We start from the raw sequence: 113903 nt of genomic DNA, 5'->3' as shown, positions 1-113903 counted from the left end.
GTCGTCTTCTCCATCCTCGACTCGGAATGGCCGGCGGTGAAGCGCCACCTGCAGTTCCGCCTGGACGCACACGCATGACTTCCAAACCCTTCACCGTCGGCATCGTCGGCGCACGCGGCCATACCGGCGCCGAACTGATCGCACTGGTCGCCGGCCATGCGCAGCTGGAACTGGCGTTCGTATCCTCGCGCGAGCTGGACGGCCAGCGCGTGGCCGAGCACAGCGCCGCCTATCGCGGCGAACTGCGCTACGAGAACCTGGACGCCGACGCGGTGGCCGCCAAGCGCGCCGATGCGGTGGTGCTGGCGCTGCCCAACGGCAAGGCCGCGCCCTATGTCGCCGCGCTGGACGCGGCGGTGGCCGCGGACCCGGCGGCCATGGACCCGGTCGTCGTCGACCTGTCGGCGGACTATCGGTTCGATCCGGGCTGGTACTACGGCCTGCCGGAGCTGACCCGCCAGCGCTATGCCGGGCAGCGGCGCATCAGCAATCCCGGCTGCTACGCCACCGCGATGCAGCTGGCGATCGCGCCGCTGCTCGACCAGCTGGCCGGGCCGCCGCAGTGCTTCGGCGTGTCCGGCTATTCCGGCGCCGGCACCACGCCATCGGACAAGAACAACCCCGAGCTGCTGCGCGACAACCTGATGCCGTACTCGCTGACCAACCACGTGCACGAGCGCGAGGTGTCGGCGCAGCTCGGCGTGCCGGTGGAGTTCATGCCGCACGTGGCGGCGCATTTCCGCGGCATCAGCATGACCGTGAACCTGTGGCTGCAGCAGCCGCTGGCGCTGGAGGCGATCGGGCAGCGCTACCGGCAGCGCTATGCCGGCGAGCCGCTGGTCGAGGTGATCGACGAGGCGCCGTGGGTCAGCCGCATCGCCGGCAGGCACGGCGTGCAGATCGGCGGATTCACCCTGGCCCCCGGCAACAAGCGCGTGGTGGTGGTGGCGACGCTGGACAACCTGCTCAAGGGCGCGGCGACCCAGGCGCTGCAGAATCTCAACCTCGCGCTCGGCCTGGACGAGCTGATGGCGATTCCTCCGATGGAGCGTCCGCAATGAGGGGTAGTTGTGGTCGGGACTCGGGACTGGGGACTCGGGACTCGATAGGAGCGAAAGCGGTCTCGCCTCGCCTGTGCGTCGTACGACCGCAGCCAATGGCTTTCCGAGTCCCCAGTCCCGAGTCCCGAGTCCCGAAGGAATCCCAATGACCAACCTCCTCTGGCAAAAACCCGGCGTCGCCGTCGACGCCAAGATCCAGGCGTTCCTGGCCGGCGACGATGTGATCCTGGACCGCGAGTTCTTCCTGTACGACATCGACGCCAGCCGCGCGCACGCCGAAGGCCTGCAGCGCATCGGCATCCTGTCGGCCGACGAGCTGGCCGGGCTGCAGCGCGAACTGGCGGCGCTGGCCGAGGATTTCCGCAGCGGCGCATTCGTGCTCGACGAGCGCTTCGAGGACGGCCATTCGGCGATCGAGGCGCGCCTGACCGAGCGCCTGGGCGATGCCGGGCGCAAGATCCACACCGGGCGCAGCCGCAACGACCAGGTCCTGGTGGCCACGCGCCTGTGGCTGAAACACAAGCTGGCGCGCGTGGCGCAGTTGAGCGCCGAGGTCGCCGAGGTCGCGCTGGACCGCGCGCAGGCCGAATCGGGCCTGCCGCTGCCCGGCTACACCCACATCCAGCGCGCGGTGGTGTCGTCGGCCGGCATGTGGTGGGCCGGCTGGGCCGAGGCGTTCATCGACAACGCGATCCGCGCGCAGGACACGCTGAAGCTGGTGGACGCCAATCCGCTCGGCACCGCCGCCGGCTACGGCGTCAACCTGAAGCTCGACCGCGAGCACACCACCGCCGCGCTCGGCTTCGCGCGCATGCAGGTCTCACCCGTCTACGCGCAGCTGTCGCGCGGCAAGTTCGAGATGGCCGCGCTGGAGGCGCTGGGCGGGGCGACGCTGGACCTGCGCCGGCTGGCCTGGGACCTGTCGCTGTTCACCAGCGGCGAGTTCGGCTTCGTCGCGCTGCCGGCGCAGTACACCACCGGCAGCTCGATCATGCCCAACAAGCGCAACCCGGACGTGATCGAGCTGATGCGCGCCACCCACGCCAGCGTGGCCGCGGCGCGCACCGAGATCGAGCAGCTGCTGTCGCTGCCGTCGGGCTACCACCGCGACCTGCAGAGCAGCAAGGGCGCGATCTTCCACGGCTTCGGCCGCGGCCTGGCCGCGCTGGAACTGCTGCCGGCGTTGCTGGCCAACCTGGAGTGGCGCGAAGACAAGCTGCGCGCGGCGATCGACTCGGGCATGTACGCCACCGACGTGGCGGTGGAGGCGGCCGCGGCCGGGGTGCCGTTCCGCGACGCCTACCAGGCCGCCGCGGCGTCGGCGGACAGCGCCGGGCAAGGGCGCACGCCGGAGGCCAGCCTGGCCGCGCGGGTGTCGCCGGGCGCCGCCGCCGACCTGCGCCTGGACGCGCTGCGCGCGCGTTGGCAAGCGCTGGGCTGACATGGGCGTCGTCGACACCGCCAATGCACAGCACTACCGCTGGGGCGAGGCTTGCGACGGTTGGCATCTGCTGCGCGGCGGCGACCTGGGCGTGATCCAGGAACGCATGCCGCCCGGCAGCGCCGAACGGCGCCACCTGCATCGCCACGCGCGGCAGTTCTTCTACGTGCTCGCCGGGCAGGCGGTGCTCGAGCTGGACGGGCAGCGCCATCGGCTAGGCGCCGGCCAGGGGCTGCACGTGGCGCCGGGTTGCGCGCACCAGATGCGCAACGACTCGGCGCAGGACCTGCACTTTCGGGTGGTGTCGGCGCCGCACCGCCATGGCGATCGCGAGCCGGCGCCGGCTGCCGCCACGGACCTGCTGGAGGGACCGGGATGAAGACGCTCTATCTGGTGATGGCGATGCGCAAGCCGGGCTTTCGCGCCGAGGTGATCGAACCGCACCGCGCCTTCCTGGCGCGGTTGCGCGCCGAGGACCGGCTGGAACTGACCGGCGGCTTCGCCGACGGCAGCGGTGGCGCCTACCTGCTGAAGAACGTCGCCAGCCTGGAGGCCGCGCGGGCGCTGGTGGCGCAGGATCCGCTGGTGCTGCACGACGCCTCCGAGCTCACCGTGTACGCGTGGCAGGTCCACTGAAGCAGGCGCAGGCCGATCCCATGAACGATCCCACCCCTCCGCCCGCATCGCGCTTCGTCGAGCAGGCGCTGCCGCCCTGGCGCCGCGCCGTGCTCAAGGTCGGCAGCAGCCTGCTCGCCGCCGACGGCGGCGGGCTGTCGCCGCGCTACGCGCTGGGGCTGGCGCAGTTCGTGTCGGCGAACCTGGCGGCCGGCCGCGAGGTGGTGATCGTGTCCTCCGGCGCGGTCGCCGCCGGCCGCGCGCTGGTGCCGCGGCAGCCGGAGGCCGGCGCGCCGATCGCCGCGCGGCAGGCGCTGGCGGCGCTGGGCCAGGCGCAGCTGATCGCGCTGTGGCAGCGCTTCTTCGAACGCCCGGTGGCGCAGGTGCTGCTGACCCACGACGACCTGCGCAACCGGCGCCGCTATCTCAACGCGCGCGCCACGCTCGGCGAACTGCTGCGGCTGGGCGCGTTGCCGGTGGTCAACGAAAACGACACCGTGTCGGTGGACGAGCTCAAGCTCGGCGACAACGACAACCTGGCGGCGATCGTCGCCGCGCTGGTCGATGCCGACGCACTGTTCATCGCCACCGACATCGACGGCCTGTACACCGCGGATCCGCGCAGCGATCCGCGGGCGCATCCGCTCGACGACGTGCCCGAACTGAACGCGCAGGTGCTGGCGATGGCCGGCGGCAGCGGCAGCGCCGCCGGCACCGGCGGCATGCGCACGAAGCTGGAGGCGGCGCACAAGGCCGGCGCCGCCGGCATCGACACCTTCCTGTTCAACGGCCGCCGCGGCGAGGTGCTGCGCGGGCTGGCGCAGGATCGCCTGCTCGGCACCCGCATCCACGCCCCGCGCACCCGTATCGCCGCGCGCAAGTATTGGCTGCACCATGCGCCGGTGGAGCCGGGCGCGATCCTGGTCGATGCGGGCGCGGCGCGCGCGCTGCTGCAGAAGGGCGCATCGCTGCTGCCGGGCGGCGTGACCGGCGCCGACGGCGATTTCCGCCGCGGCGACATGGTCGAGGTGCACTGCCGCACGGCCGACGGCCACACGCGCATCGCGCGCGGCGTCAGCCAGTACTCGGCGCAGGACATCCGCCGCATCGCCGGCCGCCACTCGCGCGACATCGAGACCGCGCTGGGGTATAGCTATGGCGAGAACGTGGTGCATCGCGACGATATGGTCTTGTTGTGAGGCCGGGGTTCGGGACTGGGGACCCGGGACCCGGAAAAGCGGCTCGTCCGCCGCCGATCCCCCGGCTTCTCCGAGTCCCGAGTCCCCAGTCCCGAGCCCCGCCAAAAGGACCGATCCATGAGTGAGATCAAACGCCTGGCCCTGCAATGCCGCGACGCCGCGCAGGCGCTGGCGCAGCTGTCCTCCGCCGCCAAGCGCGAGCTGCTCGAGGCGATGGCCGCGGCGCTGGAGGCCGACGCCGACGCGATCCTGGCCGCCAATGGGCGCGACCTTGCGGCGGCGCGCGACAAGGCCACCAGCGCGGCGATGCTCGACCGGCTGAGCCTGGACCGCACGCGCCTGGCCGGCGTCGCCGCGGCGCTGCGCGAAGTGGCCGCGTTGCCCGATCCGGTCGGCCAGGTCACCCGCGACGACGTGCGCCCCAATGGCATCCGCGTGCAGAAGGTGCGCGTGCCGCTGGGCGTGATCGCGATGATCTACGAGGCGCGTCCCAACGTCACCGCCGACGCCGCCGCGCTGTGCATCAAGGCCGGCAACGGCGTGATCCTGCGCGGCGGTTCCGAGGCGATCCACTCCAACACCGCCATCGCCGCGGCGCTGAAGCGCGCGTTGCGGCAGGCCGGGCTGGATCCGGCCGCGCTGACCCTGGTCGAGGACCTGCGCCGCGAGACCATGCTCGAACTGCTGCAGCTCAACGACATCGTCGATCTGGCGATCCCGCGTGGCGGCGAGGGTCTGATCCGCTTCGTCGCCGAGCATGCGCGGGTGCCGGTGATCAAGCACTACAAGGGCGTGTGCCACCTGTTCGTCGACGCCTCGGCCGATCCGGAGCTGGCGGTGAAGCTGCTGGTGGACGGCAAGGTGTCGCGCCCGTCCGCGTGCAACTCGCTGGAGACGCTGTTGGTGCACGCCGACATCGCCGCGCGCTTCCTGCCGCTGGCGGCGCAGGCGTTGCAGTCGCGCGGGGTGGAGCTGCGCGGCGACGCCGCCACGCGCGCGCAGCTCCCCGGCATCGCCGCGGCCAGCGACGACGACTATGCCGCCGAATTCCTCGACCTGGTGCTGGCGGTGCGCGTGGTGCCGGACCTGGATGCGGCGATCGCGCATATCCGCCGCTACGGTTCGGACCACACCGAGGTGATCGCCACGCGCGACGCGGCCAATGCCGAGGCCTTCGTCCATGCGTTGCGCTCGGCGGTGGTGATGGTCAATGCGTCGTCGCGGTTTTCCGACGGCGGCGAGCTCGGCCTGGGCGCGGAGATCGGCATCTCCACCACGCGCCTGCATGCGTATGGCCCGATGGGCCTGGATGCGCTGACGGTGGAGCGCTTCGTGGTGCGCGGCGAGGGCCAGGTGCGGCACTGAGCCGCGCGGCGCTCGCGCGGCGCCAGCAGCACTACTACGCGGTACCGGGCGGGTCGCCGCTCATGAGGGAGGCGGTCCGGTTGCGTCCGTCGGCCTTGGCCCGGTAGAGCATCCGGTCCGCTTCGGCCACCAGCGCATCGACACGGGGCACGCCGCCGACCGAGCTGGCCACGCCGATGCTGATGGTCGCCGCGACCGGGCGACCTTCCACCTCCCTGGCGTCGGCCATGAACGCAAGGCGCAGCCGCTCGGCGGTCGCGTTCGCCTCCGCCAGGCCGGTGTCCGGCAGCACGCAGACGAACTCTTCGCCGCCGAAGCGGAAGATCCAGTCGCCCTTGCGCAAGGTGCGTTGCGCGGCCTGCGCCGCCAGCACGATGACCGCGTCGCCGATCCGGTGGCCATGGCCGTCGTTGATGCGCTTGAAGTGGTCGATGTCGAAGAACAGCACCGAGCGGTGCCGGCCGCCGCTGTCCTGCCATTGCTGCGAGCGCTGCTGGAAGAAGCGGCGGTTGTACAGGCCGGTCATCGGGTCGCGCACCGAGTCGTCGTAGTAGCGCAGCGCGTCGCGCTCCTTGTGCATGGCCATCAGCAGCGCGCCGGCCAGCAGCACGTGCAGCAGGATCCTCACGTTGTAGAAGACCACCGCCCAGGTCTGGGTGGGCGCGGCGCCCAGCGGCGCCGGCAGCCAATGCGCGAACACCGCCGCCAGCGCCGACAGCGCCGCGGCGATCCCGAACACGATGGCGAGCAGGCCGGCGGAGGGCAGGCCGCCCTTGCGGCGGCGCCACAGTTCCATCGCCGGCAGCGCGCTGTACAGGCAGACCAGCGCGATGCGCATGCACGCATTGGCCGTGGTCCAGCCGAACCGGCCGAACACCGCGATCGCCAGGCACAGCCACAGCGCCGCGGGCAGCAGCAGCCAGCCCCATTTCGGCAGACGGTCGTAGAAGGCGCGTACCGCCTGCCAGCCGAACGCATAGGCCAGGGTGATGCAGAACGCGCCCAGCTGCAGGCCGAGCCTGCCGGGAAACGCCTGCGGCTGGACCAGGAATGCGCAGCCGCAGGCGCCGGCGAAGAAGGGCATCGCGAACCACAGGCGCTTGCCCGCCTGCGGGCGGACCACCAGCACCAGCAGCGACATGCACAGCAGCACGACGGTGGTGTAGCCGAGCAGCGTGGGGACATCGATCATGGCGGCAACAAGGACCTTCGCTGGCGCGTGGCGGCCAGGTGTGCCCATCCGAAAACGCCCATTATCCCCCATCGCCCGCGCGAGGCCTGAGCGCGGCGCCTGAGCACTGCACCTCCGCCGCGCAACCCGTACCCGCGCCGTGTACCGGTGCCGACGAATCCGGCAGGCCCACGGCCACGCCGGCGCAGTGCGACGCCGCGCAAGTGGCGGCGATCCGTGCCGCGATCGGCTACACACCGGCGAACTAGTGCCTTTTCACCGAGAGTGCTGGCAGCCCGCGCAATCGCTGTGGGAGCGACTTCAGTCGCGACGGGCGTTACCGACCGGCCTGTCGCGACCGAAGCCGCTCGCGCGAGGATGCGGGCCTGGACAGCCGATGCTCCAGGTCCTGCTCGCGCTCGTGCGCCGACCCGCGAGCGGACGCGTTCGGACGGCGCGCAGGCGATGCGAACGCCGTCCCGGCCCCGGCACTTTCCCCGCGGCCACGCTTGTGACTACAGTCGCGGTCCAACCGCCGGAGGTTCCATGCGTCCCATCGCCGCCCGCCTGATCGTCACCGTCCTCGCCGCCGCGCTGGCCGGCCCGGCCGCCGCGCAAACCTCGCCGATGACCCCGGACATCACCGGCAGGAAGTTCGTCGCCCCCAGCGAGGCCAACGACTACGTCAAGCGCGAGGCGATGATCCCGATGCGCGACGGGGTCAAGCTGCATACCGTGATCGTGGTGCCCAAGGGCGCGCAGCATGCGCCGATGCTGCTCACGCGCACGCCCTACGACGCCAGCGGCCGCGCCAGCCGGATGGCCTCGCCGCACATGCGCGACCTGCTGCCGCAGGGCGACGAGGTGTTCGTCGACGGCGGCTACATCCGCGTGTTCCAGGACATCCGCGGCAAGTACGGCTCGCAGGGCGACTACGTGATGACCCGGCCGCTGCGCGGCCCGCTCAACGGCAGCAAGGTCGACCACGCCACCGATGCCTGGGACACCATCGACTGGCTGGTCAAGCACGTGCCGGAAAGCAACGGCAAGGTCGGCATGCTCGGCTCCTCGTACGAGGGCTTCACCGTGGTGATGGCGCTGACCGATCCGCATCCGGCGTTGAAGGTGGCCGCGCCGCAGAGCCCGATGATCGACGGCTGGATGGGCGACGACTGGTTCAACTACGGCGCCTTCCGCCAGATCAACTTCGACTACTTTACCGGCCAGCTCAGCGAGCGCGGCAAGGGCGCTTCGATCCCGCGCCAGGGCTACGACGACTACAGCAATTTCCTGCGCGCCGGCTCGGCCGGCGACTACGCCCGGGCCGCCGGGCTGGAGCAGCTGCCGTGGTGGCACAAGCTCAGCGAGCATCCGGCCTACGACAGCTACTGGCAGCAGCAGGCGCTGGACAAGGTGATGGCCGCCACGCCGCTGAAGGTGCCGACGATGTGGCTGCAGGGCCTGTGGGACCAGGAGGACATGTGGGGCGCGATCCACAGCTATGCGGCGATGGAGCCGCGCGACGCCGGCAACGACCTCAACTACCTGGTGATGGGGCCGTGGCGGCACAGCCAGGTCAACTACGACGGTTCCTCGCTGGGCGCGTTGAAGTTCGACGGCGATACCGCGCTGCAGTTCCGCCGCGACGTGCTCAAGCCGTTCTTCGACCAGTACCTGGTCGACGGCGCGCCCAAGGCGGACACGCCGCCGGTGTTCATCTACGACACCGGCGAGAACCGCTGGGACCGCTTGGCGCAGTGGCCGCGCAGCTGCGACCAGGGCTGCCAGGCGAGTTCGCGTCCGCTGTACCTGCTCGCCGGCGGCAAGCTGTCGTTCGACGCGCCGGTCGCGGGGCAGGCCGAATACGAGGAATACGTGTCCGACCCGGCCAAGCCGGTGCCGTTCGTGCCGCGTCCGGTGGACTTCTCCGACCGCGACATGTGGACCACCTGGCTGGTGCGCGACCAGCGTTTCGTCGACGGCCGCCCGGACGTGCTGACCTTCGTCAGCGAGCCGCTGCGCGAGCCGCTGCGCATCGCCGGCGCGCCGGCGGTGAACCTGCAGGCGTCCACCACCGGCAGCGACAGCGACTGGGTGGTGAAGCTGATCGATGTGTATCCGGACGAGATGGCGTCGGACCCGAAGATGGGCGGCTACGAGCTGGCGGTGTCGATGGCGATCTTCCGCGGCCGCTACCGCGAGAGTTTCGCAACGCCCAAGCCGATCGCGCCGAACCAGCCGCTGGCGTACACGTTCGGCCTGCCCACCGCCAACCACACCTTCCAGCGCGGGCACCGGGTGATGGTGCAGGTGCAGTCCAGCCTGTTCCCGCTGTACGACCGCAATCCGCAGAGCTTCGTGCCGAACATCTTCTTCGCCAAGCCCGGCGACTACCGCAAGGCGACGCAGCGGATCTGGCACACGCCGCAGCAGCCCAGTTTCATCAGCCTGCCGGTGCGCTGAGCGGCAGCGGGCGTGCCGCCCGCGTGAGAACGCCCCGGCCGCGCGCATGCCGCGATGCCGCGCCGCCGCACCCTCAAAGGCGCAGCGCGTCCAGGACCAGCGAGAACGCGGGGGAATGCTGCCGGCGGCTGGGGTAGTAGAGGTGGTAGCCGGAGAATGGCGGGCACCAGTCCTCCAGCACCCGCACCAGGCGTCCTTGCTCCAGGTGCGGGGCGAATTCCTGCTCGGGCAGGAAGGCGATGCCGAGCCCCTCGAGCGCGGCGCGCACGATCGGCGGCGAGGTATTGAAGATCAGCTGGCCGTCGACGCGCACGTTCACCTGCCGGTTGCGCCGCTCGAATTCCCACACGTAGATGCCGCCGTGGGTGGGGAAACGGATGTTGATGCAGCGGTGTCCGGTCAGGTCGCCCGGCGCCTTGGGCACCGGGCGGTCGCGGAAATAGCCCGGCGTCGCGACCGCGGCCATGCGCAGCGGCGGCCCGATCGGCATCGCGATCATGTCCTTGTCCAGGCTTTCGCCCAGGCGCACGCCGGCGTCGAAACGGTCGGCGACGATGTCGCGGAATCCGTAGCTGACATCGAATTCGATCTGCACGTCGGGGTAGCGGTGCAGCACCGGCGTCAGCTTGGGCAGCAGCGTCGTGTGCAGCACGTGCTCGCCGCTGGTGATGCGCACGACGCCGGCCGGCTTGTCGCGCAGGGCGGTCAGCGCGTCCAGTTCCGACTCGATCTCGTCGAAGCGGTTGCCGATGGCCTCCAGTAGGCGCTGGCCGGCCGCGGTGGGCGACACGCTGCGCGTGGTGCGGGTCAGCAGGCGGATCTCCAGTCGCGCTTCCAGTGCCTTGATCGCCTGGCTGAGCGCCGACTGGCTCACCCCGAGCACCGCGCCTGCGCGGGTGAAGCTGCCTTCCCGGGCGACGGTGACGAAGGCCAACAGGTCGTTGAGGTTGCGTCGTGCCATGGGCCGAGTCTGACAGGTCTATTGATTAATCGAGCTTATAGGGCATGCAAGCATTCATCATCTTATCAGCTGGATGCGCCGTGCCGACAATGGCCGTCCTCCCGTCAACGGAAAACCCACCATGTCCGTCAAAGCCTACGGCGCCCATGCCGGCGACCAGCCCCTGGAACCCATGGAGATCGTTCGCCGCGCACCGGGTCCGCACGACGTGCGCATCGACATCGCCTTCTGCGGCATCTGCCACTCCGACCTGCACCAGGTGCGCGCCGAATGGGCAGGCACCCGGTTCCCGTGCGTGCCGGGCCATGAGATCGTCGGCCGGGTCGCCGCGGTGGGAGCGCAGGTGGCCGGCTTCCAGCAAGGCGACCTGGTCGGGGTCGGCTGCATCGTCGACAGCTGCAAGCACTGCGAGGAGTGCGACGGTGGACTGGAGAACTACTGCGACGGCATGGTCGGCACCTACAACTTCCCGACCGCCGACGCTCCCGGCCACACCCTGGGGGGCTATTCGCAGCAGATCGTCGTGCACGAGCGCTACGTGCTGCGCGTGCGCCATCCGGCCGAACAACTGGCGGCCGTGGCGCCGCTGCTGTGCGCGGGCATCACCACCTATTCGCCGCTGCGGCACTGGGGCGCCGGCCCCGGCAAGAAGGTCGGCGTGGTCGGCATCGGCGGCCTTGGCCACGTGGGCGTGAAGCTGGCCCATGCCATGGGCGCGCATGTCGTCGCGTTCACCACCTCCGACGCCAAGCGCGACGCCGCGTTGGCATTGGGTGCCGACGAGGTCGTGGTATCGCGCAATGCGCAGGACATGGCCGCCCATGCCAGGAGCTTCGACCTGATCGTCAACACGGTGGCCGCGCCGCACGACCTGGACGCGTTGCTGGTCCTGCTCAAGCGCGACGGCGCGATGGTGCTGGTCGGCGCGCCGGCCGCACCGCATCCGTCGCCGGAGGTGTTCAACCTGATCATGAAGCGCCGCACGCTGGCCGGCTCGATGATCGGCGGCATTGCGCAAACCCAGGAAATGCTCGACTTCTGCGCCGAGCGCGGCATCGTCGCCGACATCGAGCTCATCCGCGCCGACCAGATCAACGCGGCCTACGCGCGGATGCTGCAGGGCGACGTGAAGTACCGCTTCGTGATCGACAACGCCTCGCTCGCCGCCTGATCCCGCCTGATCGCCCGGAACGGCGAACGCCGCTTCCCTTCCCGCAGTGGAGAACCCCGTGCACAAGATTCTGGCGCTGCTTGCGCTGTTGATCAGTCCCCTTGCCGCAACAGGAGCAGACATGTCCCGAGGCGCGAACAACTTCTACACCAGCGACAAGGTGGCCATGCACAAGGTCGCCTTCAAGAACCAGTACCAGATGACCGTGGCGGGCAACCTGTTCGTTCCGAAGGGCCTGGACCGCAGCGCCCGCAACGCCGCCATCGTGGTGGGCCATCCGATGGGCGCGGTGAAGGAGCAAAGCGCGAATCTGTACGCGACGAAGCTGGCCGAGCGGGGCTTCGTGACCCTGTCGATCGACCTGTCGTACTGGGGAGAGAGCCAGGGCGAGCCGCGGCATCTGATCGCGCCGGAGATCTACGCCGACGACTTCAGCGCGGCGGTGGACTTCCTCGCCACGCAGGCCATCGTGGATCCGCAGCGGATCGGCGTGCTCGGCATCTGCGGCAGCGGCAGCTTCGTCATCAGCGCGGCCAAGATCGACCCGCGCATGAAGGCGATCGCGACCGTCAGCATGTACGACATGGGAGCGGCGGCGCGCAATGGGCTCGGGAACGCCACCAGCCTGGCGCAGCGCCAGGACATCATCCGGTCGGCCGTCGACCAGCGCGTGGCCGAATCCACGGGCGGCGAAGTCCGCTACATCCCCGGAACGGTCAACGAACTGGAGCGCGACACGCCGGCGATCCAGCGCGAGTTCTTCGATTTCTATCGCACCCCGCGCGGCGCCTACACGCCGAAAGGCGAGTCGGCGCAGAACACGACCAAGCCCATGCTCAGCAGCCTCGGCAGGTTCATGAACTTCTATCCGTTCAACGACATCCAGACCATCGCGCCGCGGCCGATGCTGTTCATCGCCGGCGACCAGGCGCACTCGAAGGCGTTCAGCGAGGAGGCGTTCCGCCTGGCGGGGCAGCCGAAGGAACTGTACTGGGTGAAGGGCGCGGGCCACGTGGACCTCTACGACCGCACCGACCTCATCCCGTTCGACAAGCTGGCGTCCTTCTTCAAGCAGAACCTGGGTGCACGGTAGTGCCGCGCACGACGATCGGATCGTGCCGTCCCGCGTCTGCGGTCCGCAGCGGGGCGATGCCATGAGCGCGCCGATGGAGGCGCGCACGGGAGACACGCCACGCGGCGCCACGGCAGCGCCCGCGCACTGGAGCGGCGTGTTGGCGATGACGCTGTGCGTGTTCGCGCTGATCGCGTCCGAGTTCATGCCGGTCAGCCTGCTGACGCCGATGGCCGCCGACCTGCGCGTCAGCGAGGGTCTGGCCGGCTATGGGATCGCCATCTCCGGTGCGTTCGCGGTGCTCACCAGCCTGTCCCTTCCCGCGCTGGCCGGCGCCATGGACCGCAAGCGCCTGCTGCTGGCGCTGACCGGGCTGATGGCGGTCTCCGGCGCGGTGGTTGCGCTGGCCCCGAACTATCCGACCTACCTGGCCGGCCGCGCGCTGATCGGCGTGGTGATCGGCGGGTTCTGGTCGATGTCGGCGGCGACCGCGATGCGCCTGGTGCCGCCCGGCCAGGTGCCGCGCGCGCTGGCCATCTTCAACGGCGGCAACGCGCTGGCCACGGTGATCGCGGCCCCGCTCGGCAGCTACCTGGGCGCGGTCATCGGCTGGCGCGGCACGTTCCTGTGCCTGGTGCCGGTCGCGGCCATTGCCCTGGCCTGGCAGTGGGCCAGCCTGCCGGCCATGGCCGCGGCGCGCGCGCCCGGCGCACGCAACGTGTTCGCGCCGCTCCGGCAACGCTCCGTCGCGTTGGGCATGGCGGCGTGCGGGGCGTTCTTCATGGGGCAGTTCGCATTGTTCACCTACGTGCGGCCGTTCCTGGAAACCGTGGCGCGGGCGGACGTGTCCACGCTGTCGCTGGTCCTGCTCGGGATCGGCGTGGCCGGTTTCGTCGGCACCGTGCTGGTCGGCGCGGTCCTGAAGCGCGGCCTGTATCGCAGCCTGATCGCCATCGCGCTGCTGATGGCGGCGATCGCCCTGACCCTGATCCCGTTCGGCGCGCATGTCGCCGCGGCGGCGGCGTTGCTGGCGCTGTGGGGACTGCTGGCCACCGCGGCGCCGGCGGGCTGGTGGAGCTGGATCGCGCACGCCATGCCGACGAACGCCGAGGCCGGCGGCGGGCTGATGGTGGCGGTGATCCAACTGGCCATCGCCCTGGGCTCGACCGTCGGTGGGGTGCTGTTCGACCGCGGCGGTTATGGGGTCACCTTCGCCGCCAGCGCCACCGTGCTTGTGCTCGCGGCGGCGCTGACCTGGCTGGCCTCGCGCACGAGCGCGGCGCGTGTCGCCTGAGCCGCAGCCGCGGCGGCAGGCGTTCGCAATGGCGTTGGCGCCGGGCGCCGACCGCGTGGCGCGCGGCGCCGGCAGCGGCGATCGACACTGGCCCTCAAGCCGAACGCTGGCTTGGCTGGCGCTGCTGCTCGGCCTGCCGGGGCTCGGCCGCTGCGAGGAGGCCGGCGCGCAGGCGACGTCGGCACTGCCCGCGGCCGCCGCGGCATCGATGAGCCCGAAGCAGACGCGCATGTGGATGACCGTGGGCGAACGCCGTTTCGCCGTCGCCATGGCCGACAACGCGGCTGCTCGCGCGTTCGCCGCGCAATTGCCGCTCGCGCTGCACCTGAGCGAGCTCAACGGCAACGAGAAGCACGCCGAGCTGCCGCAGCCGCTGCCGGGGCAGGCGCGCCGGCCGGGCACGCTTCGCGCCGGCGACCTGATGCTCTACGGCACGCAGACCCTGGTCGTCTTCTATTCCACATTCGCCTCTTCGTACTCCTATACCCGGCTGGGCCGCGTGCAGGACCCGGCCGGCCTGGCCCAGGCATTGGGCCGGCGCGATGTCCGGGTCGCGTTCTCCAGGGACTAGCACGGCCTCCCTGCGCGCGAGCGCCGGTGGAGCTGCGCGCCAGGCGGAGCCCGGCCGTGGCGGGCGGGTGCGAGGGCGGAGCGAACAAGTGGCGCTACGTGTGGCCGCGCGTTCGCCTGCCTCGGCATCGACGTGGTGCCCTCCTGGCAGCGCGCAACGTCGTCTGGGCCGCATGCGCCCGCAACGGAATCGCCGCCAGTCATGCTGCAGCCGACGCCGGACGCGCGCCGCCCCGCGTCTTCGCGCATGTCTGGCAGCGAATCGCAGGCACAAAAAAACCCGGAAAGCGTTGGCTTTCCAGGTTTCTCGTGACCTTGAAACTGGTCGGGGAGACAGGATTCGAACCTGCGACCTCTACGTCCCGAACGTAGCGCTCTACCAGACTGAGCTACACCCCGAAGGAGCCGCGTATGATACGGGGCTCGCCGGGGTTCGGCAAGCGCCCGCCGCAAGAAAGTTTCAGCCGCCGGTTTCCTGCTTGCGCTGCTCGCGCGCTTCGAACCACATGCCGTTGAGGATGGCGGCGGTCGAGGCCAGGCCGACGCCGAGGATCCAGGCGAAATACCACATGCTGCAATCTCCTAAGAAGGTAGGGTGGGCGAACGCGCTCAGTACGCGTTCGGGTTTTCGTCCATCGATTCGGCGGTGACCTTGCCCTTCAGCACGCGGTACACCCAGGTGGTGTAGCCGATGATGATCGGCAGGAACAGCACCGTGGCCAGCAGCATGATCCACAGCGTGAGGTGGCTGCTGGACGCGTCCCACAGGGTCAGGCTGGAGCCGGGCTGGCTGGAGGAGGGCAGCAGGAACGGGAAGATCGCAAAGCCGACGGTGAGGATGATGCCGGCGATCGCCGTGCCCGAGGCGATGAACGCCAGGCCACCGCGGCGCCTGGCCAGCAGCGCCGCGCTCAGCAGCAGGCCGAGAACGCCCAGCGCCGGCGCCAGCGCGGTCAGCGGCATGGTCTGGTAGTTGTGCATCCAGCCGCCGGCGGCGCCGATCACCGCGGTCTTCAGCAGCGGGTTGGTGGCGCCGTCGGTGACCGCCTGCGAGGTGACCTGGTAGCCGGGCAGGCCGGTCGCCACCCACACCCCGGCGGCGGCGAACAGCGCGCAGGCCACCAGCGCCGCCACGCTGCCGTAGCGCGCCGCGCGTTCGGCGACCGGGCCGTCGGTCTTCAGCACCAGCATCGCCGCGCCGTGCGCCACCAGCATGCTCACGCTGAGCAGGCCGGCCAGCAGCGCGAACGGCATCAGCAGGCCGAAGAACGAGCCGGTGTAGAACACCCGCAACGTGTCGTCGAAGTGGAACGGCACGCCGAGCAGCACGTTGCCCACCGCCACGCCCATGATCAGCGCCGGGATGAAGCCGCCCAGGAACAGCGCCCAGTCCCAGTTGTTGCGCCAGCGCTGGCTGGGCATCTTGCCGCGGAACTTGAACCCGACCGGGCGCAGGATCAGCGCGAACAGGATCACGAACATCGCCAGGTAGAAGCCGGAGAAGCTGACCGCGTACAGCGGCGGCCAGGCGGCGAAGATCGCACCGCCGCCGAGCACCAGCCAGACCTGGTTGCCCTCCCAGACCGGGCCGATGGTGTTGACCACCAGCCGGCGTTCGGCGTCGTTCCTGGCCACGAACGGCAGCAGCGCGCCGACGCCCAGGTCGAAGCCGTCCATGACCGCGAAGCCGATCAGCAGGATGCCGAGCAGCAGCCACCAGATCACGCGCAGCGTGGTGTAGTCCAGTGCAATGAAGTCCATCGTAGTTCTCCTGCCGGGATCAGAGTTGACCGGCGGCCGCAGGGGCGGCGAGCGGGGTGGCGGGGCGCGGGGTCGGCTGCAGCAGCGCAGGCAGATCGTCCGGACCCTTGCCGATCGCCTTGAGCATCAGCTTGACCTCGATGATCAGCAGCGTGGTGTAGATCGCCACGAAGCCGGCCAGGGTGATCAGGATGTCGTGCAGCGCCAGGCCCGAGGCGGCGTAGAACGTCGGCAGCACGCCTTCCACCGCCCACGGCTGGCGGCCGTACTCGGCCACGTACCAGCCGCACTCGATCGCGATCCATGGCGCCGGCAGCGTCCACACCGCCAGCTTCAGGAACCAGCGCTTGTCCTCGAAGTTGTGCTTGCACGAGAACCACAGCGCCGCGGCGAAGAACGCGATCAGGTAGAAGCCCAGCCCGGCCATCACCCGGAACGTCCAGAACAGCGGCAGCACCCGCGGCACGGTGTCCAGCGCGGCCTTGGAGATCTCCTCCGGGGTGGCGTTGAGGATGTCGTCGCGGTAGCGCTTGAGCAGCAGGCCGTGGCCCAGGTCCTGCCAGTGGCGGTCGAACACCTCGCGCGCCTGCGCGTCGTTGCGCTCGGCCTTGAGCCGCTCCAGCGCGCCGTAGGCGATCTGCCCGCCGCGGATGCGGTGCTCGGCACGCTTGACCAGTTCCAGGATGCCCGGGATCGGCGTGTCCAGCGAGCGCGTGGCGACCAGGCCCATCAGGTACGGCACCTTGATCGCGTAGTCGTTCCTGCCGGTGGCCTGGTTGGGGATGCCGAAGGCGGTGAAGTCCGCCGGCGCCTGCTCGGTCTCCCACATCGCCTCGATCGCGGCCAGCTTCATCTTCTGGTGCTCGTTGGCGGCGTAGCCGCTCTCGTCGCCGAGTACCACCACCGACAGCGACGAGGCCAGGCCGAACGCGGCGGCGACCGCGAACGAGCGCCGCGCCATCTCGCGATGCTTGCCGCGCAGCAGGTACAGCGCGCTGATCGACATCACGAACACCGCGCCGGTCACGTAGCCGGCGCTGACCGTGTGCACGAACTTGGCCTGCGCCACCGGGTTGAACACCACCGCCATGAAGTCGACCACCTCCATGCGCATCGTCTCCGGGTTGAACACCGCGCCGGTGGGGTTCTGCATCCAGCCGTTGGCGATCAGGATCCACACCGCCGACAGGTTGGTGCCCAGCGCCACCAGCCAGGTCACCATCAGGTGCTTGACCGGCGAGAGCTTGTTCCAGCCGAAGAAGAACAGGCCGATGAAGCTGGCCTCCAGGAAGAACGCCATCAGCCCTTCGATCGCCAGCGGCGCGCCGAAGATGTCGCCGACGTAGTGGCTGTAGTACGACCAGTTCATGCCGAACTGGAACTCCATCACGATGCCGGTGGCCACGCCCATGGCGAAGTTGATGCCGAACAGCACGCCCCAGAACAGGGTCATGCGCCGCCACACGTCCTTGCCGGTCATGACGTACACGCTCTCCATGATCGCGATCATGAAGGACAGGCCGAGGGTGAGAGGGACGAACAGGAAGTGGTACATCGCGGTCAGGGCGAATTGCAGCCGCGACAGCTCTACGACTGTCGTGTCGATCATGGCTGTGCTACCTCGTGGAAGATGTGCATCTGGGTGGCCGGGTAACGGGAGGTTGTGGCGGGATCTTCCGCTTCCCCGGCGCGCTCGGCCTTGATCCAGATCAATGCCGCGGTCCAGGCGCGGCGGGCATCGTGGCATCCCGGCGCCGCCGCACTGCGCGCCCTACAATGGCGATCCCGCCAGCCGCCGCGAGCCCGTCTTGACCGATCCCGCCGAGTCGTACGCCGATACGCAGCCGCAGCGGCGCCAGCGCCTGCAGTGGCTGGCGGCGCTGGCGCAGGCCGCGCGCGGCCGGCAGCGGGTGGCGGCCGCGGCGATCAGCCTGTCCGGGGCGCTGCTGATCGTGCAGGCCGGCGCCATCGCCTGGCTGGTGCAGGCGCTGCTGGTCGAGCGCCGCGCGCCGGCGGCGGGGGCTGCCGCGTTCGCGGTGCTCGCCGCGGTGCTGGCGCTGCGCGCCCTGCTGGGCTGGTGGGCGCAGCGCGCGGCCGGCGACGTCGCCGATGCGGCCAAGCTGGAACTGCGTGGGCGCGTCTACCGGCGCCTGCTGCAGCGCGGCCCGTTGTGGCTGCGCGGCCAGCGCACCGGCGAACTGGGCGAACTGCTGCTGGCGCACGGCGATGCGCTGGACGGTTACTACGCCGGCTACCAGCCGGCACGGCTGGAAGTGAGCGTGGTGCCGCTGCTGATCCTGCTGGCGGTGGGCTGGACCGACTGGGTGGTGGGCGTGCTGCTGCTGTTCACCGCGCCGCTGGTGCCGGTATTCATGATGCTGGTGGGCTGGGGCGCCGAAGCGGCCGGGCGCCGCCAGCTGCGCGAACTGGCGCGGATGGGCGGGCATTTCGCCGACCGGCTCAAGGGCCTGGGCCTGCTGCGCCTGTACGGCCGCGGCGACGCCGAACTGCTCGGCGTCGCCGCGGCCGCCGACGGGGTGCGCGAGCGCACGCTGAAGGTGCTGCGCATCGCCTTCCTGTCCTCCACCGTGCTGGAATTCTTCGCCTCGGTCAGCGTGGCGATCGTGGCGATGTACCTGGGCCTGAGCTACCTGGGCATGATCTCGCTGCATGCGGCGGTGCCGACGCTGGGCACCGGCGTGTTCTGCCTGCTGCTGGCGCCGGAGTTCTACGCGCCGCTGCGGCGCCTGGCCGCGCACTACCACGACCGCGCCAACGCGCTGGCCGCGGTGGCCGAAGTGGAGCGCCTGCTCGGCGATCTGCCCGGCGCCTCCGCTGCCGCCGCGCCGGTCGCCGCGCTCCTCGCCGAACCGCCTGCGTTCGCGGCGCCGGCGCAGGCCTTGCCGGCAGTGCCGGCCGCGCCGCGGCCGCTGCAGCCGCAGGCGGCGCCGTTGCTTCAGGTCAACGGCCTGGCGCTGCGTCCGCAGGGCGCGCGCTGCGACGTGCTGGGCGAGCTGTCGTTCACGCTCGCGGCGGGGCAGCGCCTGGCGCTGGTCGGGCCCAGCGGCAGCGGCAAGAGCACCTTGCTCGAAGCGCTGGCCGGCTGGCTGCCGCCGCGTGCCGGCAGCGTGCAGCAGCGTCCGGGGCTGCGCATCGGCTACGCCGGGCAGCGTCCTTACCTGTTCCACGGCAGCATCGCCGACAACCTGCGCCTGGCCGATCCGCACGCCAGCGCCGCGCAGTTGCATGCCGCCGCCGAGGCGGCGCAGGTGCTGCGTTTCGCCGAGCGCCTGCCGCAGGGCCTGGATACCGTGATCGGCGAACGCGGCTTCGGCCTGTCCGGCGGCGAGGCGCGGCGCATCGGCCTGGCGCGGCTGCTGCTGCGCGATCCGGAACTGCTGCTGCTCGACGAGCCGACCGCATTCCTGGATCCGGACACCGAGGCCGAACTGCTGCGCACGCTGGCCGCCTTCACCCGCGGCCGCAGCGTGATCGTCGCCACCCACAGCGAGGCGGCGATGCGCTGGGCCGACAGCGTGCTGCGCCTGGACGCGCGCGCCGCGGCAGGGGGGCAGGCATGAGCGCGCCGCGCAACGACGACGTGCGCGGCGTGTTCCGGCGCCACCGCGGCCGGCTGCTGCTGACCGCGCTGCTGCTGCTGACCACGATGCTGGCCGGCGTCGGCCTGCTCGGCCTGTCCGGCGGCTTCCTGACCGCCGCCGCGCTGGCCGGTGCGGTCGGCATGGGCAGCGGCTTCAATTTCTTCTCGCCGTCGGCGGGAATCCGCGCGCTGACCTTCGCCCGCATCGCCTCGCGCTACGGCGAGAAGCTGATCGGCCACGACGCCACCTTGCGCATCGCCCGCGACCTGCGGGTGTGGTTCTTCCGCCGCGCGCTGCCGCTGGCGCCGGCGCGGCTGGGCGCCAGCCGCACCGGCGAACTGCTGGCGCGGCTGATGTCCGACATCGGCGAGGTCGACGGCCTGGCGGTGCGGGCGCTGGGTCCGCTGGCCGCGCTGGTCGGCGTCGGCGCCCTCGGCGTGGCCGCGGCCGCACTGATCCATCCGCCGGCGGCACTGCTGCTGGCGGCGCTGGCGGCGGCGGTCGGCATCGGCGTGCCGCTGCGGGTGGCGCGCGGCGCCCGCCCGCGCGAGCAGCGCCGCGCGCAGCAGCGCGAGACGCTGCGCACGCTCGCCTACGAAGGCCTGGAAGGCGCCGCCGACCTGGCCGCGCTGGACGCGCAGGCCGACTGGATCGCGCGCGTGGAGGCCAGCGCGCAGGCGCTGCGCGGCGAGGACCGCGCGCAGCGGCACCGGCTGATCGCCGGCAACGCCCTGCATGCGGCGTGCGCGGGCGTCGGCCTGCTGGCGATGCTGTGGCTGGCGCTGGGCGCGGCGCGCGACGGCGCGATCGCCGCCGAACACGCCGCCGGGCTGCTGTTCCTGGCCGTGGCCCTGCTCGAGGTCTGGGCCGGCGCCGGGCTGGCATGGCAGGCGCTGCAGTCGGGCCGGGTCGCCGCGCAGCGGCTGCAGCGCATCGCCGGGCAATCCCCGCCGGTCGCCGATCCGCCACAGCCGCACGCGTTGCCGGCGCTGGCCGAGCTGCATTTCGACGCTGTCGCCTTCGCCTGGCCCGGCGAGCCGCGCCGCGTGCTCGACGGGGTCGAGCTGCGCATCGCGCCCGGCGAGCGCATCGCCATCTACGGCGACAGCGGCAGCGGCAAGACCACCGTGTCGGCGCTGCTGCTGCGGCTGTGGGATCCGCTGCAGGGCGCGGTCCGCTACGGCGGCGTGGACCTGCGCGACGCCGCGCAGGCGCAATGGCACCGGCGCCTGGCCTGGTTGCCGCAGGGCGCGCCGGTGTTCGCCGGCACGGTGCGCGACAACCTGCGCCTGGGCGCGCCCGACGCCGGCGACGATGCGCTGCGCCAGGTGCTGGCCGACGTGCGCCTGCGCGACTGGCTGCACGAGGTCGGCGGGCTGGACGCGTGGCTGGGCGAGAACGGCGCGACGATGTCAGCCGGCCAGGCGCGGCGCCTGGCGCTGGCCCGCGCGCTGCTGCGCGATGCGCCGCTGCTGGTGCTGGACGAGCCGACCGAAGGCCTGGACGTGGACACCGCGCAGGCGCTGCTCGCCGATCTGGCGCAGGCGCTGGGACCGCGCAGCCTGCTGCTGATCAGCCACGACGTACTGCCCGACGGCGTGGTACACCGGCGCTACCGCCTGCAGCAGGGCAGGCTGTACCAGGACGGCTAACGGCGTACGGCTGCGCGTTTCGGTTACTGATGCGCGGCACACCGGCAGCGGCAGCCCGCAGCGGCACCGGTGCCTGCGTGGCCACCGACTTTCGCATCGTGCAAAGCGCGCACCGGGCAAAGCGGCCATTGGGGCTGGCACGAGTACGTGCCACGGTTTTGCCCCTGCCAGGAACGGCAGGCGCGCAACGCCGCTGCTGGCGTGCGGACATCAGCGACCCACATTGCCGGCGGAGAGTGGGGCGTGCGCCGCGCCTGCCTGAGCCTGACGACCGAACGGGCGCCGCAACGCAACTACGAGCTGCGGGTGCTTGCGTGCCGGTGCCTCGCTCTGCCGAAACGTGCTGCACGAACGCAGGTACATGCCTGGTGGATACCAGCGCTCGCCCGCAGTTCGCGTTGGTTCATGCGGCGCTGCGGCGTCGGCATCGCGCGCCAGGCCGCGCAACGCTGCGTTTCCGCACGGCCGATCGGGCGGTCGCGTAGGCGGCCCCATCTCCGATGCTCCAACGCGTTCGCCTACGCCGCCGCAACTTTCGCCGGAGTAGGCTGGCGGCACTTTTTGAGGAGTCCTCCCCATGCGCCACGACACCGTCAATCCCGCGACCGGCCAGGTCGAATACTCGCTCGAACTGATGGATGCGGACGCGGTCGAGCAGCGCCTGGCGGCGTCGGCGCGGGCGTTCCCGGCGTGGGCGGCGCTGCCGCTGGCCGAACGCGGCGACCTGCTGCGCCGGGTCGGCGCGCAGCTGCGCGCGCAACGCGAGTCGATCCAGCGCACCATGACCGCGGAAATGGGCAAGCTGCGCAACGAGGCGCTGGCGGAGATCGACAAATGCGCCGCCGCCTGCGACCACTATGCCGAGCACGCCGCGGACTACCTGCAGGACCTGCCGGTGGCGACCGACGCGCACAGGAGCTACGTGCGCTACGAGCCGCTGGGCTGCGTGTTCGCGGTGATGCCGTGGAATTTCCCGATCTGGCAGGTGTTCCGGTTCCTGGCGCCGGCGCTGATGGCCGGCAACGTGGCGCTGCTCAAGCACGCCAGCAACGTGCCGCGCTGCGCCGATGCGATCAACGCCGTGCTCAGGGCCGCCGGCGTGCCGGACGGCGTGTTCGACGTGCTGCACATCGACAACGACCAGGCCGCCGAGGTGCTGCGCGATGGCCGCATCGCCGCGGTGACGCTGACCGGCAGCGAGCGCGCCGGGCGCTCGATCGCGGCCACCGCCGGCGAGCAACTGAAGAAGTGCGTGATGGAACTGGGCGGCAGCGATGCGTTCGTGGTGCTGGACGACGCCGACCTGGACACGACCGTGGCCGCGGCGGTGAAGTCGCGCTTCGACAACGCCGGGCAGACCTGCATCGCGGCCAAGCGCTTCGTGGTGGTCGACGCCATCGCCGACGAGTTCGTGCGCCGCTTCGTCGAGGCGGCCGCGCGGCTCAGGCTGGGCGACCCGCAGGACGAGGCGACGACGCTGGCGCCACTGGCGCGGCAGGACCTGCGCGACGAACTGCACAAGCAGGTGCAGGCGAGCATCGACAAGGGCGCCACGCCGCTGCTCGGCGCCGCGCCGGACGCCGCCACCCACGCCGGCTACCCGGCGACGATCCTGGACGACGTAGGCCCGGGCATGCCCGCCTACGACGAGGAACTGTTCGGCCCGGTCGCCGCGATCCTGCGCGTGGCCGACGAAGCCCAAGCCGTGCGCGTGGCCAACGACACCACCTTCGGCCTGGGCGGCAGCGTGTGGACGCAGGACCGCGAGCGCGGCGACCGCGTCGCCCGCCAGTTGCAGTGCGGCGCCGCCTTCGTCAACGCCATCGTCAAGAGCGACGTACGCCTGCCGTTCGGCGGCATCAAGCGCTCCGGCTTCGGCCGCGAACTGGCCGAGCATGGCATCCACGAGTTCATGAACATCAAGTCGGTGTATGTGGGGTGATGCCGGGACCAGGGACCGGGGACCGGGGACCCGGAGCGGCAAAAGCAGGACCACGCAACGGCGCAGCGCAGCTGCGCCGCTCGCGGAGGCAGCTAGCGGCGCTGCGCTTTTCCGGGTCCCTGGTCCCCGGTCCCCGGTCCCGGCTTCACAGCCACCGCGCCCGCTTGAACGCCAGATACAGCCCCAGGCATACCGCGCCGACGCCGCCGATCATCAGCGGGTAGGCCCACGGCCAGTCCAGTTCCGGCATGTGCTGGAAATTCATGCCGTACCAGCTGGTGATCAGCGTCGGTGCGGCGAGCAGCGCGGCCCAGGCGCCCAGGCGCTTGACCGTCTCGCCCTGCGCCAGCGTCACCAGCGACAGGTTCACGCTCAATGCGGTGCCCAGCATCTCGCGCAGGGTGTCGATCGCGTCGTTGGTGCGCACCGCGTGGTCGAGCACGTCGCGCAGGTACAGGCGCAGCTCGTCGGGAATCAGCGGCCCCGGGTTGCGCTTCAGGTGCGCCAGCACGTCCTGCAGCGGGGCGACCGCCAGCCGCATCTGGTTGAGCTCGCGCTTGAGCTCGTACAGGCGGATCGCGGTGTCGCGGTGGTAGGCCTCGGCGAAGATGTCCTTCTCCAGGCGCTGCAGGCTCTCGCGGAAATCGTCGAGGATCGGCTGGTAGTTGTCGACGATGTAGTCCAGCACCGCGTACAGCGCGAACGACGGGCCGAGCTGCATCAGCGCCGACTCGCGCTCCAGCCGCTCGCGCACCGGCGCGTACGGCAGCGAGGCGCCGTGGCGCACGGTCAGCAGGAAGCGCGCGCCGAGGAAGGCGTGGGTCTCGCCGTAGACGATGCGCTCCTCGATCACCTGCGCGGTATGCACCACCACGAACAGCGAGTTGCCGTAGGACTCGACCTTCGGCCGCTGGTGCGCCTTGCGCGTGTCCTCGATCGCCAGGTCGTGCAGGCCGAACTCTTCCTGCAGCAGCTGCAGCACGTCGTCCTCCGGCTCGTACATGCCGACCCAGACGAAGCCGTCGTCGCCGGCCAGCACGTCGCTGATCCGCTCCAGCGGGATGTCGTGGCGGCGGCCGTGGCCGTCGTAGTGCACGCAGTTGATGACGCAGGCGGGATTTGCGGGGATGGAGGCCATGGGCGTGGATCGTGCGCGGGCGCGCTCAGCGGCGCAAGCGGCGCTGCGTGAACGCCCAGGCCAACGCGGTGTGCACCGGCAGCAGCAATGCGATCCACTGCAGGTTGAACTGCGGCTGCATCATCGACAGCCAGTGGATCAGCAGCGCCGCGCCGGCCAGCGCCACCACCAGCCACAGCACGATGCCGAACCAGCGACCGGGCGGGCGCCGGCGCAACGCGGCCACCGCGCCGCCGACCAGAAGCAGGCACAGCGGGTTGAGCAGCAGCAGGTTGCGGTTGGCCCAGGCCGCGCGGTGCTCGGTCAGGCCCCACAGGTACAGCAGCACGCCGCCGCCGACCGCGCACAGCAGCCAGAACGGCAGCGCCAGCGCCGCCAGCAGGCGCGGCCGGCGCGAAGCGGCGACGATGCCGGCCGCGGCGACGAGCCCGGCCAGCAGCCATGGCCACCAGTGCCGAATCCGTTCCGGCGGTTCCGGCGCCTGCCGCTGCGGCAGCAGTTCCTGCCGCGCCTGCACCAGCGGGCGTCCGGCGCTGTTGCGCACCTCGTCCAGGCTCTCGGCCAGGCGCATCGGCACGAACGCTTCTTCCCAGCGCGACAGCGGCTTGTCCGCGTACGGTCCGAGCCCCAAGTCGAAGCCCAGCCACATCCATGCCGCCGGCGAGGCCAGGCGCACCGATTCGCTGCGGTAGGTGTTGCCGCGCGAGCGCCCCGACAGCTGTGCGTGCAACGCGCCGCCGAGTGCGCGGTCCAGCGCGTCGCGCACCATCGTGGCGCAGTTGGCGGTGAAGTAGTCATAGCGGTAGCGCGCGTTTTCCGGACGCGCGCGCTGCGCCAGCGCCTGTTCCAGCGCGCGCGCCTGCGCCGGCTCCAGGTCCAGCCACTGGATGCTGACCCCGCGTCCGACCTCGCGGTACTGCGCCAGGTCCTGCTCCAGCGGCAGCGCCACCAGGTAGTACATCATGTCGCCGGCGGCGAAGCGGCTGACGAAGTCCGGCTCGGTCGGGTCGAAGAAGCCGAAGTTGTACGAGGTGGCGCGGCCGCTGCGCGGATCCACCACCACGATCGCATCGTGGCCGAAGCGCTCGAAGAACACGTCGCCCGGCTGCATCGTCGCCACGCCCACGCGCGGCGCCGGCGCGGCGGCGTCGACGGGCAGGGCGGCAGCCGAAGCGGCGGTGGGCGGCGGTGCGTCCGCGGCGGCGGCGCCGGCACCGGTCTGCGCGAACGCGGTCGCCGCCAGCCACGCCAGCAGCGTGCCGAGCAGCCAGCGCGGCAGGCCGCGCGCGCGATGCGGGGCGCGAGGGATCAAGCGTCGTCCTGCGCGTCGGACGGCAGCACGGTGACGTGGAACGCCTGCACGCGACGCGCGTCGGCGCGCGCCACGCGGAACGCAAAACGGCCCAGGGTCAGTTCCTCGCCGGTTTCCGGCAGATGGCCGATCGCCTCGGTGACCAGGCCGCCGACGGTGTCGTAGTCGTCGTCGGGGAAGTCGGCGCCGAAGCGCTCGTTGAAGTCTTCGATCGGGGTCAACGCGTCGACCACGTACTGGCCGTCGGCCTGCGCGGCGATCAGCGAGGCCTCGTCCTCGGCGTCGTCGTGCTCGTCGTCGATCTCGCCGACGATCTGCTCGAGCACGTCCTCGATGGTGACCAGGCCGGCGACGCCGCCGTATTCGTCGACCACGATCGCCATGTGGTTGCGCGAAAGCCGGAATTCCTTCAGCAGCACGTTGAGCTTCTTCGACTCGGGGATCAGCACCGCCGGGCGCAGCAGTTCGCGCACCGTGCCGGGGCCGTGGTCGGCGACCACGCCGCGCAGCAGGTCCTTGGCCAGCAGGATGCCGAGGATTTCGTCCTTGTTCTCGCCGTGCACCGGGAAGCGCGAATGGCCGGACTCGACCACCTGCTTCATCAGCTCGATGAAGCGCGATTCGGCCGGCAGCGAGACCATCTGCGAGCGCGAGACCATCACGTCGCCGACGGTGAGTTCGGACACCGACAGCGCGCCTTCCATCATGCGCAGGGTATCGGCGGCGATCAGGCCGTCGTGTTGCGCGTCGCGCAGCACTTCCACCAGGTCGTCGCGGGTATGCGGGTCGCCGGAGAACACGGAGCTGAGGCGTTCCAGCCAGCCGCGGCGTTTTTCGTGGGTTTCCGGGGGGGAGCTACTAGGGTCGTCTTCGGACATGTTCTGCGGGTACGGCACCCGGCGGGCCGGGCGATGCGGGCAAGTCTAGCAGGACCGGGACGGCGTTCAGCCGGCCGCCGCCGGCGCCGGGGTGGCCAGCGGATCGGGCGCGGGCGGGGCGCTCGGGTCTTCCGGCAGGTCCAGGCTGTAGCTGCAGCCGGCCAGGGTCTTGCCCGGGTGCGATTTCACCGTCGAGACGCTGAGGATGATCGATTCGATCATCGCCTCGCCGGTCTTGGGGTCGGCGACGTCGCGGCTGACCAGCTCGCGGCCGAACATCGCCTTCTCCGGCGTGTCCACCGCTGCTTCCAGCTGCAGCTGCTTGGCCAGCGGGCGCGGGTCGGGCAGATCCAGGATCGCCATCACGCTGGCGCCGGCCACCGCGATGCGCGTGGTGCTGTGGCCGAACACCTGGATCGGGCGGATCAGCTCGTACTCGCTCATGAACAGGTTGGTCTGCGGCAGCGGCTTCCAGCCCTGCGCGACCGCCTTCAGCGGGTCGGCGAGCAGCGGCGCCAGCGCGCCGAACTCGGCGACGCTGCGGCGGCATTCGAGCAGTGCCGGCAGGTCGATGGCCTGCGCCGGCACCGCGGCGGCGGTTGCGGCGGGCGCGGCCGCCTGGGCCGGCGGCAGGGCCGCGCCGGCCAGCAGCGCGAGGAGGGCGGGCAGGCAGCGATAACGGCGCATCTCAGCGCTCTCCACGGTAGGGGTCGTCGATGCCGAGTTCGGCCAGGATCTCGCGTTCCAGCTGCTCCATCGCATCGGCGTCCTTGTCGTGCTCGTGGTCCCAGCCGAGCAGGTGCAGCACGCCGTGCACGGTCAGGTGCGCGTAGTGGGCGTTGAGCGGCTTGCCCTGTTCGGCGGCCTCGCGCGCCACCACCGGCGCGCAGATCACCAGGTCGCCGAGCAGCGGCAGCTTCACCCCTTCCGGCAGCTCGGCCGGAAAGCTGAGCACGTTGGTGGCGTAGTCCTTGCCGCGGTAGTGGTGGTTCAGCGCGCGCCCTTCCTTGTCGTCGACCACGCGGATCGCCAGGTCGGCCTCGCGGATGCGCCCCTTCAGCGCCGCGGCCACCCACTTGCGGAAGCTGGCCGCGGCCGGCAGCCCGGCGCGGGGCAGGGCGTAGCTGACGCCGACATCGAGGCGGACCGGCCCGCGGGTCATGCCGGCCCCGTCTGCTTGTCGACCGCGTCGCGCTTCTCGTAGGCGTTGACGATGCGCGCGACCAGCGGATGGCGGACCACGTCGCGCGCCTCGAAGAAGGTGAAGCTGACCCCGTCGACCTCGTGCAGCACCTCGATCGCGTCGCGCAGCCCCGACTTCACGTGCTTGGGCAGGTCGATCTGGGTCAGGTCGCCGGTGACCACGGCGGTGCTGCCGAAGCCCAGCCGGGTCAGGAACATCTTCATCTGCTCGATGGTGGTGTTCTGCGCCTCGTCCAGGATCACGTACGCATCGTTGAGCGTGCGCCCGCGCATGTAGGCCAGCGGCGCGATCTCGATGACGTTCTTCTCCAGCAGCTTGACCACCTTCTCCACGCCGAGCATCTCGTACAGCGCGTCGTACAGCGGGCGCAGGTACGGATCCACCTTCTGGCTCAGGTCGCCGGGCAGGAAGCCGAGCTTCTCGCCGGCCTCCACCGCCGGGCGCACCAGGATCAGCCGCTGCACGCGCGATTCGTTCAGCGCCTCTACCGCGCTGGCCACCGCCAGGAAGGTCTTGCCGGTGCCGGCCGGGCCGACCCCGAAATTGATGTCGTGGGTGGCGATCGCATGCAGGTACTTGGCCTGGTTGGCGCCGCGGCCGCGCACGGTGCCGCGCTTGACCTTGATCGCGACCTCCTGCGGCTCGTAGGCGCGCTCGGCCACGTGCTCGACGTTGGCCTGGTTCAGCCGCAGGTGGATGGCCTGGTTGTCGAACACCACGCTGTCGGCTTCCTCGTACAGCGCGCGCAGCAGCTTCTCGGCGGCGGTCACCGCGGCGGCCGGGCCGGTCACGCGGTAGACGTTGCCGCGGTTGGAGATCTCCACGCCCAGGCGCAGTTCGATCTGGCGCAGATGTTCGTCGAAGGGGCCGGCGAGGTTGGCCAGGCGTTCGGTGTCGGCCGGTTCCAGGGAAAAATCGCTTTGCGCGGGTGTGGTCATCAAGGCTCGGACACGGCGCGCGGAACCGCGCCAGCGTCGTTAGGACAGGGGATGGAAGCGTAGCGCGCGCGGCCGTGAAGGGCCAGACAGCGCGAACGCGGCGAGGGTGGCGAAGCAAGGCGGCGATGCTGCGCCAGGACGTTGCACGGCACTGTACGGCGCGCCTTGACGCGGTGCGGAATCGCGCGGATGGCGTGGATGCGCGGCACGGTCCGGCGTGGCGCTGTGCGGCCGCGTCGCTGCCGAATGGCCCGGCGTTGTCGGCAGGCCCGGTCATCGAGGCAGGCACGCAACGTCGGCCGATGCCGCCGTGGGATGGGGCGGCGACAAGGGGATTGCGGCGCGCTCCCGGGGCGCGTATCGCGCGCTGCCGCGCCAGGCAGCGTCAGCGCGAGTGGACCGCGTCAGTACCGGTAGCCGTCTGCCGCCGGGATGCGCCGCTTGGTCGCGATCGCATTGCCGACGCTTGTTGATGACGAGCCGATTGATGACGAGCCGACACACCGTTCGTCGGCGACCGCTTGAAATTTAATTAATTGATGAATTAAATATCTGCATGGCTACCTCCAGACCCTCCAAGCCGAGCGCACGCAAGCCGCCCGGCCACGCTCCCGCCGCTGAGGACCCCGCCGCCGACGCCGCTGCCGCCGACAGCACGCCGCCGCGCCGCGGCCGCGCGCCAGGCCGGCCGAACGCGCATTCCCCAGACCAGCGCGCGCGCCTGCTCCAGGCCGCACTGGACTGCTTTGCCGCGCAAGGCATCGCCGCCGCCTCGCTGCGCGACATCGCGCGCGCGGCCGGGGTCACGCCGGCGCTGGCGCACTACTATTTCGGCGACAAGGCGCAGCTGCTCGAGGCGGTGGTGGCCGAACGCGTGCTGCCGATCTTCGTGGAGCTGCGCCAGACGCTGCTGCAGACCGATGCCGGCGCCGGCGCGCTGATCGCCGGCTTCGTCAACGGCATCGCCGCGCTGGTGGTGCGGCATCCGTGGCTGCCGCCGCTGTGGATCCGCGAGGTGGTCAGCGAGGGCGGCGCGTTGCGCGAGCTGCTGACCACGCGGATCGGGCCGATGCTGGCGCAGCAGATGGCCGCGCGCTTCGCCCAGGCGCAGCAGCGCGGCGAACTCAACGCCGGCCTGGACCCGCGCCTGCTGATGGTGTCGCTGGTGGGACTGACCATGTTCCCGGCGGCCGGGGCGCCGATCTGGAAGCGCCTGTTCCAGGCCGAGGAGCTGGACATGGAAGCCGTGCGCGTGCACACCCTGGCGCTGCTCGAGCGCGGCCTGGAGCTGAAGCCATGAACCCGTCGATCGCCACCCGCGGGCTGCCCTGGGCGCTCGCCGCGGCGCTGCTGGGCGGCTGCCAGGCCGCGCCGCCGCAGGCCGCCGGCACGCTGGAATGGGACCGTATCGGGGTGCCGGCGCCGGCCGCCGAGCGCATCGTGCGCATCGACGTGCGCGAAGGTCAGCGCGTGCAGGCCGGGACCGCGCTGCTGCAGCTGGAGCCGGACCGCACCCAGGCGCAGCTGGACGCGGCGCGGGCGCAGGTGGCGCAGAGCCGCGGGCTGCTCGACGAACGCGTCGCCGGCCCGCGCCAGGAGGCCATCGCCCAGGCCCGCGCCAATCTGGCCGCGGTGCAGGCGCAGGCGGTGGACGCCGACGCCTACTACCGCAGGCTGCAGCCGCTGGGCGCGCGCCAGCTGGTGGCCGCGGCCGACGTGGACCGCGCCCGCGCCGCCGCCGCGCAATCGCAGGCGCAGGCCCGCGCGGCGCAGCAGGCGTTGCAGGAACTGCTGCACGGCACCCGCAGCGAACAGCTGCAACAGGGCGAGGCGGCGTTGTCGGCGGCGGCCGCGCAGGCCGCCGGACAGGCGCTGACCCTGGAGCGGCTGAGCCTGGTCGCGCCGCGCGCCGGGCGCGTGGACAGCCTGCCCTACAAGCTCGGCGACCAGGCGCCGGTCGGCGCGGCGCTGGCGATCCTGCTGGTCGGCGATGCGCCGTACGCGCGGGTCTACGTGCCCGAGCCGCTGCGCGCCGGGGTGCAGGTCGGGCAGCGCGCGCAGGTGTACGTCGGCGGCGGCGAGCGCGCCTACCCGGGACGGGTGCGCATGATCCGCAGCGAACCGGTGTTCACCCCGTACTACGCGCTCAGCGGCGACGACGCCGAACGCCTGAGCTACCTGGCCGAGGTCCAGCTGGACGCCGGCGCCGCGCAATTGCCGGCGGGGCTGCCGGTGCGCGTGCGGTTCGCGGACGGCGCGGATGAATGACGCCGCCGACATCGCGATCCGCGCGCGCGGCGTCAGCAAGCGCTTCGGCGACTTCACCGCGGTCGACGCGGTGGACCTGAGCGTGCCGCGCGCCAGCGTCTACGGCTTCCTGGGGCCGAACGGCTCCGGCAAGTCCACCACCATCCGCATGCTGTGCGGGCTGTTGACGCCCAGCGCCGGCCAGATCGAGGTGCTCGGCCTGCGCATCCCCGAGCAGGCCGAGGCGCTGCGCCTGCGCATGGGCTACATGACCCAGCGCTTTTCGCTGTACGAGGACCTGAGCGTGCGCGAGAACCTGGAGTTCCTGGCCACCGTGCAGGGCCTGTCGCGCAGCGAGCGCCGCGCGCGGGTGCAGGACCTGCTGCAAGCCTACGACCTGGACGACCGGCAGCGGCAGCTGGCCGGCACGCTCAGCGGCGGGCAGAAGCAGCGCCTGGCGCTGGCCGGCGCGGTGGTGCACCGGCCGCAGCTGCTGCTGCTCGACGAGCCGACCAGCGCGGTGGACCCGGAATCGCGCCGCGACTTCTGGGAAAAGCTCTTCGACCTGGCCGACGCCGGCACCACCATCCTGGTGTCCACCCACTACATGGACGAGGCCGAGCGCTGCCATCGGCTGGCGATCCTCGACCAGGGCCGGCTGGTCGCCGACGGCACGCCCGACACCCTGACCGCGCAGCTGCAAGGCCGCACCTTCGCGGTGCGCACCGCCGCGCCGCGGCGCGCGCAGGCGCAGTTGCATCGCAGCGCCGGCGTGCTCAGCGTGGCGCAGATCGGCAACGAACTGCGCGTGCTCGGCGCCGACGGCGGCGTCGACGCGGCGCAGCTGCGGCAGCGCCTGCGCGAGGCCGGCATCGACGCCGAACTCGCCGCGGTGGCGCCGAACCTGGAGGACGTGTTCGTCGCCGCCACTCGCCGCCGCGACGCGCAGGCGGCGGCATGAAACGGCAGCGCATCGCCGCGGTGGTGGTCAAGGAACTGCGGCAGATGCTGCGCGACCGGCTGACCCTGGCGATGATGATCGGCATCCCGACCCTGCAGCTGCTGCTGTTCGGCTATGCGATCAACCTGGACGTGCGCCATCTGCCGGCCGCGGTCGCGGACATGGCCGGCACCGCCGGTTCGCGCGCGCTGGTGCAGGACCTGTTCGCCACCGGCGTGGTCCGCGCCGCGGCGCCGGCGAGCACGCCGCAGGACATCCAGGCGCTGCTGCGCCGCGGCCGGATCAAGATCGGCGTGGTGGTGCCGGCCGACTTCGAACGCCGCCGCATCGAGGGCCGCGACGCGCTGCAGGTGATCGTCGACGGCAGCGACATCTCGGTGCAGGCCGCGGCGCGGCAGCTGGCGCAGCTGCCGCTGGACGGCGACGCCGCGGCCGCGCGGCAGACCGCCATCAGCGTGCTGCCGCTGTACAACCCGCAGCGGCGCTCGCCGGTGAACGTGGTGCCGGGGCTGATCGGAGTGATCCTGACCATGACCCTGGTGATGTTCACCGCGATGGCGATCGTGCGCGAGCGCGAGCGCGGCAACCTGGAGATGCTGATCACCACGCCGGTGTCCAGCGCCGAGCTGATGATCGGCAAGGTGCTGCCCTACGTGGCGGTGGGGCTGATCCAGACCACGCTGGTGCTGCTGCTCGGCGCCTGGCTGTTCGAGGTGCCGGTGCGCGGCAGCCTGTGGGCGGTGTACGCGGCGGCGTTGCTGCTGATCGTCGCCAACCTGAGCCTGGGCCTGCTGATCTCCACCCGCGCGCAATCGCAGTTCCAGGCGATGCAGATGACCTTCTTCCTGTTCCTGCCGTCGATCCTGCTGTCGGGCTTCATGTTCCCGTTCGACGGCATGCCGACGCTGGCGCAATGGCTGGCCGAGGTGCTGCCGCTGACCCATTTCGTGCGCCTGATCCGCGGCGTGATGCTGCGCGGCGCGCCGCTGTCGGAGCTGTGGCCGGACGTGCTGGCGTTGCTCGCGTTCACCGCGGCGATGATGGCGCTGGCGATCGCGCGCTTCCGCAAGCGGCTGGACTGAGCCGGTCCGGCGCCGCAGGCGCGCGCATGCGGCCGTGGCGCGACCGGCGCGGTCGCGCCGGCTGTGCGGTCTCGCTCGCTCAGTCCGTCGCCAGCAGGCGCCCGCGCAGCGAATTGCTCAGCGCCTCGGTGATCGCCACCTCGACGAACTGGCCGATCAGGCGCGCGTCGCCGGCGAAGTTCACCGAGCGCATGTTCTCGGTCTTGCCGGTGAGCTCGGCCGGGTTCTTCTTCGACGGGCCTTCGACCAGCACCGTCTGCACGCTGCCGACCATGCCGCGCGAGATCTGCAGCGAGTGCGCGTTGATGTGCGCCTGCAGCCGCGCCAGCCGCGCGTGCTTGACCGCATCGGAGGTGTCGTCCTCCAGGTCGGCGGCGGGCGTGCCGGGCCGGCGCGAGTAGATGAAGGAGAAGCTCTGGTCGAAGCCCACGTCCTCGATCAGCTTCATGGTCTTTTCGAAGTCGGCGTCGGTCTCGCCGGGGAAGCCGACGATGAAGTCCGAGCTGATCGAGATGTCCGGGCGCACCGCGCGCAGCTTGCGGATCTTCTGCTTGAATTCCAGCGCGGTGTAGCCGCGCTTCATCGCGCTGAGGATGCGGTCGCTGCCGGCCTGCACCGGCAGGTGCAGGTAATTGGCCAGCTGCGGCACGTCGCGGTAGGCATCGACCAGCGAATCGCTGAACTCCAGCGGGTGCGAGGTGGTGAAGCGGATGCGGCCGATGCCGTCGATCTGCGCGATGCTGCGGATCAGCAGGCCCAGGTCGGCGTACTGCGGCTGCTCCCCGGCCTCGGCATCGGCGTACGGCCCGCGGTAGGCGTTGACGTTCTGGCCGAGCAGGTTGATCTCGCGCACGCCCTGCGCGGCCAGCTGCGCCACCTCCACCAGCACGTCCTCGAACGGGCGGCTGATCTCCTCGCCGCGGGTGTAGGGCACCACGCAGAACGAGCAGTACTTGGAGCAGCCCTCCATGATCGACACGAACGCCGACGGGCCTTCGGCGCGCGGTTCGGGCAGGCGGTCGAACTTCTCCACCTCCGGGAAACTGATGTCCACCTGCGACTTGCCCGATTCGCGCCGCGCGCGGATCAGCTCCGGCAGGCGGTGCAGGGTCTGCGGGCCGAACACCAGGTCCACGTAGGGCGCGCGCTTGACGATCGCCTCGCCCTCCTGCGACGCCACGCAGCCGCCCACGCCGATGATCACCGGCCGGCCGCCGGCCTTCAGCGCCTTCCAGCGGCCGAGCTGGCTGAACACCTTCTCCTGCGCCTTCTCGCGGATCGAGCAGGTGTTGACCAGCACCACGTCGGCTTCTTCGGGGTTGTCGGTCAGCTCCAGGCCCTCGGCGGCGGCGAGCACGTCGGCCATCTTGGCCGAGTCGTACTCGTTCATCTGGCAACCGTGGGTCTTGATGTACAGCTTGCCGCGCACCGCGGGCGTGGCCGCGGCCGGGGTGCCGGCGGAGGGCAGGGGATGCAGGACGGTCCCGGTCATGGCGCTTAATCCAGGCGGGTGGAAAGGGAAGCCGGCTAGTCTACCCGGGCCGGCTTCCGCGCGCAGGCGGCTCAGGCCTCGGCGGCCGCGTCGACCGCCTGCGCGCGCTGCACCGCCGGCCGCGCCGCCATGCGTTCGACATAGGCGCGGGTCGGCGCCGGCGGGTCCATCAGGCCGAAGCCGACCATCCAGCCCAGCGCGCTGCCCCACAGCACGTCGGCCGCGGTGCAGCGCTCGCCCAGCAGGTAGTCGCCGCGCGCCAGCTGGTCGTCGACCACGCCCATCACCGTGTCGCAGTCGGCATAGGGCGACAGCGCCCGCGGCGGCGCCTGGCGCTTGAGCGCGCGGTCGATCACCGCCGGCTCGAACGCCGAGCCGTAGAACGCCAGCCAGCGCAGGTAGGGGCCGCGGCGCGGATCGCCCATCGCCGGGGCCAGCCCCGCCTCGGGGTACAGGTCGGCCAGGTACTGGTAGATCGCGACCTGTTCGGTGATCGCCACCCCCGCGTGGACGATCGCCGGGACCTTGCCCATCGGGTTGATCGCCAGGTACTCCGGCGCCAGCTGTTCGCCCTTCTGCAGGTCCAGGCGCTCGATCGCATAGTCGGCGCCCAGTTCCTCGAGCAGGATCAGCACGCCCTTGGAGCGCGATTTGGCGTTGTGGTACAGGGTGATGTGGCGGTCGGCGGTGGGCATGGCGGGCGCTCCTGGGGTGGTGAGCCCATGCTAGGCGCTATTGCGGACGGATCGTGTCCGCAATACGGTGGGGCGATGGCTTCCCCCGCATCCCGCATGCTGCGCCTGATCGCCCTGCTGCAGACCCGCCGGGTCTGGCCGGGCGCCGAGCTGGCCGAGCGTCTGGGCGTGGACCGGCGCAGCCTGCGCCGCGACGTCGAGCGCCTGCGCGGCCTGGGCTATCCGGTGCGGGCCTCGTCGGGGGTCGGTGGCGGCTACCAGCTGGCGGCCGGCGCGCAGATGCTGCCGTTGCTGTTCGAAGAGGAGGAGGCGGTGGCGGTCGCGGTGGCGCTGCGCGCGGCGGCGGCGAGCATGAGCGGCCTGGAGGACACGGCGCTGCGGGTGCTGGCCAAGCTGGATCCGCTGCTGCCGGCGCGGGTGCGGCAGCGTGCCGGCGCGCTGCACGCGGTGACCGTGTCGCTGGGGCACGACGCCGCGGTGCCGGACTCCCGGCTGCTGATCGGCATCGCCGGCGCCTGCCGCGACCGCCGCCTGCTCGGTTTCGCCTATCGCGACCACCAGGGCCGGGCCAGCCGGCGCTGGATCGAGCCGCTGCGCCTGATCAACTACGGACGCCGCTGGTACCTGCTGGGCTGGGACCGCGATCGCGCCGACTGGCGCACGTTCCGGGTCGACCGCATCGACGCGCCGCTGGCGCTCGGCCAGGTGGCTCCGGCGCGGCTGCCGCCGCGCGATCCGGCGCAGATGGTGCGCGAAGCGATCAGTTTCGCGTCGTTCCCGGTGCAGCTGCGGGTACGCCTGCGCGGCGATCCGGCCGAACTGGCCGCGCGCATCCCGCCGTGGTGCGGGGTGCTGGAGGCGGGCGAGGACGGCGATTGCCGGCTGTCGATGGGCGCCGAGTCCCCGGCCTGGCTGGCGGCGGAACTGCTGACGCTGGGGGTCCCGTTCGAGCTGATCGACGGCCAGGCGCTCAGGCCGGCGCTGCTGGCGGCGCTGCGCGCGGCCGCGGCCTGCGTCGGCGACGATACGCAGTGACGCGCGGCGGCTATGCCGGCGGTGTCCTCGGGTGGGTGCCACAAGATGGCTACGGACCGGGCGAGCGGGGGAGGGGTAGGGCGCGAGGATCGGGCAGTGGCGGCCATCGATGGGCCAGGTCCGATGACGGCCGCGGAAGGCCGCAAACGGGTCGCCGGTCCCGGTAGCGGCGGCGCGCACTTGGCAAGCGTCGGCGAAGTTGGGACACTCGCCGCCATGAAGGGGATGGTGGGGCTGCTGGGGATAGTGATCGCCACGTTGTCGGCTGCGCCGGTCAGCGCCGGCACCCTGTACAAGTGCGTCGGCGGCGACGGCATTCCCAGCTACGTCAGCAAGCGCGTGTCCGGGGCCAGCTGCAGCGTGGTCAGCCGCTATGTCCCGGACCGCCGCGCGCCGCGCGCGATGCCGCAGGTGCCGGCGCCAGCGCCCGCCACGGACGCCGCCGCCAGCCGCGGCGTCGCCATCGCCGCGGCCCAGGCGCCGGACCCCGGCGCGCCGGCGACCATCATCAGCGCCCCGCCCGCCACGGCGATCACCGCCGGCGCAGCGCCGAACCGCGTCGCCGCTTCGGTGCCGGCCGCCAGGGCCGCGCCGTCCGGTCCGCGCCGGGTGATCAGCGGCCAGGTCTATTCGTACATGAAGGACGGGGTGCGCCACTACACCAGCGCCCGTCCCACCCAGGTCGCCAGCCTGGGCACGGTGCGCACCATCCACTACAGCTTCATCGAGACCTGCTACGCCTGCGCCGCCAACCCGGGGGTGAACTTCGGCGCGGTGCGCCTGAACACCACCGCGTACCAGAACGAGATCGCCGCGGCGGCGCGCGAGTACGGGGTCGACGAGGCGGTGGTGCGCGCCATCATCCACGCCGAGTCGGCGTACAACCCGCTCGCGCTGAGCCGCGCCGGCGCGCAGGGGCTGATGCAGCTGATGCCGCCCACCGCGCGCCGCTTCGGGGTCAGCGATTCGTTCGACGCCTCGCAGAACATCCGCGGCGGCGTGCAGTACCTGGCCTGGCTGCTGAAGCGCTTCAACGGCAACCTCACGCTGGCCGCCGCCGGCTACAACGCCGGCGAAGGCGCGGTGGACCGGCATGGCGGCGTGCCGCCGTACAGCGAGACCCAGCGCTACGTGCAGCGCGTCGGCGTGCTCGCCGAGCGCTATCGCGGCGTACTGGCGAGCGCGCATTGAGCCGGCGGACAGCGCCGGCGCGACGCCGGCACGCAATGCATTGTCTGTCCGTTAACGGTTCCGCTACACTGCAGTGGATTTTATGCGGCTCGACCCCCACCGAGCCGCTGGCAGCCTCACGCTACCCAATCAATATCGGAGTGCCGGATGGCCAACGATGGGGTCAACGATTCTGTTAATGCAGGACGCCGCCGCTTTCTCACCGCCACCACGGCGGTGGTGGGAGCGATCGGTGCAGGTTTCGTGGCGGTTCCTTTCATCAAGTCATGGAACCCCAGTGCCAAGGCCAAGCTGGCCGGTGCGCCGGTCACGGCGGACATCAGCGCGCTACAGGAAGGGCAACGCCTGATCCTGGAATGGCGCGGCCAGCCTATCTGGATCGTCAAGCGTTCCAAGGCGATCCTCGACGCGTTGCCGACGCTGGACGGCCGCCTGAAGGACCCCAAGTCCGAGGTCGCCGAACAGCAGCCCGCCTACATCAAGGGCGAGGGACGCTCGATCAAGCCGGACATCTCGGTGCTGGTCGGGCTGTGCACGCACCTGGGCTGCTCGCCGGAAATGGTCGCCGAGATCCGCCCCGAGCCCTACGACCCGGAATGGAAGGGCGGCTACTTCTGTCCCTGCCACAAGTCGCGCTTCGACATGGCCGGGCGCGTGTTCCAGGGCGTGCCGGCGCCGATCAACCTGCTGGTGCCGCCACACCATTACGAGGACGACAACACCCTCGTCATCGGTGTCGATCCCGCATCGTCCACCAGCACGGGGGCCGCGTAAGCCATGGCAGACAATATCCTCACCCGTACCGCCAACGGCGTGTTCGACTGGGTCAACGACCGCGCGCCGGGGCTGATGCCGTTCTACCGCAAGCACGTTGGCGAGTACTACGCGCCGAAGAACTTCAACGTCTGGTACTACTTCGGTTCGCTGGCGCTGGTGGTGCTGGTCAACCAGATCGTCACCGGCATCTTCCTGACGATGCACTACAAGACCAGCGCGGCCGAGGCCTTCAATTCGGTCGAGTACATCATGCGCGACGTGGAGTGGGGCTGGCTGATCCGCTACATGCACTCCACCGGCGCCTCGCTGTTCTTCATCGTGGTCTATCTGCACATGTTCCGCGGCCTGCTCTACGGCAGCTACAAGAAGCCGCGCGAGCTGGTGTGGATCCTGGGCATGCTGATCTACCTGGTGCTGATGGCCGAAGCGTTCATGGGCTACGTGCTGCCGTGGGGGCAGATGTCGTTCTGGGGCGCGAAGGTGATCATCTCGCTGTTCGGCGCGATCCCGGTGATCGGCAACGGCCTGACCGAGTGGATCATGGGCGACTACCTGCCGTCCGACGCCACCCTCAACCGGTTCTTCGCGCTGCACGTGATCGCGTTGCCGCTGGTGCTGCTGCTGCTGGTGGTGCTGCATCTGGGCGCGCTGCACGAGGTCGGCTCGAACAACCCGGACGGGGTGGAGATCAAGAAGGGGCCCAAAGGCAACCGCTGGGATCCGAACAAGCCGGCCGACGGCATCCCGTTCCATCCGTACTACACGGTCAAGGACATGGTCGGGGTCGGCTTCCTGCTGCTGATCGGCGCCTTCATCATCTTCTTCGCCCCGGCCTTCGGCGGCCTGTTCCTGGAGCACGACAACTTCACCGAGGCCAACCGGCTGGTGACCCCCGAGCACATCAAGCCGGTGTGGTACTACACGCCGTACTACGCGATGCTGCGGGTGGTGCCGAACAAGCTCGGCGGCGTGCTGGTGATGTTCTCGGCGATCGCGATCCTGTTCCTGGTGCCGTGGCTGGACCGCGCCAAGGTCAAGTCGATCCGCTACCGCGGCTGGATCTCCAAGGTGATGCTGGGCGTGCTGGCGGTGTGCTTCGTCTGGCTCGGCGTGATCGGTTCCGGTCCCGGTACCGAGGCCAGCGAGACCTACATCGGGCGCGTGCTGACTGTGCTGTATTTCGGATTCTTCCTGACCATGCCGATATGGACCACGCTGGACCGGACCAAGCCGGTGCCGGATCGGGTGACCACCCATGACTAAGCCTTTCATTGCGGCCTTGGCCTGCCTCGGGTCCGTTGCAGCGGTGTCGTTCATGAGCTACGTGTTGCCGTGGGGACAGATGGTGTTCTGGGGCGCAAGGGTGGTTGGCTCCCTGTTCGGTGCGACGACGGGTGACCAGCCATGACCAAGCGCCTGATCTCCATGCTTGCCGTTTTCGCATCCGCCCTGCTGTTGTCCGCCTCGGCGCTGGCCGCCGAAGGCGCATCGACCCAGCAGGCGGGCAACGACCTGGGCGACCGCGCCTCGCTGCAACGCGGCGCGCAGTTGTTCATGAACTACTGTTCCGGCTGCCATTCGTTGAAATACCTGCGCTACTCGCGCATGGCCGAGGACCTGGGGCTGAGCGAGGAGGAGGTGATGAACCACCTCAACTTCACCGGCGCCAAGGTCGGCGAGCACATCGAGGCGTCGATGCCGCACGACGCGGCGACCAAGTGGTTCGGCAAGGCGCCGCCGGACCTGAGCCTGATCTCGCGGGTGCGCGGCAGCGACTGGGTCTACACCTACCTCAAGTCGTTCTACCTCGACCAGTCGCGCCCGCTGGGCTGGAACAACCAGCTGTTCGCCAACGCCTCGATGCCAAACCCGCTGTGGGAGCTGCAGGGCCTGCAGCAGCCGGTCTACGGCAAGGCCGAGCAGGCCGGCATGGACAAGCCGGTGGAGCGGTTGCAGCTGGGCACGCCCGGCAAGCAGACCCCGGCCCAGTTCGACCAGACGGTGCGCGACATCACCAACTTCCTCGAGTACGCCGGCGAGCCGGCCGCGCTGAAGCGGCAGAGCCTGGGCGTGTGGGTGATCCTGTTCCTGGCGCTGCTGACCTTCCTGGCCTACCTGCTGAAGCAGGAATACTGGAAGGACGTGCATTGAGTGGCGGCGCAACGGCGTCGGCCGTTGCTGCACCGTTCCTAAAGCGATTCCCTGTTCATCCTATTGGCTTTTGTGAGCAGGGGTTGCACACTCAGGGGCCGTGATGACCGTCAGCAAGGTGTTGGCGGCGTCGATGCGGCCGGCGGATTCCGGTCGTCGGAGAGCCTTGAATGGCGGCGAGTTTGCGCATGCGAAATACCTTGACGTTGTTTTCGTCCACCGATGATGTCCTGTGCCACCGCGTGCGCCTGGTGCTCGCGGCCAAGGGCGTGACCTACGACTTCGTGGCGGTGGATCCGCAAAATCCTCCGGAAGACCTGATCGACCTCAATCCCTACCATTCCGTGCCCACCCTGGTGGAGCGCGAACTGGTGCTGTACGCGGCCTCGGTGGTCAGCGAATACCTGGACGAGCGCTACCCGCATCCGCCGCTGATGCCGGTGGACCCGCTGTCGCGCGCGCGCCTGCGCCTGGCGATGCTGCGCATCGAGCACGACTGGGTGCCGCAGGTGCAGGCGATCCAGCTGGGCAACAAGGCCCAGGCCGAAGCCGGGCGCAAGCGGCTCAAGGAGTTGCTGACCGCGTCGGTGCCGCTGTTCAAGGCCAGCAAGTTCTTCCTCAATCCGGAAATGAGCCTGGCCGACTGCGCGATGGCGCCGATCATCTGGCGCCTGCAGGCCCTGGACATTCCGCTGCCGAAGGACGGCAAGGCGATCGAGGACTACGGCAACCGCATCTTCCGCAACCCCGGTTTCATCCGCAGCCTGACCGACCAGGAAAAGAAGCTGCGCGAGCTGCCGACCTGAAGCGCGCGACGCCTCCCGTTCCCGATGTTCTGCCGACGCGTACGCGCGTCGGCGCGTAGACTTGGCGCATGACCGAAGATATTTCCCGCATGACCAGCCATCGCCCGTACCTGCTGCGGGCGCTGGTGGAGTGGATCAACGACAACGGCATGACCCCGCACATCCTGGTCGATGCCGGGCTGCCGGGCGTGCAGGTGCCGCCCAGCGCGGTCAAGGACGGCCGGGTGGTGCTGAACATCGCCGAACGCGCGGTGGTGCGGCTGCAGATCGACAACGAGGGCGTCGGCTTCACCGCGCGCTTCGGCGGCGTGAGCTATCCGGTGCAGGTGCCGATGGCGGCGGTGCTGGCGGTGTACGCGCGCGAGACCGGGCAGGGCATGGCGCTGCCGGACGACATCCACGGCGCGACCGAGCCGCCGGGCGACGACACGCCGCCGCCGCGCCCTTCCGGCGCGGACGATGCGCCGTCGGGCGGCAAGCGTCCGCATCTGCGGGTGGTGAAGTAAGGCGTTTCCCTTCGCCGCCTGGCCGGCCTAGAACGCTAGCCATTTGCCCATCGGCGCGAGGCCACCTGTCGCGGCGCGCGCCGAGCCATCGATTGCCGGACGCGGACTGCGGACTGTGGTCGACCGACGTGCAGCGACGGAGCTGAGGCTGTGCCGCCGCCGTGGCTGCCGGCATCCGTGCGTCAGCCGTGACTCCTTCGATCCGGCAAGCAGCGGCAAGACCTTCAAGTGCGACAAATGCGTTGGCGCCGAGCGAGGCGGTGCGCGTTCGTGATGTTCCCTGTAGGAGCGCCTTCAGGCGCGACCTGCATCCATGCGCCGACATCAGTCCCTGCCGCAACACATGCCTTCGCGAAGGCGGGACGACGACTCAGTCGCGCGGCGCGCGGCCTTCGTGCAGTGCCGTCACCGTGGCCGCCGACGGCCCGGTGAAGGAGATCAACTGGTCGCCGAGCAGCACCAGTCGGCCGCTGTGGCGGTCGACGCCGTCGTAGGAATAGTCGAAGCGGAAGCTGCGCTCGAAGCCGAGCCAGCCGCTGGGCAGGCGCCGCACGCGCAGCCCGGTGCCATGCACGCTCTGGTCCAGCCACTGCACGTCGGCGGCCTTGCAGGCGTTGCGCCCAAGCACCTCGGCGCGTTCGGCGGCCGCGCGCGAGGCGTTCCAGAACGCGAACAGCGCGGCGCCGGCAATCATCAACAGGATCAGGCTGGGCATGCGGCCACTGTAGCGAGCGTGCGGGGCAGGGGCAATGTTGGGTGGGTGGGACTACTCGGGACTCGGGACTCGGGACTCGGGACTCGAAGAGCCTTGCGTGCTTTGCCGCCGCGTGCTCACCAACTAGGTTTTTGTTCGCTGCTTCAGCCGCGGCGGTACCAGTTCTGTTGCTCCTTTTTTTTCTCAGCTATTCGCAGGTGGCCGATCTTGCGCGACGACTGCCATCTGTGCGACCTGGCGATGGCGGTGCTGACGCAGGCGCGTGCGCGGGAGTTCGACGGAGCGCCGGCGCGTCGCTGGGCAGTGGGTCAGTAGCGCAGCGTGGGGCGGCTTGGGTGGCGCTTGGCTATCCGGTCGCGATAGGCACTAGCGGTAGCGCCCGTCGTGACTGAAGTCGCTCCTACAAGGCATCTTCCGATCGGGATGCTTGCTCGGTCCGCTTCGTCATGTCGCCATGCCATTGCCTATGCCTGGGGTACACCGCGTCGCCAGGCACGCGTGCGTGGTGGTGAGACCATTGGCGCATCGGGATACCTTCGGCGAGCGCGTCGTGTGCGGACAGTCGGGTTGTCCATCCGCCCAGCGCGGTGCGCCGGGGCCACCACCACGCTCACTGCTGCGGCACAGGCTCGGTCTTTGGCGGCTCGGCCGTCTGCGGCGCAGCGCTGGGCGCCGGCGGCGTCGGTGCAGGCGCAGGTGCCGGTGTCGCGGCCGGCGATGCGGCCGGGGTGGTCGGCGTGCCCGGCGCTGGCGGCGTCGTGGGTGCCGTGGGCGTCGACGGATCCGGCGCCGGAGGTGCCGCGCCCGGCGTGGCCGGCGGGTACAGCATCGCCTGCGGTTGCAGCTTTAGCAGCGCGGCCCAGTCCTGGCGGTTGAAGTCGCACAGTTCCTCGCGGCCGGGGGTGCATTCCAGGCCGGCGCCGTCGTCGCTGGTCTGGTCCTGCGCCAGCGGCGCCGGCAATTGCAGGCGCCCGGCGCGGTCGAGCTTCAGCTTGCGCATGGTCACCGCGTTGAGCACGTTGCCGCCGATCAGGTACAGCGTGTGGTCGCCGCCGACGTTGGCCGCGATCACCACGTCGCAGTGCGACTTCCACGGCAGCGCGCCGCCGCGGGTCAGCGCTTGCTGCAGGCCGGCCGGCCCCAGCGCGTCCTTGCGCCCGCGCAGGAAGCACAGCAGGTCGCCGGGCGCCGGCTTTTCCTGGCCGGGGTCGGCGTAGCGGTACGGCGTGCCGTCGGCGCCGGCCTGGTAGGCGGCGCGGATGTAGTCGATGTGCCGCGGCGATCCGCGGAAGCCGGCCACGCCGGCACGCACCATCACGTAGGACACGAACGCTGCCGACCACGGGTTGTCGACGATGAAGGCGCGGCAATCGGACTGCGTGTAGCGCGAACCGTCCGGCGCCTGGCAACTGGACGCGCCATCGCTGCCGCCCATCGCGCCGAGCGTGCCGCTGTCGCGCCAGTAGCTCGCCACGCGCTGCCACGCCTCGATGCCGTGGTCGGCCAGGTAGCTGCGTTCGGCCTCGGTCACGCGCAGGCTGGCGAGCCGGCCCTGCGCATCGATGAACGGACGCCACCACAGCCGGTGTTCGTTGCAGGTGGTGCGCACGATGGCGATCGCGGCCTGGCTCAGGCCGAAACGCGGCGGCACGTCGCACACCTCGGCGGCCGCGGCGCGCCCGGCGGGGAGCAGGGCGGCCACACACAACAACGCGAACCAGGGGCGTGCCATCGGCGAACTCGAATGAATGGGGGGAAGGGGCAGCGTCGCAGAGCGGCGCGGCAGGGGCCGTGAAGTCAGCCCGGCAGCGGCCCGAGCTTGAGCGACAGGTCCACCGCCTGCACATGCTTGGTCAGCGCGCCGATGGAGATGCAGTCCACGCCGTCATCGGCGATCGCGCGCACCGCGTCCAGGCCGACGCCGCCGGAGACTTCCAGCGGAATCCGGCCCGCGGCGATCGCGACCGCCTCGCGGCGCAGTTGCGCGTCGAAGTCGTCGATCAGGATGCGGTCGCAGCCCACCGCCAGCGCTTCGCGCAGCTGCGCCAGGGTCTCGACCTCGACCACCAGCGGCAGCTGCGGCGACTGCGCGCGCGCCGCGTGCACCGCGGCGCTGAGCGAGCCGGCGGCGCGGATGTGGTTCTCCTTCAGCATCACCGTGTCGTACAGGCCGATGCGGTGGTTGCTGCCGCCGCCGCAGCGCACCGCGTACTTCTGCGCCAGGCGCAGGCCGGGCAGGGTCTTGCGGGTGTCGAGGATGCGCGCGCCGGTGCCGGCGACCGCGGCCACGTAGGCGGCGGTGGCGGTGGCGGTGGCCGACAGCGTCTGCAGGAAGTTCAGCGAGCTGCGTTCGGCGCTGACCAGCGCGCGGTTGCGCCCGTGCAGGATCGCCAGCACCGTGCCGGCGGCGACGCGCTCGCCCTCGGCGATGCGCCAGTCGATCCGGACCTGCGGGTCCAGCGCGCGGTGGCAGGCATCGAACCACGGTCGCCCGGCGATCACCGCCTCCTGCTTGCACAGCAGGTAGGCGCTGTCGGCGCGGTCGGGCAGCAGCGCGGCGGTGACGTCGCCGCTGCCCAGGTCCTCGGCCAGCGCGCGCGCCACGTCGGCCTCGACCAGCGCCTGCGGCGGCGCATCGAAGCGCCCGGGCGCCGCGCTCATTTGGCCGGGAAGTCGGCGAGCTGGGCGGTGGCGATCGCCTCTTCGGCCAGCAGCACCGGGATGCCGTCGTCGACGCGGAACACCTGCTTGCGGTCGCGGGTGATCAGCGCCTCGCGCAGCGCCTGCGCCTGCGCGCTGCCGTCGGCGCGCTGCACGCCGCCGGCGGCGATGGCGCGGTTGAGCGCCTCCAGGCCGCGCGCATCGAGCAGGGCCAACGGTTGGCGGGTATCGGGCGAGCACAGCAGGTCTAGCAGTTTGCGGTCCATCCGGTCTTCGTCTTGCGTGGAAGACGGCTAGAATACGTCTTTAAGGCAGGGGACGGCCATGACCGCCAAGCAAACCGCGCCGCTCGTCGGCATCGTGATGGGCTCGCGCTCGGACTGGGAGACCATGCAGCATGCGGCGCAGAAACTCGATGCGCTGGGCGTGCCCTATGAAGTGAAGGTGGTGTCGGCGCACCGCACCCCCGACGTGCTGTTCGCCTATGCCGAGACGGCCGCCGGCCGCGGCCTGCGCGCGATCGTCGCCGGCGCCGGCGGCGCCGCGCACCTGCCGGGCATGCTCGCGGCCAAGACCGCGGTGCCGGTGCTGGGCGTGCCGGTGCAGTCCAAGGCGCTCAACGGCATGGACTCGCTGCTGTCGATCGTGCAGATGCCGGCCGGCATCCCGGTGGCCACGTTCGCGATCGGCAACGCCGGCGCGTCCAACGCGGCGCTGTTCGCCGCGGCGATGCTCGGCGCCGAGCATGCCGACATCGCCGCCGCGTTGCGCCAGTTCCGCCAGCGCCAGACCGACGAGGTGATGGCCCAGGACGACCCGCGCCAATGACCACGGTCGGCATCCTGGGAGGCGGGCAGCTGGCCCGCATGCTGGCCCTGGCCGGCGCGCCGCTGGGCCTGCGCTTCGTGATGCTGGATACGGTCGCCGATGCCTGCGCCGGCCAGGTCGCGCCGCTGCAGGTGGGCGATTACCGCGACGAGGCCGCGCTGGCCGGATTTGCGGCCAAGATCGACGTGGCCACCTTCGATTTCGAGAACGTGCCTGCCGCCAGCGCCGAGTGGCTGGCCGCGCGGGTGCCGGTGTTCCCGAACCCGCGCGCGCTGGCGGTGGCGCAGGATCGCCTGGCCGAAAAGACCCTGTTCCGCGAGCTGGGCATTCCGGTGCCGGACTTCGCCGCGATCGACAGCCGCCAGGGCCTGGACGCGGCGCTGGCGCAGATCGGCACGCCGTGCATCCTCAAGACCCGGCGGCTCGGCTACGACGGCAAGGGCCAGTTCCGGATCAAGTCGCCCGCCGACGCCGACGCCGCCTGGGCGGCGCTGGGCGCGCAGGCGCAGAGCGTGGGACTGATCGTCGAGGCCTTCGTGCCGTTCGAGCGCGAGCTCAGCGTGGTCGCGGTGCGCGGCCGCGATGGCGAGTTCCGCAGCTGGCCGCTGACCGAGAACTGGCATGTGGACGGGGTGCTGTCGGCGAGCCTGGCGCCGGCGGCGGTCGACGCGGCCACTGCCGCGGCGGCGATCGCGCATGCGCGATCGCTGGCCGAGCGGCTCGAGTACGTGGGCGTGTTCGCGCTGGAGCTGTTCTGCCGCGACGGTGCGCTGCTGGCCAACGAGATGGCGCCGCGCGTGCACAACTCCGGGCACTGGACGATCGAAGGCGCGGAGACCTCGCAGTTCGAGAACCACCTGCGCGCGGTGCTGGGGCTGCCGCTGGGCGCCACGCGCATGCTCGGCCATGCCTGCATGCTCAACTGGATCGGGCAGATGCCCGACCCGCTGCCGGTGCTGGCGCAGCCCGGCGGGCACTGGCACGACTACGGCAAGGAACCGCGCGACGGGCGCAAGGTCGGCCACGCCACGCTGCGCGAGGACATGCCAGCGGCCCTGGCGCAGGCGCTGCAGGCGACCGGCGCACAGTTGCGGCGTGATGCGCAGGTCGCGCCGGTGATCGAGGCGCTGCGCGCACAGGGCTGAACCAGCGCAGCGGGTCGCGACCAACCAAGCTTGAGCTAGATATCAGGACGTCGGCAGGCGCCGCAGACGTAGGCGCGCTGCCGGATTGGCGAATCCCGAACCCCCAATCCCGAATCCCGGCCTCAGCCCATGTTCGCCGCCACGAACTCCCAGTTCACCAGCTTCCAGAACGCCTCCAGGTAGCGCGCGCGGTCGCCGCGGTAGTCGATGTAGTAGGCGTGCTCCCACAGGTCGCAGGCCAGCAACGGGGTGTCGTCGCCGGTCAGCGGCGAGCCGGCGTTGCCGGTGCTGACCAGCGCCAGCGCGCCGTCGGGGCGCTGCACCAGCCACACCCAGCCCGAGCCGAACACGGCCAGCGCCATGCGCTCGAAATCGGCCTTGAAGCGGGCGAAGTCGCCGAAGCTCCTGGCCAGCCGCTCGCTGAGCGCGCCGCCCGGCTCGCCGCCGCCGCGGGCGCGCAGGCCGCGCCAGTAGAACGCGTGGTTCCACACCTCGGACGCATGCTGGAACACGCTGCCCTGGGTGCGTCGCACCAGGTCCTCCAGGCTCAGTTCGGCGAACTCGGTACCGGCGATCTGCGCGTTGAGCCGCTCCACCAGCTCGCGCTGGTGCTTGCCGTAGTGGTGGTCCAGCGTCTCGGCGGACAGGTGCGGGGCCAGCGCCGCGCGATCGTAGGGCAGGGGGGCGAGTTCGATGGCCATGGATCCTCTTCGGGCGGTTTGGGCGATGCGCGTCGGCGCAATCGCGCGCAGGGCTTACACTATGCGGCTACGCGAAAGTCTAGCCGACCGGGCATGGTCGTTCTTTCGCCCCAGCAGGAGACAATCCCATGCAGGTGATGGAGCGCATCCAGGCCGAAGTCGAACGCCACCCCATCGTGTTGTTCATGAAGGGTACGCCGCAATACCCGATGTGCGGCTTTTCCAGCCGCGCGCTGCAGGCCCTGCTGGCCGCCGGCGCCGACCGGCTGCATACCGTCAACGTGCTCGACGAGCCGGAGGTCCGCGCCAATCTGCCGCGCTATTCGAACTGGCCGACGTTCCCGCAGCTGTTCATCCATGGCGAGCTGATCGGCGGCAGCGACATCACCCTGGAGCTGTTCGAATCCGGCGAGCTGCAGCGCATCGTCACCGAGGCCTACCAGCCGTGAACCCGGTCGCGGCAGCGGAGCGCGCGCCGCAGCAGGGCGCGCTGGCGCAGCGCGTGGTGCTGGTCAGCGGCGCCGCCGGCGGGCTGGGCAGCGCGGCGGCGCTGGCCTGCGCGCGCGCCGGGGCCACAGTGGTGCTGCTCGGGCGCAAGCCGGCGCGGTTGAACCGGGTCTACGATGCGCTGGCCGAGGCCGGGCAGGAGCCGCTGCTGTATCCGCTGGACCTGCTCGGCGCCACGCCCGAGGACTACGCCACGCTGGCCGAACGCGTGCACGGCGAACTCGGGCGGCTGGACGGCCTGCTGCATTGCGCCGCCGATTTCGCCGGCCTGACCCCGCTGGAACACACCGATCCGGCGCTGTTCGCGCGCGCGATCCACGTCAACCTGACCGCGCCGGGCTGGCTGAGCCAGGCCTGCCTGCCATTGCTGAAGCAGGCGCCGGATGCGGCGATCGTGTTCGCGCTGGACGACCCGGCGCGCGTCGGCGGCGCCTACTGGGGCGGCTACGGCGCGGCGCAGCACGGACTGCGCGGGTTGCTGGCGACGCTGCACGGCGAACTCGCCGCCTCGCCGGTGCGGGTGGCCGGGCTGCAACCGGGCGCGATGCGCACCGCGCTGCGCGCGCGCGCCTATACCCACCAGGAAGACTTCGAGGCGGTGGACCCGGCCGACTACGCCGCCGCCTGCGTCACCCTGCTGTCGCCCGCCGGCGCCGCGCATCGCGGCCGCATCTGGAATCCCTTGGCATGACCATCCTGTCGGCGGCGCTGCTGCTGTTCCTGATCCTCGACCCGCTCGGCAACATCCCGGTGTTCCTGAGCGTGCTCAAGCCGCTGCCGCCCAGGCGCCAGCGCATCGTGCTGGCGCGCGAGCTGCTGATCGCGCTGGGCGTGCTGATGGGCTTCCTGTGGGGCGGCAAGTACGCGCTGGAGGTGATGCACCTGCGCCAGGAATCGGTGGCGATCGCCGGCGGCATCGTGCTGTTCCTGATCGGCATCCGCATGATCTTCCCGCGCCCGGAAGGGCTGATGGGCGAGATCCCGGACGGCGAGCCGTTCATCGTGCCGCTGGCGATCCCGCTGGTGGCCGGTCCGTCGGGCATGGCCGCGGTGATGCTGATGGGCAGCAACGAACCGGCGCGGCTGGGCGAATGGAGCCTGGCGCTGATCCTGGCCTGGGTCGGCACCTCGGCGCTGCTGTTCTCCGGCACGCTGCTGTACAAGCTGCTCGGCATGCGCGTGCTCACTGCGGTGGAGCGGCTGATGGGCATGCTGCTGGTGGCGATCTCGGTACAGATGTTCCTCGACGGGCTCAGCGCCTACCTGAAGCTGCCCGGCGCCGGCTGAGCGCAGCGATGGTGACCTGGGCCACCTCCTCGCGCTGGTGTCCGCGGCCGGCGCCAGCGAGTACCAGGGCCTGCATTCCGCCGCGCCGTACTATTCGGTGCTGCAACCGCGCAGCTATACGCTGACCTTCGGCACCTTGTTCTGATCCAGCGATCGACCCGCCCGCGCGGGTGCCGTTCCTTCCTTCACGGCCGGGCCAGTGCCGGCCGTTTCGTCTCCGGCATTGTCCGGTCAGTTAGCAATCCAGCCGGTTGGACCGGTGCCGCAGCTGCGGGGATGCGCGCAACGCGTCCTTTTGGGGCCGCATCCTTTTGGGGCCGCATCTGCGCCGTTGGCACCGTCCGTCTGACCGGGCACTGGCTATCTGCCTGGTTGATCGGCCGGACCCAGCCAAGCGACTGCAATCGGCCTCGGTGCGACTGATTCGAATCGGCATCGTGTGGTCCGCGAATCCGTAGACACTCACCCTGGCTGGCTCCAAGCCGGGGGACTGTGCGCCGCCAGCGGTCAAGCCGCGGGCGATGGGTCGGCCACCCATCTGGTCTGCCAGCGTTCCACGCGAAGGTTGGCTTGGCACCAATTGCGACGTTTGTTGCATTCATTGAGCCAAACGTGGCTCGCAAACCGGGATGGATATCAATTCATGTCCGTCGGCGCTCGATTGTCACGCTTTGGCAACAAATCGGCCCTAAGGTGTTAAACTCACGTTAACCCTTGCGGGGATCCAGCAAGGGAGCGGAACCCCAATTTTGCCACCGTCCACGCACACCAGGACGGCCAGCTATGCGCCTTTCGCCAATACTCCTCTCGAGGCTATCGCAATGACCCAACCCCGCCGTCTTCGGATGTCCAAGCTCGCCCTTGGCCTCGTAGCAGCGCTCGCCGCCGCCCCCGTGTTCGCCCAGAGCACCTCCGCCGGTGTCGCCGGTCAGGTCGTGGGCGCCGGCGGCCAGCCCGTGCCAAATGCGGAGGTGACGATCACGCACGTCGAATCCGGCACCGTCAGCCGGGCCGTCACCGATGCCAGCGGCCGCTACAACGCGCGCGGCCTGCGCGTCGGCGGTCCGTACACCATCGTCATCACCGGTTCCGGTGCGGGCACCACGACCCGCGAAGGCGTGTACCTGAACCTGGACAAGGTGAACGAAGTCGACGCCACGCTGGGCGGCGACGTCTCCACCCTGGGCACCGTGCAGGCGATCGCCGGCAGCTACGGCTCGGCCGTGTTCAGCGCCAACAAGATGGGCACCGGCACCAACGTGACCCGCGAGGACATCGATTCGCTGCCGTCGATCAACCGCAACCTGCAGGACTACGTGCGCCTGGATCCGCGCGTGTCGCAGACCGACAAGTCGCGCAACGAGATCTCGGTGGGCGGCCAGAACCCGCGCTACAACGCGATCCGCGTCGACGGCATCAGCACCAACGACGCGTTCGGCCTGGAATCCAACAGCCTGCCGACGCCGCGCCAGCCGTTCTCGATGGACGTGATCGACGAGATCTCGATCGACGTCGCCAACTACGACGTGAGCATCAGCGGCGGCACCGGCGGCGTGATCAACGCGGTGACCAAGTCCGGCACCAACGAGTTCCACGGCTCGGTGTACGGCACCTACCGCGACAACGACTGGTCCGGCAAGAACCAGAACGACATCCGTCCCAAGCTGTTCGACAGCGAGAAGACCTACGGCCTGACCGTGGGCGGCCCGATCGTCAAGGACAAGCTGTTCTTCTTCGCCAACTACGAGAAGTACGAAGGCAAGGGCGTGTTCACCGGCGCTTCCGGCTACGGCCCGACCGGCTCTGGCGCCAGCAACATCGTCAACGTCTCGCAGGCGCAGGTCGACGAGATCATCGACATCTCCAGGAACGTCTATGGCTTCGAGCCGGGCACCCTGGCGCTGCCCGCGCTGAACTCCGAATCGGAAGAGAAGGGCTTCAAGCTCGACTGGAACATCAGCGACAAGCACCGCGCCTCGTTCCGCTACGGCAAGTCCGAGCAGAGCACGGCCAACCTCAACGGCTTCTCCTCCTCGGCGCTGTCGCTGAACTCCTACCACTACGTCCGCGACTTCGAACTGGAAACCTACACCGGCCAGCTGTTCAGCGACTGGACCGATACGTTCTCCACCGAAGCCAAGGTTTCCTACCGCGACTATGCGACCGAGCGTACCGCTGCCTCGCAGCTGCCGGCGATCGCCGTGCGCGTGGGCAACTCCACGATCAACCTCGGCACCGAGCAGAGCACCCAGGCCAACGCGCTGCGTACCGAGACCTGGAACGCGTTCTTCGCCGGCAACCTGTTCCTGAACGACCACACAGTGAAGTTCGGCTTCGACTACGAAGACAACGACATCTTCAACCTGTTCGCGCAGCGCGTGTTCGGCTCGTACACGTTCAACTCGATCGCCGACTACCGCGCCAATGTCCCCGCCAACTATCGCTATTCCGAATCGAACTCGGGCAATATCGACGACATCGCCGCGCAGTGGGGCATCCGCAACCTGGGCCTGTTCGTGCAGGACACCTGGGCGGTCAACAGCAACCTGACCCTGACCTTCGGCCTGCGCTACGACGAGCCGATGGTGAAGGACAAGCCGCAGTACAACGCGGCGGCTTCCAACGCGTTCGGCGTGCGCAACGATGCGACCATCGACGGCAACGGCCTGTTCGAGCCGCGGTTCGGCTTCAACTACACCTTCGATGCCGAGCGCCCGACCCAGCTGCGCGGCGGCGTGGGCCTGTTCCAGGGCGCCGCGGCCTCGGTGTGGCTGTCCAATCCGTACTCGAACACCGGACTGGCCTATACCGATTACAACTTCTCCAATACCGCGTTGATCAATTCCAACGGTATCCGTTTCACCCCCGACATCAACAACCAGCCGACGGGCAACGGCACGGTCGGTGGCGCTACGCAGTCCGTCGACTTCGTCGACAAGGATCTCGGCCAGCCGTCGGTGTGGAAAGCCAACCTCGCGTTCGACACCGAGCTGCCGTGGTACGGCATCGTCGCGTCGGTGGAAGGCGTCGTGACGTCGGTCGAAGAAGCGATCTACTACCAGCAGCTGAATCTCGGTAGCGTGACCGCGGTGGGTCAGGATGGCCGCGAAATCTATTGGAATGGGTCGGGCCGCAATCCGGCCAGTTGGAATGTCAATGGATCACAGCCCTCCGGTGTGTCCGTTAACGCGCGCGCCAATCGTATTTCTACCTACAACGACGCCATCATCGCCCGCTCCACCAGCAAGGGTGGCAGCCAGAGCATGACGGTCGGCCTGAGCAAGCCGTTCAACGACAGCGACTGGTCGTGGAGCATGTCCTACACCTACACCAACGCGGACGAAGTCAGCACGCTGACCAGCTCGACGTCGAGCTCGCAGCTGGGCAACACCGCGGTGTTCCAGGCCAACGAAGAGGTCAACACCACGTCGGCGTACGAGATCAAGAACAGCTTCCTGGCGACCCTGCAGTGGAAGCATGCGTTCTTCGGCGACTACAACACCAAGGTCGGCCTGATCTACCAGGGCCGCAGCGGCCGTCCGTACAGCTATACGTTCGACAACGACGCCAACGGCGACGGCCGTTTGAACGACCTGCTGTACATCCCGCGCGCCCCGGGCGACGTGCTGTTCGGTTCGGCGGCCGAAGAGACCGCGTTCTGGAACTACGTGAACGGCAACGAGTACCTGAAGTCGCATCTGGGCCAGGTCGCCCAGCGCAACGATTCGCGCAATCCGTGGGTCAACCAGTTCGATCTGCACATCGAGCAGGAGATTCCCGGTTTCCTCAAGGGCAACAAGGCCTCCATCTGGCTCGACGTGATGAACGTCGGCAACCTGCTGAACAAGAAGTGGGGCCGGGTGGAAGAGGTCGCGTTCCCGGCGATGCGCGGTATCGTCGAGTACGGCGGCATCGACCAGGCCACCGGCAAGTACGTGTACCGCTACAACGGCGCGGACAACCTGACCGTCTACGACGACAAGGGCATTTCGCGCTGGGCGCTGCAGGTGGGCTTCCGCTACCAGTTCTAAGCGCAGCGGCGGTGCATGTATGAAAGCGAACGGCCGGGGCGACCCGGCCGTTTTCTTTTGCAGGGCCGGGCGCTAAAGTCGCCGCTGACGACAACGACAAGAATTCCGATATGACGACGAGCAACACGGCGGCGCGGGCGCTGCCGGTAGTGGACGCGCGGATCTACCCGCGCGGCGGCCTGGACATCCTCTCGCGCGCCGAAGTCGCGCGGCTGCGCGATGCGTCCAGCGGCGGCATGCACGAACTGCTGCGGCGCTGCGCGCTGGCGGTGCTGACCAGCGGCAGTGCCTCGGACGACCCGCGCGCGGCGCGGGACCTGTACCCGGACTTCGATATCCAGGTCACCCAGCAGGACCGCGGCGTACGCATCGACCTGCTCAATGCGCCGGCGATGGCCTTCGTCGACGGCGAGATCATCCGTGGCGTGGCCGAGCTGCTGTTCGCGGTGGTCCGCGACCTGGCCTACATGGCCATCGAGCTGGGGCCCGAATACGCCGCCGACCTGGAATCGTCCGACGGCATCACCAACGCGGTGTTCGGCCTGCTGCGCAACGCGCGCATCCTGCAGCGTTCGGACCCCAACCTGGTGGTGTGCTGGGGCGGTCATTCGATCTCGCGCGACGAATACCTCTACACCAAGCAGGTGGGCTACGAGCTGGGCCTGCGCGGGCTGGATATCTGCACCGGTTGCGGTCCCGGCGCGATGAAGGGGCCGATGAAGGGCGCCACCATCGCCCACGCCAAGCAGCGCCGCACCAACACCCGCTACATCGGCGTCACCGAGCCGGGCATCATCGCGGCCGAATCGCCCAATCCGATCGTCAACCACCTGGTGATCATGCCGGACATCGAGAAGCGCCTTGAGGCGTTCATCCGGCTGAGCCACGGCATCATCGTATTCCCCGGCGGTGTCGGTACCGCCGAGGAGATCCTGTACCTGCTCGGCATCCTGCTGCGACCGGAAAACCAGGCACTGCCGTTCCCATTGATCCTCAGCGGCCCGACCATCGCCGCGCCGTACTTCGAGCAGATCGACCGTTTCATCCGCCTCACGCTGGGCGACGAGGCCGCATCGCGCTACGAGATCGTGGTCGGCGACCCGGTCGCGGTGGCCAAGAAGATGACCCAGGGCATCCGCCGCGTGCGCGAACACCGCATCGCGCAGAAGGACTCGTTCTACTTCAACTGGTCGGTGCACGTGCCGCTGGAGTACCAGCAGCCGTTCGTGCCCACCCACGAGGCGATGGCGGCGCTGCAGCTGCGCCCCGGCCGCCCCGCCGACGCCCTGGCCGCCGACCTGCGCCGCGCCTTCTCCGGCATCGTCGCCGGCAACGTCAAGGAGGACGGCATGCGCCGCATCGATGAGTTCGGCCCGTTCGAGATCCACGGCGACGCGGCGATGATGCAGGCGCTCGACGAGCTGCTGCGGGCGTTCGTCGAGCAGCGGCGGATGAAGATCTCCGGCGAATACCGGCCTTGCTACCGGGTGGTGACCTAGCGGTCCAGGTCCAGGGTAGGGGGGGCGGGGCGTCGGCTATTTGACGCCCGTCCGCCCCGGACGACCGTTCGTCCCCGCGGCGCTTGCGCGGAGCTGGCGCACGGTCCAGGCTTGCGACGTCACGCTGGGGAGCGTCTAGATGTCGTCTCGAAATGCCGGATTCACCTTGGTCGAACTGATGATCACGCTCGCCGTGCTGGCGGTGCTGGTGGCCATCGGGTTTCCCAGTTTCCAGAACACCATGCGCTCCAATCGCGTCGCCACGAGCACCAACGAGATGATCGCATCGGTGTCGTTGGCGCGAAGCGAGGCGGTACGCAATAACCGCGGAAGCAGCATCTGCGGCAGCACCTCTGGCACCGCCTGCGACGGCACCTGGAACGATGGTTGGATGGTATGGGCGGATGCGAACGGGAACGGCACCGTCGATGCCGGCGAGACCGTGCTGAGATACACCCAGGGCAACGACAAGCTGCAGATCACTGGTCCGGCGCAGGTTTTACGCTTCGATTCGCGAGGAAGGCGAGCCAGCACTGCGGCCGACGCCGGGCAGCTGATCCTTCAACCGAAGGACTGCGGTGGCGGTGCGTATCGCAGAACCATCACAATCGGCCTGACCGGGCAAGTGAAGAGGGGTGCTGGTTTGGAGAGTTGCCAATGACACGTCGTTCGTTTGCCGGCATGCTGTCCCGGCAACGGGGGTTCACCCTGATCGAAGTGATGATCGCGATCCTGGTGCTCGCATTCGGCCTGCTGGGCTACGCGCTATTGCAGACGACCAGCGTACGCATGTCGCAGAGCTCCAACTACCGCACCCAGGCGACCAATCTCGCTTCAGAGATTCTCGACCAGATGCGTATCAATCGGCTCAGCGCCGCCGACTATGCAGCACAGGCCACGTTCGCCGCCGGTAGCCGCACCGGTGCTCCATGCGAGCCGAAGGCCAATACCCAGAACGTGGCGGCGATGTCCGAACTTTGGAAATGCCAGGTGGTGCGCGCATTGGGAGACAGCGCGGGCGCCACCGTGGTCTATGCCAACGGCCAGGCGACGGTGCGCCTGCAGTGGGGGGAGCGGGATGTGAGCAGAAGCACGACTTCGATCACCGTGGCGACGCGGCTATGAGCTACCGCAACCTGCGGCGTCCATCGGGCATGTCGTTGATCGAGCTGATGATCGCGATGTTGATCGGCATGGTCCTGATCCTGGGGGTGGTGCAGATCTTCGGCGCGTCACGCTCCGCCTACCAATTGTCCGAGGGAATGGCGCGAACCCAGGAGAACGCGCGCTTCGCGGTGGACTACCTGCAGCGCGACCTGCGCATGGCCGGCCACTTCGGCTGCGTGAACGACCAGGCGCGGCTGCAGACGCCGGGCGCGCTGGCTCCGCATTTTGGGGCGGCGCCTTTGTATCCGCTGAATTTCTCGGTGTCCATCCAAGGCTATGAAGCGACGGGGACCAAGCCGGGCAATGCGGTCACCATCGGTGCGGCGGCCGCCGGCTGGTCGCCGGCCCTGCCTGGCTTGATCGCGAATCTGCAACCATTGCCGGGGAGCGACATCGTCGTGTTGCGTTTCCTGGACAGGGAAGGCGCGCCAGTCAACACCATCAGCAGCACCGGCGGCAGCACCACGTTCACGGTGCCGGCGGCGCGCTGGGCCGCGTTGACGAACGATGGTGTGGCGAACCCCCAGTTGTTCGGGGTCGCCGACTGCAGTTATGCCGATGTGTTCAGCGCGAGCGGCGTGGATTCAGCGGCCGGGCAGGTCACCACTGGCGTGGTGATCGATCACTTCACGCCCCAGCCTTCCGGCCAGACACTCCTGTACCGCGCCGAGTCATTGGTCTACTACGTGGCGTCGAACACCGCCGGACAGCCGGCGCTCTTCCGTGCCCGCTACAACGGTGCAAGTTATGTGGCCGAAGAGCTCGTCGAAGGCGTGGAGAGCATGCAGCTGATCTTCGGGCGCGACCGCACCGCGGATTTGGTCAACAACCCGCCGAGCGGCTATATCGATGTGTACAACCCAGCCGATGCGCTGGCGGCGAACGCGAACGAGTGGCGACGTGTCGGCGCGGTGCAGGTGGGCTTGGTCACGCGTAGTCCCGAGCGCGCTGCTGCCGCTGCGCCCAGCACAGAGGAGAACCAAGTGCGTGCGCTTGGGGTGAGGTTCGCGCCTCCGGCCACATATGACGCGCGCTACCGAGCGTCTTACGAAACCACGGTTGCTTTGCGCAATCGCTTGTATGGCAACTGACGGGAGCCCGCCGATGCCACTAATCAAGTTCCATTCGCCGAATAGACAGTCCGGTGCGGTGCTGTATATCGCTTTGATCATGCTGGTCCTGCTTGCGTTGATCGGCATCGTCGGCCTGCAGGTCACGGGGCTGCAGGAGAAGATGTCGTCCAACTACCAGTCCTCGAATCTGGCGTTCCAGAACGCAGAAGCCTATGCCCGGCAAACGGAGTGCGGCATCGAGGATCTGGTCAACCGCACCAGCACCGCGGATTGCACGGCCCCGACCGACGTCGCGGTGTGCGATACCCCTTTCGACGGCCCGGCGTGGGCTGACAACCTTCAGTTCAGCGGTGGCAAACAACTAAATGTGCGCCTGATTGGGCCGTGCATTTCCGGCAATTCGGAACTGGGCATGGGCGAGCCGGTGAACGAGGATCCCAATCCCATCTACCAGGTAACCGCGTACAACACCGATTACGGCACCAATCCGACGGCCGACGCGGCCATCGATACCATCTTCCGGCCTTGAGGGCTTAGTCCATGGCTTCCCGTCGTCTCAAGCTTGCCGCCGCGTTTTTGGGGTCCATCGGCGCCGGCTATCTGGTGTATTCGTCCGTGTTCGCGGTGCAAGGTGAGGGCACTCTCGCGCAGGCACCGATGAATATCGAAACCAGTATCCCTCCGGCCTTCATCCTGGCGCTGGACGATTCCGGCTCGATGCTTTGGGAGGTTTTGAACAATACGCGAGACGGCGTGTTTTCCTGGAACGGTACCAATCTCAGCTTTTTCAATGGCGCCACGCCGTGGGGTTACGGGAGCGGTAGCGCATACCACTATCAAATTCCCTACAACGGCCGCGACGCCAACGCTGCCATTCCTCCAATCAACGCATTCGGTTTTGCGAGATCGCCAGACGTCAATCCGGCCTACTTCGATCCGCGCGTCGTTTACTCGCCGTGGAAGACGTACGACCGTAAAGACTACATGACCATCGATCCGGCCAATGCGCCTGTGGATCCGCGTCCGGCCGGTTCCACGGGCAAAAGCACCCTGACTTACAATCTCACCGCGGACGTCAGTAACGCCAACAACAATTATAGGTTCCAGGTGTACAACGGCATGGTGCTGCCGAAAGACACGGTTGTATATCGTACCGCTGGCTGCAATGCCTCTCCAGTCCTGCCTGGCTTGGCCAACCAGTGGGTCACGCTTACTCAAGACACCACCATCAAGGCGTCGTGTTCTTTGGGCATCCGGTACTACCCAGCGACGTTCTATTTGAAGAATCCTGCGTCGCTGCCCGCAGGCTATGGCTATACCGCCACACCGGTGGCAGTGACCAATCCGACAGGCGGCATGCCGGGGACTTTGTACAAGTACGAGATCAAGCTCGCCAATTTCGGCAACAATGCCGCCGCCTATAACGACGCCCTGCAGAACTTCGCCAATTGGTTCAGTTTCTACAGAACCCGTCGTGAAGCGGTCATCGGCGCCACCACCAACGCGTTGGTGGATGTCACCAACATGCGCGTAGGTACCTTCTGGATCAACGACCGGAGGGCGGTAACGATGTACGACATGTCCAACACGCAGGTGGGTGGCGACCGCGAGAAGTTGTTCAACTTCTTGTACACGCTTCGCGCAAGCGGCAGTACGCCGACTCGTACCGCGGTGGACTACATGGGCAAGCAGTTCAAGCGCGATCCCCGCACCGACGCCGGCGCGCCGGTCCAGCTTATTTGCCAAAAAAATGCCGGCATGTTGTTCACCGATGGCTACATCAACGAGGGCGGCAACACTGTAGGCAATCTTGATGTCAACATGGGTTCGCCTTTCGCGGATGGATATAGCGGCACGATGGCGGACATCGTGGTGCCTTATTACCTCAATAGTCTGGTGCCTGGTTTCGACCAGAATGCGGTGAAGGTTGCCGACGCATGCAAGGGGGCGTCTCCGGACAAGCGTCTGGATTGCCAAACCAATCTGCACATGAACTTCTATGGCGTGGTGCTGGGGTCTTCGGGCAAGCAATACGGCGTCAAATACATACCCGACGAAGACGACCCTTCGGTGATTACGCCCGACCCTTACACCAATCCGCCCGTCTGGGATCCGCCGGTGGATCTGGCGCCACAGGCCGTGGACGAGATGTGGCATGCAACCATGAACGCGCGCGGCCAGATGATCAATGCCAAGACCCCAGCGCTGGTTACCTCCGCGATGCGTCAGATCCTGACCGCGGTCGGGGCGGGCGCTAGCCCATCGGGAAGCATTGCGGTGGCCGGCGCGCGCGTGGGTGCGGGCTCCGTGACGGTCTCCCCGTTCTACGAATCCAAGAGCAATGGCATGGATTGGTACGGGACGCTGACGGGGCAGAAGGTCTCCACTGATTCTGCAACCCGCGCAGTGAAGTACGAAGTAGTGTGGGAAGCCAGCGCGAAGCTGCCGGCGCCGGCGGCGCGAAATGTATGGTTCGGCCAGTATTCCGGCAGTACCAAGCAGGCGAGCCGTTTCTCGTCCACCAATGTCACACTCGCCGCGCTGTGCAACAACCCCATCGTGGGTATGTCGCGCTGCAGCGAGACGTTGATCACCGATCGGCTGAAGATCGATATCAGTCAGGCGGTGAACTACCTGCTTGGCGATCAGTCGCTGGAAGACCAAACGCTTGAGACGCCGTTGCGACCCCGTACCACCCGCTTGGGGGACATCGTCAACGCTACGCCGCTGGTCATCACCCCATTGAACGACTACGGCTATCGTTCACTGAGCGGTAGTGGTGCCGATCCGTATGGGTACGCTGCCTATCTAGAAACAAAAAAGACGCGCAAGAACCTGGTTTTCGCCGGCGCCAACGACGGCATGTTCCATGTGTTCGATGGAACGCCGACCACCAGTGGCGGCAAGGAGCTCTTCGGGTATATCCCGACCACGGCGCTTGGGCATATGGGGAATCTGCTGTTCTCGTATCGGATTGAAGACAAGGACGACCAAGTCTTCCGGCACCGCTACTATGTTGACGGGCCTATCGCTTCGTCGGACGCATATTATGGTGGGGGATGGAAGACGGTGGCGGTAGCCTCGACAGGTGCCGGCGGCCGCAGCGTCTTTGCGCTGAATGTATCCAATCCTTCTTCCTTCACCTCGGCCGACGTCCTGTGGGAAGTCAACGACCGCAACGCCAACACGGCCATCAGCAAGAACATCGGCTATGTGCTTGGCAAGCCCGTGATCGTGCCAGTCAAGACGACGTCCGGCAGCGTGGCCTGGAAGGCCATCTTCGGCAACGGCTACAACAGCGACAATGGCAATGCGGTGCTGTTCATCGTCGACATCGCTACCGGCGCGGTTACCACGGTCCAGGCGAACGAGACGGCGGCGCCGGTGGGCAAGAACGGCTTGGGCAACATCGTGGTGCTGGACCGCTGGGGCGGTACCGGCAACGCATTGACCACCCAGGTGCGTGATGGCTACGCCGATACGGTGTACGCCGCTGACCAGAAGGGTGCGGTCTGGAAGTTCGACCTGCGCAGCAGTACGCCTGCGACGCAGACTGTGCCCGTGTTCACCACGAACTTGGTCAACGGCAAGCGCCAGCCCATCCTCGGTGGCCTTGCGGCTGCAGCGGGGCAGGGCGGTGGCGTGATGGTGTACTTCGGCACCGGCTCTTTCTCTTTCGAGGGAGATGGGACGGACAAGTCCATCCAGTCGATCTATGGGGTGCTGGATCTGCCGGCCCGGACCGGTACCGTCACTCGCGCAAATCTCTTCGCGCAGACGATCCTGAGCACGAGCAGCACTGCTCGCATCACCAGCACGACGGCGGTTCCGTCGGGCAAGCTTGGTTGGTATCTGGATCTTCCTGCCGGCGAACGTGTGGTGGGGAACCCCAGCATCGAAAGTGGCGTGTTGTTCATTCCCAGCTACTTTCCAAATACCACGGCGGGTTGCGATTCCGCCGGCAGTAATTGGCTATACGGGCTGAATGCCCTGAGTGGCGGTGCCGCGCTTTCGCAGGTGAGAGTGGGTAGTCCGACCGGGGCGTCGCCCGGAACAGGTACTGGTGCTACCAGTCTCAACACCGGAGGCAGTGCGCCGGTGACCGATGTAGCGGTGCTGACCAGTTCGCGAGGGACGCCACTCGCCGCCGGGGCTGGCGAAACAGCGCTGAACGATGCGCTCAGTGGGCAATGCAGCATGGTGATTCAGGCGGCAGGCGCCCAACCGCTGTACATGCCGCGTGCGTGCGGCCGTCAATCCTGGAGACAGATCAAATGATATTTCGAGGTGCCCCTGCATCGGGGCCGCGCGGCTTGGCGCGCGGCTTCACCTTGATCGAGCTGATGATCGTGGTGGCGGTAGTCGCCATCCTGGCTGCCATCGCCTATCCCTCGTACAACGAACAGGTGCGCAAGAGTCGGCGCGCACAGGCCAAGGCCGATCTCGTGGAGTATTCTCAGCTGGCGGAGCGTTTTCACTCCAGCAACAACACCTATGTCGGCCTCAACGGCGTACCTAACGCTTCGCCCAGAGAGGGGGGCACCGCGTTCTACACGATCAACGTGGCACCTACGCAATCGACGTTCGTCATCACGGCGACACCGCAAGGCACGCAAGTCCAAGATAAATGCGGCACCTTGACCGTGAACCAGGCAGGAGTTAAGGGGAATAGCGCCGGTACCCGTTCTGAATGCTGGTGAGTGCAAGGCGCACTGAAGCAGCGGAAAAGTGTCGAGGAGGGCTTGCTAGCCCCTTCGAAAAGTGGCTACAATGCGCGCCCCGCCCGAATAGCTCAGCCGGTTAGAGCACTTGACTGTTAATCAGGGGGTCGTTGGTTCGAGTCCAACTTCGGGCGCCAAATCTGCAAGGGCCGCGAGCGATCGCGGCCCTTGTTTTTTGGGTCACTGGAAAGGGAACGGGCGCTGGCCAGGGCGAAGGTGCGGAAGCGGCCTTGACGCCATTGACATGAGCCATGGCCCTTCGGGTTGATGAACGCTTCAATCGCAGGATTGGGTGCCCGGGGTTCTGCGCGAGCGCACCCGCCCCAGGTTGTTGACGATGACCTCGCCCTGTAGCTTGCCGTCCGCGCATACCCGTACCGTGATGTTGCTGCCTGCCGCTCGACCGTCTGCCAGGAAGCGGACAGTGGGCCGCCCGCTGGAAGACAGCAGGCTTATGGAAGAAGAGACCGGCTGAATCTCGTTGCGCAACACGTCTGCGGGCGAGCGCGGTTGCGGCTGCCTGGCGCTGTCGCGGTAGATCAGCCAGCCTTCGCTCCAGTCCAGGTCCGATCGGCAGCGCCCGTCGCCTGCGGACGGGCACACCGTGACCGGCACCGCGCCGGTTATCGCCGCGTTGCGCGCCGCTGCCAGGCCGCCGCTGAGCAGGTGCATCGAGGTCGCTATGCGCTGCCGCTGCAGCGTATGGCGCGTGCCGGGCAGGGCGATGGCCGTCAGTATTGCGATGACGACCATGCAGGCTATGGCTTCGATCAGGGACAGGCCTCGCTGGCGGGTGCGCACGTGCGTGACTCGACGTATGGGGGCCTCCAGCTTCCAAAGCGTGGCCCTCCAGCGGCATCATCCCGCTCCCCATCGCGCTGTAGGAATTTTCCAGACGCGGCTGTCATCCAGGCGTCGCTATACTCAGCGGTCGTCCGAGGGTGGTGCCATGTCCGACCGTTTCCAGCTCGTATCGCCGTATTCGCCGGCAGGCGACCAGCCGCAGGCCATCGACAAGCTGGTGTCCGGTTTCGAGGCCGGCCTGGCCAAGCAGACGCTGCTCGGGGTTACCGGCTCGGGCAAGACCTACACCATCGCCAACGTCGTGCAGGCGATCCAGAAGCCGACCCTGGTGATGGCGCCGAACAAGACCCTGGCGGCGCAGCTGTACGGCGAGTTCAAGGCGTTCTTTCCGCACAACGCGGTCGAGTACTTCGTCAGCTACTACGACTACTACCAGCCCGAGGCCTATGTGCCGTCGTCGGACACCTTCATCGAGAAGGACAGCTCGATCAACGAGCACATCGAGCAGATGCGGCTGGCGGCGACCAAGACGCTGCTGTCGCGGCGCGATGCGGTGGTGGTGGCGACGGTGTCGGCGATCTACGGCCTGGGCGCGCCGGAGGACTACCTGTCGCTGCGCCTGATCCTGTCGGTGGGCGAGCACGTGGAGCAGCGCGAGCTGATCAAGCATCTCACCGATCTCCAGTACACCCGCAACGAGTACGAACTGCACCGCGGCACGTTCCGCGTGCGCGGCGAGCTGATCGACGTGTTCCCGGCCGAATCGGACAGCGAAGCGCTGCGCATCGAGCTGTTCGACGGCGACATCGAGAAGCTGACCCTGTTCGATCCGCTGACCGGGGAGACGCTGCGCAAGCTGCAGCGTTACACGGTGTACCCGAAGACCCACTACGCCACCACCCGCGAGCGCACGCTCAGCGCGGTGGACACGATCAAGCTCGAGCTGAAGGAGCGCCTGGAGCAGCTCTACGCGCAGAACAAGCTGGTCGAGGCGCAGCGCCTGGCCCAGCGCACCCAGTTCGACCTGGAGATGATGGCCGAGGTCGGCTACTGCAACGGGATCGAGAACTACTCGCGGCACCTGACCGGCAAGGCGCCGGGCGAGCCGCCGCCGACGCTGTTCGATTACCTGCCGGCCGACGCGCTGCTGGTGGTCGACGAGTCGCACGTCACCATTCCGCAGATCGGCGCGATGTACAAGGGCGACCGTTCGCGCAAGGAGACGCTGGTGGAGTTCGGTTTCCGCCTGCCGTCGGCGCTGGACAACCGGCCGCTGCGCTTCGAGGAGTGGGAGGCGCGCTCGCCACGCAGCATCTACGTCTCCGCCACGCCGGGGCCCTACGAGCTGCGCGAATCGGCTGGCGAGATCACCGAGCTGGTGGTGCGCCCGACGGGGCTGATCGACCCGGAGGTCGAGATCCGTCCGGTCGGCACCCAGGTCGACGACCTGATGTCGGAAGTGCACAAGCGCATCGCGCTGGGCGATCGTGTGCTGGTGACCACGCTGACCAAGCGCATGGCCGAGAACCTCACCGAGTACCTGGGCGAGCACAACATCCGCGTGCGCTATCTGCATTCGGACATCGACACGGTCGAGCGGGTGGAGATCATCCGCGACCTGCGCCTGGGCAAGTTCGACGTGCTGGTCGGCATCAACCTGCTGCGCGAAGGCCTGGACATGCCGGAGGTGTCGCTGGTGGCGATCCTCGACGCGGACAAGGAGGGTTTCCTGCGCTCGACCGGCTCGCTGATCCAGACCATCGGCCGCGCCGCGCGCAACCTGCGCGGCAAGGCGATCCTGTACGCGGACCGGATGACGCGCTCGATGCAGGCGGCGATCGACGAGACCGGACGCCGCCGCGAGAAGCAGGTCGAGTACAACCTGGAGCACGGGATCACCCCGAAGTCGGTGGCGCGGCCGATCGTCGACATTCTCGAAGGCGCGCGCTCCGATGGCGCGGCCGAGCCCAAGGGCGGCAAGGGCAGGGGCCGCCGCGTGGCCGAGGAGCCGATGGACTACCGGACGCTGGCGCCGGCCGAGATCGCGGCCCGGCTCAAGGCGCTGGAGCAGCAGATGTACCAGCACGCGCGCGACCTGGAATTCGAGGATGCGGCGCGGGTGCGCGACCAGATCAAGAAGCTGCGCGACGCCAGCCTGGTCAGCTAGCGGGGCGCGGCGCGCTGGCCGGCGGTTGCGCAGGATCCGCGGCCGCGGCGGCACACGGCGCTGGCGTTCTGCTTCGGCTTCAAGGGCACGGCATCAGGCGGGACGTCCCTCGTCCGCAGCATCGGGCTTCGCCATCATGCGGCGATGTGCGCGCCAGCTTCATGCCTGCATGAGGGGCTTATGCCCACGCCGTGAATGCGCTGCACGCCATGGCAGGTTCGCTCGTCGGCGTCGCGACGTCAGCCGTTCGCCGATGCAAGCAACGTAAGGCACGAAATGCTCAAGCCGGATGCGAGCTGCCGGTGGCGCTTGCGGTATGCGACGCGCTGACTGGATCAAGCTTGAGAAATACGCTGGAAGCGTATCAAGTCCACGGAAGGCCTTGCTGTTGCCGGCTTTCGCGTGGTGGGCGGTACAGGGTTCGAACCTGTGACCCCTACCATGTCAAGGTAGTGCTCTACCGCTGAGCTAACCGCCCGATCGCTGCGGCGGACAGACCGCTGCAGGGGCGCGAATCTTAGCCTGCCTGGAAGGCAAGAGCAATAGTCCGCGGTAGCGCTGCTTTGCGCTTGCGCGGCAAGTAACCCGTCGCCAGATGCTCCAGGCGTCCCGTGGGTAGCGATGGGAGATGATCGCGGGCTCCGTCGTCCGGAAGCCCGCCGCCATATCGAGACGTCCATATCGCCTTGCCCGCGTCCGGGAGTGGCAAATGATCCAGGGCCTGCGGGTCTCAGGCAAACGGCCTTCCTTTACCGCGCCGCGCTCAATGACCGCCCAGCGCGCCACTTCGATGAACAAGCCGCCGCGGCGGCTCAACCATTCGCGTATCTGCCCATGACATCTTCGGCGGCATTGCAGCCAGGGCAGGTGAGCACCAGGTTGCCCCTGGCATCGGCGAATGCGTGGTCGCCGCGCGCGCCTGCGCTCCAGCGGTGGCTGCAGCCCTTGCAGCGCACGTCGATCTCGGATATCCGGCTTTCGGTGGACTCGGCCGTTGCGCCGGCGTCGCGCATCCACCGTACTGCGAGCAGCTCGAACTGATTCGTTTCCAGAATCATATCGGCGTCTCCTTTCCAGGATGTGCCGGCAGGCTAGCGGGGGCGACTTGACTGTTTGATAAACGAGTTCATAAATGGTGTGGATGACCATGCGGCGCATTGCCGGTGGCGTACTTCACTGGTACATCTCGGTATGGGCCACGCTGTACCGCCGCCGCCAGTGGCGACCGCATTTAGGGTGCGCAGGTCCCTGCTGGCCAAATGCCTTGACCGCCACTCGATCCGCTACGCGTTGACGCGGTGGTCGTGTTCGCAACCGGTTTACTATCCCCGGCACGACATCGCCCGGCACGCCCATCGAGGCCTTGTTGGCGGCATGCGCATCGCAGGTCGAAAAACGAGGTCCTGACGGCCCTCGAAGCCGGACGCTGCTTCGGCCGTGGTTGACGCTGGGCGGCAGCGACACGTTCGCCCAGGCCGAGCCAGGCGATGGGGTCACGCTGTCGGACGCAGCGAATGTCGCGCTGGGCTGGCTGCGATCAGGCGCCTTGCGTGGCCGCCCGATGCAGCACCAGCACCCAGAACCCAAAGCCGGCGCAACCGGCGTAGCCCAGCAAGATCAATGTCTTGACCTGCCGCTCGTATGCTCGGATCAGCTTCATCTCGGTCTTCTCCCCCGGGAGCGCTCCCTCCGCGCTCTGTCTCTAAATGTAGACAAATGCCATCGAAAAGCAAGCCTCCAGGCGCTGCGTCTGTCTTAACGCATTCAATTGTGATAGCGGCTGTATTTTCGTGGGATCCAGCCGGTAGCTCTGGCCGGCTTGCGCGCCGCAAAGTCGTGCGGAGACTTGCACGATTGGGCGCGGACGCCCCCTAGACGCTCGATGTCCGGCGCCTGGTCAGAGCGGGGCACGAGGCCAAGCCGGGAGGGGGCTCCTGCGAGCCGGGCTGACATGGCGGCGTGTCAGGGTGCCGGCCTCCCGCGCACGCGCCGGATGCTGCGGCGGATCCATCGCCGCCCGCGGGCCGGCTCAGGCGGTCGCCGGCAGGTTGAACACGAAGCGGGTGCCGGTTTCCGGCGTCGACTGCACCGAGACCGTGCCGCCGTGCGCGCGCGAGATCTCCGCGACGATGTACAGGCCAAGGCCCAGGCCGGGTTCGTTGCGATCCAGCTGCGCGCGCGCGAAGGGCCGGAACAGCTGCGCCTGCTTGGACTGCGGTATATGCCCGCCGTTGTGCACGCTCAGTTCGAAGCCACGGGCATCGCTGACCGCGGTGATCGTCACCGGCACCGCCGGATCGCCGTGCAGCACCGCGTTGGCGACCAGGTTGCCCAGCAGTTGCGAGACGCGGTCCGGATCGCAGTGCACCGGCAACTGCAGGCGCCAGTGGGTCTGCAGCTCGCGGTCGGCGTAGCCGGCACGGATCTCCGACACCACCTGTTCCAGGTAGCGCGACAGTTCGCGCTCTTCGACCTTCGCCACCGACAACCCGCCGCCGAGGCGGCCGCGGGCGAAATCGAGAATGTTGTCGATCAGTTCGGACATGCGCAGCGCGCTCTTGCGCATGTAGTCCAGCACTTTGCCTTCGCGCGCGCCCTGCGCGGCGCCGTCGAGCAGCTCGATGCCGGACATGATGGACTGCAGCGGATTGCGCAGGTCGTGGCCGAGCACGGCGATGAACTCCTCGCGCAGCTGCGCGGTGGCTTCGGCATCGGCCAGCGCGGTGTCGCGCTGCAGGACGCGGTCCTCGGCTTCCAGGTGCGCGCCGATGAGCTGGGCGAACAGGTCCAGCATGGCCAGGGTGTCGTCGTCGATCTTCGCCGGCAGCGGATCCAGCGCGCACAGCGTGCCGAAGAAGCTGCCGTCGGGCCGGCGGATCGGCACCGACACGTAGCTCTCGAAGCCGTACAGCTTCGGCGTGTGGTGTTGCGAGAACACCGGATCGGTCGAGGCCGACGCGAAGATCACCGCGTTGCCGCTCTGGCGGATCTCGTTGCAGATGGTCGACTCCAACTGCAACTGGCCGCCCGGCGCCAGCCCGAACGCGATCTGGTCGTATACGGCGCAGGCGGTCCATGTGGTCTCGGTGACCCGTGCCACGGCCGAAAAGCGCATGCCGGTGGTGCGCGACACCACCTGCAGGATGGTGGGGACGGCGGCGATCCTGCCGATGGCGGCGATATCCCGTTCCAGGTCGGGATCCGGAACGACGGGACGGGCTCGGGTCGGCATCGCGCAATGGTACACGGCCCGCCTTGGTGGCAAGTGCATGGGGCCGGCCGGCCCAGCGTGGGCACGCGCCTGCCGGCAGCGGGAACCCACCGCCAGCACATGGGTTGGGACGGCGCTCGGCGGCGAAGCGCGTCGTGCCGATCGAGTGGCTATACATCGACCGGCACGTGCGCGGCGCGGGCGATTCCCCATGCGTCGGGCTGCCGACGCTGTGCGCAGCGCCGGTCATCGTCGCGCGGTGGCGATTCGCCGGCTGCGCCCGTGCGGTCGGCAAATCGTCGCCGTCGTGGCGGCGCGATGCGCCGGCGAACTCGTCGCCCATCACCCCACGCGCCGATGTACGCCGCCTGCCGGCGTATGCGGTGCCGCACGCGGTTTGAATACGTATGCAGCCAGCGTCGCGGCCGACGCTTCGACGGTAATCTAGCGCGGCTTTCCGCACCCGCGTTCGTGTGCGCTTACCTGCCCGGGAGGGGCATTCCATGACACAGGCTCCATGGTGGCGCGGTGCGGTGATCTACCAGATCTATCCGCGCAGTTTCCTAGACGCCAACGGCGACGGCGTCGGCGATCTGCCCGGCATCGAAAGCAGGCTGGACTACATCGCCGCGTTGGGCGTGGATGCGATCTGGATCTCGCCGTTCTTCAAGTCGCCGATGGCCGATTTCGGCTACGACATCGCCGACTATCGCGAGGTGGATCCGCTGTTCGGCACGCTGCAGGATTTCGACCGGCTGCTGGCCAAGGCGCATGCGCTGGGCCTGAAGGTGATGATCGACCAGGTCCTCAGCCACACCTCGATAGAGCATGCCTGGTTCAAGGAAAGCCGTCAGAGCCGCGACAATCCCAGGGCCGACTGGTACGTGTGGGCCGACGCGCGCGAGGACGGCACGCCGCCCAACAACTGGATGTCGCTGTTTGGCGGCGTGGCCTGGCAATGGGAGCCGCGGCGCGCGCAGTACTACCTGCACAACTTCCTGTCGTCGCAGCCGGACCTGAATTTCCACCATCCGCAGGTGCAGCAGGCCACGCTGGACAACGTGGAATTCTGGCTCGCGCGCGGGGTCGACGGTTTCCGTCTGGACGCGATCAACTTCTGCTTCCACGACGCGCAGCTGCGCGACAACCCCTCCAAGCCGGAGGAAAAGCGCGTCGGCCGCGGCTTCAGCGCGGACAACCCCTACGCGTACCAGTACCACTACTACAACAACACCCAGCCGGAGAACCTGCCCTTTCTCGAGCGCCTGCGCGGCGTCGTGGACCGCTACCCAGGCGCGGTGACGCTGGGCGAGATCTCCTCCGAGGATTCGCTCGCCACCACCGCCGAGTACACCGCACACGGCCGCTTGCACATGGGCTACAGCTTCGAGCTGCTGGTCGAGGATTTCAGCGCCGCCTACATCCGCGGCACGGTGTCGCGGCTGGAGGCGGCGATGACCGAGGGCTGGCCATGCTGGGCGGTGTCCAACCACGACGTGGCCCGCGCGGTCACCCGCTGGGGCGGTCCCACCGCGCCGCCGGCGCTGGCGCGGATGCTGGTGGCGCTGCTGTGTTCGCTGCGCGGCTCGGTATGCCTGTACCAGGGCGAGGAACTCGGCCTGGGCGAGGCGGAAGTACCGTTCGAGGCGTTGCAGGACCCGTACGGCATCACCTTCTGGCCGACCTTCAAGGGGCGCGACGGATGCCGCACGCCGATGCCGTGGAGCGACGCACAGCAGGCTGGCTTCACCGCCGGCACGCCGTGGTTGCCGATTCCCGACGCGCACCGCGCGCTGTCGGTGCAGGCGCAGGAGCGCGATCCGGATTCGGTGCTGCACGCGTTCAAGGCCTTCCTGGCCTGGCGCCGCTTGCAGCCCGCTTTGGTCGCCGGTTCGATTGCGTTCGTAGAGACCCCGGAGCCGGTGCTCATGTTCACTCGCGAAGTGGCGGGCGAGTCGGTGCTGGCGGCGTTCAACCTGTCCGCGGTGCCTGCCACCACGACCCTGCCGGCCGGCCAGTGGCAGCTGCTGGACGTGCCGGGCCCGGTGGCGGGCGAGCGCGACGGCGAACGCCTGCATCTTCCTGCCTACGCGGCCTTCTTCGCACGGCGATCGGTGCCGGCCTGATCGCGCTTGCGCGCCGCGCCTCGGCTACGCGGCGGCCGGGGCAACGGCCATGCGCGGATCGCGCGTGCTGCCGGTGATGAGGTGTCGGCCCTTCAGTTATCGGGAGACGCGTGCCGTCGCCTGTGGCTATGGCTGTGCGCCATGGCCGGTGCCGTCTACGTCCCACGATTCGCCGCTGGAAGGGCATGACTCGCCCTTGGCTGCACCTTGCCGACAGCGCTCTGCGTGCCGCCGCTTGGCGAGATCGTGTGCGGTGCGGTCTGGCCCACACGTACCCATCCGCAGGCCTTGGGGCGATGCACTGTAGGAGCCCGTGCTTACGGACGCCGCGGCGATTCCCGCTCCCTGTAGGAGCGGGGCCGGGTGGCCTCGGCCATCCGTCGCGGCCTGTCGGGCCTGGCCACGATGATGGTAATAGCAACGACAACGGTGCGGGCTCAAGCAATCCTGCGGGAGCGACTTCAGTCGCGACGAGTCGTTGGCAACGCCTGTCACCACGATGGCCGAGCCGTCCGAAGCGCTTCTTTAGGATTCGGATGCCTGGTGATCGCGGCCGGTGCCGAAAGAGGCGGAACAGTCCCCTGCATTGACCCCTGCGGTCCCGATACCGTGTATCTGCGCCGCTGCCCGCCACCGGTCGCTTCTCTCCAGGCACACGACCGCGCCGCACGCCGCACGCGTCAGCCGCGGCACCCGCGCAAAAGCAAAAACCCGCCGGTCACCCGGCGGGCTCGCTGCTGCTCGATGCCGCGGTCAGATCAGAACTTGTAGTTCGCGCCGAGCATGTAGGTGCGGCCCCACTCCATGTACTCCAGCGGACGGTCCTTGCTGGCGGCGTAGGTGCGGTAGGGTTCGTTGGTCAGGTTGCTCGCCTGCAGCAGCAAGGTCAGCCCGCGCAGGGTGCTGCCGTCGCCGAAGGTATAGCTGACCTGCGCATCGGTGACGCTCTCGCCGACCACGTAGCGCAGGGTGCGGTTGCCGTTGAAGTTGCCGATCTCGCCGATGAAGTCCGAACGCCTGCGCTGGCTGACGCGGGCTTCGAAACCGTGGCGCTCGTAGTAGGCGGTGAAGTTGTACACGCGGTCGGACAGGCCCGGCAGGCTGATCGGATCCGAGCCCACGCTGGAGGCGCTTTCCGGGTCGAGGATTTCGATGTCGCTGTCGTTGAAGGTGGCGCTGGCCTGCACGCCGAAGCCGCGCAGGCTGTCGGCCAGCATGTCCAGCGGCAGCGACGCGGTGAGCTCCAGGCCGCGCAGGGTGCCGCCCTTGCCGTTCTGCGGCGAGGAGAAGGTGCCGATGGTCTGCACCGGGACGGTCATGCCCGGCGGCACCACGTAGCTTTCGACCAGGTCGGAGAAGTCGTAGTCGTCGCGCGACTGCGTGTAGACGTAGCTCTTCAGGTCCTTGTAGAAGATCGCCGCGGCCACGTAGGCCTTCTCGCCGAAGTACTTCTCGTAGGACAGGTCCAGCGCGGTGGCGCGCCACGGGTCCAGCAGCGGATTGCCGCCGCTGCCGCCGGGCCTGCCGGTGGAGGTGTCGACGCCGAACTCCAGCCCGGCGCGCATCTGGTCCACGCGCGGGCGCGCGACCTGCTTGGCCGCGGCGAAGCGCAGCGTCTGCTGGTGCGGGAACATGAAGGCCAGGTTCAGGCTCGGCAGCCAGTCGTTGTAGGTCTTGCCGGCGTCGATCGGCAGCACGTTCTGGCCGTCCGGGCGCGAGCGGTCGAAGTAGTTGGACTGCGAACTCTGGTCGGTGTGCTGCATCTGCACGCCGATGTTGCCGCGCACGCCGACTTCGCCGATGTCGGTGTTGATGTTGGCGCGCAGCCAGGCGGTGGTGATCTTCTCCTGCACCGTCCACGATTTCGGGATCAGGTAGTCCAGGTCGGTGACCGGTTCGAACACCATGTAACGCCCGACCGCGGCCGGCACGTTCCAGGCGGGGATGTAGCCGATGCCGGCGAAGCCCAGGTTGACCGGGTCGTACTGCAGGTCGGCGGCGATATTGGAGTCGCCTTGCGCGCCGAGCAGGATGTTGCCTTCGGCCTGGGTCTTCTGCTTGCGCCGGTCGGCGTAGTTGACGCCCACGTCGAGGTCGGTGAACCAGGACAGCGCTTCGGGCATCGGCAGGGTCGCGGCCAGCTTGCCGCCCTTCAGGCGATCCTCGACCTGCGGCACCTTGCCGTAACCGGAGCCGTAGATGGTGTTGGTCAGGAACAACGCGTCGGGGTTGGAGTAGTCCAGCCCGGGGGTGATCTGCGAAAAGCCGTTGGGCCTGACCGAGACGCCGACGGTATCGAACTGCGGGCGCGGAATAAGCTGGAGGTTGTTCTCCAGGTTGGTCTCGTTGCGGGTGGCCTTCGAGTAGTTCAGGTCGGCGACGAGCTTCACGCTGCCGAGATTGAACTCGTTGTTCCAGCCGAACGCGTCGATCTTGTCCTTGCGCCTGTTGTACATGCCCCGAACCAACGGATACGCGTTGGAAATGGTGCCGCCAGTGAAGGTGCCGTTAGCATTGCGTCCGACATTGCTGAAAATCGGCAGGATCGAGTTGGGGTCACTGGAATCCTCGCCATTGCCGCTCAGACTCAGCTCGAACTGGTTGGCGGTGTCGATCTGCTCGGCTTCGGTGTGGAACGCATCGAAGGTGCTGGTCCACGCGTTGGACGGACGGAACTGCACGGTGGCCATCACCCCGTCGCGCTTGTTGTTGCCGGTGCGGCGCAAGGCCTTGATGCCGTCGGAGAAGTAGGTGCCCGCGGCCAGCCCGGGGCGGTTGCCGGCATCGGTGTGCTCGGTGGTCCACGGCTCGTACAGGCCGACCTGGTTCTCCTGGATCGGGTTGTCGCTGTGCGCGTAGCCGATCGAGATGCCCAGGGTCTTGTCGAAGAACTGGTCGATGTAGCTGGCGCTGAAGCGGTTGCCGAACTCGTCGACATCGGCCGCTTCGCCCAGCGAGCTCTTCTGCAGGCGCCCGCTGACCGCGATCACGCGCTCGGGGAAGCTCAGCGGGCGCACGGTCTGCATGTCGATGGTGCCCGACAGGCCCTGGCCGACCAGCGCCGCGTCGGGGGTCTTGTACACGGTCACGCCGTTGACCAGTTCCGACGGGTACTGGTCGAACTCGACGCTGCGGTTGTCGCCGGTGCTGACCACCTCGCGCCCGTTGAGCAGGGTGGTGGCGAAGTCCGGCGACAGGCCGCGCACGCTGATAACCTGGGCGCGGCCGGCCACGCGCTGCGCGGCCAGGCCGGGCAGGCGGCCCAGCGATTCGGCGATGCTCACGTCGGGCAGCTTGCCGATGTCCTCGGCCGAGATCGCCTCGACGATGGACGTGGCGTCCTGCTTGATGGCGATGGCGTTCTCGATGCCGCGGCGGATGCCGGTCACCTCGACCTTGTCCAGTTCGGTCACCGGGTTCTGCGACGCGGTCTCGGTGGTCTGGCCCTGGATGTCGGTCTGCGCCGACGCCAGCATGGGCGTCATGGCTACAGCCAGAGCGATGGTCAGCGCATTGCGCTTGTGGTTCAACATTTTCCCCTCCCAGGCAATGTTGGTGATGCAAGTTTTTCTGGTCCAGCGGATCGGCTGGCTTGTTGTTATCGCGCAGCCGTTCCGGCGTCGGCGACTGCAACCTATGGTAGACACGACGCTCCGCCGCGAACGCGGTCTGCATACGTATTCAATGGCGCGCACGACGCTGGAATCGCTTCCACGCGGCCCATGGCAGCGCGCGAGGCGAAGCGAGGCGCGCGCGTGGTGCGCCCGCATGCCAGGGGTCTTGTCGTGCGTGGACCGGCCGCCGCGTCGCGGCGTATCCGGTGCTCGTGCCGGCAGGGTTCACCACCGCTAGGCGACTGCCCGCTCGCGGCGCTGCGCGAGCGCGAGGGCCCGGCGCGGCAGCGCGATCAGCGCGCGTCCGCCGCCGCCGCGATGAATACGTATGCAGCTGTGCGCGGCGGCGCCCGACGCGTCTACCATGGCCCGAGGCACCCTTGAGGGAGGGGCCGCGACCGCGGCGCCGGCTTTGTCGGCGAGGCGCAACCACAACGCGAGCAAAGAGGGAGGGAGGCCGACGGGCGCAAGCCGGTCCGCCGCTTCGATGCTGAAGATGATCTGCCTGGCCGCGGCGTTGGGTGCCGCGGCGGGTCCGCCCGCGGCTGCGGCGGACCTCGAATTCGACGGCCGCCGCGCGCATGCCCAGGCCCTGGCCGATGGCGGCTTCGTGCTGCGCTTTCCCGCCGGCGAGCGGCGCCTGCCGCCGCAGCCGATGCGCAGCGACACCGCCAGCGCGATGTTCGATGCGCTGTTCGCGCTCGCGCAGCAGGAACTGGCCGACGATCGCGTGGACGCGATCCGCGATCCCGCCTTCGACCACGGCCGGCCATTGCCGTGCGACTGCTACCAGACCGGCGAGCGCTGGCCTTACGTGTGGACCCGCGACGTCAGCTATGCCGCCGACCTGGCGCTGGCCCGGCTCGATCCCGAGCGCACCCGCCGTTCGCTGCGCTTCAAGCTGTCGGCGATGCGCGGCGACGCTGCGCTGCCGGGGTTGTTCGTGGCCCAGGACACCGGCTCGGGCGGCAGTTGGCCGGTCAGCAGCGACCGCGTGGTGTGGTTCCTGGCCGCGCGCCACCTGCTCGACGATCCGGGCTTCGCCGCCGACACCCGCGCGGCGCTCGCCGCGACGCTGGCGCAGGACCGCGCGTTCGCGTTCGACGCGCGCATCGGCCTGTACCGCGGCGAGACCTCGTTCCTGGACTGGCGCGAGCAGACCTATCCGGCGTGGACCCGCGACGACGTGCGCTTCATCGCCGGCTCCTTCGCGCTGTCGACCAACGTGCTGCACTACCAGGCGCTGCGCCTGGGCGAGCGGCTGGCGCGGGAGCAGGGCGACGATGCCGCCGCCACGCGCTACGCCGATTGGGCCGAGCAGCTCAAGCGCGCGATCGCGCAGCGCTTCTGGCGCGAGGACCGCGGCACCTACATGAGCTATATCGGCAGCGCCGAGCACCCGGTGGCGTACGAGAGCTACGACCTGCTCGGCCTGTCGCTGGCGGTGCTGGCCGACGTGCTGCCGCCGGCGCGCGCGCGCGCGGCGCTGGCGCGCTATCCGGTGGTCGAGGCCGGCAGCCCGGTGATCTGGCCGCAGCAGCCCGGCGTGCCGATCTACCACAACCGCGCGCTGTGGCCGTTCGTCAGCGCCTATGCGCTGCGCGCGGCGCGGCATACCGACGACAGTGCGCGCATCGCCTTCGAGGTGCAGTCGCTGATGCGCGGCGCCGCGCTGGCCGGTTCGAACATGGAGAACTACGAGTTCCTGAGCCAGGCCGTACACGTGGACGATGGTGCGCTCAGCGGTCCGGTGGTCAATTCGCCGCGGCAGCTGTGGTCGGTGGCCGGCTACCTGGCGATGGTGGGCGAGGGCGTGTTCGGCGTGCAGGACGACGGCGCGGTGCTGCCGAAGCTGCCGGCGAGCCTGGTGCCGATGCTGTTCGGCGAGCGGCGCCAGATCGCGCTGCAAGCCGGCGAGCGGCGCATCGTGCTGGTGCGGCCGACGCGGATCGACGGCGACCTGCTGGTGGCCGGCGAGACGACGACCCAGGACGGCGTGACCACGGTGCAGCTGGCCGGCCGGCGCACGCAGCCGCTGCCGTTGCGGCGCATCGCCGCCGAACACGCCTTCGCGCCGGCTGCGCCGCCCGCGCCGGTGCTGCGGCGCGACGGGCAGGGCTGGCGCGTCTCCGCTGCTGCGGCCGACACGGTGCTGTACGTCGACGGCGAGCGCCTGCCGGGCCGTGCCGACGGGGCACGTCTGCCGCTGCGCGCGCAGGTGCAGTGCCTGAGCCTGACCCGGCGCTCGCCGCAGTGGGAATCGCTGCACAGCCCCAGCGTGTGCGTCGGCGAGACGTCGCGCCTGGACGGCGCCGACGCCTGGCACTGGACGCCGCCGCGCGACGGCCGCTATCGGCTCAGCCTGCGCTACGCCAATGCGCACGGGCCGATCAATACCGGCGTCACCGCGGCGGTGAAGCAGCTGCAGCTGCAATGCGCCGGCGCCACGCCGCAGCGCAGGCCGGTGGTGATGCCGCACAGCGTCGGCGAGCAGGAATCCACCGCGGCCGAGTTCGTGCTGCAGGCCGGCCAGGCCTGCCGCATCGACCTGGTGGGCGCTGCCAACATGAGCGCGCTGCAGCACTTCGCGCGCTACACCGGCGGCGCCGGCGGTGCCGACGGCGTGGTCAACGACGCCGCGGTCGCCGCGCTGCTGATCGCGCCCGCCGCCGGCGACAAGGGGCACGAATGAGCGCCGTGCGCCCGGCCAAGCCGGCGCTGTCGTTCTGGCAGATCTGGAACATGTGCTTCGGTTTCCTCGGCATCCAGTTCGGCTTCGCCCTGCAGAACGCCAACGCCAGCCGCATCTTCCAGACCCTCGGCGCGGACATGGAACAGGTGCCGGGCCTGTGGATCGCCGCGCCGCTGACCGGGCTCATCGTGCAGCCGATCGTCGGCTACCTGTCCGACCGCACCTGGAACCGCTTCGGCCGGCGCCGCCCGTACTTCATGCTCGGCGCGCTGTTCACCACGCTGGCGCTGCTGGCGATGCCGAACTCGCCGACGTTGTGGATCGCCGCCGGCACGCTGTGGATCCTGGACGCGTCGATCAACGTGTCGATGGAGCCGTTCCGCGCATTCGTCGGCGACCAGCTGCCGCCGCGGCAGCGCGCGGGCGGCTACGCGATGCAGAGCTTCTTCATCGGCGTCGGCGCGGTGGTGGCGAGCCTGCTGCCGTGGCTGCTGGCCAAATGGGGCGTCAGCAATACCGCCGCCGCCGGCGAAGTGCCGGCCACGGTGCGCTATGCGTTCTACCTGGGCGGCGCGGTGCTGTTCGGGTCGATCCTATGGACCGTGCTGAGCACGCGCGAGTATCCGCCCGAGACGCTGCAGGGCTTCGACGACGCGCCGCCGCCGCTGGTCGACGAGCGCGCGGCGGCGCCGCGCTCGGACGCTGCGGCGGCGATCTGGCTGGCGCTGGGCCTGGCCGGCGCGGCGGCGATCGCCTGGCACGGCGGCGACCGCATGCTGTACGTGCTGGCCGGCCTGTTCGCCGGCTACGGGCTGCTGCAATGGCTGGCCCCGCGGCTGCGCCACACGCGCATGCTGGCGGCGATCATGCGCGACGTGCAGGCGATGCCGCCGGCGATGCGGCGCCTGGCATGGGTGCAGTTCTTCTCGTGGTTCGCGCTGTTCGCGATGTGGATCTACACCACCGCCGCGGTGACGCGCACGCACTACGGCGCCAGCGACGCCGCCTCGGCCGCGTACAACGAGGGCGCCAACTGGGTGGGCGTGCTGTTCGGCGCGTACAACGGCTTCGCCGCGCTGGCGGCGATGGCCATTCCGCTGCTGGTGCGCCGGCTCGGCCTGCGCGCCAGCCACCAGCTCAACCTGTGCCTGGGCGCGGCCGGGCTGCTGTCGTTCCTGTGGGTTCGCGATCCGCAGTGGCTGCTGCTGTCGATGCTCGGCGTCGGCTTCGCCTGGGCGTCGATCCTGTCGCTGCCGTACGCGATGCTGTCCGGCAGCGTGCCGGCGGCCAAGATGGGCGTGTACATGGGCATCTTCAATTTCTTCATCGTGATCCCGCAACTGGTCGCCGCCAGCGTGCTCGGGTTCGTGTTGAAGCACTGGCTCGGCGGGCAGCCGCTCTACGCACTGGCGATCGGCGGCGGCAGCCTGCTGCTGGCGGCGCTGTGCATGCTGCGGGTGCCGGCCGACAACGGAGCGAGGCAATGATGCGGAAGTGTTCGACCCTGGCGCTGTCTGCCGCGCTGTCCGCCGCGCAGGCGGCGCATGCGCAGGCCCCGGCCGAGTACTACGGCACGCTGGAACCGTTCGCCAGCGACGCGGTCTATTTCGTGGTCACCGACCGCTTCGTCAACGGCGATCCCGGCAACGACCATCGCGACCAGGGCGGCGCGCACCGCACCTTCGACATCCCGCTGCCGGCGCCGCCGGGCGAGAGCGACAACATCGGCTACCTCGGCGGCGACTTCAAGGGCGTGGCCGACAACGCCGGCTACATCCGCGATCTGGGCTTCAGCGCGGTGTGGATCACCCCCATCGTCGACAACCCGGACCAGGCGTTCACCGGCGGCAAGCCGATCACCTGGGGCAGCTCGCTGAGCGACCGCGGCAAGACCGGCTACCACGGCTACTGGGGCGTCAACTTCTACAAGCTCGACGAGCATCTGCCCAGCCCGGGCCTGGATTTCGCCGGCTTCACCCGGGCCATGCACGCGCAGCAACTGAAGGTGGTGCTGGACATCGTCGGCAACCACGGCTCGCCGGCCTATACGATGCCCAGGCGGCAGCCGATGTTCGGCCAGCTGTTCGACCGCGACGGCACGCTCATCGCCGACCACCAGAACCTGCCGCCGCCGAAGCTGGATCCGGCGCACAACCCGCTGCACGCGTTCTACAACACCGGCGGCGGCCTGGCCGAGCTGTCGGACTTCAACGAACGCAATCCGGCGGTGATGGAGTACCTGGTCGGCGCCTATGCGCAATGGCTGGAGCAGGGCGCCGACGCGTTCCGCATCGACACCATCGGCTGGATGCCCGACGGCTTCTGGCACGAATTCGTGCGCCGCATCCGCGCGCGGCGCCCCGGCATGTTCATGTTCGGCGAGGCCTTCGACTACGACGCGCGCAAGATCGCCGGGCATACCTGGCCGCGCAACGCCGGGGTCAGCGTGCTGGATTTCCCGTTGAAGCAGGCGCTGGAATCGGTATTCGGCCACGCGCAACGCGGCTTCGAGCAGTTGCAGGTCCCGCTGTACCTGGAGCGCGGCCCGTACGCCAACCCGTACGAGCTGATGACCTTCTACGACAACCACGACATGGCCCGGCTGGACGCCAGCGACAGCGGCTTCATCGACGCGCACAACTGGCTGTTCACCGCGCGCGGCATCCCGGTGATCTACTACGGCTCGGAAACCGGCTTCATGCGCGGCCGCGCCGAGCACGCCGGCAACCGCAACTACTTCGGCCAGCAGCGCGTGGATGGCGCGGTGCGGAGCCCGATCTTCGCGCCGTTGCAGCGCATCGCCACACTGCGGCAACGCAGCCCGGCGCTGCAGCGCGGGCTGCAGCTCAACCTGCGCCTGGCCGGCGAGGAAGCGGTGTTCTACCGCGTGTTCCAGCACCAGGGGCGTACCCAGACCGCGCTGGTGCTGCTGAACAAGGGCGATGCGCCGCGCACGCTGGAAGTGCGCCGCTACCTGCAGCCCGGCACCTGGCGCGACGGCTTCGACGGCCGTGCGATCGAGGTCGCCGACACGCTGCGCGCCGAGGTGCCGGCGCACGGCGTGCGCGTGTTCCTGTCCGATGCGCCGATCGTCCGCCCGGACCTGCGCGCGCGGCTGGGCTGGCTGATGGCGGCCAAGGACGGCGTGGCGCCGCCACTGTAGGAGCGGCGCCGGGTGGCTTCGGGCCATCAACCGCGACCGGGCGTTACCGGCAACGCCCGGTCGCGGCTGAAGCCGCTCCTACAAAAACGGGGGGGAGTTACGCCGCCGCCGGCTGCGGATCGGCCCACACGCTGTTCGGCTCGCCCTGCCGCGCGCGCCTTGCGGTGGCGCGCGCCAGCACGGCGAAGCCCAGCGCCATCGCCAGCGCCATGCCGTCGACCCAGAATAACGGCCATTGCCCGGCCGCGGCGCTGGTCCACATCCACCAGCCGCTGGCCAGGCCGTGCGCCAGCGGGATCGCCGCGGTGACCACGGTCGCCGCCCACAGCAATTCGCGCGCGGCCTGCGCCGGCGTGCGCAGCGCCGCCCACAGCACGCACAGCGCCCAGCTGCCGAAACAGGCCCAGCGCATACCGGCGTCCACCGCATCGGGCGCAAGCCGTTCCAGCGCCTGCACCGCGACGAACGCCGCCGAAACGGCCACGCACAGCCCCAGGCAGACGCCGACCGTGGCGCGCGCCATGTTGATCTGCGCGCGGCCCTGCTGCGCCTGGCGGCGCTTGCGCCGCGACTCGATCCACAGCAGGTTGCCCGAATAGAACAGGAACGCACCGCCGATGCCGAGCAGGAAGTACAGCCATGGCACCAGCGCGTTGCCGTACTCGCCGAAATGCAGCGCATAGGCCGAGGCCAGCGTGGCGTGGTTGGCATCGCGGCGGCCGGGCAGTTGGGTGGCCAGGACCTTTCCGCTGGCCGCCTCCAGCGCCACCGCGCCGTTCGGCCCGAGCGCGCCGGGCGACTCGCCGCTGACCTCCACCGTGGCGTTGCGGTCGCCGGCGTGCTGCAGCTTCATGTACACCGGCTCGAACTCGTGCAGCCCTTGCCGCCGCGCTTCGGCCACGGCGCGCGCGTTCCAGTCGGCCAGCGTGCCCAGCGCCGCGGGCTGTCCGCTGGCGCTGCGCACCGGCGCGGTGTCCATCGCCGCCGGCATGGCTTGCGGCAGCTTGCCTTCGAAGACCAGCGGGTTCAGCGCGGCCATCAGCAGCAGCGACAGGCACAGCACCGCGCCGGTCACCGCGAACATCAGGTGCAACGGCAGGCTCAGCACGCCGACCACGTTGTGCGCGTCCAGCCAGAACTGCTTGAGATTGCGGCCCGGGCGCAGCGCGAACAGGTCCTTGAACAGCTTCGGCAGGTGGACGATCACGCCCGACACGATCGCCACCGCGTACAGCAGGCTGACGATGCCCATCAGGTAGACGCCGGCCACCGGCAAGCCCAACGTGTAGTGCAGTTCGTTGACCAGCGTGGCCAGGCCGGACTGCGGCAGGGTCGGGGCGCCCTGCAGGTCGTCCAGCGTGGCGAACTGCCATGCGCCCTTCGCGTTGGGCCAGTAGATCAGCGCCTTGGGGAACTCCGTGCTCGGGAACAGCATGCCCAGCTGTTGCCTGGCATCGGGGTGCCGCGCCAGCACGCCGTCCAGCAGGCGCTGCGCGTCGTCCAGCGTCTGCACCGGCACCACCTGCTGCGACTGCCAGCGCGGCAGGTCGTGGTGGAACACGGTGATGGCGCCGGCATAGAACGCGACGAACAGCGCGAAGCCGGCGACCAGCCCCATCCAGGTATGCAGCGCGGTGAAGGTGCGCACGGTGGCGGCTTGCAGTTTCATGCGGATCTCCTCATTGCGCCCAGCCCAGGGTCTTCAGCGCCCACAGCAGGGCGAAGCCCGCCGCGGCGGCCAGGCTCAGCCCGATCCACGCGCGCAGCCCGCTGCGGAACGCGAAGGCGCCGATGGCCGCGGCCACCCACAGCGGCACGAAGGCCAGCAACGACGGGACCAGGGCCCGCTGCCACGGTCCCGGCGGCAGCCAGCACACCAGCCCGGTCAGCGCCACGGCCAGAAAGAAGCCCGGCAGCAGTCCGGCCAGCCCGCGGCTCCACATCATGCGCGGCTCCGCGTGGCGGGCGCGCCGCCGCCGAGCATGCCCAGGCACGGCGCGAGCATCAGCCCGAGCATCCAGCTGGCGAGCATCGCGCACAGCCCGGCGCCGACGCCCAGCCGCCCGATCCACAGCGCCAGCGATGCCGCCGCCAGCGCCAGTCCCAATGCGGTGCCATGCGCGCGCAGGCGGCGCAGCGCCGGCACCCGGCAATGCGCCGAGCCCGCATACAGCGCCAGCGCCGACAGCAGCGCCAGCGCGGTGGCCATGCCGATCCAGACGACCGCGCTCATCGCGGGGTGCTCCGGGCCTGCCGCGTGGCGGTTGGGCGCGGTGCGGGCGCTGCCCGGCGAGGGGGAAAGACGGCGGTATCGTGCGTGCGGGCAGGGGGCATCGGCGGATTCCTGTGGAGTGGCGCGCAACCCGAGCGGATGCCGCGCTGCTTATGCTCGCGGATGATAATCATTCTGGTTTGACAAGGAAATGCGCCGCCGCGGCGGCGCCGGCTCAGCCGCGCTGCGACGAGGCCCGCAACGACAGCGTCACCGGCAGGGTCCGGCTTGCGGCCGGCTGCCCGGCGATCTGCGCCAGCAGCGTCTCCACCAGCACCGCGCCGGCGATCTTGGTGTCCTGCTGCACCGTCGACAGCGCCGGCGCCACGCAGGCGGCCATCGGGATGTCGTCGAAGCCGGCCAGGGCGACGTCGTCGGGTACGCGCAGGCCGTGCTCGCGCAGCGCCTTCAGCGCGCCGACCGCGATCAGGTCGCTGGCGGCGAACACCGCATCGACCGCGACGCCACGGCCCAGCAGCGACTGCATCGCCTCGTAGCCGGACTGTTCGGTGGAGATCGCGTCGGCCTGCAGGGCCGGGTCGGGGTCCAGCCCGGCCGCGCGCAGGGCCTGCGCATGGCCGCGGTAGCGCTCGAAGAACTCCGGGTAGTGGTTCGACGCATGGCCGAGGAAGGCCAGCTGACGGCAGCCCTGGCCGAGCAGGTGCACGGTGATGTCGTGCCCGCCCTGGAAGTTGTCGCAGCCGATCGACACGCCCGGCTGGTCCGGCAGCACCGCGCCCCAGCGCACGAAGTGGGTGCCTTGCTCGACCAGGTGCTGGAGCCGCTGCCGCGCCTGCAGGTAGTCGCCGTAGCCGAGCAGGATCAGGCCGTCGGCCTTCTGGCTGTCGCCGTAGTCGGCATGCCAGTTGTCCGACAGCTGCTGGAACGACACCAGCAGGTCGTAGCCGTGGCGGGCGCAGGCGCGGGTGATCGAGCCCAGCATCGAGTGGAAGAACGGATTGATCAGCGAGTCGTCCGGCGTGGGGTCCTCGAAGAACAGCAGCGCCAGCGTGCCGGCGTTGCGCAGGCGCAGGCTGGAGGCGTGCTTGTCGACCTTGTAGTTCAGCTCGCGCGCGATCGCCAGGATCTTGCGCCGGGTCTGCTCGTTGACCATCGGACTGCCGCGCAGCGCGCGCGAGACCGTCGGCTGCGATACGCCGGCCAGATAGGCGATATCGAGCGAAGTGGCTTTGCCTTTGATGGACGTGGCTCGCGGGTACCGGAAAGGCGCGCAGCATGCCACGACGCGGGCCCGCGCCGTTGCTGCGGCGCAACGAAGGACCGGGATCGGGGATTCGGGACTGGGGATGCCATCAGCCCGCTCCCGAATCCCGAATCCCCAGTCCCGAGTCCCGAGTCCCGAGTCCCGCCTTTATGGTTTACTATGCCCAGTCAATCAATGCGGAACTACGGGTGGCCCGCGGCAACGCCGGCCGAGCGTGCGACATGAGCACTACCATCGCCTCAGCATGAATCCCGCCCAAGGCTGTCCGAGCAGGCGCCCTTGTGGCGCCTTATTTGTATGCCCGCCGCCGCGTGGCGCCGCCTCCCGGCGCGCCGCGCGCCCGCGCCGGACCCGCACCGCTTCCCCCATTTTGCCGAACCCATGATCACGATTACGCTCCCCGACGGCAGCCGCCGCGAATTCGAACACCCTGTCAGCGTCATGGACGTGGCCCAGTCGATCGGCCCCGGCCTGGCCAAGGCCACCATCGCCGGCGCGGTGGACGGCCGCCTGGTCGACGCCAGCGACCTGATCGACCACGACGCCAGCCTGCGCATCATCACCGCCAAGGACGAGGAGGGCGTGGAGATCATCCGCCACTCCTGCGCGCACCTGGTCGGGCACGCGGTCAAGCAGCTGTATCCGGACGTCAAGATGGTGATCGGCCCGGTCATCGCCGAGGGCTTCTACTACGACGTCCACAGCGAGCGCCCGTTCACCCCGGAAGACCTGGCGGCGATCGAGGCGCGCATGCAGGAGCTGATCGCGCAGGACTACGACGTGGTCAAGAAGGTCACGCCGCGCGCCGAGGTGATCGAGGTGTTCAAGGCGCGCGGCGAGGACTACAAGCTGCGCCTGATCGAGGACATGGCCGACGACATCACCGCGATGGGCCTGTACTACCACCAGGAATATGTGGACATGTGCCGCGGCCCGCACGTGCCGAACACGCGCTTCCTCAAGGCGTTCAAGCTCACCCGCATCTCCGGCGCCTACTGGCGCGGCGACGCCAAGAACGAGCAGCTGCAGCGCATCTACGGCACCGCCTGGGCCGACAAGAAGCAGCTCGACGCGTACATCAAGCGCATCGAGGAGGCCGAGAAGCGCGACCATCGCCGCATCGGCAAGCAGCAGGAACTGTTCCACCTGCAGGAAGAGGCGCCGGGCCTGGTGTTCTGGCATCCGAAGGGCTGGGCGATCTGGCAGGTGGTCGAGCAGTACATGCGCAAGGTGTACCGCGACAGCGGCTACGGCGAGGTGCGCTGCCCGCAGATCCTGGACGTGTCGCTGTGGCAGAAGTCCGGCCACTGGGACAACTACCAGGAGAACATGTTCTTCACCGAATCGGAGAAGCGCACCTACGCGGTCAAGCCGATGAACTGCCCGGGCCACGTCCAGGTGTTCAACCAGGGCCTGCACAGCTACCGCGACCTGCCGATCCGCTACGGCGAATTCGGCTCGTGCCACCGCAACGAGCCGTCCGGCGCGCTGCACGGCATCCTGCGCGTGCGCGGCTTCACCCAGGACGACGGCCACGTGTTCTGCACCGAGGAGCAGATCGAGTCCGAGGTGACCGCGTTCCACCAGCAGGCGCTGGCGGTGTATGCGGCGTTCGGCTTCGATCCGGCGGCCGAGGGCACGATCCAGATCAAGATCGCGCTGCGCCCGGAAAAGCGCCTCGGCGACGACGCCACCTGGGACAAGGCCGAGGCCGCGCTGCGCGCGGCGCTGCGCAACTGCGGCGTGGAATGGCAGGAGCTGCCGGGCGAGGGCGCGTTCTACGGGCCGAAGATCGAGTACCACCTCAAGGACGCGATCGGCCGCACCTGGCAGCTGGGCACGATGCAGGTCGACTTCATGATGCCCGGCCGGCTGGGCGCCGAATATGTCGACGAGCACAGCCAGAAGAAGCACCCGGTCATGCTGCACCGCGCCATCGTGGGCTCGATGGAGCGCTTCATCGGCATCCTGATCGAGCATTACGCCGGCGCCTACCCGGCCTGGCTGGCGCCGGTGCAGGCGGTCGTGATGAACATCACCGACGCCCAGGCCGATCACGTAGACAGTGTGCGGAAAAGCCTTGCAAATCAAGGCTTCCGCGTTACGGCCGATTTGCGGAACGAAAAAATCGGCTATAAGATTCGCGAACACACGCTGCAGCGGGTGCCTTACCTGCTGGTGGTCGGCGACCGCGAGAAGGAAAACGGCGCCATTGCCGTGCGGACGCGATCGGGGGAGGATCTGGGAACCATGTCGGTCTCCGCCTTCGCCGAGCGCCTGCGCGCCGAGCAGCTGGCGTAACACCATCCCGACGCGGCCGAGCCTTTCGGCCGCGTCGATCCGATTCCCCTGGGAGATTGCAATATCAGTACCCCTGACAACAAACAGAACCGCAAGAACCAAGAGATCCGCGTCCCGCGCGTTCGCGTGATCGGCGCGGACGGCGAAATGGTCGGCGTGCTCACGCGCGACGAAGCGCTGGCGCTGGCCGAGGAAGACGGCCTGGATCTGGTCGAGATCCAGCCGCAGGCCGACCCGCCGGTCTGCAAGATCATGGACTTCGGCAAGTTCAAGTTCGAGCAGCAGAAGAAGGCCAACGAAGCCAAGAAGAAGACCAAGCAGGTCGAGATCAAGGAAATCAAGTTCCGTCCGGTCACGGACGAGGGCGATTACCAGATCAAGCTGCGCAACATGCGTCGCTTCCTCGAAGAGGGCGACAAGGTCAAGGTCAACATCCGCTTCCGTGGCCGCGAGATGAGCCACCAGGAACTCGGTCGCGAGATGGCGGCCCGGATCGAGGCCGACCTCGGCGAAGACATCGTCATCGAATCGCGTCCGCGCCTGGAAGGCCGGCAGATGGTGATGATGATCGCGCCGAAGAAGCGCTGACCGCGGCTTTCGCGGCTTCAGGATCGCGCCCCGCCTCGCGCGGGAGCGCGGCCGCCCGGGCGCCTGCTCTTTGCGTTTCCCGATCGCCGCGTTGACCGCCTCGCGCTTGCAGCGTGCCCGCGGCCCGCGCAGCCTGTTCGAGTCCCGAGTCCCGAGTCCCGGCATCCGGATCGAAATACATGATTTGCAAGGCATTCCCCGCCCTGGCATAATGCGCGGCCCGGTTCATCGGGTTTGCCGTGCAGGCGGCAACAGGACCCGCCCGGATTCTTTGAGGATCAAGGGCTTACAAGCAGGTACGGGCAAGGATGGAAAGCGTGGCGACCCCACCGCCCTGACCAGTGACAAAACACCATCAAGGACATTGCAATGCCCAAGATCAAGACCAACCGGGCGGCGGCCAAGCGTTTCCGCAAGACCGCCTCCGGCAAGTACAAGGCCGGCCACGCCAACCGTAGCCACATCCTCACCAAGAAAGCGACCAAGCGGAAGCGCAACCTGCGGCAGACGAACCATGTTCGTGCCGAGGACGCAGGCCGTCTTGACCGTATGCTTCCTTACCTCTGAGGACTGAACCATGGCTCGAGTAAAACGTGGCGTCCAGGCACGCCGTCGTCACAAGAAAGTTCTGAACCTGGCCAAGGGCTACTACAACGCCCGCCGCAAGGTCTTCCGCGTCGCCAAGCAGGCGGTGATCAAGGCGCAGCAGTACGCCTACATCGGCCGCAAGCAGAAGAAGCGCAATTTCCGTTCGCTGTGGATCACCCGCATCAATGCGGCGGCCCGCATCAACGGCCTGAGCTACAGCCGTTTCATGAACGGCCTGCTCAAGGCCGGCATCACCCTGGACCGCAAGGTGCTGGCGGACATCGCCGTGCACGATGCGCAGGGCTTTGCCGCCTTGGCTGAGAAGGCGAAGGGCGCGCTGGCGGCATAAGTGCGAGTCCCTCGCAGGAGCCCGCCATCCATGTGCGGGTTTTCAACGAGGAGCCATCGCAGACATGCATGCAGGGGAAGGGCGCGAGTCCTTCCCCTTTTTGCGTTTTGTGCATCCTGATCGCGGGACCTGTCCCGTCATCGGGATGCCCCTGATCGCGGTAACCAGGTTGGACGTTCGGCTGAAAGTGAGGCGCGAGTGCAATGAGTGACATCGAATCCCTGACCGGGCAGGCGCTGGCGGACATCGCCGCGGCGCAGGACCCGGACGCGCTGGAGCAGTTGCGCGTCGCGTTGCTCGGCAAGAGCGGCAGCATCACCGCGCAGCTCAAGCAGCTCGGCGCGTTGCCGGCCGAGCAGCGCAAGCTGGCCGGCGAGGCGATCAACCGCGCGCGCGATGCCGTATCCGCCGCGTTGGCCGAGCGCCGCACGCTGCTGGAAAGCGCCGCGATGGAGGCGCGCCTGGCCGACGAGCGCATCGACGTGACCCTGCCGGGCCGGCGCGGCGAGCGCGGCGGCCTGCATCCGGTCACCCGCACGCTGGAACGCATCACCGAGATCTTCGCGCGGCTGGGCTATGAGCTGTCCGACGGCCCGGAGATCGAGGACGACTGGCACAACTTCGAAGCCTTGAACTTCCCGCCGCACCATCCGGCGCGCGCGATGCACGACACCTTCTATTTCGGCGACGGCCGCCTGCTGCGCACGCACACTTCCGGGGTGCAGGTGCGCTACATGGGCGAGCACGCGCCGCCGTTGCGCATGATCGCCGCCGGCAAGGTCTACCGCAGCGACAGCGACCAGACCCATTCGCCGATGTTCCACCAGGTCGAGGGCCTGCTGGTCGACGAGCACGCCACCTTCGCCGACCTCAAGGGCACGCTGGCCGAGTTCGTGCGCGCGTTCTTCGAGCGCGACTTCCAGATGCGCTTCCGCCCCAGCTACTTCCCGTTCGTCGAGCCTGGCGCGGAGGTCGACATCGCCTGGCAGCAGCCCGACGGCAGCACCCGCTGGCTGGAGGTGCTCGGCTGCGGCATGGTCCATCCGAACGTGCTGAAGAACGTCGGCATCGATCCGCAGCGCTACACCGGCTTCGCCTTCGGCATGGGCGTGGAGCGCTTCGCGATGCTGCGCTACGGCGTCAACGACCTGCGCGCGTTCTTCGAGAACGATGTGCGGTTCTTGCGTCAGTTCGCATGAATCCCGTTCGGGACTCGGGACTGGGGACTCGGGACTCGCGGAAGCGTCAGCGTTCCGCCTGTCTGCGAGTCCTTGCATCCGCGTCCCGAGTCCCGAGTCCCGAGTCCCGGAAACACCATGAAATTCTCTGAAAACTGGCTGCGCAGCCACGTCCCCACCCAGGCCTCGCGCGACGAACTGGCTGCGACCCTGACCGCCATCGGCCTGGAGGTCGAAGAGGTCACGCCGCTCGGCGAATCGCTGCAGCAGGTGGTGGTCGCGCGCATCGTCGAGGCGGTGCGGCATCCGCAGGCCGACCGGCTGCAGGTGTGCCAGGTCGACGCCGGGCAGGGCGCGCCGCTGCAAATCGTCTGCGGCGCGCCGAACGCGCGCGTCGGGCTGGTCGCGCCGCTGGCGCTGGTCGGCGCCAATGTCGGCGGGATCGCGATCAAGGCGGCCGAGCTGCGCGGCGTGGCCTCCAACGGCATGCTGTGCTCGGCCAAGGAGCTGGGCCTGGACAGCGACGCGTCCGGGCTGTTCGAACTGCCGGCCGATGCGCCGGTCGGCCAGGCGCTGGCCGACTACCTGGGGCTGCCGGACGCCAGCATCGAGATCAAGCTGACCCCGAACCGCGCCGACTGCTTCGGCGTGCGCGGCATCGCCTACGACGTGGCGGCCGCCTGCGCCAGCGAGGTGCTGCCGTTCGACGCCGCGCCGGTCGCCGCGGGCAGCGACCGCACCTTGCCGGTGACGTTGGGCGCCGGCGCCGAGGCGCCGCGCTATTGCGGCCGCGTCATCGAGGGCATCGATCCGGCCGCAAGCACGCCGGTATGGATGGCCGAACGCCTGCGCCGCAGCGGCGTGCGCCCGCTGTCGCTGCTGGTGGACGTCACCCAGTACGTGATGCTGGAACTGGGCCAGCCGATGCACGCCTTCGACCTGGACACGCTGCGCGGGCCGATCGGCGTGCGCCGCGCGCGCGCCGGCGAGGCGCTGAAGCTGCTCGACGGACGCGACGCGGCGCTGGACGACAGCTTCCTGGTCGTCACCGACGACGACCGCGCGGTCGCACTGGCCGGGCTGATGGGCGGTTACGACACCCGCGTCACCGACGGCACCGGCAACGTATTCCTGGAAGCGGCCCATTTCGCGCCGGCGGCGATCATGGGCCGCGGGCGCAAGCTCGGCCTGCACACCGATGCCGGCCACCGCTTCGAGCGCGGCGTGGACCCGGCGCTGCCGCGGCAGGCGATCGAAATCGCCACCCGGCTGGTGCTGGAACTGGCGGGCGGCCGCGCCGGTCCGGTGGTCGAAGCCGAGCTGCCCGAGCACCTGCCGGCGCCGGCGGCCATCGCGCTGCGCCGCGCGCGCATCGCTCGCGTGCTCGGCATCGAGATCGCCGATGCGCAGGTCGAACGCATCCTGCGCGCGCTGGGCATGCAGGTCGCGGCCGCCGCCGACGGCTGGCAGGTGACGCCGCCGAGCCGCCGCTTCGATATCGCGATCGAGGAAGACCTGGTCGAGGAACTGGCGCGGATCCATGGCTACGACCGGCTGCCGACCACGCTGCCGGGCGGGGCCACCCGCATCGCGATGAGCAGCGAGACGGCGCTGGACGAAGCGAGCGTGCGCCGCCAGCTGGTCGCGCGCGAGATGCTGGAGACCATCAACTACGCCTTCGTCGGTGCCGCCTGGCTGGACCAGTGGCAACTGCACGACGAGCGCGTGCCGCTGGCCAATCCGCTCAGCGCCGAGCTCGCGGTGATGCGTCCGTCGCTGCTGCCCGGGCTGGTGGCGACGCTGGGTCGCAATGCCGCGCGCCAGGCCGGGCGGGTGCGCCTGTTCGAACTGGGCAAGGTGTTCCAGGCGGCCGAACCGGGCGCGGCCCCGCGCGAGACGCAGCGCGTGGCGGCCGCGGTGTGCGGCGATGCCGAGGCGCTGCAATGGGGACTGCCGGCGCGCAAGGTCGATTTCCACGACCTGAAGGGCGACGTCGAATCGCTGGCCAGCGCCTCCGGCGCGCGGCTGGAGTTCCGCCCGTCGGCGCATCCGTTCGCGCATCCGACCCGTTCGGCCGACGTCTGCCGCGACGGCGAGTGCATCGGCTGGATCGGCCAGCTGCACCCGCGCCTGCTGCGTGCGCTGGAGATCGAGGTCGACGTGTTCGGCTTCGAGCTGGCGCTGGCGCCGCTGGCGGCACGCGCCTTGCCGCGCGCGGCCGAGCTGTCGCGCTACCCGTCGGTGCGCCGCGATCTGGCCTTCCTGGTGCCCGAGGCGGTCGCCTGGTCGGCGCTGGCCGGCAGCGTGCGCGCGGCCGTCGGTCCCTTGCTGCGCGAGGTGGTGCTGTTCGACCGCTACGTCGGGCCGGGGGTCGAGGCGGGTTTCAAGAGTCTCGCTATGGGCTTGATTTTGCAGGACAACTCGCGCACTCTGACGGATCGCGATGTGGATGCGGTGGTCGCCGACGCGGTGGCCGCGCTGGCCCGCGAACATGGCGCGCGGATTCGCGGTTAGGCGTAGGGACGTAGCACGGGGATGGCAGGGCAATGGCGTTGACCAAAGCGGAAATGGCCGAACGGTTGTTCGACGAAGTCGGGCTGAACAAGCGCGAGGCCAAGGAATTCGTCGATGCCTTCTTCGACGTGCTGCGCGATGCGCTGGAGCAGGGGCGGCAGGTGAAGCTGTCCGGTTTCGGCAACTTCGACCTGCGCCGCAAGAACCAACGCCCCGGCCGCAATCCCAAGACCGGCGAAGAGATTCCGATTTCGGCCCGTACGGTGGTGACCTTCCGTCCTGGCCAGAAGCTCAAGGAGCGAGTGGAGGCTTATGCTGGATCCGGGCAGTAATCGAGAGCTTCCGCCGATTCCGGCCAAGCGCTACTTCACCATCGGTGAGGTGAGCGAGCTGTGCGACGTCAAGCCGCATGTGCTGCGCTACTGGGAAACCGAGTTTCCCAGCCTGGAACCGGTCAAGCGCCGCGGCAACCGCCGCTACTACCAGCGCCACGACGTGCTGATGGTGCGGCAGATCCGCAGCCTGCTGTACGAACAGGGCTATACCATCGGCGGCGCGCGCCTGCGCCTGGAGGGCGAGGGCGCCCGCCAGGAATCGGCGTTGAGCAACCAGATCATCAAGCAGGTGCGGCAGGAACTGGAAGAAGTGCTGCAGCTGTTGCGGCGTTGATCGCCGCGGCGCCGAGCGGCTAGGAATGCGCCGGGCAAACCCGCTATAATCGCCAGCTCGCCGCGAGGCGGGACTCGCTTGATAGCGAATACCGGGGTATAGCGCAGCCTGGTAGCGCACCAGTCTGGGGGACTGGTGGTCGTCGGTTCGAATCCGGCTACCCCGACCAATTTGTAAGAACAACGGCTTGCGGCGAACCCGCAAGCCGTTTTTCGTTGCGCGCCGGGCGCGTATGCGGACATCGTCCTGGGCATCGATCAGGGTGCCGGCGTGGTGCCGGTTGCGCCTGTGCCGGGCGTGGGTCGCGCCTGCGAAGCTGGCGTCGCTGCGGAGCTGCATGGAAAGCGTGGCGCGACCGACGCGCGGACTTTCGCGCTGTGCGATCTGCCGGCGTCCCGGCGTAGCCGCCACGCCGGGATGCATCGATGCAGCCTGCGCGGCCAACGCCGCGCGCAGCGCCGCGTCGCTCTGGCTTCTATGCCTGGACTCCCGCTTGCTCCATCTGGACTCCCACTTGCTCCTACCGGCTCGGTTTTGCGATGCGGGGACCGGGGGCGCGACGCCTGGCTCGGGTCGCGGTCTGCGCAAGGGCCGCTCCGGCCCTGGCTACGAGGGTGTAGTCGACCGTTAAATCGACGGGTGAGCACGTAGACAAATCCATCACGCACGGCGGTCAAACTGGACTCCCTGTCCCAATCCCGGGCCTTTCTAAATGCTGTGATTCATGTCACGTTAGACAAGAATCCGGCATTTAATTGCGGCCCCGGCCCGTCATGGAATTGACGGATGTCACGTTAATACTCCGTAGAACAGCGTCTCAAGATGTCAACGTTGTCATGACATTGCTGAATACGTGGATAGGAACTTGAACCGGGCTGGTATCGCGTCAAGAAAATGTCGGTAGACGTATTGGTGACGCCAAGTGCCTGTGCCATAGTGCGGTGCAACACGAGGCTTCGCTGTTGGCCCCCCGGCGCTACCGCCAGGGCTGGAAATGACACTGCACAGGCACGCTCCGACCGGTGATGGATCACGGGATGGCGGTGGAAGTGCGGCGATCCGAAACCACTCAACAGAGATTACGAGCATCGCGCATGGGTAAGTTTTTCGGTAAGTTCAACTGGGCGTCGTGCCTGGCCCTCTCCTGTCTGGTCTTGCTGTCCGCGTGCAGTCCCGGGCCCAAGATGCTGAAGGAGCTGCCGCCAGGCGATCCGCTGGCCGGCGCGATGGGCCAGCCCGAGTACCTGATCGGGCCGGGCGATCTGCTGCTGGTCAAGGTGTTCCAGGTCGACGACCTCGAACGCCAGGTCCGGGTGGACAACGCCGGGCGCATCTCGCTGCCGCTGATCGGCGACGTCAAGGCCGCCGGCCTGGGCGTCAACGCGCTGGAGAAGCAACTGTCCGAACGCTACCGCAACGGCTACCTGCAGGATCCGCAGGTGTCGGTGCTGGTGCAGGAATTCACCAGCAACCGGGTCACCGTGACCGGCGCGGTTTCCGAGCCCGGCATCTACCCGATCGCCGGGCCGGCGTTGACCCTGCAACAGGCGCTGGCGCAGGCCAAGGGCGTGAGCGGTGTCGCCAGCCGCGGCAATGTGGTGGTGTTCCGCAACATCGGCGGGCAGAAGATGCTGGCGCGTTTCGACCTGAACGACGTCGAGCAGGGCGAATCGCCCGATCCGGAGGTCTACGGCGGCGACATCATCGTCGTCTACCGTTCCGACGCGCGCCTGCTGCTGCGCACGGTGCTCGAGCTTACGCCGTTCGTCATGGTCTGGCGGGCTTACCGATGAGTACGTCCACGATGCATACCCGTCCTTCCTCCGCGCCGTTGAGCCCGGCCGACATCAGCCTGCTCGACTACTGGAACGCGCTCAACCGGCAGCGCTGGCTGATCATCGGCATCACCGCTGCGGCAGTGGTCGTGGCGTTGGGGATAACGCTGCTGATGACGCCCAAGTACCGCGCCACCAGCGTGCTGCAGATCGAGCGCGAGGCGCTGAACGTCACCAACGTCGAGAACCTGATGCCGGTGGAATCGCCGCAGGACCGCGATTTCTACCAGACCCAGTACGAACTGCTCGGCAGCCGCTCGCTGGCGCGCGCGGTGATCCGCGAGGCCAAGCTGGCCCAGGACCCGGCGTTCAAGCCGCTGGCCGATGCCGCGCTGGACAAGCTCAACGGCAACGGCGACGGCAAACCGCCCAGCACCGAGGCGCGCAACGCCGCGGTCGAGAACGCATTGATCGGCCCGCTGCTGGACGGCCTGGTGATCGAGCCGGTACGCGATTCGCGGCTGGTGCGGATCAATTTCGATTCGCCCGATCCGGTGCTGGCCACGCGCATTTCCAACACCTACGCCAAGATGTTCATCGCTTCGACACAGGAACGGCGCCTGCAGGCGTCGGCCTTCGCCTCCAAGTACCTGTCCGAGCGTCTGGCGCAGCTGCGCGACCGGGTCGAGGAGTCCGAGCGCAACGTGGTCGATTACTCGAGCAAGGAACAGATCGTGTCGATGGGCGAGGACAAGCCGTCGCTGCCGACGCAGAACATGTCCGAGCTCAACGCGATGCTGGCCACCGCCCAGGATGCGCGGATCAAGGCCGAGTCGGCCTGGCGCCAGGCCGGCGTCGGCGACGGCATGGCCCTGCCGCAGGTGATCAGCAATTCGCTGATCCAGTCCCTGCGCTCGGAGCAGATCAAGCTGACCTCGGAATACCAGCAGAAGCTGGCCACGTTCCAGCCGGGCTATCCGGAGATGCAGCGCCTGCAGAACCAGATCAACGAGATCAAGCGCCAGATCGGCAACGAAGTGGCCAACATCCGCGGCGCGTTGAAGAACGACTACGAAGCGGCACGGCAGCAGGAGACCATGCTGTCCGAGCGCATCTCCAGCCTGAAGATCGACGAACTGGACCTGCAGTCGCGCAGCATCCGCTACAACATGCTCAAGCGCGAAGCCGACACCAACCGCCAGCTCTACGACGCGCTGCTGCAGCGCTACAAGGAGATCGGCGTGGCCGGCAACGTCGGTACCAACAATGTGTCGATCGTCGATCGCGCCGATGTGCCGAGCCAGCCGAGCTCGCCGAAGCTGCCGCTGAACCTGGCGCTGGCGTTCGTGTTCGGCCTGTTCGCTGCGATCGCCATCGCGCTGATCCGCTATTTCCTGCGCGAAGCCCATGCTGCGTCCGCACCGTGACTGCGATGCGTGGCGCGCGGGCATGCGACGCGGCGTGATCCGGGTCGCGGCGCATGCGACGACCTCGGCACAGAGTCTTATTTCTTAAGCAATTCCTTCAGAGAGGTGATACGTGGTTCAGCTAAGTAATGAGGCAACCCTTTATTTTCCGTTCGCTTGTACGAAGTCGTCCTTCTGTTGAAGTAACACGGGCTGACGTGGACCTGGGGTCGGTGAGGAAGGCACCGCAGCGGTCCATGTCAGATGAATCGAGGCCCGGATACGTCGCGTGTTCCCCCGCACGCCACCGACCCGAGTTTGGATAGGAATCCCGATCATGCTTTTGGCAGACCTTAGCAGCGCCACCTACACCACCGCATCGCCCCGATTGCTTTCCAAGTACTCGGCCGCCGCGGACATCCTGTTGCGCGTATCGGACCTGACGGTCATCGTCATGGCCGCGCTCGTGACCCACCGCCTGTTGTTCAACACGTGGATGCCCGAGGCGTCGTACCGCGTCGCGATCGGCACCACCTTGTTGTACGCGGTGATCTGCTTCGCCTTGTTCCCGCTGTATCGCAGCTGGCGCGGACGCGGCCTGCTGCGCGAGATGATGGTGCTGAGCCTGGCATGCAGCGGCGTGTTCGCGCTGTTCGCGGTGCATGCGTTCGTGATCCAGTTCGGCCAGCAGGTCTCGCGCCTGTGGATCGGGCTGTGGTTCACCAGCAGCCTGGCGATCCTGCTGCTGTCGCGGACGATGGTGCGCGGGGTGCTGAACCACCTGCGCTCCGAAGGCGTGGACGTGCAGCGCGTGGTCGTGGTCGGCCTGCGCCACCCGGTGGTCAAGATCCACAACTACCTGAGCCGCAACTCGTGGGTCGGCATGCAGATGATGGGCTACTTCAGCAGCGACTACGACCTGTCGGTGGCCGATCATCCGAAGAAGCTGCAGTGCCTGGGTCCCGGCACGCCGGAGTCGCTGATCGAGTTCCTCAACAACAACCAGGTCGAGCAGGTGTGGATCTCGCTGCCGCTGGGCGAGCGCGACCACATCAAGCAACTGCTGCAGCAGATGGACCGCTATCCGATCCAGGTCCGGCTGATCCCCGATCTGTTCGACTTCGGCATGCTCAACCAGTCCGGCGACCAGATCGGCAACGTGCCGGTGATCAACCTGCGCCAGGGCGGCGTGGACCGCAACAACTACTTCCTGGTCGCCAAGGCGCTGCAGGACAAGCTGGTCGCGCTAGCCGCGCTGCTGATGCTGTGGCCGGTGATGCTGGCGATCGCCATCGGGGTCAAGCTGAGTTCGCCCGGTCCGGTGTTCTTCCGCCAGCGCCGCCACGGCCTGGGCGGCCGCGAGTTCTACATGTACAAGTTCCGTTCGATGCGCGTGCAACAGGAACACAGCGACGTGGTGGTGCAGGCCAAGCGCGGCGACAGCCGGGTCACGCCGTTCGGCGCGTTCCTGCGCCGAACCAGCCTGGACGAGCTGCCGCAGCTGTTCAACGTGCTCGGCGGCAGCATGTCGGTGGTCGGCCCGCGTCCGCACGCGGCGCAGCACAACACCCACTACGAAAAGCTGATCAACCACTACATGCAGCGGCACTACGTCAAGCCGGGCATCACCGGCTGGGCCCAGGTCAACGGGTTCCGTGGCGAGACGCCGGAGCTGCGTACGATGAAGAAGCGTATCCAGTACGACCTGGACTACATCCGCCGCTGGTCGCTGTGGCTGGACATACGCATCATCGTGCTTACCGCGGTGAAGGTGCTCGGGCAGAAGACCGCCTACTGATGCGCCCGACGTGCCGTTACCCAGCCGACCGTCCCCGGTGCCGGCGACGCGTCGTCGTCGCTGTCGCCGGCACCGGGGAGATCGGGCTGCCGGCGCCGCGCGCCGCGCGGGCCCGAGCCGCCCAGGCGCGCGCCTGGCGCGTTCCGGCGCGATCGCCCGCGACGCCTGATGCGCGCCGGCAGGGCGCTGCTGGCGGTTGCGCCGCCGGAGCCGCGCCGTGCTGACCGCCGCGCCGATGCCGCTGCGCGAACGGCGCCGCAACCTGCTGATCGAGCTGGTGCTGCTGTTCGCGGTGGGCTACAACTTCCTGCTGGCGCTGGTCAACGCGTCGGTGTTCACCGTCAGCCCGGCGATGACCTATGTGGCCGAACTGGCGGTCTATGCGGCCTGCTTCGTGATCGGGCTGTGGTCGCTGGACCGGCGCCGCAGCGCGATGATATTCACCGGCATCGCGTTGCTGGTGCTGTTGATGCTGGTGCGGTTGCTGCTGGTATGGAAGATCGATCCGAAGTTCTTCCGCGACGCGCTGATTCCGTTCGCGTTCCTGGTGCTGGGCGCGGCCTACACCGGCTCGCTGCCTAAGCTGTTCGTGCGTCTGGCGCTGATCGTGTCGCTGGTGGCGGTGTTCGAACTGGCGCTGCCCACGCTGTATGGTGACGTGGTCAATCCGAAGAGCTACTTCGTCAACGCGCGCGGCGCCAGCGCGGCGAGCTTCTGGAACGCGGACAGCAATCTGTTCGTCAGCGCCACCCGGCCGGGGGCACGCAACTTCCTGCCCTCGTCGAACCTGCCGCGCGCCTCGTCGCTGTTCATCGAGCCGGTGACGATGGGCAACTTCATCATCTTCTTCGCCGCGATCGTGCTGACGTTCCGGCGTTGGCTGCGGCCGCTCACGATCGCCGCGTCGGTGTTGATGATCGGGTTCCTGATCGTGGCCTCGGACGGGCGCCTGGCGGCCGGCACCGTGGTGCTGATGGTGCTGATGACCCCGCTGCTGCAGCGGATGGACCAGCGCCTGGGGTTCCTGATCTTCTTCGGCGTGCTGCTCGGCGGTTGGTTGCTGGTGTGGGCTTCTGGAATCCAGAGCTACGAGGACACGATGCCGGGCCGCATCTTCTTTACGGTCGACTCGGTCGGGCGGATGAGCACGCAGGCATGGCTGGGCCTGGATTTCGATTCGCCGTACAAGTACTTCGACAGCGGCATCGCCTATTTCATCTCGTCGCAGTCGGTGGTGATGGTGCTGGCGTTCCTGCTGGCGTATTCGTTCCTGATGCTGATGCGCACGGTCGAAGGCCAGCTGTTCAAGAACCTGCTGATCTTCGCCTTCGCGCTCAGCCTGCTGGTGTCCAACGGCTACTTCTCGATCAAGACCGCGGCGCTGTGGTGGTTCGCCTGCGGCTGCCTGTGGCAGATGGTGCCGCGGCTGCGCGCGCCCGAGGCCGGCGCGCTTGCGCTGCAAGCGACAACGGCAGACGAGGACGGCGCGCCCGGGCGGCCGCCGGCGGCGCTGGCATGAGCGCGTTGACGCGTCACCCGGGTCCGACGTCCACGGCGTCGCCCGTCGCGGCGGTGCGCGAACGCGACGGGCGCATCGATGCGGCAAAGGCGCTCGCGATCGTGCTGGTGGTGCTCGGCCACGCCAAAGGCATCCCGCAAGCCTTCACCATCCTGGTCTACAGTTTCCACGTGCCGATGTTCTTCGTCCTCTCCGGATGGGTGGCCGCGGCCTACGGCGCGCCAGCGGGCGCGCGCGTGGACGTGGTCAAGCTGGCGCGGACCCTGCTGCTGCCCTACCTGTGCTTCTTCGTGCTCGGCTACATCTACTGGCTGTTGACCCGGCATATCGGCGAGAAGGCCCAGCGCTGGGGCGACCTGCCGTGGTGGGACCCGTTGCTCGGGCTGGTCACCGGCAGCGGTCCGCGCCTGTATGTGCAGCCGGCGCTGTGGTTCCTGCCGGCGCTGTTCGTCACCACGCTGGCCTATCTGTATCTGCGCAGGCGTATCGCCGCGGTCGTGCTGGCGGCCGGCACGCTGCTGTTGGCCTGGGCATGGGCGCAGTGGTTTCCCGGCGCGCAACTGCGCCTGCCGTTCGCGCTGGACGTGCTGCCGATCGCGCTGTTCTTCTTCGCTGCCGGCGCGTTGCTGGCCGGCCGCGGCTGGTTGCTGCCGGCCACGCCGGCCGGCAATGCGGTCGGCATCGCGGTACTGGGACTGCCGTGGCTGGTGCTGGCCTGGCGCAACGGCCGGGTCGACGTGAACATGCTCCAGTTCGGCCAGTCCAGCGCGGTGTTCCTGGCGGTCAGCCTGCTCGGCACGGCGATGGCGCTGTGCGCGGCGCGGTTGATCGCGCGTTGGCCCGGCGTGCAGTGGATCGGGCGCAACACCTTGCTGATCCTGTGCACGCACATCCTGGTCTTTTTCGTGCTGTCCGGCGTGGCATCGCTGCTGGGCTGGTTCGGTCCCGGCGGCAAGCCCGGCCTGGGATGGGCGTTGTTCGTGTCGGCGTTCGCGCTGGCGGCGAGCGTGCCGCTGCGCATGCTGTTGATGCGGTTCGCACCCTGGTCCCTGGGTGCCCGATCCGCGGCCCGGGGGAAGACGATCTGATGGTAACGGCAGCAGCGCGGCGATGGCCGCGCAGGAGCGGGATGCGATGAAGGTCGTGCATGTGGTGCGCCAATTCCATCCTTCGGTGGGCGGCATGGAAGAAGTGGTGCTGAACATCGCCCGCCGGCACCAGCGCCAAGGGGCCGACCAGGTGCAGGTGGTGACGCTGGACCGCGTGTTCACCCGCGCGCACGAGCGGCTGGCTGCGCTCGACGAGCACCAGGGCGTGCCGATCCGGCGCCTGCCGTACCGCGGCTCGTCGCGCTATCCGCTGGCGCCATCGGTGCTCGGCGCGGTGCGCGAGGCCGACCTGATCCACGTGCACGGCATCGATTTCTTCTACGACTACCTGGCGCTGACCCGGATGCTGCACGGCAAGCCGATGATCGTCTCCACGCATGGCGGCTTCTTCCATACCACCTATGCCTCGCGGCTGAAGATGCTGTGGTTCAAGACGCTGACCCGCGCGTCGGCGTGGGCGTATGCGCGCGTCGTCGCCACCAGCGAAAACGACGGCGACCTGTTCTCGGCGGTGGTCGCGCCGCAGCGCCTGCGCGTCATCGAGAACGGCGTGGACGTGCAGAAGTTCGCCGGGCAGGGCGCCGCGTCGCCCGGGCGCACCCTGATCTACTTCGGCCGCTGGTCGATCAACAAGGGCCTGCTGGAGACGCTGGATCTGTTGCGCGCGCTCGCCGTGCAGGACCCGGCGTGGCGGTTGATCGTGGCCGGCCGCGAATACGATTTCAGCGAGGGCGACCTGCGCCAGGCGATCGCCGAACGCGGCCTGCAGGACCGCGTGCAGCTCAGCGTGGCGCCGTCGCAGGAAGCGCTGGCGCAGCTGCTCGGCAGCGCGCAGTTCTTCGTCTGCCTGTCGCGGCACGAGGGCTTCGGCATCGCCGCGATCGAGGCGATGAGTGCCGGGCTGCTGCCGGTGCTGAGCAACATCCCGCCGTTCGCGCGCTTGGCGCGCGAGTCGGAGCAGGGCGTGCTGGTGGATCCGGCCGACACGCAGGCGGCCGCCGCCGCGGTGGCGGCCTATGCGGCGGCGGTCGATCCCGCGTACGCCGCGCAGCGGCAGGCGGCGATGGACTACGCGCAGCGCCACGACTGGGGGCGGGTGGTGGATGCGTACGTGGCCGAGTACCACGCAGCGCTCGGGCGCGACGGAGCGGGGCGATGAAGCCGGAACCCCGCTGCAGCGGCGATGCCCGGGTACCCGGGCCGCCGATCACGGTGCTGACCTCGACCGAACGGCCGACGGCGACCACCAATCCCTACCTGATCCAGCTGTACGCCGCGCTGCCGCAGCAGGTCCAGCTGCGCTTCTTCTCGATGCGCAGCGCGCTGCTGTCGCGCTACGACGTCCTGCATCTGCACTGGCCCGAATACCTGGTGCGCCACCGCAGCCCCCTGGGCACGCTGGCCAAGCAGGCCTGCATGGCGCTGCTGCTGCTGCGGCTCAAGCTCACCGCCACGCCGGTGGTGCGCACGCTGCACAACTTCGCGCCGCACGAGGACAAGGGCTGGCGCGAGCGCCAGCTGCTGCGCTGGATCGATCGGCTGACCACGCGCTGGATCCGCATCAACGGCACCACGCCGATGCGCGAGCCGGCGACCGATACCATCCTGCACGGCCACTACCGCGACTGGTACGCGGCGATGCGGCAACCGCCGCGGGTGCCTGGGCGGCTGCTGCATTTCGGCCTGCTGCGGCCGTACAAGGGCGTAGAGACGCTGGTCGAGACCATGGCCGCGCTGCCGGACCCGTCGCTGAGCCTGCGCATCGCCGGCAACCCGATCAATCCGCAGATCCGCGACGTGGTGGAGCGCGCATGCGCGGCGGATCCGCGGATCAGCGCGCGCTTGCAGTACGTCGAGGACGAAGTGCTGGCGCAGGAGGTCGGCGAGGCCGAACTGGTGGTGCTGCCGTACCGGCAGATGCACAACTCCGGCACGCTGCTGCTGGCGTTGTCGCTGGCGCGGCCGGTGCTGGCGCCGTGGAGCGAGTCCAACGCCGCGATCGCCGACGAAGTAGGCCCTGGCTGGGTGATCCTGTACCGGGGCGAGCTGGATGCGGCGCAGCTGGCCGCGGCGCACGCGCAGGCACGGCAGCTGCCGGCCGACGCGGCGCCGGACCTGTCGCGGCGCGACTGGGCGGCGATCGGTCTGCAGCACTATGGCAGCTACCTCCAGGCGCTTGGCGCGCGCGTGGCGGCGCACGCGTGAGCCTTCCGGATATGCCCAGGAGCGCCCCGCCCGAACGCAGCCTGGCCTCGCGCGCCGCGGGCGGCGCGGCGGTGACGATGGCCGGGCAGCTGGCGAAGATGATCGTGCAGTTCGGCGGCATCGTGCTGCTGGCGCGATTGCTGACGCCGTACGACTACGGCCTGATGGCGATGGTCACCGCGATCGTCGGCGTGGCCGAGATCCTGCGCGACTTCGGCCTGTCGTCCGCGGCGATCCAGGCCAAGCATGTCAGCCGCGAGCAGCGCGACAACCTGTTCTGGATCAACAGTGGGATCGGCTTTGCGCTGGCGGTGGTGGTGTTCCTGTCCTCGTCGTGGATCGCGCATTTCTATCGCGAGCCGGCGCTGGTGGCGATTTCGCAGGCGCTGGCGGTCACTTTCCTGCTCAACGGCATGACCACCCAGTATCGCGCGCATCTGAGCCGCGGGCTGCGCTTCGGCCAGCTGTCGCTGAGCGACGTCGGCGCGCAGGTGATGGGCCTGCTGGCGGGCGTGGCCGCGGCGCTGGCCGGCTACGGCTACTGGGCGCTGGTGTGGCAGCAGGTGGTGCAGGCGCTGGTGAACCTGCTGATCGCGGGCATCTGCGCACGCTGGTTGCCGCGCGGCTACCGTCGCGACGCGCCGATGCGCGCCTTCCTCAGTTTCGGCTGGAACCTGATGGCCGCGCAGCTGCTCGGCTACGCCAGCCGCAATGTCGGCCAGGTCATCATCGGCCACCGTATCGGCGCCGAGGCGCTGGGCCTGTACAACCGCGCCTTTCAGTTGCTGATGATGCCGCTGAACCAGATCAACGCGCCGGCCACCTCGGTGGCGCTGCCGGTGCTGTCGCAGCTGCAGGACGACCCGCCGCGCTTCGGCGCGTTCCTGCTGCGCGGGCAGACGGTGATGGTGCACGTGATCGTGTCGATGTTCGCGTTCGCCTGCGCGCAGGCGCTGCCGTTGATCGTGCTGGTGCTGGGCGAACAGTGGCGGCCGGCGGTGCCGCTGTTTCAGGTGCTCACGGTCGGCGGTATCTTCCAGTCCGCGGCCTATGCGGCCTACTGGGTGTTCCTGGCGCGCGGCCTGATGCGGCAGCAGCTGGTGTATTCGGTGGTCGGGCGGGTGCTGCTGATCGCCTGCATCTTCGCCGGTTCGCTGTGGGGCGTGATGGGGGTGACCATCGGCTACACCTTCGGGCTGGTCCTGCTGTGGCCGTTGTCGCTGCTGTGGATCGGGCGGATCGCCGACGCACCGGCCGCGGCGTTGTTCAACAACGGCCTGCGCGCGATCGTCGGCTATGGCGCGTGCGGCGCGGCATCGGCGCTGGCCTCGCGGCAGTGGGGCGGCGCATCGCTGTGGCAGCAACTGGCCGTGGGCAGCGCGGCGATGCTGCTGAGTTTCCTGCTGGCGTTCGCGCTGTGGCCGGCGTTCCGCCGCGACGTGATGGCGATCGTCAACATCCGCAAGCTGCTGCGCGAGGTCAAGGCCAAGCGATGAACCCGTATCCCGACCCCCTTTGCAAAGGAACGATGGCATGAGCGATCCATCCGAATCGGCGGCGATCGCCGCGGCCCCGGCAGCGGCCCTGGCCGGCCGGCCGCCGTGCTATCTGGTGCTGTCCGCGCACGACTACCGCACGCCGCGCCGCGCCAACATCCACTTCATCACCGACGAACTGGCCAAGCGCGGCACCACGCGCTTCTTCTCGTTGCGCTACAGCCTGCTGTCGCGGCTCAAGGGCGACCTGCGCCTGCCGCTGGACGCCACCGCCAACACGGTGGTGCGGCACAACGGCGTGGACTGCTACTTGTGGCGCGCGCCGCTGCATCCGTTCAATACGCGCCGGCGCTGGCTGCGCCCGCTCGAGGACCTGATGTTCAAGCTGTACGCGGCCAAGCCGCCGGCCACGCTGATCCGCTGGATGCAGGAGGCGGACGTGATCGTGTTCGAAAGCGGCATCGCCGTGGCGTTCATCGAGCTGGCGGGGCAGGTCAATCCGACCGCGCGCAAGGTCTACCGCGCCTCCGACGGCCTGAGCACGATCAATGTCGCCGACTACATCGAGCGCACCTTCGACCGGGTGGCGCCCAGCCTGGACGTGATCGCGCTGGTGTCGCCGGCGATGGCCGACGAGATCTCCAGCCGCCACAACCTGTTCCACGTCGGGCACGGCGTGGATCACAATCTGGAGACGCTCGGCGATCCTTCGCCGTACGGTGAGGGCATCCATGCGGTGGCGGTGGGCTCGATGCTGTTCGATCCGGAGTTCTTCGTCACCGCCAGCCGCGCGTTCCCGCAGGTCACCTTCCACGTGATCGGCTCGGGCATGGGGCGCGCGCCCGGTTATGGCGACAACGTCGTCGTCTACGGCGAGATGAAGCACGCCGAGACCATCCGCTACATCAAGCATGCGCGGTTCGGCATCGCACCGTACGCCTCCGAGCAGGTGCCGGCCTACCTGGCGGACAGTTCGATGAAGCTGCTGCAGTACGATTTCTTCGGCCTGCCGGCGGTGTGCCCGAACGCGGTGGTCGGCACCTACCAGGCGCGTTTCGGCTACACGCCCGGGGACGAGGCGTCGATCGTCGCGGCGATCGGCAAGGCGCTGCAGGCGCCGCGGATACGCTATCGGCAATGCCTGAGCTGGGCGGAGACCACCGACCGGGTGCTCGATCCGGCGGCGTACCCGGAGACCCGCCTGTATCCGGACGCCACCGCCGGCACCGCCGCGGCCTACTGACTTCACCCGGCGGAGCTGCTCCGCCGCCCCCACTTTTTCCGAGGATTTCCCCCATGCCCGCCACGCTGCTGGAAAAATGGATCGAACGTGAGGAGCGCCGCGCGCTGTACTGGTGGCAGCCCAAGAACGGCGAGGTCAACATCGGCGACCACCTTTCCAAGGTCATCGTCGGCAACGTGCTGTCGCTGCGCGATCGTGCGCTGATCGACAAGCGCGACAAGCGCCAGCGCCTGATCGCGATCGGCTCGGTGCTGCATTTCGCGCGCAGCGGCGACGTGGTCTGGGGCAGCGGCATCAACGGCAAGATTCCGGCCGACCGGCACCGTTTCGAGCAGCTGGACGTGCGCGCGGTGCGCGGGCCGAAGACGCGCCAGTTCCTGCAGGCGCGCGGCATCACGGTGCCCGAGGTCTACGGCGATCCGGGCCTGCTGATGCCGCTTTTCTTCCCGCGCCAGGCGCTGCAGCCCGGGCCGTCGCGCCCGTTCGCGGTGATTCCGCATTTCAATGAGCCGGCCAGCAAGTACCAGGCCTTTTCCGATCACCTGATCTTCCCCAACTGCAAGCCGGCGACCTTCGTGCGCCAGCTGCTGTCGGCGCAGATGATCGTCTCCAGTTCGCTGCACGGCCTGATCCTGGCCGAAGCCTACGGCATCCCGGCGGTCTACCTGGACTGGGGCAACGGCGAGGAGCGCTTCAAGTACGACGACTACTACCACGGCACCGGCCGCCAGCAGTGGCACGCCGGGCATAGCGTGGAGGAATGCCTGGAACTGGGCGGCAACGGCGAGTTCGATCTGGCCGGATTGCAACGCGGACTTCTGGAGAGCTTTCCGCATGAACTCTGGTGAGGCGCGCGATGCCGGCGAGGTGATCGCGCTCGGCGGTTATCCGATCCTGCGGACCACCGAGGCGGCGTTCGCGCACGCGCTGTTCCAGGCGCAGGCGCGCGGCGAACAGCGCCAGGTGTTCTTCGCCAACACCAACTTCGTCGTGCAGTGCCAGCTGCTGCGCGCGCGCTTGCGCGCGCCGGGGGTGCGCATCGTCAACGACGGCATCGGCATGGACCTGGGCGCGCTGCTGGTGCATGGCCGCCGCTTCGCCGGCAATCTCAACGGCACCGACCTGATTCCCTACCTGTGCCGGCACAGCCGGCGTCCGCTGCGGTTCTTCCTGCTCGGCGGCCGCCCCGGCGTGGCGCAGCAGGCCGGCGCCGCGTTGACCCGGGATCTCGGCCAGCAGGTGGTCGGTCTGTGCGACGGCTATGGCGAGTTCGCCGCGGCCGGCGACGCGTTGACGCAGCGGATCAATGACAGCGGCGCCGACGTGGTGCTGGTGGCGTTCGGCAACCCGCTGCAGGAAACCTGGATTCTCGACCATGCCGCGCAGTTGCGCGCGCCGCTGCTGTTCGGCGTGGGCGCGCTGCTGGATTTCCTTTCCGGCAACGCCAAGCGCGCGCCGGACTGGGTGCGCCGGCTGCATCTGGAGTGGATGTACCGCCTGCTTCGCGAACCGCGCCGGCTGCTCAAGCGCTACAGCTGGGACCTGCTGGTGTTCTTCGCGGTATGCCTGCGCGCCGGGCGGCGCCTGGATCCGCCGATGGATGCGACCACGGCGGCCGGCGGCCCGCACGGCCGTTGACCGCGGCCGGCCGCGCGTTGCTGCCCGGGCATCGCCAACAGGCGCGCGGCGTCGGCGGCCTTCGCCGCTCGCGCAAGCCGCTTCGGCGACGTGTCCAGGCTTCGCTACGGCCCTAGGCAGCGCGCGGCGATGCATGGCGTCCATGCGCATCGCAATGGCGGCGCCGACCGCCTGCCCCTGGCCTGTTCCGGCAGCGTCGACCCGGCTTAGACTGGCGGCCACATGTCCGATCATTCCGCACAGCGCATCGCCGACCTGCAGCGCGACCTGGCGCTGCTTCCGCATCCGGAAGGCGGCCACTACGTACGCGTCCACACGTCCGCGGTGGAGGTGGTTCACGCCGGCGTGGCGCGTGCGGCGGGCACCGCCATCCGCTTCCTGCTGCTGCGTGGCGAATGCAGCGCCTGGCACCGGATCGACGCCGACGAGACCTGGCACTGGGAGGAGGGGGACGCGCTGGAACTGCTGAGCTTCGATGCGCAGCAGGGCCTGCGGCGGCAGCGGCTGGACGCCAGCGCGCGCGGTGGCGCGGCGGCGCTGGTGATCCCGGCCGGCACCTGGCAGGCGGCGCGGCCGCTGGGCGACTACAGCCTGGTGCGTTGCGACGTCGCCCCCGGATTCGTCTGGGACGGCTTCGAGCTGCTGAACGACACGCATCCGTTGGCCAAGCAGTTGCCGCCACTGGACCAATGACACTGTCGCCGCGCGGGCGGCCTGCGTATCGTCGCGAGGAAATCGGCGGAGCGGATCATGCAGGCGAGCACAGGCAGGACGAACATGCGCAGCGCGTGGCTGCTGGCGGCGCTGCTCGCCGCGGCACCCTGCGCCGCAACCGCGGCACCGCCGCCGGTACCCGCCGCCCCGGCGGTGGTGGACCTGGATGCGGTGCTGGTCAGCGGTCGCCAGCCCGGCCCCGGACTGTGGCAGGTGCGGCGCGGCGACCACGTGCTGTGGATCCTGGGCACGCTGTCGCCACTGCCCAAGCGCATGCAGTGGGAATCGGCCGAAGTGGAACAGGTGATCGCCTCGTCGCAGCAGGTGCTCGACGAGCCCTCGCTGGATCTCAGCACCGGCCGCAGCATGCTGGGCAACCTGATGCTGCTGCCTTCGGCGCTGAAGGCGCGCCGCAATCCTGACGGAAAGACCCTGCAGCAGACGGTGGCGCCGGCGCAGTACGCCGCCTGGCTGCCGTTGAAGGCGCAGTATCTGGGCAACGACCGCAGCGTCGAGGCGTGGCGTCCGGTATTCGCCGCGCAGGCTCTGTACGAAGCGGCGATGCGCCGCGCCGGCCTGACCCGGCGCAGCGTGACCCAGCCGGTGATCGAACGCGCGGCCAAGCGCGGCAGGGTACCGATCACGCCGGTGGTGGTGGCGTTGAAGATCGCCGACCCGAAGGCCGCGCTGCGGGAGCTGCGCACGTCGGCGCTGGACGACGGCGCCTGCTTCGCGCGCACATTGCAGGTCATCGGCAGCGACCTCGACGCGATGCGCCGGCGCGCCAATGCCTGGGCGACAGGAGACCTGGATGCGCTGGCGGCGCTGCCCAGCAACGACCAGTACCGGATCTGCTTCGACGCGATCGGCGAGGCCGGCGTGGCGCGCAAGTTCGGCCTGGGCGACGTGCGCCAGCGCGCGCTGGAAAAATGGCTGGCCAGCGCCGAGCAGGCACTGGCCAAGAACCGCTCCACGTTCGCGTCGCTGTCGATGCAGACCCTGCAGGAACCCGGCGGGCCGCTGGACCGGCTGCGCGCACGCGGCTACGAGGTGCAGGCGCCCTGAGCGGTCGGGCGCTGTCGCCGCGCCGGTCGTCGGCGCGTCGTCGTTCCGTTCGAGATCGCTACGGCCGGGCAAGCCCGTTTTATCGCGCGGCGGCGAGCACGATGCGTCGCCGGTGGGCCACATGGCCACATGCACGACTGTGGTAGGCACACGCAGATACTGCAGTCGTGCTGCCGGGGTGGCCGGCGCCGGCCGCCCCGACGCATCGCGGACGAACAGGTGCGTTGGCGCAGCTGCAGCCGGGCCGTCTATAGAATGTAGGGGAGACGGCCGCAGACAGTCGCGGCGGTGTCCGCGAGGCGCGCTCGACGGCCAGCGCCCAGGCCACGTGGTTTCTTGGCCGGTACCACCCTTCAATCAGCCGGAGTGACGATCATCCATGTTCCTATCCTGTGAAGCGCTCGGTCCAGCCATGCCAGCCGGAGCGCGCGCATGACGGCGCCGTTCATCGTCGCCATCCCCGCGCGCTACGCCGCGTCGCGGCTGCCCGGCAAGCCGCTGCGCCTGCTCGGCGGCGAGCCGCTGGTGCTGCACGTGGCGCGGCGCGCGCTGCAGGCCGGCGCGCGCGAGGTGTGGGTGGCGGCCGACGACGCGCGCATCGCCGAGGCGGTGTCGGGCCTGGACGGCGTGCAGGTCGCGCTGACCTCGCCGGCGCATGCGTCGGGCACCGACCGGCTGGCCGAATGCGCCGACATCGCCGGCTGGGCGGACGACACCGTGGTGGTGAACCTGCAGGGCGACGAGCCGTTCGCGCCCGCCGACGGCATCCGCGCGGTGGCGACGACACTGGCCGACAGCGGCGCGGAGATGGCGACGCTGGCCACGCCGGTGGAGTCCGCGCAGACCCTGTTCGATCCGAACGTGGTCAAGCTGGTGCGCAGCGCGCCGGGCGACGCCCTGTATTTCAGCCGCGCCCCGATCCCGTGGCATCGCGACGCGTTCGCCGCCTCGCGCGAGCAGCTGCCGCCGGGCCCGTGGCTGCGGCACATCGGCATCTACGCCTACCGCGCGGGTTTCCTGCGCCGCTTCGCGGCGATGCCGCCGGGGCAACTGGAACAGATCGAGTCGCTGGAGCAGCTGCGGGTGATGGAGGCGGGTTTCCGCATCGCGGTGGCGCTGTCGCCGTCGCCGTTCCCGCCGGGCGTGGACACCCCGGAAGACCTGACGCGCGCCGAAGCGCGGCTGCAGGCGCGCGCATGAAGCTGTTGCTCGTGTGCCTGGGCAACATCTGCCGCTCGCCGATGGCCGAAGGGGCGCTGCGCCACCATCTGCAACGTTCGCCGCTGGCCGGGCAGGTGCAAGTCGACTCGGCGGGCACCGGCGGCTGGCATGCCGGCGAACCGCCGGACCGGCGCGCGATCGCCTGCGCGCGCGGCCACGGGGTCGACATCGCCAGGCTGCGCGCGCGGCAGCTGCGCGTGGACGACTTCGCCGCGTTCGACTGGGTGCTGTGCGCCGATGCGGCCAATCTGCGCGACGCGCGCCAGCTGGCGCCGTCCGCGGCGCACGGGCGCCTGGCGCTGTGGCTGCCGTGGGCCGGGCTGGAGGAGGCGGCCGAGATCCCCGACCCCTATACCGGCGGCAGCGACCATTTCGAGGAAGTGTGGCGGCTGGTGGACAAAGCCGCCGCCGCCAGCGTCGCGCGACTGTCCGCACACGGCGTCTCCGGCATAATCGGCCCATGAACTCGATCGCCGCGATGGAACTGCCGCCGACCTGCGCCTGGCTCAATGCCCCGCCGCTGACCTTGCGCGAGCACCAGGGCCGCGCCCTGGTGCTGGCCTTCGTCAACGGCGCCTCGGTGTGGTGCGCGCAACGCCTGGCCGAGCTCAGCCAGTGGCAGGCGCGCAATCCGGGGAAGTTGCAGCTGATCGTGGTGCAGGTGCCGCGCTTCGACAGCGAGCGCGACCCGCAGCGCGCATTGAAGCTGCTGCGCAGCCAGGGCGTGTCGGCCCCGATCCTGCTCGACGCCGACTGGGCCGCCTGGCAGCGCTTCGGCGTGAGCGCCTGGCCGACGCTGGTGCTGATCGACGCCGGCGGCTACGAGCGCGGGCGCCTGGTCGGGGTCGGCGGAGCGGACCTGGAAAAGGCGCTGAATGCGCTGTGCGAAGGCCAGCCGCCGCCGCTCGACGAGGACCTTCGCCACATCCGCGAATCCAACCCGGAGCCGCGGCTGACCCTGCGCTTTCCCACCGGGCTGGCGGTCGCCGACGACCGCCTGTACATCGCCGACAGCGGCCATCACCGCATCCTCGAGTGCACCAGCGGCGGCCGCGTGCTGCGCCAGTTCGGCCTGGGCACCGCCGATTTCATCGACGGCGGCACCGGCGAGGCGGCGTTCCACCGCCCGCGCGGGCTGGCCGTCGAACGCGGCGTGCTGTACGTGGCCGACACCGGCAACCACGCGTTGCGCCGGATCAACCTGCTCAGCGGCCATGTCGACACCCTGTGCGGCAACGGCCGCGCCGGCGAGCCGGTCGAAGGGCCGGTGGAGCAGGTGCGGCTGGCGCCGCTGAATCAGCCGCAGGACGTGGTGGTCGCCGACAACCAGGTGCACATCGCCATGGCCGGCGACAACCGCATCTGGAGCTACGAGCTGGGCAGCCGCACGCTGCGCTGGCGCGCCGGCGCCGGCGCGCTGGAAGTGCGCGACGGCAGCGGCCACCTGGCCGCGTTCGCGCAGCCGGCCAGCCTGGCCGCGGTGCAGCAGGTGCTCTACGTGTGCGACGCGCTGGGCTCGGCGGTGCGCTCGATGCAGCTGCGCGGCGACCTGGTGCAGACCCTGCTCGGCGGCCAGGGCACCTGGGAGTTCGGCAGCGAAGACGGCCCGCGCAGCCGCGCGCGCCTGCAGTTTCCGCAGGCGATCGCGCTGAGCCCGGAGTCGCCGCTGCTGTGGATCGCCGACAGCGGCAACGGCAGCCTGCGCAGCCTGCGCCTGGGCGGCGGCGAACTGTCGACCGTGGCCCTGCCGCGGCGCCTGCACGGCCCGGCCGGGCTGGCGGTGACGGCGGGGACGGTGTGGATCGCCGAGACCGACGCGCATGCGGTGCTGCGCTACGACATCGCCAGCGGCGAACTGAGCGACGTGCCGATCAGCGAATGACCGCGTCGCAAGCCCCGTTCGACGGCAAGGCCTTTGCCGCCAATCTCAGCACCGCGCCAGGCGTCTACCGCATGTACGCGGCCGACGACACCTTGCTCTACGTCGGCAAGGCCGGCGCGCTGCGCAAGCGAGTGTCCAGCTATTTCAGCGCCTCGCCGAAGAACGCGCGGACCATGGCGATGCTGGCGCAGGTCGCGCGCATGGACGTCACCGTCACCCGCAGCGAGGGCGAGGCGCTGCTGCTGGAAAACCAGCTGATCAAGTCGCTGGCGCCGCGCTACAACGTGTCGCTGCGCGACGACAAGAGCTATCCGTACGTGCTGCTGACCCGCGAGCAATGGCCGCGCATCGCGCTGCACCGCGGCCCGCGCGCGGTGCCCGGGCGCTACTTCGGGCCGTACCCCGGGGTGACCGCGGTGCGCGAGACGATGAACCTGATGCACAAGCTGTTCAAGCTGCGCAGCTGCGAGGACAGCGTGTTCCGCAACCGCTCGCGGCCGTGCCTGCAGTACCAGATCGGGCGCTGCAGCGCGCCGTGCGTGGCGCTGGTGGAGGCGGACGAATACGCCGAATCGGTGCGCCGCGCGACGATGTTCCTGGACGGACGCAGCGACCAGCTCGGCGAGGAACTGGTGCAGGCGATGCAGACGGCCAGCGAACAGCTGGAGTTCGAGCGCGCCGCGCGCCTGCGCGACCTGCTCGGTTCGCTGCGCAGCATGCAGAGCCGGCAGTACGTGGACGGCCGCGCCGCCGACCTGGACGTGCTCGCCTGCGCGATGCAGGGCGCCAACGCCTGCGTGCTGCTGCTCGCGTTCCGCGACGGCCGCAACCTCGGCACCCGCGCGTTCTTCCCTAAGACCAACGGCGAGGACAGCGCCGCCGAAGTGCTTGGCGCGTTCGTCTCGCAGTACTACGCCGAACAGCCGCCGCCGCGCGAGGTGCTGCTGGACCGCGAAATCGCCGATGCGGAGCTGATCGAGGCGGCGCTGAGCTCGGCCGCCGAGCGCAAGGTGCAGCTGAGATGGAGCGTGCGCGGCGAACGCGCCGGCTACCTGGAACTGGCCAGCCGCAACGCGCAGGCGACCCTGGTCAGCGAGCTGAGCAGCCGCAGCGCGCAGCACGCGCGCAGCGAGGCGCTGCGCGAGATGCTGGGCCTGGCCGAGCCGGTCAAGCGCGTGGAGTGCTTCGACATCAGCCATACGATGGGCGAGGCGACGGTGGCCTCGTGCGTGGTGTTCGACGCCAGCGGCCCGGTGCGCAGCCAGTACCGGCGCTACAACATCAGCGGCATCGAGCCGGGCGACGACTATGCGGCGATGCGCCAGGCGATCGAGCGCCGCTTCCGCCGCGCGGTGGAGGAGGGCGGCGTGCTGCCGGACGTGCTGCTGATCGACGGCGGCGCCGGGCAGCTGGCGCAGGCCAATGCCGCGCTGGCCGACCTGGCGGTGGAAGGCGTGGTGGTGATCGGCGTGGCCAAGGGCGAGGAGCGTCGCGCCGGGCACGAGACGCTGGTGATGCCGGACGGGCGCGAGCTGCGTCCGGGCGCGGCGTCGCCGGCGTTGCAATTCATCCAGCAGGTGCGTGACGAGGCGCACCGTTTCGCGATCACCGGACACCGCGGCCGGCGCCAGAAAGCGCGCATGACCAGCAAGCTGGAAGACATCCCCGGCATCGGTCCGCGGCGCCGCGCCAGCCTGCTCAAACACTTCGGCGGGCTGGCCGGGCTCAAGGCCGCGGGCGAAGCGGAAATCGCGCGCGTGGAAGGGGTCAATGCCGCGCTCGCCGCGCGAATCTACGCTAACCTGCACGGGCTGCCGGCGCCCGATCCGGCAGGCGAGTAGAGCAGCGTAATGAAGTTGACCATCCCCACCTGGCTCACGCTGCTGCGGATCGTGATGATTCCCGTGCTGGTGCTGGTGTTCTACCTGCCGTACACGTGGACCAACTTCGCCTCGGCGGCGATCTTCGGCCTGGCCGCGTTCACCGACTGGCTCGATGGCTGGGTCGCGCGCCGCTACCACCAGTATTCGGCGTTCGGCGCGTTCCTCGATCCGGTCGCCGACAAGCTGATGGTGGCGGTGGCGCTGTTCCTGATCGTGCAGGGCCATCCGACGCCGTGGATGGCGTTCTGGGCCGCGGTGATCGTCGGCCGCGAGATCGCGGTGTCGGCGCTGCGCGAATGGATGGCCGAGATCGGCCAGCGCGCCAAGGTGCGGGTGGCGATGATCGGCAAGATCAAGACCACCGCGCAGATGGTGGCGCTGCTGTGCCTGCTGTACTCGGTGATGCCCGACGGCTCGCCGCCGGAGAGCGTGTGGATGGGCCGGTTCATCTTCCACGTCGGCGACTGGACCCTGGCGATCGCCTCGATCCTGACCCTGCTGTCGGGCATCCAGTACCTGCACGCGGCGTGGCCGAGCCTGCGCGCGGACGAGCGCGCGGCGGCGGAAAAGAATCCGAAGAAAGCCGAAGGCAACGGTAGCGGCTGAGCCCGGCACCCGCAGCCTCCGGCTGCCGGAACACCCACAGTTCACGAGATCCAGGAAGGGATACGCCGGCCTGCCATCAGCCGCGTGCAGCGCAGATTCGGCAACAGCTGGCAGCTGCCGCCGCCGAGCCGCGGAGAAGAGCCATGCTGCCGCAAACCGCAAACCGCAAACCGCAAACCCGGATCGGGCCGGGCGAAGCACTTCGGCACGGCGCATATGCAAAACGCCCGGCGGATACGGATCCACCGGGCGTCGCGTTCACTGCTGCATTTGGAGGCCTGGGTCGGAATTGAACCGGCGTACGCGGATTTGCAGTCCGCTGCATAACCACTCTGCCACCAGGCCGGTGGACTGAATTCTAGCGGAAACCGCCGGTGGCGGTAGCCGACAAAACAAAGCCCCGCAGACGGGGCCTTGTCGAAACCTGGAGCGGGAAACGAGACTCGAACTCGCGACCTCAACCTTGGCAAGGTTGCGCTCTACCAACTGAGCTATTCCCGCTTGGGAGCCCGGCATTCTACAGCCACCGCGGGCGTTGTACCAGCCTTCGCAGACAAATTTTCACGCCGCTGCACGCAACCCGCGCGCCTGACCGTCGGCGTCGGCATCCGACGCCTGCAAGCGCATCCGCACCGCCTGCGCTGGCCGGCGTTCAGGCAACAAAAAAGGCCCCGCGAGGGACCTTTTTCGTTGCGGCACCGAGGCGCCGGCGGATCTTGGAGCGGGAAACGAGACTCGAACTCGCGACCTCAACCTTGGCAAGGTTGCGCTCTACCAACTGAGCTATTCCCGCT

Annotated in this window: 98 protein-coding genes, 7 tRNA genes and 1 pseudogene (1 of these 106 running past the window's edge); 74 read left to right on the top strand and 32 right to left on the bottom strand. The window is 69.1% G+C overall.

Translation table 11 applies throughout. The annotated features are described in order from the left end of the window. From JR065_RS12935 to JR065_RS12905, 7 genes are all read left to right on the top strand, one after another. Window positions 1-78, top strand: the 3' portion of a protein-coding gene (locus JR065_RS12935; protein ID WP_206234639.1) for a GNAT family N-acetyltransferase. It extends 531 nt beyond the left edge of the window; only the last 78 of its 609 coding nucleotides appear in the window; the start codon falls outside the window, past its left edge; its stop codon occupies window positions 76-78. Beyond that, on the top strand, window positions 75-1061 hold the full coding sequence (gene argC / locus JR065_RS12930) for an N-acetyl-gamma-glutamyl-phosphate reductase (protein WP_206234638.1): 987 nt from the start codon (window positions 75-77) through the stop codon (window positions 1059-1061). The genes JR065_RS12935 and argC overlap by 4 nt, the downstream gene beginning before the upstream one ends. Before the next feature lie 145 nt (window positions 1062-1206). Continuing rightward, window positions 1207-2502, top strand: coding sequence for an argininosuccinate lyase (argH, locus tag JR065_RS12925; RefSeq protein ID WP_206234637.1), 1296 nt, complete (start codon window positions 1207-1209; stop codon window positions 2500-2502). 1 nt (window position 2503) lies between these two features. Beyond that, a complete protein-coding gene (locus tag JR065_RS12920; RefSeq protein ID WP_206234636.1) occupies window positions 2504-2881 on the top strand; it encodes a cupin domain-containing protein in 378 nt (125 codons plus the stop codon). Next, window positions 2878-3138, top strand: coding sequence for a YciI family protein (locus JR065_RS12915; protein WP_206234634.1), 261 nt, complete (start codon window positions 2878-2880; stop codon window positions 3136-3138). The genes JR065_RS12920 and JR065_RS12915 overlap by 4 nt, the downstream gene beginning before the upstream one ends. Before the next feature lie 20 nt (window positions 3139-3158). Further along, window positions 3159-4316 carry a glutamate 5-kinase gene (gene proB / locus JR065_RS12910; protein ID WP_206234633.1) on the top strand — a complete coding sequence of 386 codons (1158 nt, stop codon included), beginning with the start codon at window positions 3159-3161 and terminating at the stop codon, window positions 4314-4316. A 117-nt stretch (window positions 4317-4433) separates the two neighbouring features. Then, entirely contained in the window at window positions 4434-5681 is a 1248-nt protein-coding gene (locus JR065_RS12905; protein WP_206234632.1) for a glutamate-5-semialdehyde dehydrogenase, read from the top strand. 34 nt (window positions 5682-5715) lie between these two features. Here the strand turns inward: JR065_RS12905 and JR065_RS12900 are convergent, their stop codons facing one another. Beyond that, window positions 5716-6873 (bottom strand): GGDEF domain-containing protein, encoded by a 1158-nt coding sequence (locus JR065_RS12900; RefSeq protein WP_206234631.1) that lies wholly within the window; start codon window positions 6871-6873, stop codon window positions 5716-5718. Window positions 6874-7398: 525 nt separating this feature from the next. On the opposite strand from JR065_RS12900, the gene JR065_RS12895 reads away from it, so the two are divergent. Continuing rightward, window positions 7399-9315: a CocE/NonD family hydrolase gene (locus JR065_RS12895; RefSeq protein ID WP_206234630.1), complete on the top strand. Its 1917-nt coding sequence runs from the start codon at window positions 7399-7401 to the stop codon at window positions 9313-9315. Window positions 9316-9388: 73 nt separating this feature from the next. Here the strand turns inward: JR065_RS12895 and JR065_RS12890 are convergent, their stop codons facing one another. Next, complete coding sequence (locus JR065_RS12890; RefSeq protein WP_206234628.1) at window positions 9389-10276, bottom strand: LysR family transcriptional regulator; 888 nt, start codon at window positions 10274-10276, stop codon at window positions 9389-9391. A 121-nt stretch (window positions 10277-10397) separates the two neighbouring features. Here JR065_RS12890 and JR065_RS12885 point away from each other — a divergent pair, with 121 nt between their 5' ends. From JR065_RS12885 to JR065_RS21540, 4 genes are all read left to right on the top strand, one after another. Beyond that, window positions 10398-11447 carry an NAD(P)-dependent alcohol dehydrogenase gene (locus JR065_RS12885; RefSeq protein WP_206234627.1) on the top strand — a complete coding sequence of 350 codons (1050 nt, stop codon included), beginning with the start codon at window positions 10398-10400 and terminating at the stop codon, window positions 11445-11447. Between the two features lie 121 nt (window positions 11448-11568). Then, window positions 11569-12540 (top strand): alpha/beta hydrolase, encoded by a 972-nt coding sequence (locus JR065_RS12880; RefSeq protein WP_206234626.1) that lies wholly within the window; start codon window positions 11569-11571, stop codon window positions 12538-12540. A 61-nt stretch (window positions 12541-12601) separates the two neighbouring features. Continuing rightward, the gene (locus tag JR065_RS12875) at window positions 12602-13813 is read left to right on the top strand and encodes an MFS transporter (protein WP_241093598.1); all 1212 of its coding nucleotides are present in this window, start codon (window positions 12602-12604) and stop codon (window positions 13811-13813) included. A gap of 34 nt (window positions 13814-13847) precedes the next feature. Further along, the gene (locus JR065_RS21540) at window positions 13848-14384 is read left to right on the top strand and encodes a cyclophilin-like fold protein (RefSeq protein WP_241093597.1); all 537 of its coding nucleotides are present in this window, start codon (window positions 13848-13850) and stop codon (window positions 14382-14384) included. A gap of 321 nt (window positions 14385-14705) precedes the next feature. On the opposite strand, the gene JR065_RS12865 is transcribed toward JR065_RS21540, so the two are convergent. From JR065_RS12865 to JR065_RS12850, 4 genes are all read right to left on the bottom strand, one after another. Continuing rightward, window positions 14706-14782, bottom strand: a tRNA-Pro gene (locus tag JR065_RS12865). A gap of 61 nt (window positions 14783-14843) precedes the next feature. Further along, window positions 14844-14954, bottom strand: coding sequence for a cytochrome bd-I oxidase subunit CydX (cydX, locus tag JR065_RS12860; protein WP_206234624.1), 111 nt, complete (start codon window positions 14952-14954; stop codon window positions 14844-14846). Between the two features lie 38 nt (window positions 14955-14992). Beyond that, window positions 14993-16144 carry a cytochrome d ubiquinol oxidase subunit II gene (cydB, locus tag JR065_RS12855; RefSeq protein ID WP_206234623.1) on the bottom strand — a complete coding sequence of 384 codons (1152 nt, stop codon included), beginning with the start codon at window positions 16142-16144 and terminating at the stop codon, window positions 14993-14995. A gap of 19 nt (window positions 16145-16163) precedes the next feature. After that, a complete protein-coding gene (locus tag JR065_RS12850) occupies window positions 16164-17753 on the bottom strand; it encodes a cytochrome ubiquinol oxidase subunit I (protein WP_206234622.1) in 1590 nt (529 codons plus the stop codon). Window positions 17754-17952: 199 nt separating this feature from the next. Here JR065_RS12850 and cydD point away from each other — a divergent pair, with 199 nt between their 5' ends. The 3 genes from cydD to JR065_RS12835 all read left to right on the top strand — a co-directional run bounded on the left by cydD (window position 17953) and on the right by JR065_RS12835 (window position 23340). Next, the gene (gene cydD / locus JR065_RS12845; RefSeq protein ID WP_241093596.1) at window positions 17953-19725 is read left to right on the top strand and encodes a thiol reductant ABC exporter subunit CydD; all 1773 of its coding nucleotides are present in this window, start codon (window positions 17953-17955) and stop codon (window positions 19723-19725) included. Then, a complete protein-coding gene (gene cydC / locus JR065_RS12840; RefSeq protein WP_206234619.1) occupies window positions 19722-21398 on the top strand; it encodes a thiol reductant ABC exporter subunit CydC in 1677 nt (558 codons plus the stop codon). The genes cydD and cydC overlap by 4 nt, the downstream gene beginning before the upstream one ends. A gap of 577 nt (window positions 21399-21975) precedes the next feature. Continuing rightward, on the top strand, window positions 21976-23340 hold the full coding sequence (locus tag JR065_RS12835; protein WP_206234618.1) for an NAD-dependent succinate-semialdehyde dehydrogenase: 1365 nt from the start codon (window positions 21976-21978) through the stop codon (window positions 23338-23340). A 145-nt stretch (window positions 23341-23485) separates the two neighbouring features. On the opposite strand, the gene JR065_RS12830 is transcribed toward JR065_RS12835, so the two are convergent. From JR065_RS12830 to JR065_RS12805, 6 genes are all read right to left on the bottom strand, one after another. After that, a complete protein-coding gene (locus JR065_RS12830) occupies window positions 23486-24478 on the bottom strand; it encodes a magnesium and cobalt transport protein CorA (protein ID WP_206234616.1) in 993 nt (330 codons plus the stop codon). Window positions 24479-24503: 25 nt separating this feature from the next. Then, entirely contained in the window at window positions 24504-25589 is a 1086-nt protein-coding gene (locus tag JR065_RS12825; protein ID WP_206234658.1) for a DUF4105 domain-containing protein, read from the bottom strand. 197 nt (window positions 25590-25786) lie between these two features. Continuing rightward, window positions 25787-26668: an HlyC/CorC family transporter gene (locus JR065_RS12820; RefSeq protein WP_206234615.1), complete on the bottom strand. Its 882-nt coding sequence runs from the start codon at window positions 26666-26668 to the stop codon at window positions 25787-25789. Between the two features lie 66 nt (window positions 26669-26734). Further along, a complete protein-coding gene (locus JR065_RS12815; RefSeq protein WP_206234613.1) occupies window positions 26735-27355 on the bottom strand; it encodes a hypothetical protein in 621 nt (206 codons plus the stop codon). Between the two features lies 1 nt (window position 27356). Continuing rightward, a complete protein-coding gene (ybeY, locus tag JR065_RS12810; RefSeq protein WP_206234612.1) occupies window positions 27357-27830 on the bottom strand; it encodes an rRNA maturation RNase YbeY in 474 nt (157 codons plus the stop codon). Then, window positions 27827-28810, bottom strand: coding sequence for a PhoH family protein (locus JR065_RS12805; RefSeq protein ID WP_206234610.1), 984 nt, complete (start codon window positions 28808-28810; stop codon window positions 27827-27829). The genes ybeY and JR065_RS12805 overlap by 4 nt, the downstream gene beginning before the upstream one ends. 556 nt (window positions 28811-29366) lie before the next feature. Between JR065_RS12805 and JR065_RS12800 the strand changes: the two genes are divergently transcribed. From JR065_RS12800 to JR065_RS12785, 4 genes are read left to right on the top strand one after another with little or no spacing between them, the layout of a single operon-like run. Beyond that, a complete protein-coding gene (locus tag JR065_RS12800) occupies window positions 29367-30110 on the top strand; it encodes a TetR/AcrR family transcriptional regulator (RefSeq protein ID WP_206234609.1) in 744 nt (247 codons plus the stop codon). After that, complete coding sequence (locus tag JR065_RS12795) at window positions 30107-31078, top strand: HlyD family secretion protein (RefSeq protein WP_206234607.1); 972 nt, start codon at window positions 30107-30109, stop codon at window positions 31076-31078. The genes JR065_RS12800 and JR065_RS12795 overlap by 4 nt, the downstream gene beginning before the upstream one ends. A 16-nt stretch (window positions 31079-31094) precedes the next feature. Next, on the top strand, window positions 31095-32018 hold the full coding sequence (locus JR065_RS12790; RefSeq protein WP_206234657.1) for an ATP-binding cassette domain-containing protein: 924 nt from the start codon (window positions 31095-31097) through the stop codon (window positions 32016-32018). After that, complete coding sequence (locus JR065_RS12785) at window positions 32015-33100, top strand: ABC transporter permease (RefSeq protein ID WP_206234606.1); 1086 nt, start codon at window positions 32015-32017, stop codon at window positions 33098-33100. Before JR065_RS12790 ends, JR065_RS12785 begins: the two co-directional genes overlap by 4 nt. Before the next feature lie 79 nt (window positions 33101-33179). On the opposite strand, the gene miaB is transcribed toward JR065_RS12785, so the two are convergent. Further along, window positions 33180-34592, bottom strand: a complete 1413-nt coding sequence (miaB, locus tag JR065_RS12780; RefSeq protein ID WP_206234605.1) for a tRNA (N6-isopentenyl adenosine(37)-C2)-methylthiotransferase MiaB — start codon at window positions 34590-34592, stop codon at window positions 33180-33182. A 71-nt stretch (window positions 34593-34663) separates the two neighbouring features. Continuing rightward, window positions 34664-35287, bottom strand: a complete 624-nt coding sequence (locus tag JR065_RS12775; protein WP_206234604.1) for a glutathione S-transferase family protein — start codon at window positions 35285-35287, stop codon at window positions 34664-34666. Window positions 35288-35362: 75 nt separating this feature from the next. Here JR065_RS12775 and JR065_RS12770 point away from each other — a divergent pair, with 75 nt between their 5' ends. From JR065_RS12770 to JR065_RS12735, 8 genes and pseudogenes are all read left to right on the top strand, one after another. Continuing rightward, on the top strand, window positions 35363-36322 hold the full coding sequence (locus JR065_RS12770) for a helix-turn-helix transcriptional regulator (RefSeq protein WP_206234602.1): 960 nt from the start codon (window positions 35363-35365) through the stop codon (window positions 36320-36322). Between the two features lie 216 nt (window positions 36323-36538). After that, a complete protein-coding gene (locus tag JR065_RS12765; protein ID WP_206234601.1) occupies window positions 36539-37513 on the top strand; it encodes a lytic transglycosylase domain-containing protein in 975 nt (324 codons plus the stop codon). A 147-nt stretch (window positions 37514-37660) separates the two neighbouring features. Further along, complete coding sequence (gene petA, locus JR065_RS12760) at window positions 37661-38287, top strand: ubiquinol-cytochrome c reductase iron-sulfur subunit (RefSeq protein WP_206234600.1); 627 nt, start codon at window positions 37661-37663, stop codon at window positions 38285-38287. Window positions 38288-38290: 3 nt separating this feature from the next. Continuing rightward, window positions 38291-39553, top strand: coding sequence for a cytochrome b (locus tag JR065_RS12755; RefSeq protein ID WP_206234599.1), 1263 nt, complete (start codon window positions 38291-38293; stop codon window positions 39551-39553). A gap of 40 nt (window positions 39554-39593) precedes the next feature. Beyond that, window positions 39594-39677: pseudogene (locus tag JR065_RS21885) on the top strand (hypothetical protein); the annotation flags it as partial. Window positions 39678-39715: 38 nt separating this feature from the next. Further along, window positions 39716-40441 (top strand): cytochrome c1, encoded by a 726-nt coding sequence (locus JR065_RS12745; protein WP_429001866.1) that lies wholly within the window; start codon window positions 39716-39718, stop codon window positions 40439-40441. A gap of 170 nt (window positions 40442-40611) precedes the next feature. Beyond that, on the top strand, window positions 40612-41247 hold the full coding sequence (locus JR065_RS12740; RefSeq protein WP_206234596.1) for a glutathione S-transferase N-terminal domain-containing protein: 636 nt from the start codon (window positions 40612-40614) through the stop codon (window positions 41245-41247). Between the two features lie 68 nt (window positions 41248-41315). Further along, window positions 41316-41753, top strand: a complete 438-nt coding sequence (locus JR065_RS12735) for a ClpXP protease specificity-enhancing factor (protein WP_206234595.1) — start codon at window positions 41316-41318, stop codon at window positions 41751-41753. A 370-nt stretch (window positions 41754-42123) separates the two neighbouring features. Here JR065_RS12735 and JR065_RS12730 read toward each other — a convergent pair whose 3' ends face one another. The 4 genes from JR065_RS12730 to JR065_RS12715 form a co-directional block, all read right to left on the bottom strand. After that, window positions 42124-42468, bottom strand: coding sequence for a DUF3301 domain-containing protein (locus tag JR065_RS12730; RefSeq protein WP_206234594.1), 345 nt, complete (start codon window positions 42466-42468; stop codon window positions 42124-42126). Between the two features lie 610 nt (window positions 42469-43078). Then, a complete protein-coding gene (locus tag JR065_RS12725; protein WP_206234593.1) occupies window positions 43079-44200 on the bottom strand; it encodes a DUF2272 domain-containing protein in 1122 nt (373 codons plus the stop codon). A gap of 65 nt (window positions 44201-44265) precedes the next feature. Further along, window positions 44266-45129: a carboxylating nicotinate-nucleotide diphosphorylase gene (nadC, locus tag JR065_RS12720; protein ID WP_206234592.1), complete on the bottom strand. Its 864-nt coding sequence runs from the start codon at window positions 45127-45129 to the stop codon at window positions 44266-44268. Then, window positions 45126-45395, bottom strand: coding sequence for a Trm112 family protein (locus JR065_RS12715; protein ID WP_206234591.1), 270 nt, complete (start codon window positions 45393-45395; stop codon window positions 45126-45128). The genes nadC and JR065_RS12715 overlap by 4 nt, the downstream gene beginning before the upstream one ends. A gap of 58 nt (window positions 45396-45453) precedes the next feature. On the opposite strand from JR065_RS12715, the gene purE reads away from it, so the two are divergent. After that, window positions 45454-45957: a 5-(carboxyamino)imidazole ribonucleotide mutase gene (gene purE, locus JR065_RS12710; protein ID WP_206234590.1), complete on the top strand. Its 504-nt coding sequence runs from the start codon at window positions 45454-45456 to the stop codon at window positions 45955-45957. Continuing rightward, the gene (locus JR065_RS12705; protein ID WP_206234589.1) at window positions 45954-47102 is read left to right on the top strand and encodes a 5-(carboxyamino)imidazole ribonucleotide synthase; all 1149 of its coding nucleotides are present in this window, start codon (window positions 45954-45956) and stop codon (window positions 47100-47102) included. The genes purE and JR065_RS12705 overlap by 4 nt, the downstream gene beginning before the upstream one ends. A 122-nt stretch (window positions 47103-47224) precedes the next feature. On the opposite strand, the gene JR065_RS12700 is transcribed toward JR065_RS12705, so the two are convergent. Further along, window positions 47225-47803 (bottom strand): superoxide dismutase, encoded by a 579-nt coding sequence (locus tag JR065_RS12700; protein ID WP_206234588.1) that lies wholly within the window; start codon window positions 47801-47803, stop codon window positions 47225-47227. 128 nt (window positions 47804-47931) lie between these two features. On the opposite strand from JR065_RS12700, the gene grxD reads away from it, so the two are divergent. From grxD to JR065_RS12640, 12 genes are all read left to right on the top strand, one after another. Then, window positions 47932-48252 (top strand): Grx4 family monothiol glutaredoxin, encoded by a 321-nt coding sequence (grxD, locus tag JR065_RS12695; RefSeq protein ID WP_206234587.1) that lies wholly within the window; start codon window positions 47932-47934, stop codon window positions 48250-48252. After that, on the top strand, window positions 48249-49001 hold the full coding sequence (locus JR065_RS12690; RefSeq protein ID WP_206234585.1) for an SDR family NAD(P)-dependent oxidoreductase: 753 nt from the start codon (window positions 48249-48251) through the stop codon (window positions 48999-49001). The genes grxD and JR065_RS12690 overlap by 4 nt, the downstream gene beginning before the upstream one ends. Then, on the top strand, window positions 48998-49597 hold the full coding sequence (locus JR065_RS12685) for a YhgN family NAAT transporter (protein ID WP_206234584.1): 600 nt from the start codon (window positions 48998-49000) through the stop codon (window positions 49595-49597). Before JR065_RS12690 ends, JR065_RS12685 begins: the two co-directional genes overlap by 4 nt. A gap of 821 nt (window positions 49598-50418) precedes the next feature. Next, the gene (locus JR065_RS12680) at window positions 50419-53628 is read left to right on the top strand and encodes a TonB-dependent receptor (RefSeq protein ID WP_206234583.1); all 3210 of its coding nucleotides are present in this window, start codon (window positions 50419-50421) and stop codon (window positions 53626-53628) included. A 110-nt stretch (window positions 53629-53738) separates the two neighbouring features. After that, complete coding sequence (ppnN, locus tag JR065_RS12675; protein WP_206234581.1) at window positions 53739-55127, top strand: nucleotide 5'-monophosphate nucleosidase PpnN; 1389 nt, start codon at window positions 53739-53741, stop codon at window positions 55125-55127. Window positions 55128-55266: 139 nt separating this feature from the next. Next, entirely contained in the window at window positions 55267-55788 is a 522-nt protein-coding gene (locus tag JR065_RS12670; protein ID WP_206234580.1) for a GspH/FimT family pseudopilin, read from the top strand. After that, window positions 55785-56252 carry a type IV pilus modification protein PilV gene (gene pilV / locus JR065_RS12665; protein ID WP_206234579.1) on the top strand — a complete coding sequence of 156 codons (468 nt, stop codon included), beginning with the start codon at window positions 55785-55787 and terminating at the stop codon, window positions 56250-56252. The genes JR065_RS12670 and pilV overlap by 4 nt, the downstream gene beginning before the upstream one ends. Further along, window positions 56249-57385, top strand: coding sequence for a PilW family protein (locus JR065_RS12660; RefSeq protein WP_206234578.1), 1137 nt, complete (start codon window positions 56249-56251; stop codon window positions 57383-57385). Before pilV ends, JR065_RS12660 begins: the two co-directional genes overlap by 4 nt. A gap of 13 nt (window positions 57386-57398) precedes the next feature. Then, on the top strand, window positions 57399-57896 hold the full coding sequence (locus tag JR065_RS12655) for a pilus assembly PilX family protein (protein WP_206234577.1): 498 nt from the start codon (window positions 57399-57401) through the stop codon (window positions 57894-57896). 11 nt (window positions 57897-57907) lie between these two features. Continuing rightward, on the top strand, window positions 57908-61645 hold the full coding sequence (locus tag JR065_RS12650; RefSeq protein WP_206234576.1) for a pilus assembly protein: 3738 nt from the start codon (window positions 57908-57910) through the stop codon (window positions 61643-61645). Next, window positions 61642-62067, top strand: a complete 426-nt coding sequence (locus JR065_RS12645; RefSeq protein ID WP_206234575.1) for a type IV pilin protein — start codon at window positions 61642-61644, stop codon at window positions 62065-62067. Before JR065_RS12650 ends, JR065_RS12645 begins: the two co-directional genes overlap by 4 nt. 81 nt (window positions 62068-62148) lie before the next feature. Then, window positions 62149-62225: transfer RNA gene (locus JR065_RS12640), tRNA-Asn, on the top strand. A 139-nt stretch (window positions 62226-62364) separates the two neighbouring features. Here the strand turns inward: JR065_RS12640 and JR065_RS12635 are convergent. Next, window positions 62365-62889, bottom strand: coding sequence for a GspH/FimT family pseudopilin (locus JR065_RS12635; RefSeq protein ID WP_343237269.1), 525 nt, complete (start codon window positions 62887-62889; stop codon window positions 62365-62367). Window positions 62890-63037: 148 nt separating this feature from the next. Here JR065_RS12635 and uvrB point away from each other — a divergent pair, with 148 nt between their 5' ends. Further along, window positions 63038-65059 carry an excinuclease ABC subunit UvrB gene (gene uvrB / locus JR065_RS12630; RefSeq protein ID WP_206234574.1) on the top strand — a complete coding sequence of 674 codons (2022 nt, stop codon included), beginning with the start codon at window positions 63038-63040 and terminating at the stop codon, window positions 65057-65059. 403 nt (window positions 65060-65462) lie between these two features. On the opposite strand, the gene JR065_RS12625 is transcribed toward uvrB, so the two are convergent. From JR065_RS12625 to JR065_RS12615, 4 genes are all read right to left on the bottom strand, one after another. Continuing rightward, window positions 65463-65537 (bottom strand) — tRNA-Val (locus JR065_RS12625). Window positions 65538-65871: 334 nt separating this feature from the next. Next, window positions 65872-66117: a hypothetical protein gene (locus JR065_RS12620; RefSeq protein ID WP_206234573.1), complete on the bottom strand. Its 246-nt coding sequence runs from the start codon at window positions 66115-66117 to the stop codon at window positions 65872-65874. Window positions 66118-66596: 479 nt separating this feature from the next. Further along, window positions 66597-66719, bottom strand: coding sequence for a hypothetical protein (locus JR065_RS21735; RefSeq protein ID WP_277420147.1), 123 nt, complete (start codon window positions 66717-66719; stop codon window positions 66597-66599). Window positions 66720-67088: 369 nt separating this feature from the next. Further along, the gene (locus tag JR065_RS12615; protein WP_206234572.1) at window positions 67089-68291 is read right to left on the bottom strand and encodes a GAF domain-containing sensor histidine kinase; all 1203 of its coding nucleotides are present in this window, start codon (window positions 68289-68291) and stop codon (window positions 67089-67091) included. Between the two features lie 134 nt (window positions 68292-68425). Here JR065_RS12615 and JR065_RS12610 point away from each other — a divergent pair, with 134 nt between their 5' ends. Further along, window positions 68426-68671 carry a hypothetical protein gene (locus JR065_RS12610; protein ID WP_206234571.1) on the top strand — a complete coding sequence of 82 codons (246 nt, stop codon included), beginning with the start codon at window positions 68426-68428 and terminating at the stop codon, window positions 68669-68671. A 102-nt stretch (window positions 68672-68773) separates the two neighbouring features. After that, window positions 68774-70396: an alpha-glucosidase family protein gene (locus JR065_RS12605; RefSeq protein ID WP_206234570.1), complete on the top strand. Its 1623-nt coding sequence runs from the start codon at window positions 68774-68776 to the stop codon at window positions 70394-70396. Between the two features lie 758 nt (window positions 70397-71154). On the opposite strand, the gene JR065_RS12600 is transcribed toward JR065_RS12605, so the two are convergent. Further along, window positions 71155-73929, bottom strand: coding sequence for a TonB-dependent receptor (locus JR065_RS12600; protein ID WP_206234569.1), 2775 nt, complete (start codon window positions 73927-73929; stop codon window positions 71155-71157). 568 nt (window positions 73930-74497) lie between these two features. On the opposite strand from JR065_RS12600, the gene JR065_RS12595 reads away from it, so the two are divergent. From JR065_RS12595 to JR065_RS12585, 3 genes are read left to right on the top strand one after another with little or no spacing between them, the layout of a single operon-like run. Beyond that, window positions 74498-76702, top strand: a complete 2205-nt coding sequence (locus JR065_RS12595; protein ID WP_206234568.1) for a Six-hairpin glycosidase-like protein — start codon at window positions 74498-74500, stop codon at window positions 76700-76702. Further along, window positions 76699-78189 carry an MFS transporter gene (locus tag JR065_RS12590; RefSeq protein ID WP_206234567.1) on the top strand — a complete coding sequence of 497 codons (1491 nt, stop codon included), beginning with the start codon at window positions 76699-76701 and terminating at the stop codon, window positions 78187-78189. The genes JR065_RS12595 and JR065_RS12590 overlap by 4 nt, the downstream gene beginning before the upstream one ends. Then, on the top strand, window positions 78189-79865 hold the full coding sequence (locus tag JR065_RS12585) for an alpha-amylase family glycosyl hydrolase (RefSeq protein WP_429001865.1): 1677 nt from the start codon (window positions 78189-78191) through the stop codon (window positions 79863-79865). The genes JR065_RS12590 and JR065_RS12585 overlap by 1 nt, the downstream gene beginning before the upstream one ends. Before the next feature lie 97 nt (window positions 79866-79962). Here the strand turns inward: JR065_RS12585 and JR065_RS12580 are convergent, their stop codons facing one another. The 4 genes from JR065_RS12580 to JR065_RS12565 all read right to left on the bottom strand — a co-directional run bounded on the left by JR065_RS12580 (window position 79963) and on the right by JR065_RS12565 (window position 83380). Beyond that, a complete protein-coding gene (locus JR065_RS12580) occupies window positions 79963-81534 on the bottom strand; it encodes a PepSY-associated TM helix domain-containing protein (RefSeq protein WP_206234565.1) in 1572 nt (523 codons plus the stop codon). Between the two features lie 10 nt (window positions 81535-81544). Then, window positions 81545-81808, bottom strand: a complete 264-nt coding sequence (locus JR065_RS12575) for a hypothetical protein (protein WP_206234654.1) — start codon at window positions 81806-81808, stop codon at window positions 81545-81547. Next, on the bottom strand, window positions 81808-82098 hold the full coding sequence (locus JR065_RS12570) for a hypothetical protein (protein ID WP_241093594.1): 291 nt from the start codon (window positions 82096-82098) through the stop codon (window positions 81808-81810). Before JR065_RS12570 ends, JR065_RS12575 begins: the two co-directional genes overlap by 1 nt. 214 nt (window positions 82099-82312) lie before the next feature. Then, entirely contained in the window at window positions 82313-83380 is a 1068-nt protein-coding gene (locus JR065_RS12565; protein ID WP_206234564.1) for a substrate-binding domain-containing protein, read from the bottom strand. 363 nt (window positions 83381-83743) lie between these two features. On the opposite strand from JR065_RS12565, the gene thrS reads away from it, so the two are divergent. The 27 genes from thrS (at window position 83744) to pgsA (ending at window position 113109) form a co-directional block, all read left to right on the top strand. Further along, entirely contained in the window at window positions 83744-85663 is a 1920-nt protein-coding gene (thrS, locus tag JR065_RS12560; RefSeq protein ID WP_206234563.1) for a threonine--tRNA ligase, read from the top strand. A 48-nt stretch (window positions 85664-85711) separates the two neighbouring features. Further along, window positions 85712-86251 (top strand): translation initiation factor IF-3, encoded by a 540-nt coding sequence (gene infC, locus JR065_RS12555; RefSeq protein ID WP_206234651.1) that lies wholly within the window; start codon window positions 85712-85714, stop codon window positions 86249-86251. A 369-nt stretch (window positions 86252-86620) separates the two neighbouring features. Then, window positions 86621-86818, top strand: a complete 198-nt coding sequence (gene rpmI, locus JR065_RS12550; protein WP_010342861.1) for a 50S ribosomal protein L35 — start codon at window positions 86621-86623, stop codon at window positions 86816-86818. A 10-nt stretch (window positions 86819-86828) separates the two neighbouring features. Beyond that, a complete protein-coding gene (rplT, locus tag JR065_RS12545) occupies window positions 86829-87188 on the top strand; it encodes a 50S ribosomal protein L20 (protein ID WP_128421688.1) in 360 nt (119 codons plus the stop codon). Window positions 87189-87391: 203 nt separating this feature from the next. Next, window positions 87392-88387, top strand: coding sequence for a phenylalanine--tRNA ligase subunit alpha (pheS, locus tag JR065_RS12540; RefSeq protein WP_206234562.1), 996 nt, complete (start codon window positions 87392-87394; stop codon window positions 88385-88387). 117 nt (window positions 88388-88504) lie between these two features. Further along, window positions 88505-90880 carry a phenylalanine--tRNA ligase subunit beta gene (pheT, locus tag JR065_RS12535; protein ID WP_206234561.1) on the top strand — a complete coding sequence of 792 codons (2376 nt, stop codon included), beginning with the start codon at window positions 88505-88507 and terminating at the stop codon, window positions 90878-90880. A 32-nt stretch (window positions 90881-90912) separates the two neighbouring features. Next, window positions 90913-91212 carry an integration host factor subunit alpha gene (locus tag JR065_RS12530; protein ID WP_002811076.1) on the top strand — a complete coding sequence of 100 codons (300 nt, stop codon included), beginning with the start codon at window positions 90913-90915 and terminating at the stop codon, window positions 91210-91212. After that, window positions 91193-91549, top strand: coding sequence for a MerR family transcriptional regulator (locus JR065_RS12525; protein WP_009597860.1), 357 nt, complete (start codon window positions 91193-91195; stop codon window positions 91547-91549). The genes JR065_RS12530 and JR065_RS12525 overlap by 20 nt, the downstream gene beginning before the upstream one ends. A 92-nt stretch (window positions 91550-91641) precedes the next feature. Then, window positions 91642-91718, top strand: a tRNA-Pro gene (locus JR065_RS12520). A gap of 925 nt (window positions 91719-92643) precedes the next feature. Beyond that, window positions 92644-93342, top strand: coding sequence for a polysaccharide biosynthesis/export family protein (locus tag JR065_RS12515; RefSeq protein WP_206234560.1), 699 nt, complete (start codon window positions 92644-92646; stop codon window positions 93340-93342). Beyond that, entirely contained in the window at window positions 93324-94751 is a 1428-nt protein-coding gene (locus JR065_RS12510) for a GumC family protein (RefSeq protein WP_429001864.1), read from the top strand. The genes JR065_RS12515 and JR065_RS12510 overlap by 19 nt, the downstream gene beginning before the upstream one ends. A 316-nt stretch (window positions 94752-95067) precedes the next feature. Beyond that, window positions 95068-96528: an undecaprenyl-phosphate glucose phosphotransferase gene (locus JR065_RS12505; protein WP_206234558.1), complete on the top strand. Its 1461-nt coding sequence runs from the start codon at window positions 95068-95070 to the stop codon at window positions 96526-96528. Window positions 96529-96763: 235 nt separating this feature from the next. After that, window positions 96764-98047, top strand: coding sequence for a polysaccharide biosynthesis protein GumE (locus JR065_RS12500; RefSeq protein ID WP_241093599.1), 1284 nt, complete (start codon window positions 96764-96766; stop codon window positions 98045-98047). Then, a complete protein-coding gene (locus tag JR065_RS12495; protein ID WP_206234557.1) occupies window positions 98044-99135 on the top strand; it encodes an acyltransferase family protein in 1092 nt (363 codons plus the stop codon). Before JR065_RS12500 ends, JR065_RS12495 begins: the two co-directional genes overlap by 4 nt. Window positions 99136-99181: 46 nt before the next feature. Further along, window positions 99182-100315, top strand: coding sequence for a glycosyltransferase family 4 protein (locus JR065_RS12490; protein WP_206234556.1), 1134 nt, complete (start codon window positions 99182-99184; stop codon window positions 100313-100315). After that, window positions 100312-101361 (top strand): glycosyltransferase, encoded by a 1050-nt coding sequence (locus JR065_RS12485; protein ID WP_206234554.1) that lies wholly within the window; start codon window positions 100312-100314, stop codon window positions 101359-101361. The genes JR065_RS12490 and JR065_RS12485 overlap by 4 nt, the downstream gene beginning before the upstream one ends. Window positions 101362-101372: 11 nt before the next feature. Next, entirely contained in the window at window positions 101373-102857 is a 1485-nt protein-coding gene (locus tag JR065_RS12480; RefSeq protein WP_206234553.1) for a lipopolysaccharide biosynthesis protein, read from the top strand. A 64-nt stretch (window positions 102858-102921) separates the two neighbouring features. Then, window positions 102922-104100: a glycosyltransferase family 1 protein gene (locus JR065_RS12475; protein ID WP_206234650.1), complete on the top strand. Its 1179-nt coding sequence runs from the start codon at window positions 102922-102924 to the stop codon at window positions 104098-104100. Window positions 104101-104153: 53 nt separating this feature from the next. Next, window positions 104154-104948 (top strand): polysaccharide pyruvyl transferase family protein, encoded by a 795-nt coding sequence (locus JR065_RS12470; protein WP_206234552.1) that lies wholly within the window; start codon window positions 104154-104156, stop codon window positions 104946-104948. Continuing rightward, window positions 104935-105738 carry a WecB/TagA/CpsF family glycosyltransferase gene (locus JR065_RS12465; protein ID WP_206234551.1) on the top strand — a complete coding sequence of 268 codons (804 nt, stop codon included), beginning with the start codon at window positions 104935-104937 and terminating at the stop codon, window positions 105736-105738. The genes JR065_RS12470 and JR065_RS12465 overlap by 14 nt, the downstream gene beginning before the upstream one ends. Before the next feature lie 222 nt (window positions 105739-105960). After that, complete coding sequence (locus tag JR065_RS12460) at window positions 105961-106431, top strand: cupin domain-containing protein (RefSeq protein WP_206234550.1); 471 nt, start codon at window positions 105961-105963, stop codon at window positions 106429-106431. 57 nt (window positions 106432-106488) lie between these two features. Next, window positions 106489-107517: a TraB/GumN family protein gene (locus JR065_RS12455; protein ID WP_241093592.1), complete on the top strand. Its 1029-nt coding sequence runs from the start codon at window positions 106489-106491 to the stop codon at window positions 107515-107517. Between the two features lie 432 nt (window positions 107518-107949). Next, window positions 107950-108717 carry a 3-deoxy-manno-octulosonate cytidylyltransferase gene (gene kdsB / locus JR065_RS12450; protein ID WP_206234549.1) on the top strand — a complete coding sequence of 256 codons (768 nt, stop codon included), beginning with the start codon at window positions 107950-107952 and terminating at the stop codon, window positions 108715-108717. After that, window positions 108714-109202, top strand: coding sequence for a low molecular weight protein-tyrosine-phosphatase (locus JR065_RS12445; protein ID WP_206234548.1), 489 nt, complete (start codon window positions 108714-108716; stop codon window positions 109200-109202). Before kdsB ends, JR065_RS12445 begins: the two co-directional genes overlap by 4 nt. Beyond that, window positions 109199-110620, top strand: a complete 1422-nt coding sequence (locus JR065_RS12440) for a hypothetical protein (RefSeq protein WP_206234547.1) — start codon at window positions 109199-109201, stop codon at window positions 110618-110620. Before JR065_RS12445 ends, JR065_RS12440 begins: the two co-directional genes overlap by 4 nt. Then, on the top strand, window positions 110617-112461 hold the full coding sequence (uvrC, locus tag JR065_RS12435; protein ID WP_206234546.1) for an excinuclease ABC subunit UvrC: 1845 nt from the start codon (window positions 110617-110619) through the stop codon (window positions 112459-112461). Before JR065_RS12440 ends, uvrC begins: the two co-directional genes overlap by 4 nt. Window positions 112462-112470: 9 nt before the next feature. Beyond that, on the top strand, window positions 112471-113109 hold the full coding sequence (pgsA, locus tag JR065_RS12430; RefSeq protein ID WP_206234545.1) for a CDP-diacylglycerol--glycerol-3-phosphate 3-phosphatidyltransferase: 639 nt from the start codon (window positions 112471-112473) through the stop codon (window positions 113107-113109). Window positions 113110-113380: 271 nt separating this feature from the next. Here the strand turns inward: pgsA and JR065_RS12425 are convergent. The 3 genes from JR065_RS12425 to JR065_RS12415 form a co-directional block, all read right to left on the bottom strand. Beyond that, a tRNA-Cys gene (locus JR065_RS12425) sits at window positions 113381-113454 on the bottom strand. Window positions 113455-113534: 80 nt separating this feature from the next. Continuing rightward, window positions 113535-113610: transfer RNA gene (locus tag JR065_RS12420), tRNA-Gly, on the bottom strand. Between the two features lie 216 nt (window positions 113611-113826). Continuing rightward, a tRNA-Gly gene (locus JR065_RS12415) sits at window positions 113827-113902 on the bottom strand. Between the last annotated feature and the right edge of the window lies 1 nt (window position 113903).

Origin of the sequence: Xanthomonas sp. (genome assembly GCF_017163755.1) — a bacterium.
GTDB lineage: Bacteria > Pseudomonadota > Gammaproteobacteria > Xanthomonadales > Xanthomonadaceae > Xanthomonas_A.
Note: the sequence above shows the minus strand (reverse complement) of the source record. Positions and strands in the feature narration are given on the sequence as shown.

What these genes read in the sequence shown, in the direction of transcription:
- argC (WP_206234638.1), top strand. Translation starts at nt 75, where the DNA reads ATGACTTCCAAACCCTTCACCGTCGGCATCGTCGGCGCACGCGGCCAT.
- argH (WP_206234637.1), top strand. Translation starts at nt 1,207, where the DNA reads ATGACCAACCTCCTCTGGCAAAAACCCGGCGTCGCCGTCGACGCCAAG.
- JR065_RS12920 (WP_206234636.1), top strand. Translation starts at nt 2,504, where the DNA reads ATGGGCGTCGTCGACACCGCCAATGCACAGCACTACCGCTGGGGCGAG.
- JR065_RS12915 (WP_206234634.1), top strand. Translation starts at nt 2,878, where the DNA reads ATGAAGACGCTCTATCTGGTGATGGCGATGCGCAAGCCGGGCTTTCGC.
- proB (WP_206234633.1), top strand. Translation starts at nt 3,159, where the DNA reads ATGAACGATCCCACCCCTCCGCCCGCATCGCGCTTCGTCGAGCAGGCG.
- JR065_RS12905 (WP_206234632.1), top strand. Translation starts at nt 4,434, where the DNA reads ATGAGTGAGATCAAACGCCTGGCCCTGCAATGCCGCGACGCCGCGCAG.
- JR065_RS12900 (WP_206234631.1), bottom strand. Translation starts at nt 6,873, where the DNA reads ATGATCGATGTCCCCACGCTGCTCGGCTACACCACCGTCGTGCTGCTG.
- JR065_RS12895 (WP_206234630.1), top strand. Translation starts at nt 7,399, where the DNA reads ATGCGTCCCATCGCCGCCCGCCTGATCGTCACCGTCCTCGCCGCCGCG.
- JR065_RS12890 (WP_206234628.1), bottom strand. Translation starts at nt 10,276, where the DNA reads ATGGCACGACGCAACCTCAACGACCTGTTGGCCTTCGTCACCGTCGCC.
- JR065_RS12885 (WP_206234627.1), top strand. Translation starts at nt 10,398, where the DNA reads ATGTCCGTCAAAGCCTACGGCGCCCATGCCGGCGACCAGCCCCTGGAA.
- JR065_RS12880 (WP_206234626.1), top strand. Translation starts at nt 11,569, where the DNA reads ATGTCCCGAGGCGCGAACAACTTCTACACCAGCGACAAGGTGGCCATG.
- JR065_RS12875 (WP_241093598.1), top strand. Translation starts at nt 12,602, where the DNA reads ATGAGCGCGCCGATGGAGGCGCGCACGGGAGACACGCCACGCGGCGCC.
- cydX (WP_206234624.1), bottom strand. Translation starts at nt 14,954, where the DNA reads ATGTGGTATTTCGCCTGGATCCTCGGCGTCGGCCTGGCCTCGACCGCC.
- cydB (WP_206234623.1), bottom strand. Translation starts at nt 16,144, where the DNA reads ATGGACTTCATTGCACTGGACTACACCACGCTGCGCGTGATCTGGTGG.
- JR065_RS12850 (WP_206234622.1), bottom strand. Translation starts at nt 17,753, where the DNA reads ATGATCGACACGACAGTCGTAGAGCTGTCGCGGCTGCAATTCGCCCTG.
- cydC (WP_206234619.1), top strand. Translation starts at nt 19,722, where the DNA reads ATGAGCGCGCCGCGCAACGACGACGTGCGCGGCGTGTTCCGGCGCCAC.
- JR065_RS12835 (WP_206234618.1), top strand. Translation starts at nt 21,976, where the DNA reads ATGCGCCACGACACCGTCAATCCCGCGACCGGCCAGGTCGAATACTCG.
- JR065_RS12830 (WP_206234616.1), bottom strand. Translation starts at nt 24,478, where the DNA reads ATGGCCTCCATCCCCGCAAATCCCGCCTGCGTCATCAACTGCGTGCAC.
- JR065_RS12825 (WP_206234658.1), bottom strand. Translation starts at nt 25,589, where the DNA reads ATGCAGCCGGGCGACGTGTTCTTCGAGCGCTTCGGCCACGATGCGATC.
- JR065_RS12820 (WP_206234615.1), bottom strand. Translation starts at nt 26,668, where the DNA reads ATGTCCGAAGACGACCCTAGTAGCTCCCCCCCGGAAACCCACGAAAAA.
- JR065_RS12815 (WP_206234613.1), bottom strand. Translation starts at nt 27,355, where the DNA reads ATGCGCCGTTATCGCTGCCTGCCCGCCCTCCTCGCGCTGCTGGCCGGC.
- ybeY (WP_206234612.1), bottom strand. Translation starts at nt 27,830, where the DNA reads ATGACCCGCGGGCCGGTCCGCCTCGATGTCGGCGTCAGCTACGCCCTG.
- JR065_RS12805 (WP_206234610.1), bottom strand. Translation starts at nt 28,810, where the DNA reads ATGACCACACCCGCGCAAAGCGATTTTTCCCTGGAACCGGCCGACACC.
- JR065_RS12800 (WP_206234609.1), top strand. Translation starts at nt 29,367, where the DNA reads ATGGCTACCTCCAGACCCTCCAAGCCGAGCGCACGCAAGCCGCCCGGC.
- JR065_RS12795 (WP_206234607.1), top strand. Translation starts at nt 30,107, where the DNA reads ATGAACCCGTCGATCGCCACCCGCGGGCTGCCCTGGGCGCTCGCCGCG.
- JR065_RS12785 (WP_206234606.1), top strand. Translation starts at nt 32,015, where the DNA reads ATGAAACGGCAGCGCATCGCCGCGGTGGTGGTCAAGGAACTGCGGCAG.
- miaB (WP_206234605.1), bottom strand. Translation starts at nt 34,592, where the DNA reads ATGACCGGGACCGTCCTGCATCCCCTGCCCTCCGCCGGCACCCCGGCC.
- JR065_RS12775 (WP_206234604.1), bottom strand. Translation starts at nt 35,287, where the DNA reads ATGCCCACCGCCGACCGCCACATCACCCTGTACCACAACGCCAAATCG.
- JR065_RS12770 (WP_206234602.1), top strand. Translation starts at nt 35,363, where the DNA reads ATGGCTTCCCCCGCATCCCGCATGCTGCGCCTGATCGCCCTGCTGCAG.
- JR065_RS12765 (WP_206234601.1), top strand. Translation starts at nt 36,539, where the DNA reads ATGAAGGGGATGGTGGGGCTGCTGGGGATAGTGATCGCCACGTTGTCG.
- petA (WP_206234600.1), top strand. Translation starts at nt 37,661, where the DNA reads ATGGCCAACGATGGGGTCAACGATTCTGTTAATGCAGGACGCCGCCGC.
- JR065_RS12755 (WP_206234599.1), top strand. Translation starts at nt 38,291, where the DNA reads ATGGCAGACAATATCCTCACCCGTACCGCCAACGGCGTGTTCGACTGG.
- JR065_RS12745 (WP_429001866.1), top strand. Translation starts at nt 39,716, where the DNA reads ATGCTTGCCGTTTTCGCATCCGCCCTGCTGTTGTCCGCCTCGGCGCTG.
- JR065_RS12740 (WP_206234596.1), top strand. Translation starts at nt 40,612, where the DNA reads ATGGCGGCGAGTTTGCGCATGCGAAATACCTTGACGTTGTTTTCGTCC.
- JR065_RS12735 (WP_206234595.1), top strand. Translation starts at nt 41,316, where the DNA reads ATGACCGAAGATATTTCCCGCATGACCAGCCATCGCCCGTACCTGCTG.
- JR065_RS12730 (WP_206234594.1), bottom strand. Translation starts at nt 42,468, where the DNA reads ATGCCCAGCCTGATCCTGTTGATGATTGCCGGCGCCGCGCTGTTCGCG.
- JR065_RS12725 (WP_206234593.1), bottom strand. Translation starts at nt 44,200, where the DNA reads ATGGCACGCCCCTGGTTCGCGTTGTTGTGTGTGGCCGCCCTGCTCCCC.
- nadC (WP_206234592.1), bottom strand. Translation starts at nt 45,129, where the DNA reads ATGAGCGCGGCGCCCGGGCGCTTCGATGCGCCGCCGCAGGCGCTGGTC.
- JR065_RS12715 (WP_206234591.1), bottom strand. Translation starts at nt 45,395, where the DNA reads ATGGACCGCAAACTGCTAGACCTGCTGTGCTCGCCCGATACCCGCCAA.
- purE (WP_206234590.1), top strand. Translation starts at nt 45,454, where the DNA reads ATGACCGCCAAGCAAACCGCGCCGCTCGTCGGCATCGTGATGGGCTCG.
- JR065_RS12705 (WP_206234589.1), top strand. Translation starts at nt 45,954, where the DNA reads ATGACCACGGTCGGCATCCTGGGAGGCGGGCAGCTGGCCCGCATGCTG.
- JR065_RS12700 (WP_206234588.1), bottom strand. Translation starts at nt 47,803, where the DNA reads ATGGCCATCGAACTCGCCCCCCTGCCCTACGATCGCGCGGCGCTGGCC.
- grxD (WP_206234587.1), top strand. Translation starts at nt 47,932, where the DNA reads ATGCAGGTGATGGAGCGCATCCAGGCCGAAGTCGAACGCCACCCCATC.
- JR065_RS12685 (WP_206234584.1), top strand. Translation starts at nt 48,998, where the DNA reads ATGACCATCCTGTCGGCGGCGCTGCTGCTGTTCCTGATCCTCGACCCG.
- JR065_RS12680 (WP_206234583.1), top strand. Translation starts at nt 50,419, where the DNA reads ATGACCCAACCCCGCCGTCTTCGGATGTCCAAGCTCGCCCTTGGCCTC.
- ppnN (WP_206234581.1), top strand. Translation starts at nt 53,739, where the DNA reads ATGACGACGAGCAACACGGCGGCGCGGGCGCTGCCGGTAGTGGACGCG.
- JR065_RS12670 (WP_206234580.1), top strand. Translation starts at nt 55,267, where the DNA reads ATGTCGTCTCGAAATGCCGGATTCACCTTGGTCGAACTGATGATCACG.
- pilV (WP_206234579.1), top strand. Translation starts at nt 55,785, where the DNA reads ATGACACGTCGTTCGTTTGCCGGCATGCTGTCCCGGCAACGGGGGTTC.
- JR065_RS12660 (WP_206234578.1), top strand. Translation starts at nt 56,249, where the DNA reads ATGAGCTACCGCAACCTGCGGCGTCCATCGGGCATGTCGTTGATCGAG.
- JR065_RS12655 (WP_206234577.1), top strand. Translation starts at nt 57,399, where the DNA reads ATGCCACTAATCAAGTTCCATTCGCCGAATAGACAGTCCGGTGCGGTG.
- JR065_RS12650 (WP_206234576.1), top strand. Translation starts at nt 57,908, where the DNA reads ATGGCTTCCCGTCGTCTCAAGCTTGCCGCCGCGTTTTTGGGGTCCATC.
- JR065_RS12645 (WP_206234575.1), top strand. Translation starts at nt 61,642, where the DNA reads ATGATATTTCGAGGTGCCCCTGCATCGGGGCCGCGCGGCTTGGCGCGC.
- uvrB (WP_206234574.1), top strand. Translation starts at nt 63,038, where the DNA reads ATGTCCGACCGTTTCCAGCTCGTATCGCCGTATTCGCCGGCAGGCGAC.
- JR065_RS12620 (WP_206234573.1), bottom strand. Translation starts at nt 66,117, where the DNA reads ATGATTCTGGAAACGAATCAGTTCGAGCTGCTCGCAGTACGGTGGATG.
- JR065_RS21735 (WP_277420147.1), bottom strand. Translation starts at nt 66,719, where the DNA reads ATGAAGCTGATCCGAGCATACGAGCGGCAGGTCAAGACATTGATCTTG.
- JR065_RS12615 (WP_206234572.1), bottom strand. Translation starts at nt 68,291, where the DNA reads ATGCCGACCCGAGCCCGTCCCGTCGTTCCGGATCCCGACCTGGAACGG.
- JR065_RS12605 (WP_206234570.1), top strand. Translation starts at nt 68,774, where the DNA reads ATGACACAGGCTCCATGGTGGCGCGGTGCGGTGATCTACCAGATCTAT.
- JR065_RS12600 (WP_206234569.1), bottom strand. Translation starts at nt 73,929, where the DNA reads ATGTTGAACCACAAGCGCAATGCGCTGACCATCGCTCTGGCTGTAGCC.
- JR065_RS12595 (WP_206234568.1), top strand. Translation starts at nt 74,498, where the DNA reads ATGCTGAAGATGATCTGCCTGGCCGCGGCGTTGGGTGCCGCGGCGGGT.
- JR065_RS12590 (WP_206234567.1), top strand. Translation starts at nt 76,699, where the DNA reads ATGAGCGCCGTGCGCCCGGCCAAGCCGGCGCTGTCGTTCTGGCAGATC.
- JR065_RS12585 (WP_429001865.1), top strand. Translation starts at nt 78,189, where the DNA reads ATGCGGAAGTGTTCGACCCTGGCGCTGTCTGCCGCGCTGTCCGCCGCG.
- JR065_RS12580 (WP_206234565.1), bottom strand. Translation starts at nt 81,534, where the DNA reads ATGAAACTGCAAGCCGCCACCGTGCGCACCTTCACCGCGCTGCATACC.
- JR065_RS12575 (WP_206234654.1), bottom strand. Translation starts at nt 81,808, where the DNA reads ATGTGGAGCCGCGGGCTGGCCGGACTGCTGCCGGGCTTCTTTCTGGCC.
- JR065_RS12570 (WP_241093594.1), bottom strand. Translation starts at nt 82,098, where the DNA reads ATGAGCGCGGTCGTCTGGATCGGCATGGCCACCGCGCTGGCGCTGCTG.
- thrS (WP_206234563.1), top strand. Translation starts at nt 83,744, where the DNA reads ATGATCACGATTACGCTCCCCGACGGCAGCCGCCGCGAATTCGAACAC.
- rpmI (WP_010342861.1), top strand. Translation starts at nt 86,621, where the DNA reads ATGCCCAAGATCAAGACCAACCGGGCGGCGGCCAAGCGTTTCCGCAAG.
- rplT (WP_128421688.1), top strand. Translation starts at nt 86,829, where the DNA reads ATGGCTCGAGTAAAACGTGGCGTCCAGGCACGCCGTCGTCACAAGAAA.
- pheS (WP_206234562.1), top strand. Translation starts at nt 87,392, where the DNA reads ATGAGTGACATCGAATCCCTGACCGGGCAGGCGCTGGCGGACATCGCC.
- pheT (WP_206234561.1), top strand. Translation starts at nt 88,505, where the DNA reads ATGAAATTCTCTGAAAACTGGCTGCGCAGCCACGTCCCCACCCAGGCC.
- JR065_RS12530 (WP_002811076.1), top strand. Translation starts at nt 90,913, where the DNA reads ATGGCGTTGACCAAAGCGGAAATGGCCGAACGGTTGTTCGACGAAGTC.
- JR065_RS12525 (WP_009597860.1), top strand. Translation starts at nt 91,193, where the DNA reads ATGCTGGATCCGGGCAGTAATCGAGAGCTTCCGCCGATTCCGGCCAAG.
- JR065_RS12515 (WP_206234560.1), top strand. Translation starts at nt 92,644, where the DNA reads ATGGGTAAGTTTTTCGGTAAGTTCAACTGGGCGTCGTGCCTGGCCCTC.
- JR065_RS12505 (WP_206234558.1), top strand. Translation starts at nt 95,068, where the DNA reads ATGCTTTTGGCAGACCTTAGCAGCGCCACCTACACCACCGCATCGCCC.
- JR065_RS12500 (WP_241093599.1), top strand. Translation starts at nt 96,764, where the DNA reads ATGCCGCTGCGCGAACGGCGCCGCAACCTGCTGATCGAGCTGGTGCTG.
- JR065_RS12495 (WP_206234557.1), top strand. Translation starts at nt 98,044, where the DNA reads ATGAGCGCGTTGACGCGTCACCCGGGTCCGACGTCCACGGCGTCGCCC.
- JR065_RS12490 (WP_206234556.1), top strand. Translation starts at nt 99,182, where the DNA reads ATGAAGGTCGTGCATGTGGTGCGCCAATTCCATCCTTCGGTGGGCGGC.
- JR065_RS12485 (WP_206234554.1), top strand. Translation starts at nt 100,312, where the DNA reads ATGAAGCCGGAACCCCGCTGCAGCGGCGATGCCCGGGTACCCGGGCCG.
- JR065_RS12480 (WP_206234553.1), top strand. Translation starts at nt 101,373, where the DNA reads ATGCCCAGGAGCGCCCCGCCCGAACGCAGCCTGGCCTCGCGCGCCGCG.
- JR065_RS12470 (WP_206234552.1), top strand. Translation starts at nt 104,154, where the DNA reads ATGCCCGCCACGCTGCTGGAAAAATGGATCGAACGTGAGGAGCGCCGC.
- JR065_RS12465 (WP_206234551.1), top strand. Translation starts at nt 104,935, where the DNA reads ATGAACTCTGGTGAGGCGCGCGATGCCGGCGAGGTGATCGCGCTCGGC.
- JR065_RS12460 (WP_206234550.1), top strand. Translation starts at nt 105,961, where the DNA reads ATGTCCGATCATTCCGCACAGCGCATCGCCGACCTGCAGCGCGACCTG.
- JR065_RS12455 (WP_241093592.1), top strand. Translation starts at nt 106,489, where the DNA reads ATGCAGGCGAGCACAGGCAGGACGAACATGCGCAGCGCGTGGCTGCTG.
- kdsB (WP_206234549.1), top strand. Translation starts at nt 107,950, where the DNA reads ATGACGGCGCCGTTCATCGTCGCCATCCCCGCGCGCTACGCCGCGTCG.
- JR065_RS12445 (WP_206234548.1), top strand. Translation starts at nt 108,714, where the DNA reads ATGAAGCTGTTGCTCGTGTGCCTGGGCAACATCTGCCGCTCGCCGATG.
- JR065_RS12440 (WP_206234547.1), top strand. Translation starts at nt 109,199, where the DNA reads ATGAACTCGATCGCCGCGATGGAACTGCCGCCGACCTGCGCCTGGCTC.
- uvrC (WP_206234546.1), top strand. Translation starts at nt 110,617, where the DNA reads ATGACCGCGTCGCAAGCCCCGTTCGACGGCAAGGCCTTTGCCGCCAAT.
- pgsA (WP_206234545.1), top strand. Translation starts at nt 112,471, where the DNA reads ATGAAGTTGACCATCCCCACCTGGCTCACGCTGCTGCGGATCGTGATG.